The sequence below is a fragment of the Geodermatophilus tzadiensis genome (genome assembly GCF_003002915.1).
Lineage (GTDB): Bacteria > Actinomycetota > Actinomycetes > Mycobacteriales > Geodermatophilaceae > Geodermatophilus > Geodermatophilus tzadiensis.
In genome coordinates this window covers 112,960-228,302 of record NZ_PVTG01000004.1, presented here as the reverse complement: position 1 = coordinate 228,302, position 115,343 = coordinate 112,960, and the positions used below count along the sequence as shown (strand labels likewise).

The following is a 115,343-nucleotide window of genomic DNA, read 5'->3' as shown; positions in this document are numbered from 1 at the left end:
CAGCTGGTGCGGGAGGGGGTCGGCGGCACCCGGCACGCCCGCTGGCGCCCGGGCCCCGACCGGCCTTGACGGGTGCAACCGGGGCCACGGAGATTGGGCTGCCCGACCGACCGAGGGAGCAGACATGACCGAGCGACCGGGCGTCCCGGCCCGCGACCTGTCCGACGAGGAGCTCGAGCGCCAGGGCGTGCACGCGCACGCCATGCGGCACTGGGTGTTCCTGCACGGCACCGCCGAGCAGTTCCGCACCCACACCGAGCGGATGCTCGAGCTGGAGCAGGAGTACCTGCGCCGGCACCCGCAGCGCACGTGGCAGGGCTCGGGCGGCGACGCGGCCACCCCGTCCCGCGACGACCGGATCCGCGACCTGGTGCAGACCTTCTCCCGCGCGGTCACCGCGCTCCTCGACGAGGAGCCGGCGCCGGCCGCGGCCGCCGGCACGCACCGCGACCCGGAGGAGGCGCAGGTGGCGCTGCTGCAGCGCTTCGCCGAGGCGCCCGGCGGTCGGCTGCACAAGCTCGAGGCGCACCAGATCGCCCGCCAGCTCGCCCCCGACAACCACCTGGTGGCCCGGCTCTACCGGCAGGACCCGCCGCTGCTGCAGGCCGACAAGGACAGCCGGGTGCTCACCGAGGCCGGCCGGGCGTGGCTGGCCGGGCGCGCCGGTGCGCTCAGCGGTCGCGGCTGAGCTCCGCCCACGCCGCCTGGGCCCGCGGCGCCCAGGCGGCGTGCCGCTCGCGGAAGGCCTCGGCCGCCCGGTTGCCGCTCCACCGCGGCGGCAGCAGCTCGCGCGGCAGGCCGGGGTCGAGCAGCGGGAAGCGGCGCCACTCCTGCACGAGGCGGACCTGGGCGACGAGGGCCTGCCGGTCGGTGCGCGGCCGGCGCCGCCGCACCATGTCGAGGAAGTCCTCGTAGCGGGCCTCGATCGCGTCGAGGTCCCAGGCGCTGCGGGTCAGCGACCGCTCGTCGCCGACCACGCCGGCCTCCGCGAGGAACGACCAGCTGCCCGCCAGCAGGCCCAGGTCCTCCAGGACGCGCCGCGCCTCCTGCTCGCGGTCGACCCGCGGGGTCACCCAGGTGGTGCCGTTGACCGAGCCGAGCCCGGCCCAGCCCAGCCGGGTGCGCAGCTGCTGGCGCAGCGAGCGGGCGTTCTCCGGGATGCCGACGGTGAGCACCAGCCACCGGCCGTCCCAGGACCGCCCCTCGGCGGCGGCGCCGTAGATGCGGTCGGTGCCCTCGCGCAGCAGCCGGGTGCCCGCCTCGGTGAGCGTCCAGCAGGTCTCCCGGCCGACCCGGCTGCCGGCGATCCACCCGCTGTCGGCGGTGCGCATGATCGCCTGGCGGGCCGCCTTCTCGGCGACGTCGAGGTCGGCGAGCAGGTCGATGAGGGTGGCCGTCCACACCGGACGGGCGCCGGGCAGCACGAACTCGCCCAGGACCGTGAGCAGCAGGCTGCGCGCGCTCGCCGCGCCGAGTTCCTGGCGCCGCGTGACGAACGGCCCCTCGACGACCTCCACACCCACCATGGTGACACCGCCCGGGTCCGGATCTCCGCCACCACCCGACCGGGGTCACGACTCGGCCACGAGGCGCCGGAACTGCACAGTGAGGCTTGACACACTCGGCCGTGGTACTACAGCATCGTGCGCTGACCGACGTGCAGTGTAGCACGTCCTGACTCTCCGGAGACCCCCATGGCGCTGCACGGCCCCTCCCGCGGACGACTGCTGGGACCCCTCGGCGCGGTGGCGCTGCTGTCGCTGACCACCGCGTGCGGCGGCGGCAGCCTGGGCGGCGACTCCGGCGGTGGTGGCGGCGAGGGTGGCGGCGGCGAGGGCGGCGGCACCATCCGCGTCGGCCTGGTCATCCCCCAGGCGGGTGTCTACACCCCGCTCGGGGAGGACATGCAGCAGGGCTGGGACCTGTGGCTGGAGCAGAACGACGGGCGGATGGGCGACTACGAGGTCGAGACCGTCGTCGCCGACGAGGGCGAGGGCCCCGACACCGGGGTGCCGGCCATCCAGCGGCTGCTGCAGGAGGAGCAGGTCGACGTCGTCGTCGGCATCGTCAACTCCGCGACCGCCCTGGGCGCCGCCGAGCAGTTCACCGAGGCGCAGAAGCTGCTCATCGTGGCCAACGCCGGCGCGGGGGCGATCACCGGCGACGCGAGCTCCCCCTACGTGTGGCGGACGTCGTTCACCAACGCCCAGGTGGCCTCGGCCATGGGGCAGCACCTGGCCGAGGAGGGCGTCGGCCCGGTCTACGTGATGGCGCCCGACTACGCCGCCGGCCAGGAGGTCGTGGCCGGGTTCACCGAGGCGTTCGAGGCCGGGGGCGGCACGGTCGCCGGCCAGGCGCTCACCCCCTTCGGCACGACGCAGGACTACCAGCCGTTCCTGTCGGGGATCCGCGAGTCCGGCGCCGCCGCGACCTTCGTCTTCTACTCCGGCGCCGAGGCGGTCAGCTTCGTGCAGCAGTACGACGCCTTCGGCCTCAAGGACACCGTGCCGCTCTACGGCTCGGGCTTCCTCACCGAGGGCAGCGTGCTCGAGGCGCAGGGCCAGTCGGCCGTGGGCGTGCAGACGACGCTGCACTACTCCACCGAGATCGACAACGAGGCCAACACCGAGTTCGTCGAGGCGTACGAGGCGGCCTACGACGAGCCGCCGACGGTGTTCGGCATGACCACCTACGACACCGCCAACGTGCTCGCCGACGCCCTCGCCGAGGCGGAGGGGCTCAGCGGCGACCAGCTGTCGGAGGCGCTCGACGGCCTGGGCGAGATCGAGGACAGCCCGCGCGGCCCGTGGAGCTTCAACGGCCAGACGCCCGAGCAGAGCATCTACCTGCGCGAGGTCACCGACGAGGGCGGGACACTGGTCAACAGCGTCGTCACCGACCTCGGCTCCTTCGCCCAGCCGGGCAGCTGACCGGCGTGCCCGCCCGGGACGCGGGAGGAGGCCCCGACCGGTGATCGAGTGGTTCGACAGCAACCTCGTCAGCATCCTCAACGGCTTCGCCATCGGGTCGCTGCTGTTCATCCTGGCCGTCGGCCTGTCGATCGTCTTCGGGATGATGGACGTGCTGAACCTGGCGCACGGGGCGCTGTTCCTGGTGGGCGCGTACCTGGCCTGGAGCCTGCTGTCCGACGGCGCGACCTGGGGCGGGTTCCTGGCCGCCCTCGGCATCGCCGCGCTGGTCGGGCTGCTCGCCGGCGGGGTGCTGTCGGTGATGACCGAACCACTGGCCCGGCGGCCGATCCTCGACCAGGCGCTGCTCACCCTCGGGGTGTCGCTCGTGGTGGCCGAGGTGCTCTCGATCGTCTACGGCAACGACGCCCTGTCGGTCGGGGCGCCGCCCGGGCTGGCCGAGAGCGTGTCGTTCCTGGGCCGCTCCTACCCGGCCTACCGGCTGGCGCTGATCGGCGTCGGGCTGGTGCTGGCCGTCGTCGTCTACGTCGTGGTGGAGCGGACGTCGGTCGGCGCGCTGGTGCGGGCCAGCGTCGCCGACCGGGAGATGGTCTCGGCCATGGGCATCGACAACCGCAAGGTCAAGGTGGCCGTCCTCGGCATCGGGTCGATGCTGGCGACCGTGGCCGGGGTGCTCGGCGCCCCGGTCTACGGCGCCCGGCCCGGGCTGGACGACACCATCCTCATCCTCGCCCTGGTGGTCGTGGTCATCGGCGGCCTGGGCTCGGTCAAGGGGGCGTTCATCGGCGCGCTGGTCATCGGGCAGGTCGAGTCGCTGGGCCGCGCGGTGCTGCCCGACGTCGCCTCGTTCATCCTCTTCGGCACCCTGGCGCTGGTCCTGGTGCTGCGGCCGCGCGGGCTGTTCGGCCCGAGGAAGCTGGCCGGGACGTGAGCGCCGCCGTGGAGTCGATCGTCGCCGACACCGGCGCGACCGGCGGCCGGCCCGGCGGAGGACGGCGGCACGCGACGCTGCTGCGGGCGGTCCCGGCCGTCGTCGTCCTCGTGCTGCTGGCCGCGGCGCCGTTCGTGCTCGCCCCCTTCGCGACCACGGTGCTCGGCCGCATCCTGGTGTTCGCGCTGTTCGCCGTCAGCCTCGACCTGCTGGTCGGGGTCACCGGGCTGCCCTCGCTGGGGCACGCCGCCTACTTCGGCGTCGGCGCCTACACCGCCGGGATCGTGGCGATCGACGTGACCAGCGAGGGCGTCGTGCTGGTGCTGGTGGCCGCGCTGGCCGGGGCCGTCGCGGCCGCGGCCACCGGGTGGCTGGCGGTGCGCAGCAGCGGGGTCTTCTTCCTCATGCTGACCCTGGCCGTCGGCGAGATCGTGTTCCAGCTGACCACCACGCTGGACTCGGTGACCGGCGGGTCCAACGGCCTCTACGGCATCCCGGCCGTGCGGGTCGGCGGCACCGCGCTGACGCTGGCCGGCTACGTGTACTGGTTCGTCCTGGCCGTGTTCGTGCTCGGGTTCGCGGCGCTGTGGCTGGTGTCGCGGTCCCCCGTCGGCGGGGTGCTGCGCGGCATCCGCGACAACGAGCCGCGGATGCGCTCGCTCGGGTACTCGCCGTTCCGCTACAAGTACGTGGCCTTCGTCATCGCCGGCGCCCTCGCCGGGGTCGCCGGCGGACTGTTCGCGCTCCAGGTGCGGCTGGTGACGCCGTCCGAGGCGGGGTTCACCACCGGCGCGCTGGCGCTGCTCGCGGTGATCCTCGGCGGGGCGGGGTCGCTGTGGGGGCCGGTGCTCGGCGCGGCCGTCGTCGTGCTGGTGCGCGACGCGCTGGGCCCGACCCTGGAGGGCCACGGCCCGCTGGTGCTGGGCATCGTCTTCGTGCTCGCCGTCTACCTGCTGCCGCGCGGCTTCGCCGGTCTGGCCGGCATCTCCGCCGCGGTGCAGCGCCGCCGCGCCGCCACCCGGAGGACACCGTGACCGCTCCCCTGCTGTCCCTGTCGGGGGTCAGCCGGCACTTCGGTGCACTCAAGGCCGTCGACGACGTCACCCTCGACGTCCCCACCGGCGCCCGCCACGCGCTGATCGGGCCCAACGGCGCCGGCAAGAGCACCCTGTTCAAGCTGGTCACCGGCAGCATGCCGGTGTCGGCCGGCACGGTGACCCTCGGCGGCACCGACGTCACCGGCCTGCCCGAGCACGTGCGGGCGCGGCTGGGGATCAGCCAGACGCTGCAGCACTCGAGCCTGTTCACCACGCAGACCGTGGAGCAGAACGTGCTGCTGGCCGCGCAGCGGCGGCACGGGTCGCGCGCGTCGCTGGTGCCGCGGCGGCAGGCGGCCGCCCGCGAGCGGGTGGACGGGCTGCTGGCCGACGTCGGTCTCGACCACCGGCGCGGCAGCCCGGTCGCCGACCTCTCCCACGGCGAGCGCCGGCAGCTGGAGGTGGCCGTGGCGCTGGCCTGCGAGCCGCGGCTGCTGCTGCTCGACGAGCCGGCGGCGGGCATGTCCCCGGCGGAGAGCGCACGGCTGGTCGAGCTGGTCCGGGCGCTGCCGGAGACGGTCACCGTGGTGATCGTCGAGCACGACCTGGACGTCGTCTTCGCCCTGGCGCGGTCGGTGACGGTGCTGCACCTGGGGCGCGTGCTGCTGACCGGCACGCCCGAGCAGGTGCGCGCCAGCGACGCCGTCCAGGAGGCCTACCTCGGCACCGGCCGGGAGTCGCTGTTCACCGACACGGCCGGACCGGCCGCCCTGGGGGTGGGCTGAGTGCTCGAGGTCCGCGGACTGCAGTCCGGCTACCGGCACAGCACCGTGCTGCAGGGGGTCGACCTCGACCTCGCCGACGGCCGGGTGCTCGGGCTGCTCGGCCGCAACGGCGTGGGCAAGACGACGCTGGTGAACACGCTCATGGGGCTGGTGCGCCCCTCGGCCGGCACCGTGCGGCTCGACGGCCGCGACCTGGCCGGCCGGCGGCCCGACGTGGTCGCCCGCGCCGGGGTGGCCGTCGTCCCCCAGGGACGGCGGGTGTGGGCACCGCTCACGGTGACCGAGCACCTGGACCTGGCCGCCCGGCGCGGCCGCGGCCGCGGTCCCTGGGACACCGGGCGGGTGCTGGAGCTGCTGCCGAGGCTGGGTGAGCGGCTCAAGCACGGGGCGGGGCAGCTCTCCGGCGGGGAGCAGCAGATGCTGGCCATCGCGCGGGCGCTGCTGACCAACCCGCGACTGGTGCTGATGGACGAGCCGTCCGACGGGCTGGCCCCCGCCGTGGTCGACGCGATCGGGCAGGTCGTGGTGGGCATGAAGGCGGAGGGGGTCACCCTGCTGGTGGTCGAGCAGGACCTGCACCTGGCCTTCGCGGTGGCCGACGAGATCGCCGTCATGCAGAAGGGCCGGATCGTGCACCGCTGCCCGACGCCGGAGTTCCGCAGCGACAGCACGGTGGCGCACCGGCTCCTCGGCGTGGCCTGACGTCCCGGTGACGGCACCGGCACGGTCGCGGCTGCAGCGGCTGGGCGCCCCGGCGCTGTTCGTGCTGCTGTGGAGCACCGGCTTCGTCGGCGCGCAGTACGGGCTGCCCTACGCCGAGCCGCTGACCTTCCTGGGGCTGCGGATGGTCATCGCGGCGGTCCTGCTGGCGCTGATCGCGGTGGTCGCGCGCGCCGCCGTCCTCTCCCGGCCGGCGCAGTACGGGCACGCCGCGGTCGTGGGCCTGCTGCTGCACGCGGGCTACCTCGGCGGGGTGTTCGTGGCCATCTCGCTGGGCGTGCCCTCGCCGGTGTCGGCGGTGGTGGTGAGCCTGCAGCCGGTGCTGACCGTGGTGCTGGCCGGCCCGGTGCTCGGCGAGCGGGCGACCGCGCGGCAGTGGCTCGGACTGGCGCTGGGGGTGGCCGGCGTCGCCGTCGTCGTCTGGCCGGGGCTGACCGCGGCGGCCGGCGCCACCTCGCTGTCGGTGGCGGGGGTGGCCGCGTGCCTGGTGGCGCTGGCGGCAGGAACGGCCGGCACCGTCCACCAGAAGCGGTTCGGCGGCGGGATCCCGCTGCTGTGGGGGACGGCGGTGCAGTACGCCGCGGCGGCGGCGGTCCTGCTGGCCGGCGCGCTGGCGACCGAGCGGATGACGATCCGCTGGACCGGCGACTTCGTGCTGGCGATGGTGTGGCTGGTGCTCGCCCTGTCGCTGGGGGCGGTCCTGCTGCTGCTCGTGCTGCTGCGGCGCGGGACGGCGGCCGAGGTGTCCAGCCTGCTGTACCTGGTGCCGCCGGCGGTGGCGCTGGAGGCGTGGCTGCTGTTCGGCACGGTCCCGTCGGCGGTGTCGCTCGCCGGGATCGCGCTGACCGCCCTGGGGGTCGCGCTGGTGGTCGTGCCCCGACGCCGTCCGATCGCGGTCGAGTAGCGCGGCCGCTCCCCGCCTGGGTCAGTAGGGCGGGGGTTCGGTGACGGCGGTCAGCCCTGTGGGGGTGGTGACGGTCAGCGTGCCGTCGGGGCGCAGGGTGTGGGTCCAGCCCGGTGCCTGGTGCTTGCCGCGGTGGTGGGTGGTGCAGAAGCCGGCCAGGTTCGCCGCCGATGTCTTCCCATCGGGCCAGGGGCGGACGTGGTCCAGTTCGCCTGCTCTGGGGATGCGGCGGCGGCAGCCGGGGAAGCGGCAGCACCGGTCGCGGGCGCGGACCCAGCGGTCGAGGCCCGCGGTGGGCCGGTAGCCGTCGGTGGGGCCGGGGGCACCGAGGCCGGGGCGGCCGGCGAGGTCGTGGTCGCAGGCGTCCGGGGTGCGGGTGCAGGCGGGTTGGCCGCAGGTGCCGGCGCGGCGCAGCGCGGGCAGGTCGGTGAGGGTCCGCAGGGCGCCGGTGACGGCGTCGGTGAGTGCCAGGCGGGGCCGGTCGGCCAGTCCGCCGCCGGCGGTCGCGGCCAGCAACGCGGCCAGCTCGGCGCGCTGGGCCTCGCCGGCGGCGGCCAGCGCGCTCAACGCGTCGCGAGCGGCGGTGATGTGGCCGGCCGGGCCGGTCCGCCAGGCGGTCTCGTCGGCGGCGTCGGCGGTCTGCGCGGTGCGCACCATGCGGTGGGCGTGACCGAGCGCGCGCTCGAGGACCAGCAACGGATCGCCGGCGTCGTCCACCGCCCGGTCGGCCGCCGCCCACCAGCCCTGCCCACCAGCAGGGGGCTCTCCACCGGGGAGGTCACCGTCAGCCGGGGTGCGCGGGCGCTGCGGGTCGTGGAGGTCGTCCGGGCCGGTGTCCCATCCGACGTCTGACACAGGGCTGTGCGGATCGGGCTCGAGAGGTGATGGGTCCGGTGGTGGGTCGTCGCCGAAGGCGTCGCGAACGAGATCGTCGAGCCACCGGTCGAAGTCCTCGGCGTTCAGGCTCTCCGCTGCCCGTTCCACCGGACCGCCGTATGCGTCCTCCGGCTCACCCGTGGCGGCCGGCTCGATGCTGTCGGCCTGACCGGCGGCATCGGTGGCGTCGGGGCTGGCCGGAGCGAGGCCGGCGAAGGCGCGGGCGAGTTGGCGGGCCATCTCCGCCGGCACCACCTGACCGTCCACCTCCCCGGGGGTGTCCCCGCCGAGCAGCGTCTGCACCGAGGCGACGACGGTGAGCAGCACCTGCACCGGCGGCAGGCTGGACTCTCCGGGGCGCAGCACCAGGTCCAGCAGGCAGTCGACGGTCTTCTGCCCCCGCGTCCGGGTGTCGGCAGGGTCGGCGTCCAGAGCATCGACGTAGGCGGCCAGCGCCCGCACCAGCGCCTGCGCCTCCGGGGTGCTGCACACCACCGTCACCGCCGACATCCCCGCCGTCCGTTCCGGGCGCACGCTCACCCCGCGCTCTCGCAGCGCCCGCGTCAGGTCCCGCGCCGCGTCGGGGGCGTGCAGCCGGGCCACCGTCCGGCGCACCCGCTCACCCAGCTGCGCCGCCGTGGTCACCCGGGAGCGGGCGGCCAGCCAGGCCAGCACCTCGGCCTGCACCCGGGCGCGCAGGACGTCGTCGGGGATCGGGGCGACGTGCTCAAGCAGGCACCACAGGTGCCCGGCGTGCAGCGCGCCGGCCTCGAGTGCGTCGAGCACCGCCGGCAGCCGCTGCACCAGCGTCAGCGACCGCACCAGCTCCGCCTCCGCAGCCTGGGTGGTGAGGTCGAGCGCGACCGCCAGCTCCTGAGTCGCCCACTCACTCACCGGCCGCAGCACCTCCGCCCGCGCCGCCCACCGCTGCGCCGACATCGCCCCCCGCTCACCCTGCGCGCGGTCGGTCGTCGCCGGGCGGGTGGCGGCGAAGGCGGCAACCGCCCGCGCCCTCAGCGCCGTCTGGCGGGCGATCTCCCGGTCGGCGGCCTGCGCCGCCCCCAGCGGACCCAACGCCCAGCCGACCGTCGGGGCAGCACGGGGTGCGTCGAGCACCTGTCCCGCCGACCCGTCCGCCACGTCCTCGATCATACGTTCGAAGGACCGGTCGAGCAAGCCCTGTGGACGACGAACGTGCAGGTCAACGGCGAAGCAGGTCCCCGACAGGGTCCAGCGGGCGCCCTCAGTACCGGTGCTGCTCCGGGTCGACGTAGCCGCCGCTCTCCTCCTCCCCCGGACCACGGTCGGCGCCCACCGCGGCCGGCTCGGTCTCCGGGCGCGGCCGGCCGGCGGCCCGCTCGCGCTCGGCGAGGTAGCGCGCCTGCCGCCCGTCGGACGGCGGGGTCGGCTCACCGGTGCCCGGACGGCCGTCCTGGTGCTGGCCGATGTCGCGCACCCGGTCGCCGACCCGCTTGCGCAGCCGCCCGTCCTCCCCGGCCACGAACCCGTGGTGCTCGAACCAGGCGGTCACCTGCGCGCGCTCGGGGTGGGTCTCGCGGACCACGTTGAGCACGTAGTTCAGCCCCCGCGCGGCCGCCTCCTCCTCGAGCCGGTGCAGCGCGAACACCCCGACGCCGGAGCCGCGCGCGCCCGCCTCGACGGCGAGCAGCACCTCGGCGTCGCCCCACACGTCGTCCAGCCAGCCGTAGCCGACGACGGTGCCCTCGCGCTCCACCCGCCACCAGTCGCTCGACAACCGCTCCCCCGGCCGGCGCGCCTCGGTGCGGAACACCCCCTCCGGCACGGTGGCGAACACCCGCTCGCGGTCGGCGTCCCACCGCGGGTCGTCCTCGTGGACCCAGCGCAGGGTGTCGGCAGCGGGCATCGGGACCTCCGGGGATGTCGTGTGGCCTGCGCCACATGTCTACAACTAAGTCCCCACTTGCGCAAGGTCGTGTAGCACGTCACCATGGTGCGGACGGGCCCCCCGGGGCCGTCGCGCCCGCACCCCCTGGAGGCACCGTGACCACCGTGGAAGACCGCTCGGCGACGACGGCGGAGGGCCCGGCCCCCGTCGCGGAGCCGGCCGCGACGACCGAGGTGTCCTTCGACACCTCGCCCGACCAGTACCGGCACTGGCGGCTGTCGGTCGACGGCGAGGTGGCGACCCTGACCCTCGACGTCGCCGAGGACGGCGGCATCGTCCCGGGCTACGAGCTGAAGATGAACAGCTACGACCTGGGCGTGGACATCGAGCTCCACGACGCGGTGCAGCGCATCCGCTTCGAGCACCCCGAGGCCAAGGTCGTCGTCGTCACCAGCGCCAAGGAGCGCATGTTCTGCGCCGGCGCCAACATCAAGATGCTCGCGGCGTCCCCGCACAGCTGGAAGGTGAACTTCTGCAAGTTCACCAACGAGACCCGCAACGGCATCGAGGACGCCTCGGCCCACTCCGGCCTGCGCTCGATCGCCGCGGTCAACGGCACCGCGGCCGGCGGCGGCTACGAGCTGGCCCTGGCCTGCGACGAGATCGTCCTCGTCGACGACAACTCCTCGGCGGTCTCGCTCCCCGAGGTCCCGCTGCTCGGCGTGCTGCCGGGCACCGGCGGGCTGACCCGCGTGGTCGACAAGCGCGGCGTGCGCCGCGACCTCGCCGACATCTTCTCCACCACCGCCGAGGGCATCCGCGGCGAGCGCGCGGTGCAGTGGCGGCTGGTCGACGCCAGCGTCAAGGCCCGCGACTTCGCGGCCGAGGTCTCCCGGCGCGCCGCCGAGGCCGCCGCCGCCTCCGGCCGCCCGGGCGCCGGCACCGCCGGGGTCGCGCTCACCCCGCTGCAGCGCGACGTCGACGGCGACACGGTCCGCTACGGCCACGTGCGCGTCGTCCTCGACCGCGACTCGGGCACCGCCACCCTGACCGTCCTCGGCCCGGACTCGGTGCCGGCCGGCGTCGAGGAGCTGCAGCAGCAGGGCGACGCCGCCTGGCTGCTGGCCACCACCCGCGAGCTGGACGACGCGATCCTGCGGCTGCGCACCAACGAGCTCGAGATCGGCACCTGGCTGCTGCGCACCGAGGGCGACGGCGCCACCGTGGCCGCCTACGACGAGTTGCTGCTCGCCCACCGCGACCACTGGCTGGTCAACGAGACCATCGGCTTCTACCGCCGCACGGTCAAGCGCCTGGACACCACCAGCCGCAGCCTCTTCGCGCTGATCGAGCCGGGCTCCTGCTTCGTCGGCTCGCTCGCCGAGATCGCCCTCGCCGCGGACCGCCAGTACATGCTCGAGGGCCAGTTCGAGGACGACGAGGACCCGAAGCCGCCCGCGGTGATCCGGCTGGACGAGTTCAACACCGGCCTGCTGCCGATGAGCAACGACCTCACCCGCCTGCAGGTCCGCTTCCTGGGCAGCGACGAGGAGCTGGCCGCCGCCGAGGCCGCCACCGGGCGCGATCTGATGGCCGCCGACGCCGCGGAGCTCGGGCTGGTCACCAGCACGCCCGACGACATCGACTGGGAGGACGAGATCCGCCTGGTCATCGAGGAGCGGGCCAGCTTCTCACCCGACGCGCTGACCGGCATGGAGGCCAACCTCCGCTTCGCCGGCCGCGAGACGCCCGAGACGAAGGTCTTCGGCCGGCTCACCGCCTGGCAGAACTGGATCTTCCAGCGGCCCAACGCCGCTGGCCCCGAAGGAGCACTCCGCCGCTACGGAACCGGCAAGCGGGCCGACTACGACAGGAAGCGGGTCTGACCATGACCACCACCGAGTCCACCCCCCAGAGCGGCACGGTCACCGGGGACGCCCCCACCCCCACCGGGCCGCTGTCGAAGATCGACTACTCCGAGCGGATCCCCAACAACGTCAACCTGGCCGGCGACCGCAAGCTGCAGCGCGCGCTGGAGGGCTGGCAGCCGAAGTTCCTCGACTGGTGGAAGAACCTCGGTCCCTCCATCCCCACCCACGACGTCTACCTGCGCACCGCCATCGCCGTCGGCCGCGACGGCTGGGCGCACTTCGACCGGGTGCCCATGGAGGAGTACCGCTGGGGCATCTTCCTCGCCGAGCGCGACCCCGACCGCAAGGTCAACTTCGGTGACAAGAAGGGCGAGCCGGCCTGGCAGGAGGTCCCCGGCGAGCACCGCTCGGACCTGCGCCGGCTGATCGTCGTCCAGGGCGACACCGAGCCCGCCTCGGTCGAGCAGCAGCGGCACCTCGGCATGACCGCGCCGTCGCTGTACGACATGCGCAACCTCTTCCAGGTCAACGTGGAGGAGGGCCGCCACCTCTGGGCGATGGTCTACCTGCTGCACGCCTACTTCGGGAAGGACGGCCGCGAGGAGGCCGAGGAGCTGCTCAAGCGCAACTCCGGCGACTACGACTCGCCGCGCATCCTCGGGGCGTTCAACGAGGAGACGACCGACTGGCTGTCGTTCTTCATGTTCACCTACTTCACCGACCGGGACGGCAAGTACCAGCTCGGCACGCTGAAGGAGAGCGGCTTCGACCCGCTGGCGCGCACCTGCGAGTTCATGCTCAAGGAGGAGGCGCACCACATGTTCGTCGGGACGACGGGCGTGCAGCGCACCGTCCAGCGGACCGCGCAGCTGATGAAGGAGCACGGCACCGACGACATCTGGCAGTACGGCGGCATCCCGCTCTCGGTCATCCAGAAGTACCTGAACTTCCAGTTCTCCGTCTCGATGGACCTCTTCGGCTCGGAGACGTCGTCCAACGTGGCGGCCTACTACACCGCCGGCCTCAAGGGCCGGTGGATGGAGACCCGCCGCAAGGACGACCACCAGCTGCACGACCTGACCATGGAGGTCCCGGTCATCGAGGGCGGACAGATGACCACCCGCACGGTGCCGATGCTCACCGCGCTCAACCTCGACCTGCGCAACGAGTACGCCGCCGACTGCGAGAACGGCGTCAAGCGGTGGAACCAGGAGCTGGAGGACGCCGGGCTGGAGGAGCGGCTCTACCTGCCGCACCAGGGCTTCAACCGCAAGGTCGGCGCCTTCGCCGGGCACCACGTCACGCCCACCGGCGAGATCGTCGACGAGGCCACCTGGGAGAAGCGGGTGAGCGAGTTCCTGCCGACCCCCGAGGACCGGGCGCGCGTGGCCGAGCTGATGGTGCCGCACTACGAGCCCGGTGAGTTCGCCGGCTGGATCGCCCCGCCGTCGGTGGGGATCAACTCGCTGCCCGTCGAGTACGACTACGTGCGCTTCTGAGCGACCGGCGCACGTCGCGGCGGCCGGGCCCCCGGGCCCGGCCGCCGCCGCACCCGGCCGGGCCCCGGCCGCCTCCTCCTCCCCCGAGCGGTCCCCCGGCTCGGTCCCCCGGCATCGAAAGGGCGCGCACCGTGGCCACCCTCGACACCGCCCCCTCCTCCCCCACCCCGCTGCTGCCCGAGGCGCCGGCCCCGACCGGTGAGCCGTTCAACGCGGCCGAGTGGCTGGTCACCCGCAACGCGCGGGCGACCCCCGACCGCCGCGCGATCACCGCGATCGACCTCGACGGCAGCGTCCGCACGCTGACCTACGCCGAGCTCGACGAGGCCGTCCGCGCTGTCGCCGCGGCCCTCGTCGCCGCCGGCGTACGCCCGGAGGAGCGGCTGCTGCTGTGCATGGGCGACTGCCCCGAGCTGCTCACCGTGTTCCTCGCCGGGCTGCGCATCGGCGCGGTGCCGGTGCCGGTGAGCACGATGCTCAAGCCCAAGGACATCGCGGTGCTGGCCACCGACAGCCGCGCCCGCGCGGTCGTGCTCAGCGCGGAGTTCGCCGCGCTCGGCAGCGCCGTCGCCGGCAGCCGCGACCTCACCGACGTCGTCGTGCTCACCTCCGAGGCGCTGCCCGAGGTCCCCGGGGTGCGCGTGCGGACCTGGGCGGAGTTCACCGCCGCCGGCGCGGAGTTCGCCGAGCAGGTCGCCGAGCCCTACCCGACCGTGGCCGACTCCCCCGCGTTCTGGCTCTACACCTCCGGCACGACCGGCACGCCCAAGGGCGCGATGCACCGGCACGGCTCGCTGCGGGACACCGCCGAGACCTACGCGCGCGACGTGCTGGCGATCGGCCCGGACGACGTCACGTTCTCCGTCGCCAAGTTCTTCTTCGCCTACGGCCTGGGCAACACGCTGACGTTCCCGTTCTCGGTGGGCGCGAGCACGGTGCTCGACCGCTCCCGGCCCGGCCCGGACGGCACGCTGCGGGTGCTCCGCGAGCAGCGCCCGACGCTGTTCTTCGCCGGCCCCACCTACTACGCCGCGCTGCTCGCCGCCGGCCTGCCCCGCGACGCCTTCGCCTCCGTGCGCGCCTGCGTCTCGGCCGGCGAGGCGTTCCCCGCCGCGCTGTTCGAGCGGTTCACCGGCACCTTCGGCGTCGAGATGCTCGACGGCATCGGCTCCACCGAGATGCTGCACATCTTCATCAGCGGCCGCCCCGGCCGCACCCGGCCCGGCTCCACCGGCGAGCTGGTCGCCGGCTACGACGCGCGGATCCTCGACGACGACGGGCAGCCCGTGCCCGACGGCACCCCGGGCAACCTGTGGGTGCGGGGCTCCTCGGCGGCCACCGGCTACTGGTCGCGCACCGCCGTGACCCGCCGGGTGTTCCAGGGCGAGTGGGTGCGCACCGGCGACACCTACGTGCGCAGCGCCGACGGGTACTACAGCTCGCTGGGCCGCACCGACGACATCATCAAGGCCGGCGGGATCTGGGTCTCGCCGACCGAGGTGGAGGAGCGGCTGCGCGCCCACGCCGACGTCGCACAGGTCGTCGTCGTCTCGGTGCCCGACGAGACCGGGCTGGACAAGCCGGTCGCCTGCGTCGTCCTCACCCCCGGCGCCGCCGCCGGCGCCGACGACCTGGTGGCCTGGTGCCGCGACGGCCTGGCCGCCTTCAAGCGCCCGCGCCACATCGTCGTGTTCGACGAGCTGCCCACCACCGCCACCGGGAAGCTGCAGCGCTTCCGCATCCGCGAGCTCGCCATCGAGCGCCTCGGCGGCGCGGCCAAGCCCGACCTCACGCCGATCACCGGGGGCCCCGCGTGACCGCGACCGACGTCCTGGCCCCGGACAGCGCCCCGGCGGCAGGCCGGGAGGTGCACGTCGACCTGCTCGTCGTCGGCGCCGGCCCTGCCGGGCTCTACGCCGCCTACTACGCCGGGTTCCGGGGTCTGCGCACCGCGGTCGTCGACAGCCTCCCCGAGCCGGGCGGCCAGGTGATGGCCCTCTACCCGGAGAAGCTCATCTACGACGTCGCCGGCTTCCCCGGGATCAGGGGCCGCGACCTGGTGGCCAACCTCGTGCAGCAGGCCGCCCGGTTCGACCCGGTGTACGTCCTCGGCGAGCGGGCCGAGACGCTCACCAACGAGGCCGGCGAGCGCCCCCGGGCCGGCGACCGGCTCGTCGTCACCACCGACCGGGGCACGCGGGTGCACTGCGGCGCCGTCGTCGTCACCGGCGGGATCGGCACCTTCACCCCGCGCCCGCTGCCCGGCGGCGACCGGTGGGAGGGCCGCGGGCTGACCTACGTGGTCCGGGAGCTCGCCGCGCACGCCGGCCAGGACGTCGTCATCGTCGGCGGCGGGGACTCCGCGGTCGACTGGGCGCTGGCCCTGGAGGACGTCGCCGCCTCGGTCACCCTGGTGCACCGGCGCCGGCAGTTCCGCGCGCACGCCGCCAGCGTCGCGGACGTGGAGCGCGGCCGGACGGTGGTCGTGACCGACGCCCAGGTCAGCGAGCTCGAGGGCGACGACCGGCTGCACACCGTGCACGTCCGGGCCAAGGACGGCACGGTCACCCCCTACCCCGCCCAGGCGGTCATCGCCGCGCTCGGCTTCACCGCCGACATCGGCCCGCTGGAGCGCTGGGGCGTCGACCTCATCGACCGCAAGATCCTGGTGGACACCGCCATGCGCACGAACGTGCCCGGGGTCTACTCGGCCGGGGACATCACCGAGTACACCGGCAAGGTGCGGTTGATCGCCGTCGGGTTCGGGGAAGCCGCCACCGCGGTGAACAACGCGGCCACCTACCTCGACCCCGACCAGCCGCTGTTCCCCGGGCACAGCAGCGACGACCCCGCCGGCGTCGGCGCGGCCGCGCCCGCCTGACCCACCCCGACCCCAGGAGGAGCCCCGTGCCCTACGTCATCGGCGCCGAGTGCATCGACACCACGGACATGTCCTGCGTCGAGGAGTGCCCGGTCGACTGCATCTACGAGGGGGACCGCAAGCTCTACATCAACCCCAAGGAGTGCATCGACTGCGGCGCCTGCGAGCCGGTCTGCCCGGTGGAGGCCATCGCCCAGGACCGCCGGGTCACCGAGGAGAACGAGCCGCACATCGCCGACAACCGGCGGTTCTTCGTCGAGGTGCTGCCCGGCCGCGACGCCCCGCTCGGCAGCCCCGGGGGCGCGTCCAAGGTGGGCAGGATCGGCGTGGACACCGAGCTGGTCGCCGAGGGCTCGTGACCCCGCCGGCCGGCCGGACCCGCAGGGAGGGGCAGCCGTGCGCGTGGTCCTGACGCTGAGCGCCCAGCAGCAGGCGGTGGCCGCGGAGGCGCGCGCGGCCGAGGAGGCGGGCTACGACGGGATCGCCACCGGCGAGCACCTGTTCTTCCACAGCCCGCACCCGAACGCCTTCGTCGCGCTCGCCGCGGCCGCCGGGGCCACCAGCCGCATCCGGCTGCTCAGCTCGCTGACCGTGCTGCCGCTCTACCCCGCCGCGCTCGCCGCGAAGCTGGCGACGACGCTCGACCAGGTCTCCGGCGGCCGCTTCGACATGGGCGTCGGCGTGGGCGGCGAGTACCCGCCGGAGTTCGTCGCGGCCGGCGTCGACGTCGCCGAGCGGGGGCCGCGCACCGACGAGGCGCTGGAGCTGCTGCGTCGGCTGTGGGCCGGCGGCCCGGTGGACCACGCCGGCCGGCACGCCCGGGTCGAGGGCCTGGAGCTCTCCCCCGGCCCGGTCCAGCCCGGCGGCCCGCCGCTGTGGCTCGGCGGCCGCAGGGCACCGGCGATCCGGCGGGCGGGCCGGTTCGCCGACGTGTGGATGCCCTACATGTACACACCCGAGCAGCTGGCCCGCAGCCTCGCCGAGGTGCGCGAGGCCGCCGAGCGGGCCGGCCGCGACCCCTCCGCCGTCCGGGGCGCGGTCTTCTGCTGGGGCGGCGTGGACCCCGACGCCGACCGGTCACGCCGCGAGGTCGTCGAGTGGGTGAGCGGGGTCTACCAACAGGACTTCAGCGCCCTCGCCGACCGCTACCTGCTGCACGGCGACCCCGACCGGGTGGCGGCCCGGGCGGGCGAGTTCGCCGACGCGGGCGCGGACACGCTGGTGTTCTCGCCGGTCGGCGCCGGTGACCGCCGGCGGGAGGGCGTCGGTCTGTTCACCGAGGCCGTGCTCCCCCGGCTGGCCACCGCGGGCTGACCGGCGGTCAGCCCTCCCGGACGACGACCTGCGGCGGCAGCGGGTCGGCCGACAGCAGCGCGACGAGGCCGGCCCGGCGGTCACGGACGGCGGCCTGGTTGACGTAGCCCTTGTCGGTGATCTCGCCGGCGTCGAGCCGGGCCGGCTCGGTCAGTACCAGCAGCCGCTCGACGCACTGCGACGAGCCGCCGCCGCGGGCGGCCAGCCGCCGCAGGGTCGCCGCCAGCTCGGCCCGGAGCGAGTCCTCCGGCACGCCGTCGGCGTCCACCCGGGTGGCGTGCTCGGGGTGCAGCCAGACCATCGCGGTCACGCAGTCGCCGTCGGCGCCGCACACCACCGCGTCGGTGAGCAGCCCGTCGGACGCCGACAGCAGCTGCGGCCGCAGCGTGCCGACGCTGACGAAGGTCCCGGTGGACAGCTTGAAGTCCTCGGCGATCCGGCCGCGGAAGACCAGGCCGGCCGCCGGGTCGTCGGGGTCGGCGAGCGCGACGGCGTCGCCGGTGCGGAAGAACCCGTGCTCGTCGAAGGCGGCGGCGGTGAGGTCGGGACGGCGGTGGTAGCCCGGCGTCACGTTGGGCCCGGTGACCCGGACCTCGGTCTTCTCCCCCACCGGCACCAGCGCCAGCTCCACCCCGGGCAACGGGACGCCGAGGACGTCGCTGCGGGTGATCGCGAAGTGCGCGCTCGTCGCCGCCGGCGCGGTCTCGGTCAACCCCCAGGAGGTGGTCATCGTCATCGTGGCGCCGTGGTCGGCGGCCAGCTTCTCGAGACGGTCCCACAGCTGCTGGGGCAGCGCGGCGGCGGCGAAGAAGCCCAGCCGCAGCCGGCCGAGGAAGGCGCGCGCCGCGGCCGGGTCGCGCTCGAGGTGCGGCAGCAGCGCGGCGTAGCCGGCGGGCACGTTGAGGTAGAGGGTGGGGCGCGCGTCGGCCAGGTTGCGCACCGTGCGGCCGACCAGCGCCGGGGCGGGGCGGCCGTCGTCGATCCACAGCGTGCCGCCGTTGGCCAGGACCATGTGCAGGTCGTGGTTGCCGCCGAAGGTGTGGCTCCACGGCAGCCAGTCGAGCAGCACCGGCGGCTCCTCGGCCAGGAACGGCCACACCTGGCGCATCTGCTGCTGGTTGGCCATCAGCATGCCGTGGGTGTTGAGCACGCCCTTCGGGCTGCCGGTGGACCCCGAGGTGAAGAGGATCTTGGCGACGTCCTCGCGGCGCAGCGCCGCACAGCGCCGGTCCACCTCGTCCGTCGGGTCGGCGCCGAACTCCGCGACCGACACCGAGCCGGACACGTCGCCGTCCCGGCTCAGCACCGGCCGGCCGCCGGCGACCGCCGCCACCGCCGCCGCGAAGGAGGCGTCCTCGGCCACCACCAGCCCCGGCTCCACCAGGTCGGCCATCGCGCGCAGCTTCGCGTGGTCGGCGCTCTGCAGCGAGTAGGCGACGCTGGTGGGCACCACCGGCGCGCCCACCGTCATCGCCGCCAGCGCGACGACCAGGTGCAGCCGGCTGTTGCCCGACAGCACCAGCACCGGACGGTCGGCCAGGCCCCGGTCGAGCAGGCCCTGCGCGAGCCGGTCGGCCTGCGCCCGGGCCTCGCCCCAGGAGAGGCGGGCCCACTCGCCGTCGGCACCGCGCTCGGCGGCCAGCAGCCGTTCCGGGTGCTCCTCGGCGTGCCGCCGGAACTCGTGCACCACGCTGACGGGGTGCTCGGCCAGGGGCTCGGTCGAGCGCAGCAGCAGGCGGCCGTCGGGCAGCCGCTCGGACTCGATCCGCGGGGCGGCGAAGGTCGCGCTCCGCGCGGGGACGGGATCGGGCACGTCCACCCTCCCTGTCGCAGGTGTGCCGTGGACGATACGGCTCCGAGGCCGGCCGCGACGGTCCCGTTCGTGCGAGCCGGGGGGCGGCGTCCGGTCAGCCGGTACGTGTCCCGACGGTGGTCAGCCGGACGGTCTCCGGCAGCGCCCGGAGCGCGTCGAGCAGGTCCGCGGGCAACGCCGCGCTGACGTCGGTGACCGCGTAGCCCAGCTCGCCGCGGGTGGCCAGCACCTGGCCGTCGACGTTGAGCCCGTGCTCGCCGACGAGGGCGTCGACGCGCGCGAGCACGCCGGGCACGTTGCGGTGCAACAGCGCGAAGCGGGCGGCCGACGACCCGTGCAGCGCCACGGTGGGCAGGTTGACGCTCAGCGTCGTCGTCCCGGCGCCGGCGTAGTCGGCGAGCTTGCCGGCGACGAAGCGCCCGATGTCGTGCTGCGCCTCCTGGGTCGACCCGCCGACGTGCGGCGTGAGGATGACGTTGGGCAGCCCGCGCAGCACGGAGGTGAAGGCGTCGCCCTGCTCGCGCGGCTCGTCGGGGAAGACGTCGACGGCGGCGCCGGCGACGTGCCCGCTCAGGACGTGGTCGCGCAGCGCCTCGTGGTCGACGACGAACCCGCGGGAGAGGTTGAGGAACAGGCTGCGCCGCCGCATCCGGGAGAACTGCTCGGCGCCGAACAGGCCGGCGTTGCCGGCCCGCCCGTCGACGTGCAGCGTGACGGTTTCGGCCCGCTCGAGCAGCTCCTCGAGGCTGTCGCAGCGCTGCGCGTTGCCCAGCGCGAGCTTGTCCTCGAGGTCGTAGAACAGCACCCGCATGCCGAGGGCCTCGGCGAGCACCGACAGCTGGCTGCCGATGTTGCCGTAGCCGACGATGCCCAGCGTCCGCCCGCGGATCTCGTGGCTGCCGGCCGCCGACTTGTCCCACGTCCCGGCGTGCAGCGCGCGGTCCCGGTCGACCAGCCGCCGGGCCAGGATGATGATCTCCGCGATCGCCATCTCCACCACGCTGCGGGTGTTGGAGTACGGCGCGTTGAACACCGCGACGCCGGCCTCGGCGGCCGCGCGCAGGTCGATCTGGTTCGTGCCGATGCAGAAGGCGCCCACCGCCGCCAGGCCGGGTCGCCGGCGCAGCACGTCGGCGGTCACCTGGGTCTTCGACCGGATGCCGAGCACCTCGACGCCGTCGAGTGCGGCCACGAGGTCGTCCTCGTCCAGCGCTCCGCGCACCGACTCGGTCTCGTAGCCGGCCGCCCCGAGCAGCTCGGCCGCCACCGGGTCGATGTTCTCCAGCAGCAGGGCTCTGGGCCTGTCCAACGACGTCCTCCTCGCGAGCGGGGCGGCCGGGGAGGGGTCCTGCGCGCCGGCCGTGCTGGCCTCCGATGATCGACCATCGCCGTCGGTGGCCGGGTGCCCGGTCCGTCGTGTCGCTGTCGTCGGGGGCTCCGGGTCGTCGTCTGGACGCCGGGACCGGGCCCGTGCGCGCGGACGGACGAGGTCAGCCGCGGGCGGCCCCGAGGTGGAACGCCGCCGCCTCCCCCAGCGAGGTGACGTCGACGGCGACCGTGACGATCGTGGCGCCCTCGGCCGCCCAGCCGGCGGCCTCCTCGCCGGAGTAGGCGTGCACGCCCACCGGCACCCCGGCGGCGACCGCGCGGGCGACGATCGACGACAGCACGCCGCGCAGCTCCGCCCGCCGGTCCTCCCCGGTCAGCCCCAGCGACAGGGACAGGTCGCCGGGGCCGACGTACACCCCGTCGAGCCCCTCGACGGCGAGCACCGCGTCGAGGTCGTCCAGCGCGCTCGCGGCCTCCACCATCACGACCACGAGCGGCCGGTCGGCGCCTCCGGAGAGCCGGCCGATCGAGCGCCCGCCGGTGGGCGCGTACCGGCACGCGGCGACGACCTCCCGGGCGTGGGCGGCGTCGCGCACGTTGGGCACGATCACGCCGCGGGCGCCCAGGTCCAGCGGGCGGCCGACGTCGGAGAAGGCGGGGCTGCGCGTGCGCACCAGCGGCACCGAGCCGGCCGCCGTGACCGCCGCCGCGACGCCGGGCAGGTCGGCCTCGGCCGCGGCACCGTGCTGCAGGTCGACCACGACGTAGTCGGCGCCGGAGCGGGCGAGCACCTCGCCGGTCACCGCGCCGGGCAGCAGGCTCCACAGGCCGTGGCAGGGCTCTCCCCCGGCCCACCGCCGCCGCAGGTCGGCCTCGCTGGTCGCCATCCCCGACTCCCTCCCGGCCGGCCCGAGCGGGCGCCGTGCACCGGCCCGCGACGATCCTGCGCGGCGACCCGGCAGCGCGCGACCGCGCCCGGTCAGCCGGCCGCCTCCCGCACCGACGCGACGACGCGAGCCGTCACCTCGGGGTCGGCGCCGTGGGGCGTGTAGAGGGACAGCCGGTCGAAGAGGTCGCCGTAGCGGCGGGCGACCTCGCGGCCGGCCTCCTCCGGGGTGCCGACGACGGCGAAGGTCTCGAGCACCTCGTCGTCGAGCAGCGGGCCCATCTCCTCCCAGCGGCCCCGCAGCGAGAGCGCGTGCAGCCGGTCGCCGAGCTCACCCCAGCCGTGCAGCTCCAGCACCGGGCGGTAGGCCGGTGTCGAGCCGTAGAAGGCGAGCTGGGAGCGGACGCCGGCCTTCGCCTGCTCCCGCTCCTCCTCCGTGCGCCCGGCCGCGACCATCGGGGAGCCCTTGACGACGAAGCCCTCGAGGGTCCGGCCGGTCCGCGACCGGCCGCGCTCCAGGGCGGGCAGCGTGACCTCGCGCAGGTACCGCTCGGTGGTGAAGCCGTGCGGGAGGAACCCGTCGGCCACCTCGCCGGCCACCTCGGTCATCGTCGGCCCCACGCCGGCCAGCAGCACCGGCGGCGGGCCGAACCCGTGCGGCTGCGGCGTGAACACCGGCGTCATCAGCGTGTGGGTGTAGAACTCGCCGCGGAAGGCCAGCGGGGCGCCGGTGTGCCAGGTGTCCCAGACGGCGCGCAGCGCGAGCACGTACTCGCGCATCCGCGCCGCCGGGTGCGACCACGGCATGGAGAACCGCCGGGTGACGTGCGCCTTGACCTGGGTGCCGAGGCCGAGCACCAGCCGGCCGCCCGAGAGGGCCTGCAGGTCGTCGGCGGCCGCGGCCGTCGTCATCGGGTTGCGGGCGAACGCGACCGCGATCGCGGTGCCCAGCTGCACCCGCTCGGTCGCCACGGCCGCGACGGCGAGGCCGACGAACGGGTCGTGCGCGACCTCGCTCAGCCAGAAGCCGTCGTAGCCGTCCCGTTCGGCCGCCGCCGCGTCCGACCGGACGTCCACGGGTCCGTCGAGCGCCGCACCCCGGTCGATCTGCACCTGGTCCCCCTCCGGACGACGGCCCGGCTGCCACCCTGGCACGGCGCGGCACCGGGGGCACCGCAGGCCTGGCCGAGGAGGATCCGGATGACGGCGGACCCTCGCCCGGCACCGCCCGGTCGGTATCAGCGGGCGCTCCGGGCGCCTCCGGTAGGCGTCCGGATCCCCTTCGCGCCCTGCTGGAGCCCCCGTGCCGACCTCGTCCCCCGCCGCCGTCCCCGAGCCCACCGGCCGTCCGGAGCTGCACCTGTCCCGGCCGCTGGTCGACCGGCTCGTCACGACGGTGTCCACCGTGCACGCCGCCGGGCTCAAGGCCTTCGGCCTGCTGGTCGCCGACCCGGACGCGCCACGCTTCCCCTTCACCGCCACCGACGTGGTGTTCTTCGACCCGACGCGCAACTGCCGCAACGCCGAGTGGGCCCGGGCGGCCTTCGAGGCGCAGGGGTCCTACTTCCGGGCCCACGAGGACGCGGGCTTCGTCGCCGACCCCGCCGAGCAGCTCGCGGTGCACCGCTGGCTGGAGTCCTGCGGGCTCGAGCCCGTCGCGCTGTTCCACGTCCACCGGCGGCAGCCGGCGAACTTCTCGCTCATCGACTTCCGGCTCCACAACCCGGCCTACCCGTGGCACCTGATCATCTCGCTGCGCGACCCGGGCGCGCCGGTGGTCCAGCCGTTCGCCGTCTGTAAGGACCTCGACGCCGACGTCGACATCAGCCCTCTGGACTGGCTCGAGGGCAGCGAGCTGCCCTACCTGGGTCCCGAGGTCACCGCGATGCGCCTCGTCGTCGATACCGCCGACGGCGCACCGGTGCCGGCCGGGGCCGTGGCCTGACGGCCGGTCGCGGTCCTGCCGGGGGTGCTCGCGTGCGGGGCCTCGAGGACGCCGCACGCGAGCACCCGCGGCTACGGGGACGGCCGGGCGGGGGTCCCCCGTCCGTCGTCGGCCAGCCCCGGGGTACCCGGGGCCGGCCGACTCACGGTGACGCCCGCGACGACGGCCCACAGGCAGGTGAGGGCGTGCAGGACGGCCAGGGCCCAACGGTCCTCGGCCACCGAGAGCCCCGCGTTGGCGAGGAACACCGCCGCGGCGGACCACCAGAACAGCGGCCGGTCGACGGCCCGGCCGACCCGGGACGCCGGGCTGCGGCGTCCCGGGTGCGGCAGCGGGAGCGGGCCGCTCATCACAGCTCGCTGCAGATGCCGGCGTAGGTCCAGTCGTAGCGACCGCCGCACGTGGCGCCGTAGTCCTCGTACGCCGACCCCACGGGGGAGACGAAGTAGAGGGCGTCGCAGCTGATCCCGTAGCCGTCGGCGCACTCGACGGCGAGCGTGTCCAGCAGGGTGGCGCAGGCGCCGAGGTCCCCGGCCGCGCAGGTGTCGATCAGCGTGGTGGCGTCGTCGTCGAGGGAGGTCTCGCTGAAGTCGGCCGGCAGGTCGCCGACGTCGGCCTCGCCCGTGTCCTCGGGGACCGGTGCGGGCGTGTCGGTAGTGCTCACGGTGGGGTCGGAGGGGACGGTCGCGTCGTCCCCCTGGCTGACGTAGATGCCGACGGCGCCGGTCACCGCCGTGACGAGACCGGCCACCGCGGTCAGGATCCCGGGGAGGCTGGTGAAGAAGCCCCCGCCGCCCGGACGCGCCGCGCCCGGGGCCGAGGGGTCCTGGACCGGCGGTGGAGGCTGCTGCTGCCACCCCTGCGACGGCGGTGCGCCGTACGTCATAACGTCCCTCCTGTCAGCGGGATCGGAGGACCGGGCGGGGCCGCCCGGGGAGGCCGCGCGATCCCTGCCGGGGCCTCGTCAGGACGGAGCACGCGGCCGCCTGCCTGATACCGCCCCGGACCCGGGTCGTCAGGCGGCCCGCGGCACCGAGACGGCGACCGTCGCCGCGGCCGCGCAGACCGGGACCGCGGCGGCGGCGAGGCGCCACAGCTCGCCCTGGCAGAGGACGGCGTCGCCCCACGTGTCGAACGCCCGGGCACCGGCGACCAGCAGCTCCTTGGTGGCACCGATCCGCCGGTCGAGCAGGTCCAGCCGCTGCCGCAGCGGGGCCGGCGCCGGCGGCGCACCCGGCGGCGGGCCCGGCACGGCCCGGATCCTCCGCGGCGCCGCCCGCTGCTCCCGCAGCACGCTCTCGGCCAGCGGCGCGAGGACGTCGGCGGCGAACCGCGGCAGGTACTCGTCACCGAAGCGGGCCGCGGTGTCGGCGGCCCGGTCGGCCTGCAGTGCGGTGGGCCGGTCACCGCCGGGCCGGCACAGCTCGGTGCCGAGCCCGAACGAGCGGTCCAGCCGGAACGCGTTCTGCAGCTGCACCAGACCGGACAGCGCCGCTCCCCACGCCTCGTACAGGGGGCGGGCGCGGGTCAGCACCGGCCGGACCAGCAGCCCGGCGTCGGTGGCCGCGAGCAGCCGGCGCACCGCCGGCCGGTCGGGGTGCGCGCGGCCGAAGGCCACCGTGGCGTCGAGGCCGGCGTGCGCGCGCAGCACCGCCGTCCCGCCGGGGTGGCGCCCCACGAACCCGGTGACGTCGTGCACCCGGCCGTCGACGGCGACCCACCAGCCGTGCGCGTCGTCGTTGTGCTCGGCGACGTCGGCCACCGAACGCCGATCGCCCGCCCGGTGACGTGCGCCGGCGTGGGGAGGACGGGCGTCCGGTGGGGCCGGCCGCTCGGTGCGGGACGCGGTGAGGGCCGCGTCGACGGTGTGCCAGGTGTGCTCGCCGGGGGTCCCGGCGAACCCGCCGATCGTGACGCCCCGGCCGACCAGGAAGGCGACGGCGAGGTAGCCGGACACCGTGCGCCGGTGCCGGCCGAGGAACCCCTCGGGTCCCGCGTAGGCCTCGCGGGCCGCGTCGAGGGCGGCGACCAGGTCCGGCCGGGGACGGGCGGCGACGTAGGCCGGCACCGGCACCTCGTCGACGGCGTCGAGGAACCGGCGCCAGTGCGGCGGGGAGCTGCGCCGCTGCAGCAGGATCTCCCGGCCCAGCTGGCTCGCGTGCCCGCGGCGGCCGAGGAGCGCGTCGAGCAGGCCGAAGACCGGGGACGCCGTGCCGCTCGGGCCGAGGACGCCGGCCCGCGACGGCACCGCGAGCGGGGCCACCGTCTTGGCCCAGACGACCGGGTCGACGGAGGTCCGGGCACCGGGGCGCGGGTCGATGAGCGTCAGCGAGCGGCGGGTCGCCGTCTCCAGCGCCGCGGTGACCCTGGCGAGGGCGGCCGTGAGCGCCTCGGCGTCGTCGTCGAGCACGGCCTGCTGGGCGGCGACGGCCGCGGGGACGACGGTCGCGCAGCGCGCCAGGATCTCGACCTGGGTGAGGTAGAAGACGCGCTCCTCCTCGTTGCCGGCCACGGGCACCAGCAGCCGGAGGTCGTCCGACAGCAGCGGGACCGCGTCGCCCCCGCCGGCCCACCGCCAGTTGTGGACGATGAGGTCGGGGTAGGTCAGCACCGGTTCCGCGGACCGCCCGAGCCGGCGGCGCACCTGCGCCCACGGGGCGGCGACGCCCGCGGGCAGGTCCGTCCGCTGTGGCGCGCGGCTGTGCACGTACGCGTGGCCGAGCAACCCGAGCACCGTGGCCGCCCGCTGCAGAGCGGCGTCGGGCAGCACCTCCGGACCGGCCGGCAGCACCGGCAGCTCCTCGAGCGCCTCGCGCACGGCCACGTCGCGGAACAGGTCCGGCAGCCGGGCCGCCGCCTCGTCCCAGGGGGCGTGCGTGTCGGGCAGCCGCAGCAGCGGCGGGCGCGTCGGCAGGAACCCGCGGTGCGCCGACAGCGGCCCGAGGTGCTCGTGCCCCAGGCGGGCGTTCGTCTCCTGGGCGGCGGCGAGCGCCCGGGCCGCCGGAGGGGTGCGGGTCAGGCGCATCGCGGCTCCTCGGCGGGCGGACGGGGACTCCACCCACTCGGAGGGCCGCGCGGCGTCCGGTGATACGCCGTGGTGACGTCAGCGGGAGTCGTCGGGCGGCCGCCGGGGCGCGGGCAGCACGCCGCACAGCCGCGCGCACGGCCGGCCGGCCGGTGGCCGGCAGGTCCGGTCGGGACGGCGGCCGGTCAGGTGCCGACCTGCCTGCTGGGCGCGGGCGCAGGCCAGGGCCTCACGGAAGCCCTGCGCGTACCACAGCGGCGCGTTGAGCACGACGCCCGCGGGTGCCGGCCCACCGTCCGCCTCCCAGACCAGGTGGGCCAGGCCCTCCGGGTCGAGACCGTGGCACCACGGGCCCAGCACGGGCTCCCCGTCGGGCTCGACGTCGACGGCGAGGCGGCCGTCGGCGCGGCCCAGCGCGCGGGCCGCCTCGAGGGCGCGCCGGTACGGCGACGTCCCGTTCTCGTGGGTGCTCACGGCCGCCTCCAGGACCTCTCGGTGGGTGCGCGGCCGCCCGGGCCGCGGTGGTGTGCACCCCTCGGAGGTGGGAACCGGTCCCGCTGATACGGGGCGGTCCACCAGCGGGTGCCGGCGAGGCCACCCAGCGCGGCGCGGTGGTGGTGGGGACCGCCGCGCGCTCAGAGCCCGAGGACCGCCGCCATGGCCGCCCGGCTGCGCGGCCCGACCACGCCGTCGGCGGGAAGGTGCTGCGCCCGCTGGAAGTCGCGGGTGGCCTGCTCGGTGGCCGGCCCGAAGTGCTCGTCGACGTCCAGCGGCCGGCCGAGGGCCTGCACCAGCCGCCACTGCCAGGTGGCCACGCCCGCCCCGACGTCGCCGCGCCGCAGCAGCTGGTTCCCGGTGCCCGGCTCGGCGTGCCACACGTCGACGGCGACCCGGGTCGGGCCGGTCAGGGTGGTCGCGCGGATCCCGGTGCGCGCGGCCACCCCGATCCCCCAGGTGAGCTGGGCCTCGACGTCGCCGGCGTCGGCCACCTGGCGGAAGGCGGCGAACCCCGTGAGGTCGGGCAGCGGGCCGGTCCGGGTGGGCCGCCCGTCGTCGGTGTGTGCGGCCGCCGGGGCGAGGTCGACCTGGACGACGGCGCGGCCGCGCAGCGGGATGAGCTCGCCGCTGCCCTCGTGGCGCAGCTCGGGCACGTACTGCACCCGCACGCCGGGGACCGGGCCGTCGAGGTCGAACACCAGCCGGTCGAAGTCCGGGTTGCGCCCGGCCCGGACTCGGCGCAGCAGGGCGGGCGCGGTCACCTCCGGCCCGGCGCCTCCTGACTCGTCGCGGAGCCCCGGCACCAGTCGCTCGGCGGTCTCCTCGGGGGCGGTCTGCGTCAGCACGTCGGTCATGGCCCCCACCCCACGCCGCGGTCGTCACCGGGGTGTCACGGGCGCGTCACCGGACCGGGGCCCGGTCCGGCCGATCAGACCCCCGGGCACGCCGGCCGGCGCGTCGGCGGGGCGGACCGGGGCCGTGGGACACCGGCCGGGACACGGCGACCGGGATCGCCGCGCACCTGCCACCGGGACACCAGGTCCTGCATCTGGCGGCTCGGCGGGACACCGAGCTCCTGGGCGAGCACCTCCCGGAAGGACTCGTAGGCCCGCACCGCCTCGGTCGGGTTCCCCTCTGCGAGGTGCACCCGCACGATCGTCCGGTGCGCGCTCTCGCGCAGCGGCTCGTCCCGCGCGGCGGCGTAGGCGGCCTGCACCGCCTCGCCGTGGCGCCCGACCGCTCCCAGCCGGTCGGCCAGCACCTCCAGGGCGTGCAGGCGCAGCTGGCGCAGCCGCTCCCGCTCCAGCAGCACCCAGTCGTCGTACCAGCCCGGCAGGAGCTCGCCCGCGAGCGCGGCGGTGGGCGTGCCGAGGTGCTCGACGGGCGTGGCCGGGTCGAGCACGGCCTGCACCGCCTCGAGCAGCTCACGGACGTCGACCCGCACGCCGCGGGCCAGCGCCACCGCGCTCCCGGACGCGTCGACCAGCCCGGGCACGGTCCGCTGCACGCGCCACAGGGCCGACCGGAGGCTGGCCTGGGCCTGCGCCTGGGGGACGTCGGGCCACAGCCGGCCGGCGACCAGGCCGCGGGCCGGCCGTCCGCACAGGCCCAGGTGGGCGATGAGGCGCTGGACCCCGCGCGGCAGGCCGCCCGCGTCCACGCCGTCCACCGCGACGCGGAAGCCGTCGAGCAGGCAGACCCGCACGGACGTGCTCATGGCCCCTCCCCCGGCCGTTCCCGGGCGCTCGCGGATGGGAACGCGACGGCATCGTCCCGATGCACAGCGGGCAGGGCAACGGTCGTTGGACCCTGGACCGCCGTCGGGACCCCCCGCCCGCTCACGAGACCCGCCGCAGCCGCGGGAGGCCGCGGACCAGGCCGGTCATGCGCTCGGTCGGGGCCACGCCGAGCTCCGCGCGCAGCAGGCAGGCGAACGCGTCGTGCGCGCGCAGCGCCTCGGCGAGGTTGCCCTCGGCCAGGTGCACCCGCACGACGGTGCGGTGCGCGCTCTCCCGCAGCGGCTCGGCCCGGATGGCCAGGTACGCGGCCTGCAGCGCCTCGGCGTACCGCCCGACCGCGCCGAGGCGGGCGGCCACGGTCTCCAGCGCGTGCAGCCGCACCTGCTGCAGCCGGTCGCGCTCCAGCAGGACCCAGTCGTCGTACCAGCCGGGGAGCAGGTCGCCCAGGAGCGCCGGCGCGGGCAGCGTCAGCCGCGGCGGCGCCGCGGCCGGGTCGCCCACCTGCCCGGCCCAGGCCTGCAGGTCGCGCACGTCGGTGCGGACGCCGGGCGCGAGCCGGAGCCGGCTCCCGGAGTCGTCGAGCAGGCCCGGAGCCGACCGGCGCAGCCGCCACAGCGCCGACCGCAGGCTGGCCCGGGCCCGCTCCTCGGGCACGTCGGGCCACAGCCGACCGGACACGGCCGTGCGCGCCGGTGATCCGGCCAGGCACAGGTGGGCCACCACCCGCTGCACCGACGGGGGCAGCTCCTCCTCCCCCGGCCCGTCCGCGGGCCCGCCGGTCCGCATGGCGAACCCGTCGAGCAGCGTGATCCGCGGCCCGCCGTCCGGGACGGCGCGAGCGACCCTGTCCATGAACGGTCTCCCCTCGGGGACGGCGACGTCGACGGGCAGAGGCGGGCCGGGCCGCCGCTGATACAGCGGGGGCGTGACGGCCCGGTGACGCGCCCTGGCGCAGGGTCGGCGCGGACGAGGGGACGACACGAGGGAGCCCGGGGATGACCGCCACGAGGACCACCGACCACCCGGTGCAGCACCCGCTGACGCTGGTGATGACCGTGCGCTCCGCCGACGACCGCCGGGCGCTGCAGGCGAAGGTCGAGGCGCTGCAGGCACTGCCCCGCGAGCGCAACCCGGTCGTCCGGGCGCTCGACACGATCGGCACCGTGCACTTCGCGCGCTTCGTCCTCCTCGACGAGCAGCGGCTCGCCGTGATCACGACCTACGACGGCGACTTCGAGGCCTACCTCCACGACTTCGTCGACCACGTCGGGGACGTCTTCACCGACCTGCTCCAGCACGTGGCCGACGGCCCACCGCTGCCGGTGCAGCAGCACCGGCAGGAGTTCCTCGACTACGTACGCCGCCACGACCTGGGGTGCGTGCCGCCGTTCTACAGCGCCTACCCGGCGAGGACGGTGCTCGACATCGTCTCCGCCGGCGCCTGAGCCGCCGGGGACCGAGGTGCTCGACCTCGCCGACGTCCAGGGCGTCGTGCTCCGCGGCTACGCGATGCCGCACGCGCGGCACCTGCTGCTGCAGGTGGACTCGCCCTCCGCCGGCCGCCGGCTGCTCGGCTCGCTGGTCGACGGCAGCCCCGGCCGCCCGCAGGTCACCACGGGTGCGCCCTGGACCGAGAAGCCGGAGTGCTGCCTCAACCTGTCGGTGACCGCCGGCGGGTTGCGGGCCCTCGGGGTGTCCGAGGAGTCGCTGGCGACCTTCCCCGGGGAGTTCACCGCAGGAGCCGTGGCCCGCGCCGAGCGGGTCGGCGACGTCGGCCCCAGCGCCCCCGCCCGGTGGCTGCCGGTGTTCCGCGACCCCGGGCTCCACCTCGTCGTCTCCCTGTTCGGCCGGACCCCGGAGGCGGTGGACCGGGCCGCCGACCGCCTGCTGGCGGGCACGGCGCCCGGGGTGCGTGAGCTCTGCCGGCTCGACGCCGCCCTGCTGGCCGGCCGGGTCGACCACTTCGGCTACGTCGACGGGATCTCCCAGCCCACGGTCGACGGCGCGCCCCCGCCGGGTCCGCCCGACCGGCTGCCCGTGGCACCGGCGGGGGCGTTCCTGCTCGGCCACCCCAGCCAGTTCCCCGGCCACACCTACCCGGTGCCGCAGCCCGAGGCCCTGGGGCGCAACGGCAGCTTCGCCGCGTTCCGGGTGCTCGCCCAGGACGTCGACGCCTTCGCCGAACTGCTCGCCACGCAGTCCCGGCGCACCGGCGCCGACCCGGAGCTCGTCGCCGCCTGGTTGTGCGGACGCTGGCGCACCGGGGTGCCCCTCGCGCTGTCCCCCGACACCGGCTCGCCCGACCCGCCGCTGCCCCCGGATGCCCTCAACGACTTCGGCTACGCCGGCGACCCGCGGGGCGAGCGGTGCCCGATCGGCTCGCACGTGCGGCGGATGAACCCGCGGGACTCGCGCGTCGCCGGGGGCGGCGGCCACCGGCACCGGATCGTCCGGCGCGGGCTGACCTACGGCCCGCCGTACGACCCCGCGCACCCGCGGGACGGGCAGGAGCGGGGCCTGCTCGGGCTGTTCATCGGGGTGAGCCTCCGCGACCAGTTCGAGTTCGTGATGCGCGAGTGGGCCACCGACGGGCTCTTCGCACCGGGCCTCGGCCGGTCGCAGGACCCCTTCCTCGGCGCCGGCGGGACGCTGCCGCTCGCCACCCCGGGCGGCGGGCGGACCGCGCTGACCGACCTGCCCCGGCTGGTCACCACGCGCGGCGGCGCCTACTGCTTCGTGCCCGGCCTCCCCGCGATCGCCCACCTCGCCGGCCGGTGACCCGGACGAGGTAGGGCTCGTGGCGCCGGGACGGCCGGCCCCCTCACTCGTCGCCGTCGATCGTGCTCGCCGCGTCCCCCAGGAACCCCGCCAGCCAGACGCGGACGGCTTCGACGGCGTCCCGCGGCGAGGAGACGAGGGCCACCGTGGCCGCCCCGGCGCCCGCGGCCGCCGGCGAGGTGTCGATGCTGGTGAGCCGGCCGCGGAAGGAGTCGGCGCCGTCCTCGAGCCACACCCGGACGACCAGGGCCGCGCTGCCGTTCCCGTCCACGGTCACCGTCCACCGGGGTCGCCCCCGCCACCCGTCCCCGCGGACGGTCCGTGGCCCGCGGCTCGTCATGACGGCGGGACCCCGTCCTCACGCGCGACCGTGCGCGGTGTCCCCACCCGACGGGGCGACAGCCGCCGGCACGACCGGCTGATCCCGTGCACACCCACGCCGCACCTCCGTCGTGATCGCAGCAGTTTCCCGGCCCGCCGTCACGGGACCGTCACCGCAGCGAGCCGGGCGAGCCGGGCGAGCCCTTGGGCCCTGCCGCCGGTGGACGACGACGCGGAGCCTGGTCCCGCAGGTCCGCACCGCACACCGAGGAGGTCACCGTGTACGTGGGAGTCGTCCACACGATTCGGGACGCCGACGGCTGGATGGAGATGATGCGCGGCGTCGACCCGGCGGCCATGCCCGCCGGGATCGAGCTGCTGTCGACCGGGACGTCGCAGGACGTCGACCGGGCTGTCTGCCTGTGGCGCGCGCCCAGCGTCGAGGCGCTGCAGACGGCGCTGGACCAGCTCGCCGGGCCGTACGCGCACAACGACTGCTTCGGCGTCCAGGACGAGACCGTCATGGTCGCCGGACCGGTACAGCAGGCCGCCGGCGTCTGAACCGCCGCCCGCGGAGGTGGGCCGCGCTCCGGCTCCCCTCCGCGGGCGGGCTCACCCCTGCAGGACGACGACCCGCTGCGGGTCACCGGACCGCAGGTGCAGCGTCCGCAGCGCCTCGTCGGCGTCGTCGAGCGCGAACCGGTGGGTGATGGAGCCGCCCAGGTCGAGTCGCCCGGTACCCACGAGGTCGAGCACCCGCCGCAGCGTCGTCCGGGTCCCGCCGTAGGACCCCAGCAGCTGCAGCTGCCGGCGCACGAACGACGTCGGCGGGAGCACCGTGATCGGGTCGGCGCCCAGGCCGGCGACCACCGCCCGACCGCCGACGCACAGCGCCTCCACGGCCTGCGCGATGGTCACCTGCGCGCCGACGAACTCCGCCGCCACGTCGATGCCGTTGCCACCCGTCGCGGCCAGCACCGCGTCGACCACGGACTCGCGCGTCGCGTCGACCGCCACGTCCGCGCCGGCCCGCAGCGCCCGCTCGAGCTGGGCGGGACGGGTGTCGACGGCGACCACCGGTGAGGCGCCGACCAGGCGGGCGACCTGCACCGCGTGCAGGCCCAGGCCGCCGACGCCGAGGACCGCGACCGACTCGCCGGGCGCCAGCCGGGCGACGTCGGCCAGCGCGTGGAACGGCGTGACGACCGCGTCGGTGCAGATGGCGGCCTGCTCGAGGGGGATCGCGTCCGGGACGGCGGCGAGGGTGACGGCGGGCACGACGACGTACTCGGCCAGCCCGCCGTCGATGTGGATGCCCACGATCCGGCGGTCGAGGCAGATCTCGCTGCGGCCCTGCAGACAGGTGCGGCAGGTCCCGTCGGAGAGCACGGGGAAGACGCACACCCGTGCGCCGGGCGCCCAGCCGGCGACCCCCTCGCCGACCTTGGCCACCGTGCCGGCGATCTCGTGGCCGAGCGTGATCGGGAGGGCCGTGGGGGTGACGCCCTCCACGGCGATGTGCACGTCGGACCCGCACAACCCGGTCGCGGCCACGCGCACCAGCACCTCGCCCGGCCCCGGACGCGGCACCGGGACCTCCCGCAGCTCCAGCGGCCGCCCGACCTGCTCGAAGCGGGCCGCCCGCATGCCCTCGTCCCCGGCCACGGCACCTCCCGCCCGCCTCCTCCGGCGGGTGCCGGGACGCTACGGGCCGGCGGCCGGGGCGGAGGCGCCCACCGGCGCCGGCGCGGCCGGGCCGAGCGCGTCCCCACCGTGCGTGGCGGCAGTCGGCGCCCCGGGTCGTGGCGTGGGCCAGGATGCCCCCGTGGACACCCCCTTCCCGTCCGTGGCCGAGCTCGCCGCGGAGGAGGACGCCCTGCAGTTCACCTCCTTCACCAACGACGACGCCTGGGACGTCGGCGCGGCCCTCGTGGCCACCGCGCGCCGCGCCGGGGCGCCGGTCGCGGTGGAGGTCAGCCGCGCCGGCCACCGGCTGTTCTCCGCGGCGCTGACCGGCGCCACCCCGGACAACGCCTCGTGGATCGAGCGCAAGACCCGGGTGGTCGAGCGCTTCGGCCACAGCTCGCTGCACGTCCGGCAGACCTGGGCCGAGCGCGGCACGACCTTCGAGGCGGGGACGGGCCTGGACCCCGCGCGCTACGCCGCGCACGGCGGCGCGTTCCCGGTGGTGGTCCGCTCGGTCGGCCCGGTCGGCGTCGTGGTCGTCTCGGGGCTGCCCCAGCTCGAGGACCACCGCATGGTCGTCGCCGCCCTGCGGGCGCACCTCGGCCGCTGAGCCCCGGGGGTAGCGTGGCCGCACCCCAGCAGCCGCACCCCGAGGAGCCCGCCACGGTCACGCAGGACCACGCTGTCGGCGCACCGCTGCGCACCTGGGCGGGCAACCTCACCTACCGGGCCGCGCGGGTGCACCGGCCGAGGACCGTCGCCGAGGTGCAGGACGTCGTCGCCCGCAGCGAGCGGGTCAAGGCGCTGGGCTCGCGGCACTGCTTCAACGACATCGCCGACACCACCGCCGACCACGTCCTGCTCGACGACCTCGCGCTGCCCGTCGAGGTCGACGACGCCGCGGGCCTCATCCGCGTGCCGGCCGGGATGCGCTACGGCGAGCTGGTCCGCGAGCTGGCCGGCCGCGGGCGGGCGCTGCACAACCTGGCCTCGCTGCCGCACATCACCGTCGCCGGGGCCACCGCCACCGGCACCCACGGCTCCGGCAACCGCAACGGCTCGCTGAGCACGTCGGTCGCCGGGCTGGAGCTCGTCCGGTCCGACGGCGAGCTGGTGGTCCTCGGCGCGGACGACGCCGACCTGCCCGGCGCGGTGGTGCACCTGGGCGCGCTCGGCGTCGTCACGCGGGTCGTGCTGCGGACGCAGCCCACCTTCCGCGTGCGCACCAGCGCCTACCTCGGGCTCACCTGGGAGCGGCTGTTCGCCGACCTCGACGCCGTCACGGCCGCCGCCTACAGCGTCAGCGTGTTCACCGACTGGCACCGGGTGACCTCGGTGTACGTCAAGTCGCGCACCGACGAGCTCGAGGTCGCCCCGGAGGACTTCTTCGGCGCGCGCGCCGCCACCGAGCCGACGCACATGCTCCCCGACGCCCCGGTGGAGAACCTCACCGACCAGCTCGACCTGCCCGGGGAGTGGCACGAGCGGCTGCCGCACTTCCGCGCCGAGTTCACCCCCAGCCGGGGCGAGGAGCTGCAGAGCGAGTACTTCGTCCCCCGGGAGCACGCGCGGGCGGCCTGCGAGGCGCTGCGCTCCCTGGCCGGGCGGATCTCGCCGCTGCTGCAGGTCGGCGAGATCCGCACCGTCGCCGCCGACGAGCTGTGGCTGAGCCCCGCGTACGGCGGCGACGTGCTGGCCCTGCACTTCACCTGGCTGCCCGACCAGCCGGCGGTGACCGCCCTGCTCCCCGAGATCGAGGCGGCGCTGCGGCCGCTCGGCGCCCGCCCGCACTGGGGCAAGCTGTTCACCACCGGCGCCGCCGAGCTCGAGCGGCTCTACCCGCGGATGGCCGACTTCCGCGACCTCGTCCGCCGGTACGACCCGCGCGGGGCCTTCCGCAACGACTACCTCGACCGGACGATCGGCCCCGCCTGACCTGCCGTGTCACATCCGCCGCGGCGGCGGTGCTCTGTCGACGTGGGGATCATCGGGCACGGTGGGAGCGCACCGGCGGCCGCCGCGCCGGCAGTCCTGTCCCGCGCGGGACGGCGCGGGCCGGACGGGCGGGCGGCCGGACGGGCGCGACGGGAGGACGGCGGGACCGTGGCGGGAGGCGACGCCGTCCGGGCCGACCTCGAGCAGGTCTTCCGCACGGCCTGGCCCCGCGTGGTCGCCGTCGCCGCGCGCGTCGTCGGTGACCGGCACCGCGCCGAGGACGTCGCCCAGGAGGTGTTCCTCTCCTTCGCGCGCTCGTCGGTGCCGGCCGGGGAGGCACCGGGGTGGCTGGCCGTCGCCGCGGCGCACACCGCGCTCAACCACCTGCGCTCCGACCGCCGGCGGGCCACCCGCGAGGAGGCCGCCGGCGCGCCCGACCCCACCGCACCCGACGTCGCCGACGACGTCGTCACCCGCGACGAGCGGCGCCGCGTCCGCGCGGCGCTGGCCCGCCTGCCCCGCCGGCAGGCCGTCGCCCTCGTCCTGCGGCACAGCGGCCTCAGCTACGCCGAGGTCGCCGCCGCCCTCGACCTCTCCCCCGGCAGCGTCGGCACCACCGTCCGCCGCGCCGAGTCCGCCCTTCGTGAGGAGCTGACCCGCCATGCGCCGCACCACTGAGCGCCACCCCTCCGACGGCACGCTGCGCCGTCTCGTCGACGAGCCGGCCGGCGTCGCCGACGCCGACCGCGAGCACGTCGCGGGCTGCCCGGCCTGCCTGTCCGGCCTGGCCGCCGCCCAGCGCGACGCCAGGGCCGCGGCCGCCGCGCTGGGCACCGACACCCCGGCCGGCCCCGGCACCGACGCCGCCTGGCACCGGCTGTCCGCCGCCGTCGCCGCCGGCCGTCCCCGCCCGGCGACCGCCCCCCGCCGGCGGTGGGCGCTGCGCCGGCCGCTGGTCGCCGGCCTCGGCGTGTTCGTCGTCCTCGCCGGCGGCGGGGTGGCCGCCGCCGGCGACTGGCTGCAGGTCTTCCGCACCGAGCAGGTCGCGCCGGTGACGGTCACCCAGGCCGACCTGGTGGCGCTGCCCGACCTCACCGCCTACGGCGAGGTGGAGGTGCTCGAGGAGCCCGACGTCCGCGAGGTGCCCGACGCCGCCGCCGCGGAGGCGGCCACCGGCCTGGCCGTGCCGCAGGTGGCCGAGCTGCCGCGCGGCGTCACCGGCGAGCCGACGTACCAGGCCGGCGGCCGGGTCAGCGCGGTGTTCACCTTCTCCGCCGAGCGGGCGGCGCAGGCCGCCGCCGAGGCCGGCGAGCAGCTGCCGCCCCCGCCGCCCGGACTCGACGGCGGGCAGTTCCGGTTGACCGCCGGCCCGGGGGTGGCCGCGGTGTGGGCGAGCGCCAACGGTGCGCCGGCGCTGGTGGTGGCCCGCGCGGGCGCCCCGACCGGCGAGTCGTCGGGCATCCCGTTCGCCACCGCCCGCGACTACCTGCTGTCCCTGCCCGGCATCCCGGAAGACCTCGCCGCCCAGCTGCGCGGCTTCGAGGGCACCGCGACGACGCTGCCGCTGCCGGTGCCCGCCGGCCTGGCCACCAGCGAGCCCGCCGACGTCGACGGGGCGCCGGCCACCGTGCTCACCTCGCGCGACGGTCTGGTCGCCGGTGTGGTCTGGGTCGAGGACGGCGTGGTCACCGCGGTGGCCGGCTCGCTGGGCGCCGACGAGGTGCTCGCGGTGGCGCGGGGCCTGGACGGATGACCGCCGGCCCCGACCTCGCCGCGGCCCGCGGGCTGCTGGCCGGCCTGCCGCCGTCCCCGGCGGTGTGGTGCTCGGGCCTGCGCAAGCGCTACGGCCGCCGCACCGCCGTCGACGGCGTCTCGTTCACCGTGGGCCGCGGCGAGGTCGTGGGCCTGCTCGGCCCCAACGGCGCCGGCAAGACCAGCGTGATCAAGATGCTGCTGGGCCTGGTCCGCCCCGACGCCGGCGAGGTGCACCTGCTCGGCCGTCCCGGGCGCGACCCGCAGGCCCGGGAGCGGGTGGGCTACCTGCCCGAGCTCTTCCGCTACCAGCCGTGGCTGACCGCCGCCGAGGTGCTGGCGCTGCACGTGCGGCTCTCCGGGGCGGCGGTGCCCGCGGCCGAGCAGCGCGACCGGCTGGGTCTCGTCGGCCTGGCCGACCGCGCCGGCGACCGGGTGGGCGGCTTCTCCAAGGGCATGCAGCAGCGCCTGGGGCTGGCCGTCGCGCTGGTGGCCCGCCCGGAGCTGGTCGTCCTCGACGAGCCGACCAGCGCGCTGGACCCGCTGGGACGGGCCGACGTCCGCGACGTCGTCCTGGCGCTGCGCGAGGACGGGGTCGCGGTGCTGCTCAACTCGCACCTGATCGGCGAGGTGGAGCGGGTCTGCGACCGGGTCGTCGTCCTCGACCGGGGCCGGGTGGCCGCCGCCGGCACCCTCGGCGAGCTGCTCGGCCGCCGCGAGCTGCGGCTGCGGCTCACCGGCGTGGGCGCCGACGCGGAGGCCCGGCTGGCCGCGACCGGCCGGCTGACCCGCAGCGGCGAGACCTGGACCGTGGAGCTGCCCGGCGCCGAGGACACCGCCGAGGACACCGCCGACGTGCCGCGTCTGGTCGCCGACCTGGTCGCGCTGGGCGTGCGCGTGCACGCCGTCGAGCCCGGCCGGATCACCCTCGAGGAGCGGCTGCTCGGCATCCTCCGCGGGGACCGGCCGTGACCGCCCGCACGGTGCTCACCGTCGCCGGGCTCACCCTCCGCGAGGCCGCCCGCCGCAAGGTGCTGCGCGCGCTCGCGGTGCTCACGCTGGCGCTGCTGGCCCTGTCCGCGTGGGGCTTCGCCAAGCTGGCCGGCCTGGAGTCGCAGGCCGGCGCGCTGACCAGCGGCGAGGTCCGGCTGGTCGCCTCCCAGCTGCTCAACCTGGTGATGTTCGGGCTGAGCCTGATCGCCGCGCTGGGCACCGCCTTCCTCGCCGGGCCCACGCTGGCCGGCGAGGTCGAGTCCGGGCAGGCGCTGGTCCTGCTGGCCCGGCCGGTGCGGCGCAGCGCCGTGCTGGTGGGCAAGTGGCTGGGGCTGGTCGCCTTCGGCAGCGGCTACGTCGTGCTGGCGGGGCTGGCGCAGTTCCTCGTCGTCCGGGTCACCGTCGACTACTGGCCGCCGCAGCCGGTGACCGGGCTGGCGCTGCTGGCCGCGCAGACGGCGGTGCTGCTCACCCTCGGCCTGCTGCTGGCCACGGCGGTCTCGCCGATGGCCTCCGGCGTGGTGGCGGTCGGGCTGTTCGGTGCCACCTGGATCGCGGGCGTGGTCGGCGGCGTCGGGGCGGCGCTGGGCAACGAGGGCGTGGCCCGGGTGGGCACCGTGTCGCGGATGCTGCTGCCCACCGACGGGCTGTGGCGCGGTGCCATGCACGCCTTCCAGGACCCGTCGGCGGTGCTGGCGGCCGGCGCGGAGTTCGCGGGCTTCCCGTTCCTCAGCGAGGCCGGGCTGACGCCGGCCTACCTCGCCTGGTCGGTGCTGTGGGTGGCCCTGGTGCTGGGGCTCGCCGGGACGGTCTTCGCCCGCCGGGACGTCTGAGCCGCCGTAACCTCGCAGCCGTGGGGTTCAGCGTTCCGGACGCGCACCTGCTCGCGCTGCGGGCGCACGAGGGGCAGGTCGACCGGCAGGGCCGCGACCACTACCTGGCGCACCTGCGGCCGGTCGCCGAGGCGCTGCGCCCGTACGGCCCGTACGCGGAGATGGCCGGGACGCTGCGCGACGTCGTCGCCGACACCCGCGACCACCCCGACCCCGACCGCCGCTACGACCTCGACCGGCTGCGCGCCCTCGGCGTCCCGGAGGTGGTGGTCGAGGCCGTCGACGCGGTCACGCCGCGCCCCGGCGAGCCCTACATCTCCGGGCTGATCCGGCGCTGCGCCGCCCACCCGCTGGGCCGGCTGGTGCTGCTGGCCGACAACAAGCACGACCTCGCGGTCAGCGCCGAGCTGGCCCGGGTGGACCCGGCCAAGGCCCGGAGCCTGCGGGAGGGCCGCTACCGCCCGGCCCGGCGCATCCTGCTGGCCGCCGAGGCCGCCGACCCGGTGCACGGCGGCCGGGTGCTCGTCTGAGGTCCCTCACCCGTGGCCGCCCCCGTCGGTCAGCCGGGCTCCGCATAGGCTCTGCGGACGTGCATCGTCGGGGCGTCCGGGCCCCGCGACACGAGGGGACGGCGCCGGGACCTGCGCTCCGGCCGTGTGCGGCGTGGGTGCACGGGTAGTGGCCCCGCACCGAGGGCGGCGCGCTGGGGTCGGCCCTTCCGAGGACTGGATCCAGGGATGAGCGGCCTGTACACGAACGGCAACACCACGCACCGCTTCGGCAACACCGCCGTCCTGGCGGTGCAGACGGCCGACGCCAGCCGGGTGGTCACCTCCGACGCGTTCGACGAGGCGCTGGCCGACACCTACCGCCGCGTGGGGCTGCGCCCGGGCCTGCTCGAGCGGCTCGCCGGCATCCGGGAGCGCCGCTGGTGGGCCGAGGGCGTCACCTTCGTCGACGGGGCCGCCGAGGCCGGCGCCAAGGCGGTCAGCGAGAGCGGCGTCGACCCGGCCGCGATCGGCCTGATGGTCAACACCTCGGTCAGCCGCCGCTACCTCGAGCCCTCGACGGCGGTCGCGGTGCACCACGCGCTGGGCCTGCCCCGCTCCTGCCAGAACTTCGACGTGACCAACGCCTGCCTCGGTTTCGTCAACGGCATGGAGCTCGCGGCGGCGATGATCGAGTCGGGCATGGTGGAGTACGCCCTCGTCGTCAACGGCGAGGACGCCCGCCCCGTCCAGGAGCGCACCGTCGAGCGGCTCAACGGGCCGGGCACCGTCTCCAAGGACGTCATCGCCCAGTTCGCCACCCTGACGCTGGGCTCCGGCGCGGTCGCGATGGTGCTCGGCCGGGCCGACCGGCACCCCGAGGGCCACCGCCTGGTCGCCTCGGTCAGCCGCGCCGGCACCGAGCACCACGAGCTGTGCACCGGCGACAACGACCTCATGCGCACCGACCTCAAGGGCCTGCTCGACGCCGGGCTGCAGCTGTCGCAGGACATGTGGGCCGAGGCCGCCGGCGAGGTCGACTGGGCGGCGGGCATGGACCGCTACGTCGTCCACCAGGTGTCCAAGGTGCACACCCAGGCGATGTGCGACCGGTTCGCCATCGACCCGGCGCTGGTCCCCACGACGTTCCCCACCCGGGGCAACCTGGGCCCGGCGTCGGTGCCCTACACCCTGGCCGGCCAGCAGGACTCCCTCGCCGACGGCGACCGCGTGCTGCTCATGGGCATCGGCTCGGGCCTCAACGTCTCCTGCCTCGAGCTCGCCTGGTGACGGCCCCCGACAGCACCGGCGAGCCCGGCCTCCTCCCGGACCTGCCGGGCCTGGACCCCGCGTGGTCGCGCACGGTCACCGTCGCCGACGCCACCGGGGCCAAGCACACCTGGCACGTCCTCGACAACGGCGTGCCCGACCCGGTCGGCACGCTGCTGTGCGTCCACGGCAACCCCACCTGGTCCTACCTGTGGCGGCGGCTGGTCGCCGCCGCCCCGCCCGGCTGGCGGGTGGTCGCCCCCGACCAGCTCGGCATGGGCTTCTCCGAGCGGCTGGCCGGGCCGCGGCCGCTGGCGCAGCGCATCGCCGACCTCGGCGACCTCACCGCCGCGCTCGGCCTCACCGGCCCGGTGGTCACCGTCGGGCACGACTGGGGCGGCGTGATCTCGCTGGGCTGGGCGCTGGCGCACCGGGCGGAGCTGCGCGGCGTCGTCCTCGCCAACACCGCCGTCGCCATGCCGGAGGGCGACTGGGGCCCGCTGCTCATCCGTGCCGCGGACGCGCCGGGCGTGCGGGCGGCGGTCACCGTCGGCACGCCGGTGTTCGTCCGGGCGACGACGGCGCTGTCCCGCCCGCCGCTGCCCGCCGACGTCCGCCGCGCCTTCGCCGCCCCCTACCGGACCGCGGCGCGCCGGCGGTCGGTGGGCGACTTCGTGGCCGACATCCCCTTCTCACCCGGCCACCCCTCCCGCGCGGCGCAGGAGGCCGTCGCCGAGGCGATCCGCGGCCTCGACGTCCCCGCGCTGCTGCTGTGGGGGCCGCGCGACCCGGTCTTCGGCGAGCGCTACCTCGCCGACCTGCGCGAGCGGCTGCCCCAGGCGCAGCTGCACCGCTACGCGGGCGCCTCGCACCTGCTCCCCGAGGACGCCCCGCAGTACGCGCGGGCCGTCGCCCAGTGGGTCGCCGACCTCGACCGCACCCCCGCCCCCGCGCGCCCGGCGGGCGACGGCGGCCGCCGGCTGTGGTCGGCGCTGGAGGAGCGGGCGGCCGACGACGCGGTGGCGGTCGCCGAGGTGGGTGGCGCGGCGGTGTCCTGGTCGGCACTGGCCCGGCGGGTGCGCGACCTCGCCGCCGGCCTGGCCGCCGCCGGGGTGCGGCCCGGTGACCGCGTCGCGCTGCTGGTGGAGCCCTCGGCCGACCTCACCGCCACCGTGTACGCGGTGTGGCGGGCCGGCGCGGTCGTCGTCGTGGCCGACAAGGGCCTGGGCCTGCGCGGCATGCGCCGGGCGCTGCGCGGCGCGGGCGTCCGGCACGTCGTCGGCAGCCGCGCGGGACTGGCCGCGGCCCGGGTCATGGGCCTGCCCGGCTCCCGGATCGCGGCCGGCCGCGCGGGCGTCGGCCTCGGTGCGGCGCACACGCTCGAGGACCTGGAGGCGCGCGGCCGCTCGGCGCCGGTGCCCGCCGAGCCGCCGGTGGACGACGACTGCGCCGTGCTGTTCACCTCCGGCGCCACCGGGCCGGCCAAGGGCGTCGTCTACACCCACCGCCAGGCCGCCGCCCAGCTCGAGCTGGTGCGGGCCACCTACGGCCTGACCAGCGGCGACCGGTTCGTGGCCGCGTTCGCGCCGTTCGCCATCCTCGGGCCGGCGCTGGGCATCGGCTCGGCCGTCCCCGACGTCGACGTCACCGCGCCGGGGTCGCTGACCGCCCCCGCCCTCGCCGACGCCGCGGCCGCGGTCGACGCGACCGTCGTCTTCGCCTCCCCCGCGGCGCTGCGGCGGGTCGCGGCCACCGCCGGTGACCTGTCCGCCGCCCAGCGGACGGCGCTGGGCCGGGTCCGGCTGCTGATGTCGGCCGGTGCGCCCGTCCCGGCGGCGCTGCTGCGGTCGCTGCGCGACGTGCTGCCCGATGCCGACGCGCACACCCCCTACGGCATGACCGAGGCGCTGCCCGTCACCGACGTCTCGCTGGCCGGCATCGAGGCCGCCGGCGACGGCGAGGGCGTCTGCGTGGGCGCCCCGCTGCCCGGCGTCACCGTGCGGGTCAGCCCGCTGTCCCCCGACGGCGCCGCCGACGGCCCGCTCACGGACGCCCCTGGCGTGACCGGTGAGGTCTGCGTCTCGGCCGCGCACGTCAAGGACCGCTACGACGCGCTGTGGGCCCTGGAGCGGGCGGCGTCGCGGGACCCCGGCTTCCACCGCACCGGCGACGTCGGCCACCTCGACGCCGAGGGCCGGCTGTGGGTCGAGGGGCGGCTGCAGCACGTCGTGACCACGGCCGGCGGGGTGGTCACCCCCGTCGGCGTGGAGCAGCGGGTGGAGCGGCTCGAGGGCGTGGCGGCGGCCGCGGCGGTCGGTGTCGGCCCGGCCGGCGCGCAGGTCGTCGTGGTCGTCGTCGTGCCGTCGGGGCGCCGCCGGCGCCGGCGGACCGGGCTGGCCGACGCGGGGCTGGCCGACGCGGTGCGCGCGGCCGCCGGTGTCGAGGTGGCCGCGGTGCTCACCACCGCCCGCCTGCCGGTGGACGTCCGTCACCAGTCGAAGGTCGACCGCGCCGAGGTGGCCCGCCGGGCGGCCCGGTTCCTGGCCGGCGCCCGCCCGTGAGGGTGCTGGTCACCGGCGCCAGCGGCATGCTCGGCCGGGCCACGGCCACCGCGCTGCTCGAGCGCGGCGACGAGGTCACCGTCCTGCAGCGCCGCCCGGCGGGACTGCCGTGCGCCGAGGTGCTCGGCGACGTCGCCGACCCGGCGGTCGTGCGCCGCGCGGCCCACGGGCAGGACGCCGTGCTGCACCTGGCCGCCAAGGTCGACGTGACCGGGCCGTGGGCGGAGTACCGGCACGCCAACGTCGAGGGCACCCGGGCCGTCGTCGCGGCGTGCCGGGCGGCCGGTGTGGGCCGGCTGGTGCACGTGTCCTCCCCGTCGGTGGCCCACGCCGGGACGGCGCTGGCCGGCGTCGGCGCGGAGCCGGCCGACCCGCGGCGGGCCCGCGGCCGGTACTCGCGCAGCAAGGCGATCGCCGAGCTCGACGCGCTGGCCGCCGACTCCCCCGGCCTGGCGGTGCTCGCCGTCCGGCCCCACCTGGTGTGGGGCCCGGGCGACACCCAGCTCGTCGGGCGGATCGTCGAGCGCGCCCGGAGCGGTCGGCTGCCGGTCGTCGGATCGGGCGCGGCGCTGGTCGACACCACCTACGTCGACAACGCCGCCGCGGCCCTGGTCGCCGCCGCGGACGCGTGCGGCCCGGTGCACGGCGAGGCGCTGGTCGTCTCCAACGGGGAGCCGCGCCCGATCGCCGAGGTCCTCGGCCGGCTGTGCCGGGCGGCGGGCGTCCCCGGCCCGCGCCGGCGGGTGCCCTTCGCCGCGGCCTGGGTGGCCGGTGCCGCGGTCGAGGCGGTGTGGGAGGCGACCCGGCGGCGCTCGGTGCCGCCGCTGAACCGGTTCCTCGCCGAGCAGCTGGCCACCGCGCACTGGTTCGACCAGCGCCGCACCCGGGCGGCCCTCGGCTGGCGGCCCGCGGTGTCCCTCGAGGAGGGGTTCGCCCGGCTGGCCTCCTGGTACGCCGCCGGCGGGGTGTCGCCGGTGTCACGGCGCGGGGGTCTTCCGCCCGGCCGCTGAGGGCGGTGAGCTGGCACGAGCGCACGTCGTCCGGCTACGGTCGACCTCGTGTGATGCAGCTCACAGAGGGGGCACCCGTGACCACCACGACGACGACACCGCCGCGCCCGCGCCCGGCGACCGGCCGGCGAGCCGCGGACGCGGAACGGGCGCCGCGGGACACCCCGCAGGGCGTGCCGGTCGAGGGCGGCGAGCCGGTCACCCTGCCCTCCACGCGGGGCATGGTGCGCGGCGTGGCCGCCACCCTCGCGCAGCCGCGGCCGCTGGCGCGCGAGGCCGTGCGGCTGGGGCGCGACGCGCTGCGCATCCTGCGCGGCACCGACGAGATCGCCCCGTCGCCCAAGGACGCCCGCTTCGCCGACCCCGCCTGGTCGCTGCACCCGGGCTACCGGCGGCTCGTCCAGTCCTACCTGGCCACCACGGGGGCGCTCGACCGCCTGGTCGAGGACTTCGCGGCCGGCGGCGCCGACTGGCGCGAGGTCGAGCAGGTGCGCTTCCTCTTCACCGCGCTGACCAGCGCCATGGCCCCCACCAACACCCTGCTGGGCAACCCGGCCGCGCTGAAGCGGGCCTTCGACACCGCCGGGCGCAGCGTGGTCCGCGGTGCCCGCAACGCGCTCACCGACCTGGTGCGCAACGGCGGGATGCCCTCGCAGGTCGACCGCAGCGCCTTCACCGTCGGCGAGGACCTCGGGGTCACCCCCGGTGCCGTCGTGTACCGCGACGAGATCGTCGAGCTGATCCAGTACACGCCCTCGACGCCGCGGGTCCGGGCCCGCCCGCTGGTCATCGTGCCGCCGCCGATCGGCCGCTTCTACTTCCTCGACCTCCGCCCGGGCCGCAGCCTGGTCGAGTACGCCGTGAGCCGGGGCCTGCAGGTCTTCATGATCAGCTGGCGCAACCCCACCAAGGCGCAGTCCGAGTGGGACCTCGACACCTACGCCGGCGGCGTGCTCAGCGCGGTCGACGCCGCCTGCGAGATCACCGGCTCCCCCGACGTCACGACGCTGGGCCTGTGCGCCGGCGGCCAGGTGATGACGACGGCGCTCAACCACCTCGCCGCCCAGGGCGACGAGCGCGTGGCCGCCGCCGGCTACGCGGTGACCCTGCTCGACTTCGCCAGCCGCGCCCCGCTGGGCGCCTTCTCCGGTCCCCGGCTGCTCGACGTCGCCCGGCGCAACTCCACCCGGCAGGGCGTCATCACCGCCCGGCAGATGGGCTCGGTGTTCACCTGGATGCGCCCCGACGACCTGGTCTTCAACTACCTGGTGCGCCAGTGGCTGATGGGCGAGGACCCGCCCGCGTTCGACATCCTCGCCTGGAACGCCGACGGCACGAACCTGCCGGCGAAGCTGCACGAGCAGTTCCTGGACATCTTCTCGACCAACGCGCTGGTCCGGCCCGGGGCGCTCACCGTGCTCGGCACGCCGGTGCACCTGAGCCGGATCACCGTGCCCACGTTCGTCACCGGCGCGCTCACCGACCACCTGACCCCGTGGCACGGCTGCTACCGGACCACCCAGCTGCTGTCGGGGCCGAGCACCTTCGTGCTGAGCTCCAGCGGCCACATCCAGAGCCTGGTCAACCCGCCGGGCAACCCCAAGGCCCGCTACTGGACCGGCAGCGAGCCCGGCCCCGACGCGCACGCCTGGCGCGCGGCGGCCGAGGAGCACACCGGCAGCTGGTGGGAGCCGTGGTCGGAGTGGGCGATCGAGCGCTCCGGCGACGAGGTGCCCGCACCGGAGACCCTCGGCAGCGCGGCGCACCCGCCGCTGGAGCCGGCGCCCGGCTCCTACGTCCGCGACCGGGTGCCGGCCCGCGCCTGACCGCTCAGGACACCCGGCGCTCCCGGGCCACCAGGGCCCGCAGCTCGGCCGCCATGAGCCGCGGGTACTGCAGCGGCACGAAGTGGGTGGCCGGGACTGTGCGCAGCCGGGCGCCGGGGACGGCGCGCGCCGCGGCCGCGACGTCGGCGACGTCGACCAGCGCGTCGTGGCTGCCGGCCACGAAGGTGACCGGGCACCGCACCGCGCCGACGTCGAGCGGGGCGTGCTCGGCGACGGCGAGCACCAGGTGCCGGAACCAGCGCCAGTCGTGCCGGGAGAACTCGCGCAGCACCGTGTAGAGGGCCGCCGGGTGCCCGGCCTCCCGCGCCGGGCCGCGCACCCCGTCGGCGGTCAGCAGCTCCGGCCACGGCGGCAGGCTGCCCACGAGCACCGGCAGCAGCGGCCCGACCAGCGGCAGCAGCCGGCTGCTCAGCCGCCCCGCCGGGGTGCGCAGCCGCCGGGGCACGCCGAGCGGCGCGAACAGCGCGGAGAACGACCCGCCGGGCACCCCGGCGACGGCGAGCAGCGAGCGCACCCGGTCGGGGTGCTCCAGCGCCAGCTCGAACGCCACGTTCACCCCGAGCGACCAGCCCACGACCGTGGCCGAGGACAGGCCGAAGGCGTCGAGCACGGCGCGGGCGTCGTCGGCGTGGTCCTCGACCCGCACCCGGTCGCGGTCGGCCGGGCGCTGCGAGCCGGCCAGCCCGCGGTGGGCCCAGGTGACCACCCGGAAGCCGCTGCCGGGGGCCACCAGCCGCGGCCAGGCCGCCGCCGGCGCGCCCAGCCCGTTGCACAGCAGGACCGGGACGCCGTCGCCGTCGCTGCTCCAGGCGCGCAGCCGGGTGCCGTCGGCGGCGCGGACCGTGCTGTGGCCCGTCCGGCTGCTCAGCCGAAGGCCTCCTGCATCCCCTCCGACGCCGACCCGGTCTGCGCCGAGGCCGTCGGGGCCGGCAGGTCGGCTCCCTGCTCGTGCGGCACGGACGCCGTCTGGACGGCGACCACCGCCGGGTCGACCCGCATGACCGCGTACCCGGCCACGGCGCCCGCCCCGAACCCCGGCGCGAAGACCCGCACCGGCTCGGTGATCACCCCGTCGCGGACCGCGTCGTGGATGGCCAGCGGGATGCTCGCCGAGGAGGTGTTGCCCACCTGCTCGATGTTGAAGTAGAGCTGGTCGGCGGTGAGGCCGGCACGCTCCGCCAGGCCGATGACCATCGTCTTGTTCGCCTGGTGCGGGACGATCAGGTCGATGGCGTCCATGAGCGAGCCGTCCCGGCCGTCGGGCGCCGGCAGCTGCCCCAGCTCGTCGATCATCTGGGACAGGTAGCGGCCGGCCAGCGCCTTCACCTGCGGGCCGAACACGGTGATGTTGTTGTCGAACTCCGGGTTGGGCCAGAGGATCGAGTTCACCTCGCTGGCCGGGCCGCTGGCGTAGGTCTTCATGTAGTCGATGTCGCCCTCGGTGCCCTCGGGGGCCGGGCCGACGACCAGCGCCGCCGCGCCGTCCCCGAAGATCATCCGCGAGGTGCGGACGTTGCCGATCTTGTCGGAGAACTTCTCCACGCAGACGACGAGGACCGGCCGCTCGACCTCCTGCAGCATCCGCACGGCGTCGGCGACGCCGTAGGGCATCCCGGCACAGGCGGCGATGAGGTCGTACGCGGCGTAGACCTGGTGCATGCCCAGCTGGCCGCAGAGATAGGTGGCCAGCGACGGGATGAGCCGGGAGCTGGTGCACGTGCAGACCAGCACGGCGCCGATCTCCTCCGGCTGCCGCCCCGACTTCTCCAGCGCGGCCTCGGCGGCCTGCAGGGCGAGCTCCTCCAGCGGGAGCGAGCTGTACTCGCGCTGCTCGATACCGGTCTTGGCCGCGATCTCCTCGGCGCTCATCGGCGACCAGTTGTAGGCGGTGTTGCGGATCAGGTCGTCGTTGCCGCACACCTGGTCGCCGTGCACCGCGGCCAGTGCCTCGATCCGCGGCTGCACCGAGAAGCTCCGGCGCACGTCGAGCTCGGGGTAGGGCCGCACCGGCGGACGGGACTCGCGCGGCCCGGCGACCGGCCGCGGTGCGTGGCCGGCGCGCAACCGGCGCAGGAAGGCCCGCACCTCCTTGTCCCGCGGGTGGAAGGCGACCACCCAGTCGTCGTCCTGCATCTGGCTCGCGTCGGCCAGCTCCACCTGCGAGCGGTCCCACGGGTACTGGTTGTGCAGCACCATGGCCCAGCGGTGCAGCGCCTCGAGCTCGGGGACGTCCTCGGAGACGTCGAGGATGTCGGTGTAGTCGTACACGGGGTAGTCGGGGTCGTAGCCGCGCAGCCGGAAGGTCAGCGCGCCGGGCTGCTCCAGGAACCCCGCGACCGTGGGCTTGACCGCCGGCAGCGTGGAGGCGTGGTTGCGCCGGTTGGCGAAGACGTCGAACAGGATCTGGAAGATCCGGTCCTCGCAGCCCTCGTTCCACCGTGACGGCAGCGTCGGGTAGGCCTCCTGGACGCCGGTGACCTTGGCCTCGCCGTCCTCCCACGGCTCCAGGACGGGGAGGAAGACGTCGGGGCGGGTCCGCGGGAGGTCGCCCCAGCGGGTCGGCCGCTTGTCGTACATGGTGATCGAGAACCGGTTGGCCCAGAACAGGTTGAGCGCGAGGTCCCGCATCAGGTCGTACCGGCTCTCGTAGGCGCCGGTGCGCACCCGTTCCAGGATCTCGGTGCCGCTGGGGGCCTTGGTCTCGAAGTCACGCCGGATGACGCTGTCGAGCTGCTCGAGCGTCTCCATGGTGGAGAAGTCCAGCTCCGGCATGATGTTCGAGGGGAACACCATGCGGCCGTGCCGGTTCAGGACGAACGCGTTCACGCCGAGTCCTCTCAGGTCGTGGCGGTCAGGTCGTTGCTGCGCGCGCCATGCCGCGCTCCACGGCGGCGACGAGGCGGGGCCGCAGCTCGGCGGCGGGGACGATGTCGTGCACCGAGCCCATGCGTCGGGCGCGCTCGATGTCGTGGACGGCCTCGAACTCGGCGGCGACCTCGCCGAGCTTCTCGGAGCGGACGGCGCTGCGGACGGTCGCCAGCTGGGCGCGCAGGTGGGCCTGCTCGACGGCGTCGGCCGACCCGATGGCCGCCTCCAGCTCGCGCACCCTCGGGTCGGCGGCGGTGCGCTTGTCCACCTCGCGGGAGAACACCACCGCCGCGGCCGGGGCGCCGCCGATGACCGAGGCGTAGGAGCCCTCGACGGCGAGCACCTGCATGTTGTCGTTGAGCACCGCGGAGAACACGACGAAGGCGCCGCCGTGGTAGCGGGAGACCACGCAGAACACCACGGGGCCGTCGAAGTTGGTGATCGCCCGGCCGATCTCCGCGCCGTACTCCAGCTGCCACTTGCGCAGCGACTCCGGCGACCCGTCGAAGCCCGACAGGTTGGCCAGCACGACCAGGGGCCGGTTGCCGCTGGCGGCGTTGATCGCCCGCGCCGCCTTCCACGACGAGCGGGGGAACAGCGTGCCCGCCGTCCACTGGTCGGGGCCGTCGGCGGGGTGGCTGCCGCGGCGCACGATCGGCCGCGACTCGATGCCCAGCACGGTCACCGGGTACCCGCCGAGGTGCGCGTCGAGGACGACGGCGGTGTCGGCGTCGGCCATGCCCGCCCACCGCTCGAGCACCGGGTGGTCGGCGTCGGTGACCGCCCGCATGACCGTGCGGATGTCGAAGGCCTTCTTGCGCTCGGGGTTGGCCTCCGCGGAGAACACGTCGCCGACGGTGGTGAAGTCGCTGTCGGGGTGGCTGTGCGGGAAGGAGCGCACGTCGCGGTCGACCGGGTCGCTGGTCGGCGCCGACCGGGGCCAGCGCTCCCCCGGCGCCCGGTAGGCGTGCGCGTAGTGCCGGAACAGCACGTCGAGCGCGCCGGTGAGGTCCGGCGCCCAGTACTGCGCCTGCCCGTTGGGGCCCATGACCCGGTCGTAGCCGCCGATGCCGAAGTTGTCCTCCGCCGACACCCCGCCGGAGTAGTCGAGGGAGTGCTTGCCGGTGAGCACCATCGCGCTGTCCGGCGTCATGACCAGGATGCCCTTGGTGTGCATGAGCATCGTGGCCTCGGCGTTCCAGTACGGCTGGGCGCCCACGTTGATCCCGGTGACGACGACGTTGATCGCGCCGCCGGCCTGGGTGAACTCGATGATGCGGCGCAGCGCCCGGGAGACCCAGTCCATGTTCTCCGTGCCGCTGTCCATCGAGATGCGCGCGCCCGACGACAGCGCGAACCACTCGACCGGGATGCCGCGCTCCTCGGCCAGGTCGAGGGCGGCCACGACCCGGGAGCACTCGGGCTCGGAGACGGTGCCCAGCTGCTTGGTCGGGTCGCCGAAGAGGGCCACCCGGGTCATGCCCTCCGGGTAGCGCGCCGTCGGCGTGGTGACCAGCCCGACGACGATGCCGGCCCGGTTCTGCCCCGGGGGGCGCTGCACCGGGACCAGCCGGCCGCCGTCGAGGTCGTGCTCGACGAAGGAGCCGTCCGGCCCGGCCAGCAGGGTGGCCAGCTCGTAGGGGTAGGGCGCGCCGCGGGCCCGGGAGCTGAGCACCTTGGCGGTGTAGTCGTCCAGGGGCCGCAGCGGTTCCCGCGGGCGGTCGGTGACCTGCATCCGCACGCCGGTGCCGGGGCGGTTGGAGAAGCGCACCGCCACCTCGCGCGGCGGCCGGCCCTCCTCCTCCTGCAGGCGGGCCAGCAGCACGATCTGGTCCAGGCCGGCGCCGATCGTCAGCGGCGCGGCGGTGCGGGCGAACTCGGCCACCTCGGCCAGCGGCACCTCGATCGAGGGCCACGCGTAGAGGTGGATGCGGTTGTGCTCCAGCGGCCGCCGGGAGCGCCGCAGCGACTGCGCGCGCCGCAGGCCGTCCAGGCAGGAGGTGAGCTGGCGCTCCACGGTCGGGTAGCCGACGACCGCGCCGCTCTCGTCGCGCACCGGGGTCAGGTCGCGCACCTCGGCCATGGCGATGAACCGCTCGTCGTCCGGGTTGTCCCGCGCCGTGACGTGCAGCAGGTGGGTGTCCTCGGGCGAGGGCACCCGCTCGCCGTCGAACTCCTTGAGCCGCCACAGGTCCAGCCGCTGGGCGGTGAGCGGGTGCAGGCCGCGGATGATGCGCTCCTCGGCGAGCCGGCCGGCGTCGCCCGGGCGGTAGGTGAGCGTCTCGACCTCGCCGTCGGGGGTGCAGACGGTGACGGTCACCCGGCGGCCGGTGCCCAGCGCCGGGACCGCGTCGAGCACGCCGCGCAGGGCGTCGGAGAGCGCGTCGTCGTCGGCGGGCCGGTCGGGCCAGTCGACGTAGAGGTCGACGACGGCCTGGGTGGGGTCGGCGACGCCGGCGAGCGCGCCGACCACCGACTCGAGCGCCTGCGGCAGCCGCGTGGCGGCGGTCATCAGCGCCAGCAGGTGCAGCCGGCGGCCGCCGAGGTCGTAGTCGGCGGTGACGCAGGCGTCGCCGTCGAGCAGCGTCGAGCGCACGTCCTCGAGGCTGCGGCTGCGGTAGTAGCGCCGGGTGAGCACCTCGAGCACCGGGTCGGGGACGGCGGTCGGGCGGCCCAGGCGCTGGGCCAGCAGCCGCATCAGCGGCTCGGGGCTGGCGACCAGCGCCTCCATCCGCCGGATGCTCTCGGCGGTGTCGCCGCGCGCGCCGGCCTCGTCGAGCTCGTCGAGCAGCCGGGCGGCCCGGTCGAGGACCTCCTGGCGGGCGGCCCGCACCACCGGCTCCTCGAAGTGCCGGTAGCGGACGGCGCGGGCGAGGTCGCCCAGTGCGGGGTGGCGCAGCTGGGTCGCCACGACCAGCCGGTCGAGCACCTCGCCGACCTCGCCGCGGGCGGGTCCGTCGGGCAGCCGGTCGGCGGTCAGCCAACGGTCGAGCAGGGCGTAGACCGCGGGCAGCTGCTCGCCGACGCGCTGCTGGGCGAGGAACAACCGGTGCACGGCCTCCTCCAGCGCCGGCGAGGACTCGAGGTCCTCGACGTCGTAGTGGGCCAGCGCGCGCCGCAGCCGGGCGCGGAACGCCTCCGGCAGCGCCTCCCGGTCGGCGTCCAGGGAGTGCAGGTAGGCGTGGAAGTACTCGCGCGGGCTGTGGACCTGGGTGTCGGCCTCCTCCTCCGCGCTGGCCGGCCGGTTGCGGGAGAGCTCGGCGACGTCGGCGAAGGTGACCAGCACGTCGAGCTCGGCGGCCAGCAGCTGCGCGTCGTCGGCGGGCAGCTCGTCGCGGGCGGCGGCGTACTCGGCGACCAGCCGCCGGGCGTGCCCGCCGCTGACGTCGTAGCCGGTGACCAGCGCCCGCAGCGCCGCCAGCCGGGCCAGCGCCCGCGCGCGCGGGTCGCCGTCGGGCGTCGTGGCGTCCTCGGGCAGCGCCACCCGCTCGCCGGCGGCCTCCTCGGCCTCGCCGCCGGCGCGGTCGAGGGCCAGCAGCGGGGCGCCGGCGTCGACCTGGCTGTTGACCGCGGCGCGCACCTCGCGGACCCGCCCGGCGAACGGCGCCCGCACCGCCGTCTCCATCTTCATCGACTCCAGGACGGCGACCGGCTGGCCGGCCTCCACCTCGTCGCCCGGCGCGACCCGGACGGCCACGACCACGGCCGGGGCGGGCGCGCGGACCAGCCCGCCGACGTCGCGGCCGACGCGGTGGGTCTCGCCGTCGACCTCGACGAGGGTGGACCCGGGCGCCTCGACGGCGACCACCGCGTGACGCCGCCCGCCGACGGCCAGCCGGGTCTCCAGCGGGCCGAGCCGGTCGACCTCGACGTCGACGGCGCGGCCGTCGAGCTCCACCCGGTGCCGGTCGCGGTCGACCGTGGCCACGGTCAGCCGGTACACCTGCCCGCGCAGGCCCAGCTCGATCGCACGCCCGACCTCGTGCGGCGCCCGCGGCCGCCCACCGCGCGCCGAGGCGAGGAACGCCTGGCGCTCCCGCTGCTCCTCGGCCTCGGCCAGGTCGACGGCCACCTGCACCAGCGCCACCCACGCGCTCCCCGACGGCCGGGGGCCGCCGGTGCCGGTGCGGTCGAGCCACCCGGTGTCGGCGGTGCCCGCGACGACCTCGGGGCGGTCGAGCAGGTCGAGCAGGAAGGTCTTGGTGGTGGTGCCGCCGCGCAGGACGACGGTGGTCTCGCGCAGCGCGCAGCGCAGCCGGGCCAGCGCCTCGGGGCGGTCGCGGCCCCACGCGATCACCTTGGCGATCATCGAGTCGTACTGCGGCGGGACGACGTCGCCGACGCTGAGGCCCGTGTCCACCCGGACGCCGGGGCCGGTCGGCATGCGCAGCAGCTCGACCCGGCCGGGAGCGGGCGCGAACCCCTGCTCGGCGTCCTCGGCGGTCAGCCGGGCCTCGACCGCGTGCCCGGTGGCCGGGGGCGGGGTGCCCTCGAGCCGGCCGCCGGCGGCGACGTGCAGCTGCAGCTTGACCAGGTCCAGGCCGGTGGTGGCCTCGGTGACCGGGTGCTCCACCTGCAGCCGGGTGTTGACCTCGAGGAAGGTGGTGAGCTGCTCCTCGGGCTGGTACAGGAACTCGACGGTGCCCGCGCCGACGTACCCGGCGGCCCGCACGAGGGCGACGGCGGACTCGCGCAGCGCCGCGTCCTGCTCCGGCGTGAGGGCCGGCGAGCTGGACTCCTCGAGCACCTTCTGGTTGCGCCGCTGCACGGAGCAGTCGCGCACGCCGGGCGCCCAGACGGTGCCGTGCTGGTCGGCGATGACCTGCACCTCGACGTGCCGGCCGCCCTCGACCAGCCGCTCCATGAACACGCTGGGGTCGCCGAAGGTGCGCTGCGCCTCGGCCTGGGTGCGGGCCAGCGCCGCCTCGAGCTCGGCGGGGTCGCGGACGACGCGGATGCCGCGGCCCCCGCCGCCGCTGCGGGACTTGACGATGAGCGGGTAGCCGATGGCCTCGGCGTGCCGCCGCCCGTCGTCGGGTCCCTCGACCGGCCCGTGGCTCCAGGGGGCCACCGGGACGCCGACCTTCTCGGCCAGCACCTTGGCCTCGATCTTGGCGCCGAGCAGCCGCATGGCCTCCGGCGGCGGGCCGACGAAGGTGACGCCGAGCTCGGCGCAGAGCTCCGCGAAGGCGGGGTCCTCGGCGACGAAGCCCCAGCCGACCCACGCCGCGTCGGCGCGGCCGGCCTGCAGCGCCCGGCGCAGCTCGGCGTGGTCGAGGTAGGGGTTGACCGCGCCGGTGTCGGCGAGCTGCACCGCCTCATCGGCGGCGCGCACGAAGGTGGCGCGCCGCTCGGCCTCGGTGTGCAGCGCGATGACGCGCGTGCGCGTCCCGTGCTCGGCGTCGAGCTCCCGCACCGCGCGGATCAGCCGCAGCGCGGGCTCCCCACGGTTGACGACGGCGATGCGGTCGAACACCCGGTCCCCTCCCTCGGTGGTGGTGGTCAGCGGTCCTGCTGCGGCTACATGTCCAGCCCGCCGTTGACCCCCCACACCTGCCCGGTGATGTAGCCCGAGGCGTCGGCGGCGAGGAAGTGCACGACGCGGGCGACCTCCTCCGGCTCGCCCAGCCGGCCCAGCGGGATCTTGGCCTTGAGCCCGTCGAGCACCTTGTCCGGGACGCTGTCGAGCATCTCGGTGGCGGTGTAGCCCGGCGTCACGGCGTTGACGGTGATGCCGAGGCCGTCGGTCTTGCCGGAGCGCTGCACCTGCATCGCGGCCTCCCGGGCCAGCGTCTTGGTCAGGCCCAGCAGCCCGGCCTTGGCCGAGGAGTAGTTGGCCTGGCCGATGCCGCCGGTCTCGCCGATGACCGAGGAGATCATCACGATCCGCCCGCTGCCCCGCTCGAGCATGTGCTTGAGCGCGGCCTGCGACAGGTAGAAGGCCCCGGAGAGGTTGACGTCGACGACCCGGCGCCAGTCGTCGTCGGTCATCTTCAGCACGGTGCGGTCGGCGGTGATGCCGGCGTTGTTGACCAGGACGTCGAGGCGGCCGTGCTCCTGGATGACCTCGTCGATGGTGCGCCGGCAGTCGTCGGGGTTGCCGATGTCGCCCTTGTGCACGGAGAAGCCCTGGTCGGGGAAGTCGTCGCAGAACTGCTTGCGGAAGCGCTCGGCGGCCTCGTCGTTGCCGCTGTAGCCGGCGGCGACGTCGGCGCCCTGGGCGGCCATGCTGCGACAGATGGCGGCCCCGATCCCCCGGGTCCCGCCGGTGACGAAGGCCACCCGGCCGGAGAGCTTGTCGCCGGTCCTGCTGGTGCGTTCCTGGGTCGCTGTCACCGGGTCCTCCTGGGGCTCGGGCGCGTGCGCCTCGTTGTCCTGGACCGGAGCCGGGGTCGCAGCAGACCTCGGTGCTCCGGCATCGGGGTAGGGCGAGCATCGTCGTGACCCGCCAGTAGGACAAGACGAGGGCCGATGCGGTCTCGTGAGCCGCGTCGCGCTCCGGCCCGGCGACCGGGCAGGGTGGCGGGGTGCACCTGCTGCTGGAGTACGTCCTCGCCCCCGACTACCTCGAGCGCCGGGCGGCGCTGCGCGAGGACCACCTGGCCCTCGCCCGGGCGGCCCACGAGCGCGGCGAGCTGCTGCTGGCCGGCGCGCTGCCCGACCCGCACGACCGCGCGCTGCTGGTGTGGACCGCCGAGCGGGACGTCGTCGAGCGGTTCGCCGAGCAGGACCCCTACGTCGTCCACGGGTTGGTGACGAGCTGGACCGTCCGCCGGTGGGACGTCGTCGTCGGCTGACGGCGTCAGCGACCCCCTCGGCTCGGCGGCTCCCCGCGCGACCGGTGTCCGCTAGCGTCCGCGCGGTGACGGAGGCCCCGGTCGACCAGCGCGTCACCCGGCGCCGTCTCGACGCGCTCACCCTCGGCCTGTTCACCGTCGCGCTGGGCACCAACATCCCGACGCCGCTGCTGCTGGTCTACCGGCGCACGCTGGGCCTGTCCGACGCCGACCTGACCGCCGTCTTCGGCTGCTACGCCATCGGCCTGGTCGCGACGCTCACCGTGTCGGGCGCGGCCTCCGACCGCTTCGGCCGCCGCGCCCTGGTGCTGCCGTTCGCGGTGCTCGCCGGGCTGGTGTCGCTGCTGTTCGTCCCCGCCGCGGAGCACCTGCCGCTGCTCTACGCCGGCCGGCTGCTGCAGGGGGTGGTGTCCGGGGTGGTGTTCTCGGTCGCCAACGCCTGGCTGCAGGACCTGGCCGGGCCGGCGGGGCAGCAGTCGGCGGCCACCCGCGGCGCGGTGTCGACGTCGCTCGGCTTCGCCGTCGCGCCCGCGATGAGCGGGGTGCTCGCGCAGTACGGCCCGGCGCCGACGACGCTGCCCTACCTGGTGCACGTCGCCGTCCTGGTCGTCGGGCTCGGCGCGCTGGCCACCGTCCCCGAGACCGTGACGGTCCGGCGCCGCGGCCGGCTGATGACCCTGGGCCTGCCGCCGGAGGCGCGCCGCCCGTTCTGGGCGGTGCTGGCGCCGACCGCCGTCGGCGTGTTCGCCTTCCCGACGGTCGCCGCGACCCTGCTGCCGCTGCTGGTGGTGCCCGGCGGGGTCGGCGTCGCCTACGCCGGCCTGATCGCCGGGCTGGCGCTGGGGGCGAGCGCCGCCGCGGCGCGCGTGGGGCGGCGGGCCGAGCGGGGCGCCGGGCCGCTCGGGATGCTGCTCTGCGCGGCCGGCACCGGGCTCGGCGTGCTCGCCGTCGTCACGCGCGGGGAGCTCCTGCTGCTGCCCGCGTCGGTGCTGATGGGCGGCGGGGCCGGGCTCTGCCTGACCGCCGGGCTCACCCTCACCGCGCGGCTGGCGCCGCCGCACACCCGCGGGGCGATGAACAGCGCCTTCTACGCCTTCGCCTACGCCGGCTTCGGCACCCCGCTGCTGCTGGCCTGGCTGGGCGGGCTGCTCGGCACGGTGCCGGTGCTGACCGCGTTCGTGGTCGTGCCGCTGGCGATCGCCGCCTGGCTGTGGCGCGAGCTGCGCCGCCGGCGCGCCTGACGGTCGCCGGCGGGACGGCCGAGGATGGACGGGAGAGCCGGCGGACGGGAGGCGGGGACGTGACGGTGCGCAGGACGGTCCGGTGGGCGGCGACCCACGGGGCGATGCGGATGGCGATCCGGGCGCGGGCCCGCGCGGGCAACCCGGACGCCGAGGTGCTGCGCGACCCGGCCGTGCGGGAGGACCCCTTCCCCCGCTACGAGCGGCTGCGGACGGCGGCGCCGTTCGCGCCGGGGGCGTTCGCGAAGGCCAGCGTGCACCACGCCGTGTGCACCGAGGTGCTGCGCAGCGACGCCTTCGGGCAGATCGCCGGCGGCCGCACCGACGGGCTGCCGTGGGTGCTGCGGGCGGCGCTGCGGTGGGCCGGCCCGCGGCCCACCGTCGGCCCGATCGACCCGCCGTCGATGCTCGCGGTCGACCCGCCCGAGCACACCCGCTACCGCCGGCTGGTCACGCGCGCGTTCAGCGCCCGCGCCGTGGCCCGGCTGCGCGAGCGCACCGGCCGGATCGCGCACGACCTGCTCGACGACCTCGAGCGCGAGGCCGCCGACGGCGGCGGGCACGTCGACCTGGTCGCCCGCTACGCCAGCCTGCTGCCGGTCACGGTGATCTCCGAGGTGCTCGGCGTGCCGGTGTCGATGCGCGAGCAGTTCCTCGCCTGGGGCGACGGCGCGACGCCCAGCCTGGACATGGGCCTGGACCGGCGCACCCACCGCGAGGTCGAGCGCAACCTCGGCGAGCTCGACGCGTGGTTCCGCGGCCACCTGCGCCGGCTGCGCCGCGAGCCCGGCGACGACCTGCTCTCGGCCCTGGTCACGGCGGCCGACGAGGACGGCGGCGGGCTCGGCGAGCAGGAGCTGCTGTCGACCGCCGCGCTGGTGTTCGGCGCCGGCTTCGAGACGACGGTCAACCTCATCGGCAACGGCGCCGCGCAGCTGTTCGCCGCCCCCGACCAGCGCCGCCGGCTCGCCGAGGACCCCTCGCTGTGGGCCAACGCCGTCGACGAGGTGCTGCGGGTGGACTCCCCCGTGCAGCGGACCGGGCGGCTGGCCCGGCGCGACACCACCGTGGCCGGCACGCGCATCCGCGAGGGCGAGCTGGTGCTGCTGGTGCTGGCCGCCGCCAACCGCGACCCGCTGGTGTTCGACGACCCGCAGGTCTTCGACGTCACCCGCCCCAACGCCCGCGACCACGTGGCCTTCTCCAGCGGCATCCACTACTGCCTGGGCGCGGCGCTGGCGCGGATGGAGGGCGAGGTGGCGCTGCGGGCGCTGTTCGAGCGGTTCCCCGACCTCGCCCCGGCGGGCACCGGGCGGCACCGCCGCACCGTCATCCTGCGCGGCTACGAGTCGCTGCCCGTCGTCCTCGCCCCGCGCGCCGCCGTCGTCGGCTGAGCGAGCGCTCAGGTCGCGGTCACCGCCGGCGGATCCGTGCCCGGGCCGCCGGCCGGGGTGCCGGCCGGGCTGCCGTAGACGGTGAACAGCCGGGGCAGCAGCCACACCGCGAGCACCGCGAGCAGCAGGACGAGCACGACGACCACGGCGACCACGACGGGACGGCGGCGCGGCGGCTCGTCCTCGTCCGGCTCCTCCGCGGCCGGCTCCGGGAGGGCCGGCTCCGGGACGGCGGGCGCCGGGGTCTGCTCGCGCACCGGGCCGGGCCCGGCGGTCACCGCCGAGCGGGCCGTGGGCCCCGCGGCCGGCGGGAGCGCCGCGGCGGGACCGGTCCGCAGGGGTGACGGCGGTGTCGCGCCGCGGGTCGGGGCGACGATGCGCTCGGCCCCCAGCACCACCGGCATCCCGTCGGCCGACAGCCAGTTGGCCCCCCAGGCCCGCGTGCCCGCCTCGGCCAGCGCCACCCCGAACGCCTCCGCCGTGGCGTAGCGCTCGGCGGGCTCGGTGGCCAGCCCGCGCATGACGACGGCGGCCACCTCGGCCGGGACGTCCGGCGTCACGTCCAGCAGCGGGACCGGCGCCGCGTAGGCGTGCTTGAACAGCAGGGACATCACGTCGCCGTCGGCGGTGAACGGCAGCTCGCCCGAGAGCAGCTCGTAGAGCATCGTCGCCAGCGCGTACACGTCGGTGGCCGGGGACAGCTCCTCGCCGCGGACCTGCTCGGGCGCGATGTAGGACGGCGTGCCGACGACGTCCCCGGCGCGCGTGAGCATCGTGTCGGCGCCGCCGAGCACCTTGGCGATGCCGAAGTCGGTGACCTTCACCGCCCCGCTCGCGGCGAAGAGCATGTTCTCCGGCTTGACGTCGCGGTGCAGCACGCCGCGCACGTGGGCGGCGTTGAGACCGGCGGCGCAGGCCAGGCACACCGCCACCGCGCCGGTGGCGGTGAACCCGGTGGTCGTGGCGCGCTCGCGCAGCGTCCCGCCGGGCAGCTGCTCCATCACCAGCAGGCACAGGTCCTCCCGCTCGACGAAGTCGTAGACGGGGACGACGTGCGGGTGGTCGAGCGAGGCGAGCACCCGCGCCTCCGCGGTGAACCGCCGCCGGACGGCGACGTCGGCCGCCGCCGCCGTGGGCAGCTGCTTGATCGCCACGCTGCGGTCGAGGTGGCGGTGGTGGCCGGCGACCACCACGCCCCAGCCACCCTGACCGAGGACCTCGCCGATGTCGTACGCGGGGAGCGCGTCGGCGATCCGCTGCCGGTCGGCCTGCATGGGTCAGCGCGCCGCGCGGGCGGGGAGGGAGCGCCGGCGGGCGGCGGGACGGGCGCGGCCGGACGGGGCGCGCGCGGGCTGGCTGTGGGCCACGGGACTCCTCGGACCACCCGGCCGACGCCCGCAGCCGGCGGGCCGGGCTGGCCATGGCTCCGACGTCGATGGCGCGGGCAGTCTAGCGGCCGCCGGCCGGGGCCCGGGGAGTCGCGCGCGCCGTCCGCGGGGCGGGCCGGGTGTGCTGTTCCGGGTCGCCGTCCGGCCCTAGCCTGGGCCCGCCGACCACGGGGGTGCGGGAGCGCGGCAGGGTCTCGAGCCGGTCGAGGAGGACCGCCATGCCACAGACGAGGACGACCCGGGTCGGCCTGGCCCCCGGGGACGGTCTGGTCGCCCGCTTCGGCGACGTCGTCCTCCTGGTCCCGGAGGACGGCACGGACGCCGGCGAGCTGCTCGACCTCGTCGAGGCGGCCGCGGCCGAGGACGAGCCGGGCAGCGCGCTGGCCACCCGCCTGCTCGGCTGGGCCGGTGGCCGGCGGCCGGGTGAGGGCCCCGCCTTCGGGGTGGTGGCCCCGGTCGCCGACGGGGTGGTGGTGCTGCTGCGCGGCGGGGTGTCGGCCGAGGTGACCGGCCCCGCGGGCACCCGGCGGCTGTCGGGGCGGCAGGCGCTGACCTGGGTCGACCACGTCGTCGCGCTGCCGTTCGAGCGGGTGACCGTCGGGGACGGCGACGCGCCGGCGCACCCGCACCCGCGGTCGGCGCTGCGCGAGGGCGTGGTGCCCGCGCGGGGCTTCGTGCTCAGCCCCGCCGGTGACCTCCCCACCGGCGACCACTCCACGGACGACGCCCCGGCCCACGCCGCCCCGGCCCGCGACGCCCCGGCCCACGCCGCCCCCGCCCACGCCGCCGCTCCCACGCCCACCCTCCCGGCGTCCGTCCCGGAGCCCGCGCCGGCCGCCGACGACGCGCCACTGGAGGAGACGCTCGTGGCGCGCGCCGAGGACGTGCCCACCGCCGGCGCCGGGGCGGAGCGGAGGTCGGACCCGCTCGAGACGGCGCTGGCGCCGGCTCCGGTGGGCGCGCTGGTCTGCGACGGCGGGCCGACGGTCGTGCTCGACCGGGCCTACGTCCTGGGCCGGGAGCCGCAGAACGACCCGGACGTGCAGCGCGCCGTCGCCTCCCCCGTCGTCATCCGCGACCCGGGCAACCTCGTCTCCCGGGTGCACGCCCGCGTCGAGGTCGACGACGGCCGGGTCTGGGTGCGGGACGCGCCGTCGGTCAGCGGCACCTACGTCGCCGGTCCCGGGGCGAGCGAGTGGACCCGGATCGGCACCGGGCCCACCCTCCTGCCGCCCGACTGGAGCCTGCGCATCGGCACGCAGGTGTTCACCTTCCGCACGACGAAGGCCGCCGCCGACGTCCGCTGAGCCGGACCTCAGGCCGGCGCCGGCTGCGACTGCGGCCGGCGCCGGCCGACGTCGCGCAGCACCCGCCAGTCCCCGGCGCGCAGCCCGGCGAGGACGGCGTCGTCGAGCTCGAGGCCGCGCTTGACCGCCGCGGTCACGGCGGTCACGTCCTCGGGGTGGTGGCCCAGCACGACGCCGCCGACGACGGTGCGCCCGGCGACCACCAGCCGCCGGTAGGACGGCAGCGACTCGTCCTCGTCGACCAGCACCTCCTCGCCCGGCTCGGGCTCCACCCGGCCGACGGAGAACAGGTCGAGCCCGACGCCCTTGAGCAGCGTGGCCGGCACCTCGGACTCCAGCCGCTCGTCGCCGCCGAGGGCGTTGACCGCCGCCACCTCGCCCTGCTTGGCCGCGAGCGGCCACAGGCCCCAGACCCGCCCGCCGTGCTCGGCGACGTCGCCGGCCGCGAAGACGCCGCGCACCGCGGTCTCCATCCGGTCGTCGACCAGCACGCCGCGCCCGACCGGGATGCCGGCCTCGCGGGCCAGGTCGACGTCGGGGCGGATGCCGACGGCGGCCAGGAAGACGTCGCAGCGCAGCGCCCGGCGGTCGGTGAGCCGCACGCCGGTGACCGCCGGCTCGCCGGTCAGCGCCTGCGCCTCGGCCCGGTAGAGCACCTGCAGGCCGATCCGGCGGAAGTAGCCGTCGACCAGCTCGCTGCAGCGCGGGTCGATCTGCCGCGACAGCAGCCGCGCGCCGCGCTCGAGCACGGTGACGCGCAGGCCCAGCTCCAGCAGCGCGTGCGCGGCCTCCAGGCCCAGCAGGCCGCCGCCGGCGACGACGGCGTCCCGGCAGCCGTGCCGCTGGACGTGCGCGCGCAGCGCCCCCGCGTCGGCGGCCGAGCGGAGCACGAAGCTGCCCGGCCGGCCGAAGCCCTCGACCGGCGGCTCGACGGCCCGGCTGCCCGTGGCGATCACGAGCCGGTCGTAGGGCAGCACGTCACCGGTGCCGAGGAACACCCGCCGGGACTCCAGGTCGATGCGGGTGGCCACGGTGTTGAGCCAGGCGGTGACCTGGTGGTCGTCGTACCAGGTCTCGGGCAGCAGGGAGAGCCCCTGCATGGCCGACCGGCCGTAGACGACCCGCGAGATGCCCATCCGGTTGTAGAGGACGTGCGGCTCGGAGCCGACGACGTGGATCTCGCACTCGGGGTGCCCCCGCCGCACGAAGTCCGCGGCGGTGACCCCGGCGATGCCGTTGCCGAGGACGACGACGCTGACGATCGACCGGTCGAACTCGCGCGGCGCCTCCCCGTCGTCCGGGCCACCGGGCTCGGGGGTCAGGGAGACCGTCACCGCCCCCGGCTGCAGCCGCGCCGAGCACGCCATCCGGGTGTTCTTCGCCAGCCCGAGCCGGCGCAGCGTGGACAGCTCCTCCTCCTCGGGCTCGGACAGGCAGGACGCGCCCTCGAGGACGGCGACCGGGTCGGCGCCGCAGACGCCCATCCGGCAGCCGGCCTCGATCGGCTGGCCGGCCCGCTCGATGGTCTCCAGCAGGCTGGTCCCGACCTCGCCCTCGACGGGGGCGTCGGTGCCGGCGATGCGGACCTCGGCGGCCTCCCCCGCCTCGGGCGCGGCCTCGGTGGCCGACGCCGGACGGCTGACCGGGACGACCGGCAGCAGCTCGGGGTGGAACCGCTCGGTGTACTGGCGCTCCTTGACCGCGGTGCGGGCGATCCACAGCACCGACAGCACCAGGACCAGCGCGGAGACCGGCCAGCGCAGCCACGGCGCGGAGATCCCCGTGACGGTGGCGAACGACGAGGCGAGCACCGGGCCGGCGAACCAGTAGAAGAGGTTCAGCGCCGCGGCGCCCCACACCGCCACCGCCACCGACGGGCTCAGGGGCAGCAGCGCGGACACGGCGTAGAACAGCCCGACGCTGCCGAGGAAGAACAGCGCCAGCTCCCCGTAGGTCGTCGTCAGCGGCCGGGTCCCGACACCGGCGCCGGCGAGGACGAAGAAGCCGAGCACGAAGCCGGGCAGCGCGGCGACGAAGAGCCGGCGCGGCGCGGTCCACACCGGGTCGTCCTCGTGCAGGTCGGCCTGGTAGGCGCCGATCGGCGCGAAGTCGTAGCAGTTGGTGGTGCAGGCCACGCACGGCCGGCAGTGGCTGTTGGGCACCCGGACGAACGGCGTCTGCCCGTAGACGCGCTGCAGCGGCAGCAGCGGGCAGATCTGGCTGCACCAGCCGCTCTTGCCCTTGAACAGCAGGCCGCCGAGGAAGGCCGCGGAGACGACCACCGCCAGCAGCACGCCGGTCGCCGTCCCGCTGCCGTTGAACACCGCGAGCCGGGCGCCCGCGATGCCGAAGAACAGCACCATGGCCACGACGAACGCGCGGCGGCGGAACCACTCGGGCAGCGTGCGGCCCAGGGAGAAGCCGAGCACGCGCGGCGCCTGGTTCGCCGCCGCCAGCGGGCAGATGTTGCGCCACACCCCGGGCGCGAGGAAGAACAGCGCGGGCAGCAGCGGCACGATCACGCCGAAGAAGACGAACAGCCCGCCGGCCGGCCGCACGAACAGGGCGACGACCAGGGCCAGGTAGGCCAGCAGGCTGACCACCCGGACGGCGCGCCACACGCCCAGCGGCACGCGGGTGCGCATCTCGGTGTAGACGGGGAAGAGGTCCTCGCCCGGAGGGGCGGTGCGGCCCAGGGCCCGGTCCCACAGCACGGCGGCGCGCGACGGGGCGGCCGGTGGCGCCGGGGGCGGCGGGGGCAGGGGCACCGAGGCGCCGTCGGCCAGCACGGTCGCGCGGGCACCGGCGGGCACGGGGATCCGCTCGGGCCGGCCGACCACGACGATCTCGGTGGTGCCGAGACGGACGACGTCGCCCGCCTCGAGGGTCACCCGGCCGGTGACCGGCAGCCCGTTGACCAGGGTGCCGTTGCGGCTGCCGAGGTCGACCAGCGACAGGGCGACCGGGCTGGGCACCAGCCGCAGGTGGCGGCGGGAGACGCGCTCGTCGGCGAGCGTGAGGCCGTCGCCGTCGCGGCCGACCTCCAGGGCGCGGGTGAGCGCGACCCGGCGCGGCTCGCGGCCGGGCTCCCGGACCTCGATGACCGGTGGGCTGCTCACCGCTCGGCCCGCGCGGTCGGGGTGGTGGTGGACGCCGGCATGGCCTCTCCCTCCGGAGGGTGTGCGCGCCGCCGGACGGCGGGTCAGAAGCGGAAGCCGCTGGAGGTGAAGACCCACAGCGACGAGCTGAACCACAGCGCGATCAGGGTGGTGAACAGCAGACCGCCCGACACGGGGACCGCCCACCGCGGCAGTCCGGGACGGGTGAGGGCGAGCATCTTGGTGACGAAGACGCCGTAGAAGAAGCAGCCCAGGGCGGAGTGCACCAGCGCGCGGGTCGAGCCGGACTGGAAGCCCAGCGCGTACACGCAGTGGACGACGACCGGCACCGTCAGCAGCACGGACACCCGGCCCGACCAGCGGTGCAGGGTGCGCGTCCACGGGCGGGCGCCGGCGTCGTGCATCCGGGCGGCGGTGAGCAGCTGGACGACGCCGAGCACGGCGGCCGCGGTGGTCAGCCACGTCTTGACGTACAGGGGCGAGGAGAAGCCCGGGACGTCGAGGGAGTAGCCGGCGGGCTCGTGCTCGGCCGCGTACACGCCGAGCACCACGGCGACCGCGCAGCCGGCGAGCACGAAGCTCAGCAGCGGCAGCCGGAAGGCGTCGCGCGGCTCCGGGTGCGCGGCGCGGTGCGGCCTGGGGACCGGCACGGCGGTGGGCTCGGCGGGGCGCACCGGGGCGTCGGGGGTCGGGCGGGTGTCGGTCATGGCGCTGGTCTCCTCGCGTGCGGGAGGGCGGTGGGGCGCCGGTGCGGGACGCGGACCCGGGGGCGCGGGCTCAGCCCCCGACGACGGTGTCCGAGCCGTCCACCGGCTCGGCGGTGCCGGTGGTCCCGTCGAGCTCGAAGCTCCCGGAAGCCGGGTCGAACGGGGGCGCCGGCTGCTTCTCGCCGCCGATGGTGGCGACGCCGACCTGCGTGCCGTCGGGCAGCACCGCCCAGCCGATCCGGGTGGCCAGGCCGTCGATCGTCGTGCGGGACTCGTAGACCCCGGCGGGCGGCGTCGACAGCGCCGCGGAGAACGGCAGCGTCAGCCCGGTGCTGGTGGTCACCGTGCCGAGCACCGCGGAGTCGGTGACCGTCCCGGTCAGGCCGGCGCCGTTGCGGCCGGTCAGGGTCATCGTCTCGCCGTCCACCGTGCCCTGCAGCCACGCCTCGATCTCGCTGCCGTCACACAGGTAGGCCGCCGCCGCGCCGTCGTTGACGGCCATGGCGAGGGTGGCCTCCCCGCCGCTGGTCAGGCCGGCGAAGACGGCCTGCTGCGCCGGAGGGGCCTCCGGCGAGGGCGTCGGTGAGGGCTCGGCCGTGGGCTCGGCGGAGGGCTCGGCCGACGGGGTCGCCGTCGCACTCCCCGACGACCCGTCGGGGTAGCTCGGCGCCGCGCCGGCCTGCTCGTCCACCCGGCTGTTGGCCGCGAAGAGCACCACCGTGAACAGGACGACGGCAGCCAGGGTGGCCAGCGGACCCGTCGTCCGCCTGCGTCGTGCGCTCATGCGTCACCGTCCGGTCCACATCGCCGCTGCGCGTCTCCCCCGCGGCCCGGCACGGTCTCGCCGGGGTGGAACCCGGCGCCCACCGTGCCACGGACGCCGGGACGGCGGAACCGGTTTCCGCGCCGCGCGGGTCCGGCCCGACGCGGCACGCAGGAGACCCTGGTCGGGCGGGGCGCGGTGGCGGACCCTCGGCACGGCCCGCGTCCCCGCTCCCCGGGAGGTCCCCGTGTCCCGACACCTGCACCCGGTCCTCGGCCGCCTGGTCCTCGGCGGGGCCGCCGTCGTCCTGCTGGCCGCGTGCGGGGGCGACGGCGGGGAGTCCGCCGGTGAGCCGGCCACCACCCAGGACGCGGCGGACGGCAGCGCCGCGGCGTCCGGCGACTCGGAGTTCTGCACCCGCGCGGCGGGCATCGACGAGCGGGTCGAGGCGGCGCTGACCGACCTCGGGGACGACGCCTCGCTCTCCGACACCCTGCGCGAGCTCGGCACCGAGCTCCGCTCGGTGGACGCGCCCGCCGCGATCGCCGACGACTGGGAGGCGCTCGCCGGCGGCCTGGACCGGCTGGCCGGCGCGCTGACCGACGTCGACCTCACCGACCCCGACTCGCTGACGACCCTCGACGAGCTCGAGGGCGACCTCGACACCGCGAGCGGGAACGTCGACGCCTACCTGCGCGACGAGTGCGGGATCGGCTGACCGGCGGTTCCCCGCCCCGGTGGCGGCGCGGCGCACCAGGTCACGATCCGACAACCGGACGGCGTCGTTTCGGCGACTTCCGGCAGTGCGCGGGCGGCGGCGTCCTCCGTAATGTCACTGACAGCAGCCAGGTCGTACCGGTCCGTCACTGCCGGTGCGCACACCCCGCCTCAGAGGAGCTTCCCGTGTCCCCCTCGCGCCACCACCTCAGCCTCCTGACCGACTCCTCCGCCCTCGCCCAGCCGGCCTACGAGCCCGCGCCCGTCAGCTGGGACGCCGACGGCTGGAACGGCACCTCGTGGTCGCAGATCGCCATGGGCGACGCCCCCGGCGGCGAGGAGTCCTGGCGGCTCGACGCGCTGTGCGCCGAGACCGACCCCGAGGCCTTCTTCCCGGAGAAGGGCGGCTCGACCCGCGAGGCCAAGCGGGTGTGCTCGGGCTGCTCGGTGCGCGCCGAGTGCCTGGAGTTCGCGCTGGCCAACGACGAGCGCTTCGGCATCTGGGGCGGCCTGTCCGAGCGGGAGCGCCGCCGGGTGCGCCTGCAGCGCCGCACCTCGCTCTCCGCCTGACCCCGCCCGGGCGGGGAGCCGCCGGCGACCGGCCCGGCACCACCGCCTAACGGGGGTACCGCCCCGCGCTCCGGGGGTCCATCGTCGAGGCGTCCACCCGACGCCCGCGACGGACGAGGAGCCCGACGTGACCGAGACCCTGCCCGGGGCGGCCGCCCCGGCACAGCCGTCCTACGCCAGCGGCACCAGCACCGTGCCGCTGCTCGGCGACACCATCGGCGCCGACCTCGACCGCACGGCGGCCCGCGTCGGCGACCACGAGGCGCTCGTCGAGTGTGCCACCGGGCGCCGCTGGACCTACCCGCAGCTCGTCGCCGACGTCGACGCCTGCGCCCTGGGCCTCGACGCCCTCGGCGTGGCCAAGGGCGACCGGGTCGGCATCTGGGCGCCCAACTGCGCCGAGTGGGTGTTCGTCCAGTACGGGACGGCGAAGCTCGGCGCCGTCCTGGTCAACATCAACCCCGCCTACCGCACCCACGAGCTGGCCTACGTGCTGCGCCAGGCCGGCATCTCCGTGCTGGTGGCCGCGCCGGAGTTCAAGACCAGCGACTACCGCGCCATGGTCGCCGAGGTCCGCGGCGAGTGCCCGGACCTGCGCGAGGTCGTCTTCCTCGGCGACCCGGAGTGGGAGCAGCTCATGGCCACCGGCCGGGCCGCCGACCGCGGCCTGCTCGCCGCCCGCGCCGCCGAGCTCTCCCCCGACGACCCGATCAACATCCAGTACACGTCGGGGACGACCGGCTTCCCCAAGGGCGCCACGCTCTCGCACCACAACCTGCTCAACAACGGGTTCTTCGTGGGCGAGGGCTGCGGCTACACCCAGGCCGACCGCGTGTGCATCCCGGTGCCCTACTACCACTGCTTCGGCATGGGCATGGGCAACCTCGGCGCCACCAGCCACGGGGCGACGATGGTCATCCCCGCGCCGGCGTTCGACCCGGCGGCGACGCTGCGGGCGGTGCCGGAGGAGCGCTGCACCTCGCTCTACGGCGTCCCGACGATGTTCATCGCCGAGCTGGCGCTGCCCGACTTCGGCACCTACGACCTCTCCAGCCTGCGCACCGGGATCATGGCCGGCTCGCCGTGCCCGGTGGAGGTGATGAAGCGGGTGGTCGCCGAGATGGGCATGACCGAGGTGACCATCTGCTACGGCATGACCGAGACCTCGCCGGTGTCCACCCAGACCGGCGCCGACGACGACCTCGACCGCCGCACCTCCACCGTCGGCCGGGTGCACCCGCACCTGGAGGTCAAGGTGGTCGACCCGGCCACCGGGATCACCGTGCCGCGCGGCACCCCCGGCGAGTTCTGCACCCGCGGCTACTCGGTGATGCTCGGCTACTGGGACGAGCCGGAGAAGACCGCCGAGGTCATCGACCGGGCCCGCTGGATGCACACCGGCGACCTCGCCGTCATGGACGACGCCGGGTACCTCAACATCGTCGGCCGGATCAAGGACATGGTCATCCGCGGCGGGGAGAACGTGTACCCCCGCGAGGTGGAGGAGTTCCTCTACACCCACCCCGACGTCGTCGACGCGCAGGTCATCGGCGTGCCCGACGAGCGCTACGGCGAGGAGCTGATGGCCTGGGTGCGGTTGCGCGAGGGCGCGGAGCCGCTCACGCCCGAGGCGCTCAAGGCCTTCTGCGCGGGCAAGCTGGCGCACTACAAGGTGCCCCGCTACGTCAAGGTCGTCGAGGCGTTCCCGATGACGGTCACCGGCAAGGTGCGCAAGGTCGAGATGCGCGAGGTCTCGGTGCACGAGCTCGGCCTCGAGCAGGCCGCCGCGATCCGCAACGCCTAGGGCCAGAGAGAGGACCCCCCTGCCCCCCGCCACTCGCAAGCTCGCGGCGGGCCCCTGCAGGGGGGCCATCAGGCGGTGGCGGCGGCCTCGGCCATCTCGGCGAGCAGGGCGCCCATCTCCTCGCGGGGCAGCTGCCCGGCGCTGTGCGGGGTGGAGTTGACCAGCCCGAAGACGGCGTGCGCGCGGGCGCGGCAGGCGTCGGTGCCCTCACCGGGCCGCAGCCGGCGCAGCACGTCGACCCACACCTCGACGTAGCGGCGCTGCAGCCGGCGCACCCGGGCGGCGTCGCCGGGGGCCAGCGAGCCGAGGTCGCGGTCGTGCACGGTGATCAGCGCGGGGTTGTCCAGCGCGAAGTCGACCTGGAAGGCGACCAGCGCGCGCAGCTGCGCGGCGGGGTCGGGCCCGGCACCGGCCACCCGCTCCCGGCCGCCGGCGAGCAGCCGCTCGCTGATCCCCTGCAGCATCTCGGCGATCATCGCGTCCTTGCTGGCGAAGTGCCGGTAGATCGCCGGGCCGGTCACCCCGATCGCGGCGCCGACGTCGTCCACCCCGACCGAGCGGGAACCGCGCTCGGCGAACAGCCGCGCGGCCGCCTGCAGGATCTGCTCGCGCCGGGAGAGCCGGGTGGCGTCGGCGGCCAGCGCGGTGTCGCTGTCGGCCAGCGCGTCGGTCACACGGGGATGCTAGCCGCGGCGTGTGAACGTGCGTTAACCTCCCGCGTGTGGCGTTAACGACGGTTAACAGCGAGCCGGGAGAGGCCACCACGGTCCTCGGCTCACCCCCGCGCGGCACGGGCTACGCGGACGCGCACCGCGCCCTCGTCGCCGACCTGCGCGACCAGCTGGCCCGGGTCGCCGAGGGCGGCGGCGCGCGGGCCCGCGAGCGGCACGTCTCGCGCGGCAAGCTGCTGCCCCGTGAGCGGGTCGACGCGCTGCTCGACCCCGGCAGCCCGTTCCTCGAGCTGAGCCCGCTGGCCGCGCACGACCTCTACGGCGGCGACGCGCCGTCGGCCGGGATCATCACCGGGATCGGGCGGGTCGCCGGCCGGGAGTGCGTCGTGGTGGCCAACGACGCCACCGTCAAAGGCGGCACCTACTACCCGATGACGGTGAAGAAGCACCTGCGCGCGCAGGAGGTGGCGCTGCACAACCGGCTGCCCTGCGTCTACCTAGTCGACTCCGGCGGCGCCTTCCTGCCGCTGCAGGAGGAGGTCTTCCCCGACCGGGAGCACTTCGGCCGGATCTTCTTCAACCAGGCCACCATGTCGCGGGCCGGCATCCCGCAGCTGGCCGCCGTCCTCGGCTCGTGCACCGCCGGCGGCGCCTACGTGCCGGCGATGGCCGACGAGGCGGTCATCGTCCGCGACCAGGGCACGATCTTCCTCGGCGGCCCGCCGCTGGTGAAGGCCGCCACCGGCGAGGTGGTCAGCGCCGAGGACCTCGGCGGCGGGCTGCTGCACAGCCGCACCTCCGGCGTCACCGACCACCTCGCCGACGACGACGCGCACGCGCTGCGGCTGCTGCGCCGCATCGTCGGCACGCTCGGCCCGCGCAGCCCGCGGCCGTGGGACGTCGCCCCCACCGAGGAGCCGCTGCACCCGGCCGAGTCGGTCTACGACGTGGTGCCCACCGACCCGCGCACGCCCTACGACGTCCGCGAGGTCATCGCCCGGCTCGTCGACGGCAGCCGGTTCGGCGAGTTCAAGGAGCTCTACGGCCCCACGCTGGTCACCGGCTTCGCGCGCATCCACGGCCACCCCGTGGGGATCGTGGCCAACAACGGCGTGCTGTTCGCCGAGTCGGCGATGAAGGGCGCGCACTTCGTCGAGCTGTGCGACCGCCGCTCCATCCCGCTGCTGTTCCTGCAGAACATCACCGGCTTCATGGTCGGCCGCGACTACGAGGCCGGCGGCATCGCCAAGCACGGCGCCAAGATGGTCACCGCCGTCGCCTGCGCCCGGGTGCCCAAGCTGACCGTCGTCATCGGCGGCTCGTTCGGCGCCGGCAACTACTCGATGTGCGGCCGGGCCTACTCCCCCCGCTTCCTGTTCACCTGGCCCAACGCCCGCATCTCGGTCATGGGCGGCGAGCAGGCCGCCAGCGTGCTGGCCCAGGTGCGCCGCGACGGCCTGGAGGCCCGCGGCGAGGAGTGGCCGGCCGAGGACGAGGAGGCCTTCAAGGCCCCCATCCGCGAGCAGTACGAGCGCCAGGGACACCCGTACCACGCCACCGCCCGGCTCTGGGACGACGGCGTCATCGACCCGGCCGAGACCCGCACGGTCCTCGGCCTCGCCCTGTCGGCCGCGGCGAACGCGCCGCTCGAGGACGTCGGCTACGGCGTCTTCCGGATGTGAGCGCCGTGTTCGACACCGTCCTGGTCGCCAACCGCGGCGAGATCGCCGTCCGGGTGATCCGCACGCTGCGCCGCCTGGGCGTCCGCAGCGTCGCCGTCCACTCCGACGCCGACGCCGGCGCCCGGCACGTCCGCGAGGCCGACGTCGCCGTCCGGCTCGGGCCGACGCCGGCCGCGCAGTCCTACCTGTCGATCGAGCGGCTCCTCGACGCCGCCGCCCGCACCGGCGCGCAGGCCGTGCACCCCGGCTACGGGTTCCTGTCGGAGAACACCGCCTTCGCGCAGGCCTGCGCCGACGCCGGGCTGGTCTTCGTCGGCCCGCCGGCGAAGGCGGTCGAGGTCATGGGCGACAAGATCCGCGCCAAGCAGACCGTCAGCGCGGCCGGCGTCCCCGTCGTCCCCGGCCGGGCCGACCCCGGCATGACCGACGAGGACCTGCTCGCCGCGGCCGAGGAGGTCGGCTACCCGGTGCTGGTCAAGCCCTCGGCCGGCGGCGGCGGCAAGGGCATGCGGCTGGTGCACCGGCCCGCCGACCTGCCCGCCGCGCTGGTGTCGGCCCGCCGCGAGGCGGCGACCAGCTTCGGCGACGACACGCTGTTCCTCGAGCGGTTCGTCCTCGGCCCGCGGCACGTCGAGGTGCAGGTCCTCGCCGACACCCACGGCACCGTGCTGCACCTCGGCGAGCGGGAGTGCAGCCTGCAGCGGCGGCACCAGAAGATCGTCGAGGAGGCGCCCTCGCCGCTGCTCACGCCGGACCAGCGGGCGCGCTACGGCGCCCTGGCCGTCGATGTCGCCCGCGCCGTCGGCTACACCGGCGCCGGCACCGTGGAGTTCATCGTCGGCGGCGACACCCCCGACGAGCCGTTCTTCATGGAGATGAACACCCGGCTGCAGGTCGAGCACCCGGTCACCGAGCTGGTCACCGGCATCGACCTGGTCGAGCAGCAGCTGCGGGTGGCCGCCGGCGAGCCGCTGCCCATCGGCCAGGACGACGTGGTGCTCACCGGCTCCGCCGTCGAGGCCCGGCTCTACGCCGAGGACCCCGCCCGCGGCTTCCTGCCCACCGGCGGCACGGTGCGCGCGCTCGCCGAGCCCGCCGGCGAGGGCGTGCGGGTCGACAGCGGCCTGCTCGAGGGTCTCGAGGTCGGCAGCGCCTACGACCCGATGCTGGCCAAGGTCGTCGCCTGGGGTCCCGACCGCGACACCGCGCTCACCCGCCTCGACCGCGCGCTGGCCGGCACCGTCGTCCTCGGCGTCGGCACCAACACCGGCTTCCTGCGCGCGCTGCTGGCCGACGCCGACGTGCGCGCCGGGCGGCTGGACACCGGCCTGGTGGAGCGCGAGCTCGACCGGCTGACCGGCGCGCGCGTGCCGGTCGAGGGGCACGCCGCGTTCGCGCTCTCCCGGCTGGCGGCGCTGCGCCCGGCCGGCCCGGTCGTCGACCCGTGGGACGTACCCAGCGGCTGGCGCCCCGGCGGCCGGCGCGCACCGCTGCAGTGGGACCTCGCCGGTCCCGACGGCGAGCGGCTGACCGTCACGCTCACCGGCGGGGAGCGGCTGCGGGTCGGCGACGGGGACGAGCACGTGGTCGCCGGCACCCCGGTCGACGGCGGCCTGCTGGTCACCGTCGACGGCCGCACCACGCACGCCCGGACGGCGGTCGACGGCGCGGTCACCTGGGTGCACGTCGACGGCGTCACCGCGGCGCTCGCCGAGCTGCCGCCCGCGCGGCTGCACGCCGACGCCGCCTCGGCCGACCGCACCGTGCGCAGTCCGATGCCCGGCACCGTCGTCGCGGTGCCGGTGACCCCCGGCGCCACGGTCCGCGCCGGCGAACCCCTCGTGGTGGTGGAGGCGATGAAGATGGAGCACACGCTGACCGCGCCGGCCGACGGCACGGTCGACGTCCCGGTGCGGGTGGGCGACCGGGTCGCCGTCGACCAGGAGCTCGCCGTCGTCCACCCGGGCGAGGGGTCGTGAGCACCCCGCTGGCCGGCCTGCCGGCGCGGGTCGAGGTCTACGAGGTCGGCCCCCGCGACGGCCTGCAGAACGAGGCCGTCGCGCTGCCCGTCGAGGTCAAGGCGGAGTTCGTCCGCCGGCTGACCGCCGCCGGGCTGCGCACGGTGGAGCTGACCAGCTTCGTGCCCAAGCAGTGGATCCCCCAGCTCGGCGACGCCGAGGAGCTGCTCGCGATGCTCGGGGACGAGCAGCCGGCCCGGGCCCCGGTGCTGGTGCCCAACGAGAAGGGGCTGGCGCGGGCGGTGGCGGCCGGCGCCCGCGAGGTCGCGGTGTTCGCCTCGGCCACGGAGTCCTTCGCCCGCCGCAACCTCAACCGCTCCGTCGCCGAGTCGCTGGCCGCCTTCGCCCCGGTCGTCGAGCAGGCCCGCGCCGCCGGGCTGCCGGTGCGCGGTTACGTGTCCATGTGCTTCGGCGACCCCTGGGAGGGCGCCGTGCCGCTCGACCAGGTGGCCGCCGTGGCGCTGCGGCTGGCCGAGTTCGGCTGCGCGGAGATCAGCCTCGGCGACACCATCGGCGTCGGCACCCCCGGCCAGGTGGCCGCCCTGCTGGCCCTGCTCGACCGGGAGGGCCTGGGCGCCGACCGGCTCGCCGTCCACTTCCACGACACCTACGGGCAGGCACTGGCCAACACGCTGCTCGCCCTGCAGCACGGGGTCACCACGGTCGACGCGTCGGCCGGCGGCCTCGGCGGCTGCCCCTACGCCGGCAGCGCCACCGGCAACCTCGCCACCGAGGACCTCGTCTGGCAGCTCGACGGGCTCGGCGTCGACACCGGCGTCGACCTGCCGGCGCTGGCCCGCACCAGCCTCTGGATGGCCGGGCAGCTGGGCCGCCCCAGCCCCTCCCGCGCCCTCGCGGCGCTCGCCCCCACGCTCCCCACCCCTACGGACCAGGAGTCCTGACGTGCTCGACACCCGCCTGACCGACGAGCAGATCCAGCTGAGGAAGACCGTCGAGGAGTTCGCGCGCGAGGTCGTCGCGCCGGTCTCCTACCAGCACGACCGGGACAGGACGTTCCCGTACGAGGTCGTCCGCCAGATGGCCGACATGGGCCTGTTCGGCCTGCCCTTCCCCGAGGAGTACGGCGGCATGGGCGGGGACTACTTCACGCTGTGCCTGGCCATCGAGGAGCTCGCCCGCGTCGACCAGAGCGTGGCCATCACGCTGGAGGCCGGGTGCTCGCTGGGCGCCATGCCGGTGTACCGGTTCGGCAGCGAGGAGCAGCGGCAGGAGTGGCTGCCGCTGCTGACCAGCGGCCAGGCGCTGGGCGCGTTCGGGCTCACCGAGGCCGGCGCCGGCAGCGACGCCGGCGGCACGCGGACGACGGCGGTGCTGGCCGACGGGCAGTGGACGATCAACGGCAGCAAGGCGTTCATCACCAACTCCGGCACCGACATCACCCGGCTGGTCACCGTCACCGCGGTCACCGGGCAGCTCGCCGACGGCCGCAAGGAGATCAGCTCGATCCTCGTGCCGGTGCCCACGCCCGGGTTCACCGCCGAGCCGGCCTACGACAAGGTCGGCTGGCACGCCAGCGACACCCACCCGCTGTCCTTCGACGACGTCCGGGTGCCCGAGGAGAACCTGCTCGGTGAGCGCGGCCGCGGCTACGCCAACTTCCTGCGGATCCTCGACGAGGGCCGCATCGCCATCGCCGCGCTCTCGGTGGGCGCCGCCCAGGGCTGCGTGGACGAGAGCGTGCGGTACGCGCGGGAGCGCTCGGCGTTCGGCCGGCCGATCGTGCAGAACCAGGCCATCGCCTTCAAGATCGCCCGCATGGAGGCCCGGGTCATGGCCGCCCGCGCCGCCTACTACGACGCCGCGGCGAAGATGCTCGCCGGGCTGCCGTTCAAGAAGGAGGCCGCGGTGGCCAAGCTCGTCGCCGGCGAGGCCGCCATGGACAACGCCCGCGACGCCACCCAGGTGCACGGCGGCTACGGGTTCATGAACGAGTACCCGGTGGCGCGGCACTACCGGGACTCGAAGATCCTCGAGGTCGGCGAGGGCACCACCGAGGTGCAGCTGATGCTCATCGCCCGCGAGCTCGGCCTCTGACCGCACACGCGGTCGCCGGGCCGGCCGGAGGGTCTCAGCCCACGTAGTTGACGTGCACGTGGTCGTAGTGGTTGGCCGTGGCGCTGCCACGGTCGGCCATCGGCGACCAGCTGCCGCCGGGCGAGCTGAGCATCTTCTGCTGGTAGATCAGGTAGTCGACGCCGAGCTCGTCCCAGTGCGCGACGTGGTAGGCCACGATCGCGTTGCCCAGCGCGGTGTCGCTCATCGTCATGTAGTCCAGGGCCAGGCCCGAGGGGTGGCCGCCCGGGTCGGCCGCGCTGGCCCGGGTGCCGCCCAGCGTGATCGAGCCGGCACCGGCCACGTTGCTGACGACGGCGTTCGCCGCCGCCTGCACGACCGCCTTGACCGCGCCCGAGGTGTTCGTGATCGTCGCGGTGGCCGTCGACGCGGTCGAGGAGCCGGCCGCGGACGCGGCGGAGGACGGCGCGGAGGACGCGGGCGCCTCCTCGGCCTCCTCGGCGGCGGCCTCGGCTGCTGCGGCCTCCTCGGCCTCGGCGGCCGCGGCAGCGGCCTCGGCAGCGGCGGCCGCCTCGGCGGCCGCGGCCTCCTCGGCGGCGCGCTGGGCCGCGGCGGCGGCCTCGGCCTCGGCGCGCTGCTGGTCGAGCACGGCCTGGTCGGCGGCGGCCTGCGCCTGCTGCGCGGTGACCTCCTCGGCCTCGCGGCTGCCGCGGCTGGCGGCGAGGTCCTCGAGGGGCTGCAGGTCGGCGGGGGCCTCGATCGCGCCGGTCCCGGCGGTCAGGCCGAGCTCCGCGGCGACACTGGCCGAGCCGGTGGTCTCCGGCCCGGCCTGCGCGGCCGGGTCGGCGCCGACGACGACGTTGACGAGCAGCGCGCCGGCCGCGGCGGCGCCGAGCAGGAGGCCGGGGCGGCGGGTGGTCCGGAGGCGGGCGGCCCGGCGGGATCGGGCGGCGCGGCCGGACGAGGTCGTGCGGGGGTCCATGGTGCGGGGTGCTCCGGGGTGTGCGGGCGCAGCAGCGCAGAGGGCTGCCGCAGCGGCGGTGGCGGGGCGGGCGGTCGCGGCGGCGTCGGTCGGACGGCCGCGGACGGTCAGCTGCGCGGGGGCGCCGGCGTCCGGGAGGACCGGAGAGGCGGGGGTGCGGCAGGGCAGGCGCGCGCCATCGGGCGGCTCTCCGTTCTTCCGATGGCCGCCTACCGGGTCAGCTGACGGGTTCGGGCGGGAAGCGGCCCTACCTCCCCCGGCGCGTGGCCAGGAGGGGATTCACCCCAGTGGTGCGGTGGGTCCCCGGCTCGCCCCGGAGGGCGACTCGGCGGCGTCCGCCGGTCTCCCCCGTCGGGGGACGTGTCGGCCGGTCGGACGACGCCACGCTACGTGCGTTATCGATTCGTGACAACGAGTCGACACCGTTCTCGTCGAGTGATCGTCGTCGCCCCCCTGGCGATCGACGGCCGGAGGGGGGAGCCGGCCGCCGATCCGGGAGCTCAGACCAGCCCGTGGGCGTGCACCGCCTCGGCCACCTCGAGGAAGCCGGCCACGTTGGCGCCGAGCACGAGGTCACCGGGCGAGCCGTACTCCTCGGCGGTCTCCGAGCAGCGCGCGTGGATGCCGCGCATGATCTCCTCGAGCCGCGCCTCGGTGTGCTCGAAGGTCCAGCGGTCGCGCGAGGCGTTCTGCTGCATCTCCAGCGCCGAGGTGGCCACCCCGCCGGCGTTGGCCGCCTTGCCGGGGGCGAAGGCGATCCCGGCCTCGCGGTACACCCGGACCGCCTCGGGGGTCGAGGGCATGTTGGCCCCCTCGACGACGTAGCGGCAGCCGTTGCGGGCGAGGACGGCGGCCGCGTCGCCGTCCAGCTCGTTCTGCGTGGCGCTGGGGACGGCGACGTCGCACGGGACGTCCCAGATGCTGCCGCCCTCGACGAAGGACGCCGACGGCACGCGCTCGGCGTACTCGGCGATCCGCGCCCGCTCGACCTCCTTGACCTGCTTGAGGACGTCGAGGTCGATGCCCTTCTCGTCGACGACGTGGCCGCTGGAGTCCGAGCAGGCCACCACCGTGCCGCCGAGCTGGTGCACCTTCTCGATGCCGTAGACGGCGACGTTGCCCGAGCCGCTGATGGTGACCCGCTTGCCGTCGAAGGACTCCCCGGCCGCCTCCATCATCGCCGCGGCGAAGAACGCGGCGCCGTAGCCGGTGGCCTCGGTGCGCACCAGCGCCCCGCCCCAGCCCAGGCCCTTGCCGGTGATGACCCCGGACTCGTAGCGGTTGGTGATCCGCTTGTACTGGCCGAACAGGTAGCCGATCTCCCGGGCCCCGACGCCGATGTCGCCGGCCGGCACGTCGGTGTACTCGCCCAGGTGCCGGTAGAGCTCGGTCATGAAGGACTGGCAGAAGCGCATGACCTCGGCGTCGGAGCGGCCCTTGGGGTCGAAGTCCGAGCCGCCCTTGCCGCCGCCGATCGGCATGCCGGTGAGCGCGTTCTTGAACACCTGCTCGAAGCCCAGGAACTTCACGATCCCGATGTCGACCGAGGGGTGGAAGCGCAGGCCGCCCTTGTACGGGCCGAGCGCGGAGCTGAACTCCACCCGGAACCCGCGGTTGATGTGCACCTCGCCGCGGTCGTCCTGCCAGGGCACCCGGAAGACGACCTGCCGCTCGGGCTCGCAGATCCGCTCGACGGTCTTCATCTCGAGGAACTCGGCGTGGCGGGCCAGCACGACGGCCAGGGAGTCGAGCACCTCGCGGACGGCCTGGTGGAACTCCGTCTCCCCCCTGTTGCGCCGCAGCACGTCCCCGTAGATCCGCTCCACCACCGCCGTGACGTCGGTGCCCATCGGTGCGCCTCCTCGCGTCCCCGGCGGTTCCCGACGGTCCGGTTCCGCTCTGCCGGAACGGTGGCAGAGTCCGCGGCGGCCCTCCACCCCGGGGTCCTAGGGTCGGGGCGTGGAGGTCTGGTTCAACCCCGCGTGCTCCAAGTGCCGCACCGCCCGCGACGAGCTCGACCGGGCCGGCGTCGGGTACACGCTGCGCCGCTACCTCGACGACCCGCCGACCGAGGACGAGCTGCGCGCGGCGCTGGCCGCGCTGGGGCTGCAGCCGTGGGACGTCACCCGGATGTCCGAGCCGCTGGCCCGGGAGCTGGGCCTGCCCGACGCCCCCCGCGCGACCTCCGACGACGCCGACGCCTGGATCCGGGTGCTCGCCGGGCACCCGCGGCTGCTGCAGCGCCCGATCGTGCTCGCCGACGACGGCCGCGCCTGGGTCGCCCGCGACGGCGGCACGCTCACCGAGGTGGTCGCCGCCGCGCGCGGCACCGGGGAGATGGACCCCCGCGACCCGGACACCCTGTACGCCGCGGGGCCGGTGGCCGCCGAGCCGCCGGCCGACGACCGGCCCGAGCGGTCCCCGCTGCGCGACTCGGGCGGCACCGGGCCGGGGCCCGACGACCTCGACCAGCTGCTCTGACCCGTCCCTGGTTGCTGTTCGCAACGACCTGGGACCCTGGCAGACGTGGCACCCCGCTCCCCCCGCGCCCTCGTCGCGACGCTCGTCTTCGTCGGGACGGTCGTCGCCGTCATCAGCAGCCTCGGCGCACCGCTCGTCCCGGCGGTCGCCGCGGCCACCGGTGCCGCGCTGCCCGACGCCCAGTGGTCGCTCACCGTCACGCTCCTGGTCGGCGCGGTGGCCACCCCGGTGGTCGGCCGGCTCGGCGACGGGCCGCAGCGGCGGCGGGTGGTCCTCGCCGTGCTCGCCGTCGTCACGCTCGGCGGCGTGCTCGCCGCCCTCCCGCTGGGCCTGGGCTGGCTGGTCGCCGGCCGGGCGCTGCAGGGCGTCGGGCTGGGCCTCACGCCGCTGGCCATCGCCACCGCACGGGAGGCGCTGGCCGGCGAGCGCTCCCGCTCCACCATCGCCGCGCTGTCGGTCACCGTGGTGAGCGGCATGGGCCTGGGCTACCCGCTCGCCGGGCTGGTCGCCGAGGTGGGTGGGGTGCACACCGCCTTCTGGGCCGGGGCCGGGGTGAGCGCCGCCGCGCTGGTCGCCGCGGCCGCCGTCCTCCCCACCCCGGCCGCGGCCCGCGGGCGGCGGCTGGACGTCGTCGGCGCCCTGCTGCTCGGCGCCGGGCTGGGCGGGCTGCTGCTCGCGCTGGCCGAGGTCGAGACGTGGGGCCCGGCGTCGCCGCTGCTGTGGGCGCTGGCCGCCGCGTCGCTCGTGGTGCTCGCGCTGTGGGTCGCCTGGGAGCTGCGCACCGCCGAGCCGCTGGTGGACCTGCGGCTGGCCCGCGGCCGGGTCGCGCTGACCGCGCACTCCGCGGCCCTGCTCGTGGGGCTGTCGAACTACCTGCTGCTGGCCGCGGTGCCGGTCATCGCCCAGGCGCCCCGGGCCGAGGGGGCCGGCTTCGGGACGTCGATCGTCGTCGCCGGGCTGGCGCTGCTGCCGTTCTCGGCGGCCAGCGTCGTGGGCGGGCGGCTGGCGCGGGTGGTCGCCGACCGCGCCGGGCAGACCCGCGTGCTGCCGCTGGCCGCGCTCGCGCAGGGCGGGGCGTTCGTGCTGTTCGGCCTGCTGCGCACCGACCTGTGGCAGCTGTTCGCGGTCATGGCGGTGGCCGGGCTGGGCGTGGGTGCGGCGTTCGCGGCGCTGCCGGCGCTGGTGGTCGCGGCCGTCCCGCCGTCGGAGACCGGCAGCGCGACGAGCCTCAACCAGGTGCTGCGCTACGTCGGGTTCAGCGTCGGCAGCGTGCTCGCCGCCACCGTGCTGGCCGCCGCGACGCCCGCCGGCGGGGGCTCGCCCGCCGCCGGGGGCTACACCGCGCTCGCCGTCGTCGGCGTCGGGATCTGCCTGCTCACCGCCGTCGTCACCGGGCTGACCGGCCGTCCCGCGCCGGCCCGGGAGGCCGCCGCCGCCCGTTAGCCCGCGTCGGCCCACGAGCGGACGACGGCCACGTCGAGCGGGAAGTCGACCGGGGAGCCGCCGAACAGCAGCCGGCCGGCCGTGGCCGCGGCGGCGCGCACCGCGGCGGCCACCTCCTCCGCCCGGTGCTGCGGGGTGTGCACGACGACCTCGTCGTGCAGGAAGAACACCAGGTGCGGCCGCTCGGCGGGCGGCCCGTCGCCCAGCCGCCACAGCCGGTTGCGGAGGTCGGCCAGCCAGCACAGCGCCCACTCCGCGCCGGTGCCCTGGACGACGAAGTTGCGGGTGAACCGGCCCCAGGCCCGGCGGGCGCGGTCGCGGTCCTCGCGCGGGCCGTCCTCGACGGGTGGCTCGCCGAGGTCGGCCCCGCGCTGCGCCCACGCGCCGGCCGGGGGCGGGGAGCCGCGGCCGAGCAGCGTGGCCACCACCTCGCCGCGCTCGCCGGCCCGGGCGGCCTCCTCCACCAGGCCGATGGCGCGGGGGTAGCGGCGGGCCAGCCGCGGCAGCACGCGGCCGCTCTCCCCGCGGGTGCCGCCGTACATCGCGCCGAGCACGCCGAGCTTGGCCTCCGCCCGGGTGGCCACGGCGCCGCCGGTCACCATGCCCTGGTACAGGTCGGCCGAGCGCGCCGCCTCGGCCATCGCGGTGTCGCCGCTCATCGCGGCGAGCACCCGGGGCTCGAGCTGGGCGACGTCGGCGACCACGAACGCCCAGCCGTCGTCGGCCACCGCGGCCGGGCGGACCTGCGCGGGCACCGACAGCGCGCCCCCGCCCTGCGCCGACCAGCGCCCGGTGACCACGCCGCCGGGCAGGAACGCCGAGCGGAAGCGGCCCGCGCGCACCCAGGTCTCCAGCCACGCCCAGCCGTGCGCGGCCAGCAGCCGGGCCAGCCGCTTGTACTCCAGCAGCGGCGCCACGACGGGGTGGTCGACCTGCTCGAGCGTCCACGAGCGGGTGTCGGCCACCGGCAGCCCGGCGACCTGCAGGGCCCGCAGCAGCTCGCCCGGCGAGTCGGGGTTGAGCGCGGGCGCGCCCAGCGCCGTGCGCACCTCCGCGGCCAGCCGCTCCAGCACCGGCGGCCGGGCGCCGGCCGCCGGGCGCGGGCCGACCAGGTCGGTGAGCAGCCGCTCGTGGACGTCGGCGCGCCACGGCAGCCCGGCGGCGGTCATCTCCGCGGCGACCAGCGCGCCGGAGGACTCGGCGGCCAGCAGCAGCTCCAGCCCGGCCCGCCGCGGCGAGGCGGCCAGCGCGGCCTGCTGGCGGTCGTGCTCGGCGGCGGGGTCGAGCCGGTCGGCGGGGTCCGCGAGCGGGAACAGCGCGTGCTCGGCGGCGGTCACCGGCTGCAGCGCGTCCCAGCCGGCCGCGTCCTCCCCGGCCAGCAGCGCCCGGTCGGCGAACGGGGACCGGCGCAGCACGGCCCGGGCCAGCCGCAGGTCGGTGCAGCGCTCGACGCGGACCCCGGACTCCAGCAGCGCCGGGTACCAGCGGGTGGTGTCGTCCCAGACCCAGCGCACCGGCGCCGGCGCCCGCTCCCGCGCGGCGACGAGGGACGCGAGCTCGCCAGCGGGCAGCCGGACGACCTCGGCCGGCCCGCCGTCGGGGCACCGCCGCGCCTCGACGGCGTCCCCGCGGCGGCGGAGGACGATCCGCTCCACCCGCCCAGTGTCGGCGAGGGGTGCGACGGTCCCCGGGGCGACGCGCCCGTCAGTCCCGCGGGACCACGTTGCGCAGCTCGCCGCCGGCCACGAAGGCGGCGAGGTTGGCGGCGAGGAGCTCGTCGGCGCCCACCGGCCGGCCGCCGGCGGCGTGCGGGGTGAGCAGCAGGCCGGGTGCGTCCCACAGCGGGGAGTCGCCCGGCAGCGGCTCGACGTCGGTGACGTCGAGGGCGGCGCCGCCGATGCGCCCCTCGCCCAGCGCCGCGACGAGCGCCGGCTCGTCGACCGTGGAGCCGCGGCCGACGTTGACCACGAGGGCGTGCCGCGGCAGCGCGGCCAGCCGGTCGGCGTCGAGGGCCCGGGCGGTGTCCGGCGTCGACGGCAGGATCATCACCAGGACGTCGGTGTGCGCCAGCTCGTCGGTCAGCCGGTCCTCGGCGACGACGGGGAAGCCGTTGCGCTCCCCCGGGCTCCGGGCGACCCCCCGCACCGACGCGCCCAGGGCGCGCAGCACCGGCGCGAGCGTCTGCCCGATCGAGCCGAAGCCCCACACGAGCACCCGCGCGCCGATGAGCGTGGTCACCGCGCCCTCGGGGTGCAGCGGCTGCAGGCCGCCGAGCTCGCGGGCCCAGCGGTGCTCGGCCTGCGCGGCCAGGGCGGCGGGCAGGCGGCGCAGCAGCGCGAGCACCAGGGCCAGGGCGTGCTCGACGACCGGGCCGTCGTGCAGGCCCGCGCCCGAGGTGACGACGACGTCGTCGGGGAAGCCCGCGGCGAGCACGACGTCGGGCCCGGCGGCGAGGGTCTGCACCCAGCGCAGTCGGGGCATCCGCCCGGCGACGGCGCGCAGGTCCGCACCCGCGTTGCCCCAGACGACGAGGGCCTCGGCGTCGCGGTGCTCCTCCGGCACCGGGGCGGCGACCGGGTAGCGCACCGCCTCGACGCCCTCGGGCAGCGCCGGGTCCAGCGGCATCGAGTCGGGCAGCAGGATCTTCACGCGGTCGGGCCTCCGTCGCTCGGTGCGGGCGGGTGCGGGCGCCTCAGCCGAGGAGGCGGCGCACCGTGCGGACCGGCTGCTGCACCCACCAGCGGGCCACGCGCAGGCCGAACCGCCAGAGGTCGGCCCACTCGGCGGGCCGGGGCGCCGCCTCGGGCGGCTCGCCGGCGCCGGACCGGCCGGCCTCGGGCACGGGCGCGGGCGCGGGGCCGGGGTCGCCGGGCGGCGGCGGGTCGCCCTCGGTCGCGGGCACCAGCAGGTCGAGCGCCGTCCGCCGCTGCGGGGAGCGCAGCGACTCGAACGACGGGATCGCCGGCGCGGCCGGCCCCGCGTCCTCGGGCTCCGGCGGGGCCCCGGCGCGGGGCAGGCGCGCGGGCGGCTCGGGGACGACGGCGCGGATGGCGGCGATCGTGCTGGGGCCGAGCCCCGGGATCGCGGCGAGCTCGCGGCGGGTGAGCGCCGCGAGGTCGGCGACGTCGGTCACGCCCGCGCGCGCCAGCGCCGCCACCGCCCGCCCGGGGAGCTGGAGGTCCTGCACGCTCCGCCCGGACCGGTTGCCCGGCGACCTGGTGACCATGGCCTCCGACCCTAGCGCCGCCCGCCTCCGCCGTGTCCTCCCGCGTGACCGGCCGCGTCGTTGTGTACGGTCGTTCCTATGACTGCGCCCGACCCCGCCGACTCCCGGACGATGCGCGAGCGGATGCTCGCCGGTGACCTCTACGTCGCCGACGACCCCGAGCTCGGTGAGGCGAGCGCCCGGGCGCTGGACCTGGTGGACGCGTACAACGCGACGACGGTCCGCCAGGGCCCGCTGCGCCGCCGGCTGCTCGAGGAGCTGCTGGGCGCGGTCGGCGAGGGCACCGAGATCCGCCCGCCGCTGTACGTCGACTACGGCAGCTCCCTCCGCGTCGGCGCCCGCTGCTTCGCCAACGTCGGCCTGGTCGCCCTCGACGTCGCGCCGATCACCATCGGCGACGACGTGCAGATCGGGCCGAACGTCCAGCTGCTCACCCCCACCCACCCGGTCGAGCCCGAGCCGCGGCGCGCCAAGTGGGAGGCGGCCGAGCCGATCACCATCGGCGACAACGTGTGGCTCGGCGGCGGTGCCATCGTGCTGCCCGGGGTGACCATCGGCGAGAACACCGTCGTCGGTGCCGGGGCGGTGGTCACCCGGGACCTGCCGGCGGACGTGGTGGCGGTGGGCAACCCGGCCCGCGTCGTGCGCACCCTGGACCCGGCCGCGCGGTGAGCGCCCCGGCCCGGCGGGCGCGCCGGCACGACCCGGGTCGGCGCGACCGGCTGGTGGACACCGCGCTCGACGTCATCGCCGAGCAGGGCGTCACCGCCGCCACCCACCGGGCCATCGCGCGGGCGGCCGACGTGCCCCTGGGCTCGCTGACCTACCACTTCGCCTCGCTCACCGAGCTGCTCGCCGCGGCCTTCACCCGGCACGTCGACACCGTCGCCGAGCGGTTCGACGAGCGCATGCGCGCCGCACCCGACCGGGCGGCGGCGCTCGAGGTGCTCGTCGAGCACCTGACCGGCGACCTGCTGGGCTCCCCGCGCGACCTGGTGCTCGCCGTCGAGCTCTACGTCGCCGCGGCCCGCGACCCGGCGCTGCGCGCGGTCACCCAGGACTGGATGGCGCGCAGCCGCCGCAGCCTCGAGCGCCACCTCGACCCGGTCACCGCCCGCGAGCTCGACGCCCTCGTCGAGGGGCTGGTGCTGCACAGCGCGCTGTCCACCGACCCGATGACCCCCGACCAGATCCGCTCCGCGCTCACCCGCCTCGCCGGCTGAGCCGCCGTCCCCAGGAACCCACCGTGTCCCTCGCTCCCCCGGCCGTCGACGCCCGCCTGCGCCGCGCCCGCGCCGCCGTCGCCACCTGCTTCTTCCTCAACGCCGTCTTCTACGCCGGCCTGGTGCCCCGGCTGCCGGAGGTCAAGGCCCATCTCGGCCTGAGCAGCACCGCCCTGGGCGCGGCGCTCGCGGCCCTGCCGCTGGGCGCGCTGCTGGCCGGGCTGTCGTCGGCGGCGCTGATCCGCCGGTTCGGCTCCGGCCGGGTCGCCTCGGTCGGCCTGGTGCTGCTGGGCGCCACGGTGTGGACGGTGTCGGTGGCGCCCCACTGGCTGGGCCTGGCGGCCGCGCTGCTGGTGGTCGGCGCGCTCGACGCGGTGGTCGACGTCGCGCAGAACGCCCACGGCCTGCGCGTGCAGCGGCTCTACCAGCGCTCGATCCTCAACGCCTTCCACGGCGTCTGGAGCATCGGCGCGGTGGCCGGCGGGCTGCTGGGCTCGGCCGCGGCCGGGCTGGGCGTGCCGCTGGTGGCGCACCTGGGCGCCTCGGCGCTCCTGTTCGGTGCGGTGGCGCTGGTCGTGTCGCGGGCCGTGCTGCCCGGCCGCGACGAGCCCGAGACCGTGGACGGCGTCCCGGCCGCCGGCCTCCCGCCGGAGCGGCCGCGCCGGCGGGCCGCCGTCCCGGCGCTCGCCGTGCTCGGCGTGCTGGCCACCTGCGGCGCCGTCGTCGAGGACGCGGGGTCCTCGTGGAGCGCGCTGTACCTGCGCACCGAGCTCGGCGCCGGCGCGGCCGTCGCGGGCCTGGGCTTCGTCGCCCTGTCGGTCGCGATGACCGTCGGACGGCTGACCGGCGACCGCGTCGTCGACCGGTTCGGCCAGCGCCGGGTGGCCCGCGCCGGCGGCGCGCTCACCGCCGCCGGGACGGGCCTGGCCCTGGCGCTGCCCTCGGTGCCCACCACGCTGGCCGGCTTCGCGCTGGCCGGCCTGGGCGTGGCCACGCTGGTCCCGGCCGTCTACCAGGCCGCCGACGAGTTGCCCGGGCTGCGGCACGGGACGGGACTGACGGTGATCAACTGGCTGCTGCGGATCGGCTTCCTGGTCTCCCCGCCGCTGATCGGCGCGGTGGCCGACGCGACCAGCCTGCGGGTGGCCCTGGTCGCCGTCGTGCTGGCCGGGCTGGGCACGCTGCTGCTCGGGCGTTCTCTGCCGGGACGGCGGACCGCGGGCAGCTGACCGGCCCGGTCCGCGCCGCCGCTACGGTCCCTGCGGTGAGCACCCGCACCCCGCGCCGGCCGGCCACCGTGGCCGCGCTCGCCGCGCTGACCACCGCCGTCGTCCGCCGCGCCCGCACGGTGCGCGCCGTCCCGCCCGGGCTGCGGACCCGCGACCTGTGGCTGCCGCTGGGCATCGGCTCCCGGCTCGAGCTGCAGGTGGCCCGGCGGCTGTTCCTGGGCCCCACCGAGCCGGTCGAGGGCGTCGAGGTGTCGCGGCAGGACGTCCCCGGCGGACAGGACGTGCTGGTCCACCGGCCGGCCGCGCCCACCGGCGGCGCGCTGCTGTGGGTGCACGGCGGCGGCACGGTCATCGGCCGGCCCGAGGGCGACGCCGACCTGTGCAGCCGGATGGCCCGCGACCTCGGGGTCGTGGTCGTCAGCGCCCGCTACCGGCTGGCGCCCGAGCACCCCTTCCCGGCCGCGCTCGACGACCTCGCCGCGGCGCTGCGCCACCTGCACGCCAGCGCCGCCGGGCTGGGGGTGGACCCCGCTCGCGTCGCGGTGGGCGGGGCCAGCGCGGGCGGCGGGCTGGCGGCCGCGCTGGCGCAGCGGGCGCACGACGAGGGGGTCCCGGTCGCCTTCCAGCTGCTCGTCTACCCGATGCTCGACGACCGCACGGTGCTGCGCGGCTCCCCCGGCCGGCGCGGCCGGCTGGTGTGGACGCCGCGGTCGAACGCCTGGGCCTGGACCGCCTACCTCGGGCACCCGCCCCGCGCCGACGAGCCCCGCCCGTACGCCGTCCCGGCCCGCCGACTGGACCTCTCCGGGCTGCCGCCGGCCTGGATCGGCGTCGGCGACCTCGACCTGTTCCACGACGAGGACGTCGCCTACGCCCGCCGCCTGCAGTCGGCCGGCGTCCCGGTGCGGCTGCACGTCGAGCCGGCGATGTACCACGCCGCCGAGGTGGAGCTGCACACCAGCGCGCCGGCCATGCGGGCCTTCCAGCAGCGCGTGTTCGACGCCCTCGCCGCCGGCCTCGGCACGGGCACGCCGACGGCGACCCCCGCGGCGTGACCGGGACGGCCACCGCACCGCGCTTCGCCTGCCCCGCCGGGACGTTCACCGGCCGGCGCGCCGACGGCGTGCTGCGGGCCACCGGCATCCGCTACGCGCGGGCCGCGCGGTTCGCCCGCCCCGTGTGCCGAGCCGCCCGCGACGGGGGCGGTCGAGGCGACCGCGTGGGCGCCGGCCTGCCCGCAGCCGGAGGCGCCCGAGCTCGAGCAGCTGTTCGTCGAGCCGATGGGCGAGCTCGTCGTCGACGAGGACTGCCTGCGGCTGTCGGTGACCGTGCCGGAGGACGCCGGCCCCGACGCCGGCCTGCCGGTCCTCGTCTGGGTGCACGGCGGCTCGTACGTCAACGGCGCCGGTGACGCGCCGATGACCGATCCGGCGGCGCTGGTGCGCGAGCAGCGGGTCGTCGTCGTCACCGTCACCTACCGGCTGGGGCTGCTCGGCTTCCTCGGCGCGGACGGCGACCGGCCGGCCAACCTCGGCCTGCTGGACCTGCTGGAGGCGCTGCGCTGGGTGCGGCGCAACGTCGCCGGCTTCGGCGGCGACCCGGGTGCCGTGACGCTGTTCGGCGAGTCCGCCGGCGGCGACGCCGTGGCCCACCTGATGGTGGCCGAGGGCGCCCGGGGGCTGTTCCGCCGCGCGGTCGTGCAGAGCGCCCCGTTGGGGCTGTCCCGCGGCCGGGCCCGGATGAGCGCGGCGATGGCCGCCGAGGCCCGCCGGGTCGGTCCGGGTGTCCCGGTCGAGGAGGTGGTCGCCCACCAGGCGCGGGTGGCCGCGCGGGTGCGGCGGCGGCACGGCCTGGCCGCCGCCATGCCCTTCGGCACCCAGTACGGGTTCGCACCGCTGCCCGCCGAGGACGCCCTCGCGGCGGCGTGGGCGGAGGCAGCGCCCGAGGTCGACCTGCTGGTGGGCACCACCAGCCGGGAGGTCGCCTTCTTCGTGCCGCTGGTGCCGGCCGCCGGGCGGCTGGCCCGCGTCCCGGTGGTAGGCCGGGCGCTGGTGGAGGCGGCCGTCCGCGTGCTGACGTGGCGCATCTACGGCCGCGACGCCGACCGGTTCGCCCGCCGGCACCGCCGGGCCGGGGGCCGCGCCTCCCGCTACACGCTGTCCTTCGGCCCGCCCGGCGCGCCGACCACCGGCGCGCACGCCACCGACCTGCCGCTGCTCTTCCCGCACCGGCCCACCTGGGAGGGGTCCGCGCTGCTCGCCGGCACCCCCTGGGCCGACGTCGAGGCGGCCGGCCGGGTAGTGCGCCGGGTGTGGGCGGACTTCGCCCGCACCGGCGAGGTGCCCGCCGACCCGGCGCCGTTCCTGGCGGTCGACGCCGGCTGACGCCTGCCGGGACCCGTCAGCCGGCGGCGGTCGCCGGCTCCCACGGGGACCGGCGCCCGTCGTCCTCCGGGGTGCCGCCGCTGGTGCCGGGGGTCGGTCCGCCGTCCGGCGCTGTGTCACTCGGCACGGTGTCGGTCGGTGCCGTGCCGGTCGGTGCCGTGTCCGTCGGGGCGCTCCCCGTGGGCGTCGACCCGGTCGGGGCCGCGTCCGTGGGCGTCGTGTCCGTGGGCGTCGTGTCCGTGGGCGTCGCGTCCGTGGGCGTCGTGTCCGTGGGTGTCGACTCCGTGGTCGCCGCGTCCGTCGGCGCGGTCCCGGTCGTCGCCGCCTCCGTGGGCGCGGTCTCCGTGGGCGCGGTCTCCGTCGGTGCGGTCTCGGAGAGCGGTGCCGCGGGCGCGGTGTCCGCCGGCGGTGCCTCAGCCGACGGCTCCGGCGCGGGTGCCGGCGCGTCCTCGGCCGGCGCAGGCTGCTCCTCGGGCGCGGGAGCGGGCGGCGACGCGGCGACGGTGACCTCCACCCGGTCACCGGTCCCCAGCGCCCGGCCGGCCGGGTCCAGGGCGGTCACGGTGCCGGGGTCGGCGTCGGCGGTGACCTGCGCGGTCTGGCCCACGGTCAGTCCGAGGTCGGCGAGGTCGGCGGCGACCTCCTCGACCGGGCGGCCGACGTACGCGGCCGCGTCCAGCACCACCGTGTCCTCGGTCGGTGCCCCCCGCGCGGACGACGGAGCCGCCGCCGCGGCGACCGCGCCGTCGCCGTTCCCCAGCCCGCCGGCCAGCGCGACCGCGCCGCCGCCGAGCAGCACGACGGCCAGCACCGCCAGGGCCACCAGCAGCCGCCGGCGGGCGCCCCGGTCGTCGCCCGCGGCGGACGGGACCGGCGGGGTCGACGGCGCGGCGGACGGCGACCCGGTGACGGTCTCCTCGATGGCGTGCAGGAAGGCGTCGCCGTCGGGCAGCCGCTCGCGCGGGTCCTTGGTGAGCGCCGCGTCGATGAGGTGCCGCACGCCCGGCGGGACGTCGGCCGGCAGCGGCTCGGGGTCCTCGCGCACCTGCTTGAGCGCGACGGTCACCGGGTTGGTGCCCTCGAAGGCGGGGTGGCCGGTCAGCGACTCGTAGCCGACCAGGCCCAGCGCGTAGACGTCGCTGGCCGGGCTGACCCGCCGGCCCTCGGCCTGCTCGGGCGACATGTACTGCGCGGTGCCGATGACCTGCCCGGTCCGGGTGAGCGGCACGCTCTCGGCCGACCAGGCGATGCCGAAGTCGGTGAGCTTCACGCCGCCGTCGGGGCGGACCAGGATGTTGCCGGGCTTGACGTCGCGGTGCACCAGGCCGGCACGGTGCGCCTCGGCCAGCCCGGCGGCGGCCTGGGAGAGCACCGACAGCGCGGCGTCCGGGGGCAGCGGACCCTCCTCGCTGAGCAGCGCCGACAGCGGCGCTCCCTCGACGAGCTCCATCACCAGGTACGCGACGTTCTCGCCGGTGTCGGCGGCCTGCGTCTCCCCGTAGTCGAGGACCGCGGCGATGTTCGGGTGGCTCAGGGCGGCGGCGTGCCGGGCCTCGGCGCGGAAGCGGGCGAGGAACGTCGCGTCGTCGGCGTACTCGCTGCGCAGCACCTTCACCGCGACCGTCCGGCCGAGCAGTCCGTCCCGGCCGCGCCAGACCTGCCCCATGCCCCCGGTGGCGATGAGCTCCTGCAGCTCGTAGCGGCCGCCCAGGATCTGCCGGCCCCTCTCGACCGTCGTCACACTCGGCTCCGTCCCGTGCTGGTGCCGCGGAGGAGTCCCCCGCCCCGTCGGCCCTCCACCGGAGGGCACCGTCACGGATCGCGCGGGTGTCCACGGTCCGCCGTGGCGGTCGGCCCACCCGCCCCAGCGGGACGGTTGTGCCCCACGACATTGCCCGGCCCCGACCTGGCTGAACCACCCGGTCCGCTGCCGACCGGACACACCGGGGCCTCCGGTGACCGACGGTCGCCGACCGGCGACCGGCCGCGCCGGGACGGCGCTCAGCCCAGCACGACGAGCAGGTCACCGCCCTCCACCTGCTGCACCCGGCCGATGGCCAGCCGCTCGACGGTCCCGGCGACCGGGGCGGTGATCGCCGCCTCCATCTTCATCGCCTCGATGGTGGCCAGCGGCTGCCCCGCCTCGACGCGGTCACCCTCGGCCACCGACAGCGTGACCACCCCGGCGAACGGCGCGGCCACCTGGCCGGGCACCGAGCGGTCGGCCTTCTCCGCGGCCTTCACCTGCGCGTCCACCGACCGGTCGCGCACGCTGACCGGCCGCAGCTGCCCGTTGAGCGTGCACATCACGGTGCGCATGCCGCGCTCGTCGGGGTCGGAGACGGCCTCGACGCCCATCAGCAGGGTGACGCCGGGCTCGAGGTCGACGGCGTGCTCGTCGCCGGGCCGCAGTCCGTACAGGAACTCCTTGGTCGGCAGCACCGACACGTCGCCGTAGGACTCCTCGTGCGCCCGGTGCTCCCGCGTCGGGCCGGGGAACAGCAGCCGGTTGAGCGTCGCCCGCGGGTCCTCGGCCAGGCCGCGCTCGTCGTCGGCGGAGAGGTCGGCCGGCGGCTCGGCGGGACGGCGGCCCTCCAGCGCGCGGGTGCGGAAGGGCTCGGGCCAGCCGCCGGGCGGGTCGCCGAGCTCGCCGCGCAGGAACCCGATGACCGAGTCGGGCAGGTCGTACTTCCCGGGGTCGGAGGCGAAGTCGTCCACCGAGACGCCGGAGCCGACCAGCTGCAGCGCCAGGTCGCCGACCACCTTCGACGACGGGGTGACCTTGACCAGCCGGCCGAGGAGCCGGTCGGCGGCGGCGTAGGCGTCCTCGACCTCCTCGAACCGCTGGCCCAGGCCCAGCGCGATCGCCTGCTGGCGCAGGTTGGACAGCTGCCCGCCGGGGATCTCGTGCCGGTAGACCCGGCCGGTCGGGGCGGCGAGCCCGGACTCGAACGGCGCGTACACCCGCCGCACGGCCTCCCAGTAGGGCTCGAGGTCGTTGACCGCGGCGAGCGAGAGCCCGGTGGCCCGCTCGGTGGTGTCGGTGGCCGCGACGATCGCCGACAGCGGTGGCTGGCTCGTCGTCCCGGCCATGGAGGCGACCGCGCCGTCGACCGCGTCGACGCCGGCCTGCCAGGCGGCGAGCAGGGTGGCCAGCTGCCCGCCGGCGGTGTCGTGGGTGTGCAGGTGCACGGGCAGGTCGAACCGCTCGCGCAGCGCCGTCACCAGGGTGGCGGCGGCCGGTGGGCGGAGCAGGCCCGCCATGTCCTTGATCGCCAGCACGTGGGCACCGGCGTCGACGATCTGCTCGGCCAGCCGCAGGTAGTAGTCCAGCGTGTACAGCGTCTCGCCGGGGTCGGACAGGTCGCCGGTGTAGCACAGCGCCACCTCGGCCACCGCCGTCCCGGTCTCGCGGACGGCGGTGATGGCCGGGCGCATCTGGGCGACGTCGTTGAGCGCGTCGAACACCCGGAAGACGTCGATGCCGGTGGCCGCGGCCTCGCGGACGAAGGCGTCGGTGACCGCCTCGGGGTAGGCGGTGTAGCCGACGGTGTTGCGGCCGCGCAGCAGCATCTGCAGGCAGACGTTGGGCACCGCCTCGCGCAGCGCGGCCAGGCGGTCCCACGGGTCCTCGTGCAGGAACCGCAGCGCCACGTCGTAGGTCGCGCCGCCCCAGCACTCCAGGCTGAACAACTGCGGGACCGTGCGGGCGACGTGCCCGGCGACGGCGAGCAGGTCCTTGGTGCGCACCCGGGTGGCCAGCAGCGACTGGTGCGCGTCGCGGAAGGTGGTGTCGGTGACCGCCAGCTCCGTGCGCCCCCGCAGGTCGGCGGCGAACGCCTCCGGCCCCAGCTCCAGCAGCCGCTGCCGGGAGCCGTCCGGCGGCGCGGTGCGCAGGTCCACCCGCGGCAGCTTCTGCACCGGGTCGACCAGGTGCGGGCGCTCCCCGTGCGGCTTGTTCACCGTGACGTCGGCGAGGTAGGTGAGCAGCCGGGTGCCGCGGTCGGCGGAGCTGCGCGCGGTGAGCAGCTCAGGCCGCTGCTCGATGAACGACGTCGTCACCCGGCCCTCGGCGAAGTCGGGGTCGTCGAGCAGCGCCTGCAGGAACGGGATGTTGGTGGCCACGCCGCGGATGCGGAACTCGGCCACCGCCCGCCGCGCCCGGGCCACGGCCGTGCCGAAGTCCCGCCCGCGGCAGGTCAGCTTGACCAGCATCGAGTCGAAGTGCGCGCCCACCTCCGCGCCCAGCGACGAGCCGCCGTCCAGCCGGATGCCCGCGCCGCCCGGCGAGCGGTAGGTGGTGATCCGGCCGGTGTCGGGGCGGAAGCCGTTGGCCGGGTCCTCGGTGGTGATCCGGCACTGCAGCGCCGCCCCGCGCAGCCGGATGGTGTCCTGCGACAGGCCGAGGTCGGCCAGGCTCTCCCCCGCCGCGATCCGCAGCTGGCTCTGGACCAGGTCGACGTCGGTCACCTCCTCGGTGACCGTGTGCTCCACCTGGATGCGGGGGTTCATCTCGATGAACACGTGCCGGCCCTCGCGGTCGAGCAGGAACTCCACCGTGCCGGCGTTGACGTAGCCGATGGCGCGGGCGAAGGCGACCGCGTCGGCGCAGATCCGCTCCCGCAGCTGCGGGTCGAGGTTCGGCGCCGGGGCCAGCTCGACCACCTTCTGGTGCCGCCGCTGCACCGAGCAGTCCCGCTCGAAGAGGTGCACGACGTCGCCGTGGGCGTCGGCGAGGACCTGCACCTCGATGTGCCGCGGGTCGACCACGGCCTGCTCGAGGAACACCGTCGGGTCGCCGAACGCCGACTCCGCCTCGCGCATCGCCGCCTGCACCGCCGCGGGCAGCTCCGCGGGGTCCTCCACCCGGCGCATGCCGCGCCCGCCGCCGCCGGCGACGGCCTTGACGAACACCGGGAACGGCAGCGCCTCCGCCGCGGCCACCAGCGCGTCGACGTCGTCGCCGGGCTCGGTGGAGGCCAGCACCGGCAGCCCCGCCTCCCGGGCGGCGGCGATGGCGCGGGCCTTGTTGCCGGTCAGCTCCAGCACCGAGGCCGGCGGGCCGACGAAGGTGATGCCGGCGTTCGCGCACGACTCGGCCAGCTCCGGGTTCTCCGAGAGGAACCCGTAGCCGGGGTAGACGGCGTCCGCGCCGGCCCGCCGCGCGGCCCCGACCACCTCCTCGACCGAGAGGTAGGCCCGCACCGGGTGCCCCTCCTGGCCGATCTGGTAGCTCTCGTCGGCCTTGAGCCGGTGCACGGAGTTGCGGTCCTCCCACGGGAAGACCGCCACGGTGCCGATGCCGAGCTCGTAGGCGGCACGGAACGCGCGGACGGCGATCTCGCCGCGGTTGGCGACCAGGACCTTGGTGAACACGGGCTTCCTCCGGGTGTCGGGGTCCGGGGGCAGCCTTCCAGAGGCCGCCGCGGCACGTCTGACATCCTCGCGGTCCCGGTTCCCGGACCCCTCAGGAGGACGCGTGCGCGCCGCCCGGATCGCCACCCTCGACGGCCCCTCGGCCATCTCCGTCGCCGACCTGCCCGAGCCCGACGGCGCGGGCAAGGTCGTCGTCGACGTGCACGTCGCCGGCGTGACCTTCCCCGAGGTGCTGCTCAGCCGCGGGCAGTACCAGGTCAAGCCGCCGCTGCCGTTCGTACCGGGCAGCGAGGTGGCCGGGGTCGTGCGCAGCGCCCCGGAGGGCAGCGGTTTCACCGCCGGCCAGCGGGTGGCGGCCTTCCCCGGCTTCGGCGGCTTCGCCGAGGTGGCCGCGGCCGACCCGGGCTTCGTCTTCCCGCTGCCCGACGGTGTCTCCTTCGAGCAGGGCGCCGCGCTGCCGATGAACTACCTGACGATGCACTTCGCGCTGCGCCGCCGCGGGCAGCTGCGCGAGGGCGAGACCGTGCTGGTGCACGGCGCCGCCGGTGGCCTGGGCACGGCCGGGATCCAGCTGGCCAAGGCGTACGGCGCGCGGGTGCTGGCGGTGGTCTCCGGCGAGGCCAAGGGTGAGGTGGCCCGCGCCGCCGGCGCCGACGAGGTCGTCCTGGCCGACGGGTTCCGGAACCGGGTCAAGGAGCTCACCGGCGGCCGCGGGGTCGACGTCGTGGCCGACCCGGTGGGCGGCGACCGGTTCACCGACTCGCTGCGCAGCCTCGCCCGCGAGGGCCGGCTGCTGGTGCTCGGCTTCACCGGCGGGGAGATCCCCACGGTCAAGGTCAACCGGCTGCTGCTGAACAACGTGTCGGTGGTCGGCGTCGGCTGGGGCGCCTTCTGGTCGGGCGAGCCCGGCTTCGTGCAGGAGCAGTGGACCGACCTGCTGCCGCTGCTGGAGCAGGGCCGCCTGCAGCCGGTGCTCGGCTCGGTGCACGACCTCGCCGACGCCGCGGCCGCCGTCACCGAGCTCGAGGAGCGGCGCGCCACCGGCAAGGTCCTGCTGCGCGTGCGCTGACGCGGGTCGGGCCGCCGGGCGTCAGAATGGCGGCGGGTCGCCGTCGGGGTCGGCCGGGTCCTCCGCTGGTGGGCCCGTGTCGTCCGGCGGCGCCTCCTCGGCCGGTGGCGGTCGCACGCCGGGTGGTCGGGTGGTCCGCGTGATGCCCGACGGGGTGGTCACGGTGAGCACGCCGTCGGCGGTCAGGGTGAAGCGCCAGCCGTGGGCGAAGGTCGTGAGCCGGTGGTGGCTGCGGCACAGGCAGCACAGGTTGGCGCAGTCGGTGGCGCAGTCGGTGGCGCCGCCGCAGGCGTGCGGGACCACGTGGTCGGCCTCGGCCCACCCCGCGCGTTGGCCGCAGCCGGGGAACCGGCAGGTGCGGTCGCGGGTGTGGATGAACGTCTGCTGCGCAGCGGAGGGTGCGTAGCCATCGACCGTGGTGGGTCGGTCGAGGACTCGGCACTCGCACTCGGCGTCGGGGTGCGTGGAGCAGCCGCGGCGGGCCAGGCGCCGCACGTGCTCCAGCGAAGTCGTCGCCCGCAGCGCGCCGTCGTCGTCGGTCAGCGCCAGCGTCACCGATCCGCCCACGGGTGTCCGCAGACCCAGCCCGTCGAGGGCGCGCAGCAGGTCGCGGAGCTGGCCGACGGTGATCGGCAGGCCGTTCACCTCACCGGCCTCGCCGCTGCGGCCGGTCAGGGCGCTGAGCGTGGCGATGAGCTGCAGGTGCGCCGTCACCGGCGGCCGCGAGTCGTCCCAGGGTCGCTGGATGAGATCAGCCAGGACGGCAGCGCGCAGTTGGCCGATGGGGCGGCCGTCGCCGTCCTTCCTCAGCAGGACCGCGAGCTGGTCGACCAGGTCGGAACAGGCCGCCGCCACCGGCGCCGGCAGGTCCGCGGCCAGCGTGGACATCCCCTCCCGAGCGGAGGGGTGGACGCGCACGTCGGCCTGCCGCTCCGCGTCCTCGCGCCGGGCATCCACCGCGTCCGCATCGACAGCGAGCAGCGCGGCCACGGCCCGCTTGCGCAGCATGTGCGTCGTCCAGCCGGCGGCTCCGGGCAGCAGCCGGGACTCCACCTGCCGCGCGACAGCCGGGTCGGTGTGCTGCAGCACGTCGACGAGCACCGTCGCCCGGGCCTCCCCCAGGGCACCGTCGGCCAGGGCCGCCCAGGTGCCGGGCAGGGACTCCCGGTAGATCCACGCCCGCTGCGCGAGCAGCGACGCCGACCGGCGCCCGCAGTCGAGGACCATCGCCAGCTCGGCGGGGGAGAACTCGCTGACCCCGGGCAGCTCCGGATCCGGCGCCCACGACCCCCGCCGCGCACCAGGACTGCCGGGCCTTCAGCGCGGCGACTGCTCCAGCTCGACGGCCTTCTGCTCCCGCGACAGCAGCGCCACCGGCAGCCGCCGCAGCTCCGGCGGCTCGGTCACGAGCAGGTCGAACAGACCGCCGTCGCACGACGGCGCGTCCTCCCCGATCTGCTCCACGGGACGAACCCACGACCGGGGTACGACAGTTCCCGCAGGTCGACGGCGAGAGGAGGGAAGGGATCGCAGGAGGCGCCTCGCTGAGGGTGTGACCGGGTCGGCACCCCGATCTCCGCCGTCACCGGCCCGGGCGGGAGGACGATGGGGAGGAGACCGACGAGAGGAGGAGCCGTGCAGGCAGAGCTGAGCGAGTTGCACGAGGACTACGTCTGGCGGGTCAACCGGGCCGTCGCCGAGGACCGCGCGGACGTCGTCCGCGAGCTGTACGAGGAGTACTTCGAGGCGGCGCTGGAGCGCATCCTCGCCACCGCCTGAGCCGCGGCCGGCGTCCGCAGCAGCTCCGCGCCGGCGGTGCCCGCGGCGGCCCAGGCCAGGACCAGCAGCCACGACAGCGGGTCCAGCGGCCGGCAGCCGAAGAACCGGCTGACCCCCGGCGTCTGGACGACGGCGGCCAGCGCCAGCAGCGAGCCCGCGGCCGTCGCCAGCACCAGCGGGCTGCGCCGCCCCGACCACGCGGTCTGCCCGAGCTGGGTGGCGATGAGCGCGGCCAGCCCCATCGTGCCGGCGTGCCGCCGGCCGGCCAGCCGCCCGGTGGCCCACGCGCCGGTCGCCCCGGCCGCCGTCGCCACCCCGCGGACGGCGACCAGCTCCCGCACCGACGCGGTGAAGCCCCGCTGCGGGCCGGCCGCCAGCACCGCCTGCAGCGGGTGCCCGGCCAGCGGGCCGCCGTCGGACGACGGGGCGGCGGTGCGCGGCGCGGCCACCGCGACCGCGAGCGCGGGGAACATGTCGGTGAGCAGGTTGACCAGGAGCAGCTGGCGGGTCCCCAGCGGTGACCGCCCGCCGAACGCGGTGCCGAGGACGGTGAACCCGACCTCGCCGGCGTTGCCCCCGACGAGGATGGCCACCGCGTCGCGCACCCGCGACCACAGTGCCCGGCCCTCGGCGACGGCGTCGACCAGCCGGGTCAGGTCGGCGTCGGTGACCACCAGGTCGGCCGCGCTGCGCGCCGCGGGCGACTCCGCGCCGGCCACCCCCACGCCCACGTCGGCCAGCCGGATCGCCGCGGCGTCGTTCACGCCGTCGCCGGTCATCGCCAGGGTGGCGCCGGCTCTGCGCAGCGCGCCGACCAGCAGCACCTTCTGCTCCGGCGACAGCCGGGCGAACACCGCGGCGTCGGCCACCAGCCGGGCCCGCTCGGCCTCCGACGCGCGGGCCAGCTGGGCGCCGGTGACCACCCGGTCGGCACCGGGTACGCCGGCCTGGGCGGCGATCGCGGCGGCGGTCTCGGGGTGGTCGCCGGTGGCCACCAGCACCCGCACCCCGGCCGCGCGCAGCTGCTCGACCGCGGCCGCCGACGACGGCCGCACCGTGTCGGCCAGACCGACCAGCCCGCGCAGGGTGAGCTCCTCGGCGGCGGCCTCCAGGTCGTCGGGGCGCCCGTCGACGGCGCGGTCGGCGACGGCGAGCACCCGCAGCCCCGCGCACGCCAGCTCCTGCACCCGCGCCGCGGCGTCCCCGGGCTCCGCGCAGCGGCGGAGCACCACCTCCGGGGCGCCCTTGACCACCAGCCGGCCCCCGCGCAGCGCGGCGGAGAAGCCGCGGCCGGTGGCGAAGGGCACGCTGGCCTCCGGCGCCTCGTCCGCGGCCACCCCGCGGTCGCGCGCGGCCGTGACGACGGCGCGGTCGGTCTCGTGCGCCTCGTCGTCGCCGGCGCCGACGGCCGCGGCGGCCAGCCCGAGCAGCGCGTCCTCCTCCGCCCCGTCGCCGTCGAGCGGGAGGAGGCGGACCACCTGCAGCCGGTTCTCCGTCAGCGTGCCGGTCTTGTCGAAGCAGACGGTGTCCACCCGGCCCAGCGCCTCGAGCACCCGCGCGCTGCGGACGACGGCGCCGCGCCCCGACAGGCGCCGCGCCGCGGCCTGCTGCGCGACGGTGGCCACCAGCGGCAGCCCCTCCGGCACCGCGGCGACCGCCACGGCCACCCCGGCGCCGACCGCCTCGCGCAGCGGCCGCCGCCACAGCACGCCCAGCGCGGTCACCGCGGCACCGCCGGCCAGCGTCAGGGGCAGCACCGAGCGGGTCAGCTCGGCCAGCCGCGACTGCACCCCGGCTGGCGGCGGCCCGCTGCCGGCGGCGCGGGTGGCGCGCCCGGCCTGGGTGGCCGACCCGACGGCGACGACCACCGCGCGGCCACTGCCGGCCACCACGGTGGTGCCGTCGAAGAGCACGCACCGGCGGTCGGCGACGTCGGCGCCGGGGGTGGCGGCCACCGACTTGGCCACGGCCAGCGACTCCCCGGTCAGGCTCGACTCGTCGACCTCCAGGTCCTCGGCCGCCAGCAGCCGGGCGTCGGCGGCCACCACGTCGCCGGAGGACACCACGACCACGTCGCCCACCCGCAGCTCGCCGGCCGGCACCTCCTCCACGCCGCCGTCGCGCTCGCGGCGCACCCGCACGTCCTGCTCGAGCAGCAGCGACTCCAGCGCGGTCTCCGCCCGCACCCGCTGCAGCGCCCCGAGCAGCGCGTTGCCCACCGTCACGCTGCCGACCAGCACCGCGTCGGCGCTCTCGCCGAGCACGGCGGTCGCACCGGCGCCGGCGCCGAGGACGGGGGTCAGCGGGTCGGTGAGCTCCGCGGCCACGGTGCGGGCGAACCGGGCCGGGCCGCGCAGCAGCGCCGCGCCCCGGACCGGGCGGCGCCGCCGCGGCTCGGGTGCCGCGGGCAGCGCGGCGAGCCGGCGGACGACGTCGTCGGGGTCGAGCGCGTGCCACGGCGTGTGCACCGAGGGTGCGGGGTCGGGACGACGGGCGACCCGCACCGCCGTCCACGCGCCGTCGAGCAGGGTCGCGACCGTGGCGGTCTTGCCCGGGGTGGTGGCCTTGCGCTGGCCGTAGAGGGGCGAGCCGACGGCGGCCAGCAGGGTGCCCAGGACGTTGCCGGTCAGCGCGCTCTGCACGGCCCGGCGGCTGACCGCGCGGGCGTCGGCGGTGGCGGCCACGAGCCGGCAGACCGGCGCCAGCCCCGGGCCGGTGAGCAGGTCGGCGCCCCACGCCGGCGTGCGGCCCGGGCCGACCGGGGCGATGCCGACGTCGGCGGCCAGCAGCGCGGCCGCGTCGAGCGCGGACACCAGCAGCACGCCGTGCCCCTCGCCCTGCAGCCGGCGGACGACGCCGGCCAGCGGCTCGCCGTCGGTCACCACCTGCCCGGCCATGCCGGCCAGCTCGCGGGCGCCGGCGTGCGCGGTGAGCACCAGCAGGTGCCCGGCCGAGACCGCCGCGCTGAGCAGCGCCTCGGCGTGCGGGTCGAGCTCGGGGGCGACGAGCACGGTCCCGACCCGGCGGCGCCCGGCGTACAGCGCCCGCTGCTGCCCGCCGTCCGGTGCCGTCCGCGGCGGCCCGAGCCGGGTGCCGCCGTCGCCGCCGTCGTCCAGCAGGTGCGAGGCCGCCGTCCACACCCGGGCGTCGTCCCACCCGTCGGCCTCGGCGGTGGCCTCCAGCACCACCGACGGGCCGGTGCACAGCGCCGCCCCGTCGACGACCACGCAGTCGACCCGGTCCAGGCGGCGGTACACCGACCCGTCCATCGGGACGACGCCGGCGCGGCACAGCAGCAGGTCCAGCGTGGCGGCGAAGGACTCCCGGCCCTGCAGCGCCGCCTTGGGGCTGAGCGCCTTGACCAGGTCGGCCGCGCGCCCGGGCCGCCGGGTCAACGCCAGGACGGCGACCGCGGCGGCCGTGGTGGCCGGGCCCGTCCGCGCCCGGTACCGCTCCAGCACCCCGGGCCGCAGGGGCTCGGGCCGCGGTCCGGCGTCGACGGCCTTCGGCGGGTCCTCGTCCGGGTGCGGCCGGCACAGCTCCTCCTCGCGCCGGCACCAGACCTGGCGGCGGGCGCGCGCCTCCAGCGCCTGCTGCAGCGAGGAGACGGCGTTGAGGGCCGGCACCGTGGAGCTCTGGGTGAGCGCGTGCAGGCCGGCCGACAGCGCGTCGAGGGCCAGCCCGGTGCCGACGCCGCCGATCCGCCGGGTGAGCGCGCGGGTCAGCCAGTCCTGCGCGTCGAGCAGCGGCAGGAGGAGGGTGACGTGCCGGGACAGCGGCGGCACCGGTGTCACCCGGCCCAGCGCGGCCAGGCCGACGGCGAGCAGGTCGGCGGTGGCCGAGGTGAGCGCGGCCAGCACCGGCTCGAGGTCGGCGGGGTGGTCCTCGCGCTCGGGCAGCCCGGCGTCGCCGGCGACCGCCTCGTGCAGCGCGCCGACGGTGTCGACGACGTCGTCGACACCGACCCGGCCCTCGTCGACGGCGACCAGCACCCGGCCGACCACCTCGTTGACCGCCGCCCACCGCACGCCCTCGAGGCTCTCGAGCCGCTCGCGCAGCGTCCGGCCGGCGTCGGGCGGGGCGTCCGGCGCGGGCTCGGGGACCTCGACCTGCACCACTCCCGGCCCGGCCCACACCCGCGGGGTGCGGCGCGCCTGCGGCGGCTCGAGCATCCCCGTGACGACGTCGGCGAGCTCCCGGACGTGACCGGTGGGCAGCGGGTCGGCACCGGTGACCAGCCGGCCGACCGCGCGCACGCCCGGCCGCGCCACCGCCTTGACCCCGGGTCCGGCGACGGACCGGGCGAGACCGGCCGAGCGGCCGGCGACCGCGGCGGAGAGGTCCGCGGCGGCGCGCACCGTGCGGACCGACGTCCGCGCCGACGTGCGCACCGTGGCACCCAGCAGGTCCGCCCCGACGACCGCCGGCACGGCGGCCAGGCCGGCGCCGGTCACCGCCAGGCGGGCCGCCCCGGACAGCGCGGCGCGCGCCGTGCCGTACCGCGGCAGGAGGCTCACCGGAGGACCCCCGGCTCCCCGGCCGTCGCCTGCCGTCCGCCCATCGTCGGCCTCCCGGTCCCTCACCGCTCATCCTGCTCGGGATCGTCCGGATCCGCACCGGGGAACGGCGTCAGCCGGCGGTGCCCCGCCAGCGCAGCACCTCCAGCGCGGCGGCGACGCCGAGCACGTCCTCGGCCAGCGGGCGCGGGAGCAGCTCGTCGGCGCGCGCCAGGCGGCGCAGCACGGTGTTGCGGTGGGTGTAGAGGCGGGTGGCGGTGCGCGAGGCGTTGCCCAGTTCGCGCACGTAGGTCAGCACGGTGTCGCGGGTGTCGGCGTCGGCGGTGGCCAGGGCGCCGAGGGTGTCGGCGAGGAACTCGTCGACGGCGGTGGGCTCGCTGGTCAGCAGGGCCACCAGCTGGACGTCCTCGTAGCGGGCCACCTGCTGCGGGGAGGTGAGCCGGGCCAGCATCCGCTGGGTGGTGGCGGCGTCGAGGTGGCTGCGGCGGAAGCCCTCGACGTCCCGGCCGGGGCGCCCCACGGCCAGCCGGACGTCGGGCGCACCGGCCAGCGCGGCGGCGAGGTCGGCGGTGCGCGGCGCGGTGCCCACCGGCAGCCACACCCACAGCGCCGCGGCGCTGGCCACGACGGTGAGCCGGTGCGGCGCGCCGGCGGCCCGCACCGCCGCCTCCGCCGCGGCCTCCAGCTGCTCGGGCGCGGCGCGGTCCGACCCGCTCGACACGATGACGGCGGTGTGCGGGCCGGACAGGCGGTAGCCCAGCTGCGCCTCCGCGCGGGCGCGGCCCAGCGGGGCGCCCTCCAGCAGCAGGGTGACCGCCGCGCGCCGGTCGGCGTGCGCGCCACGGGTGAGCTCGGCCCGCTCGGCGGCCATCCGCTCGGACACCGCGGCGACGGTGTCCTCGACGAAGGTGGTGATCGACAGCGCGGAGACGTCGAGCAGCGCGCGCAGCTCCGCGGGGTCGGCGGTCAGCTCGAAGCAGATCTCCATCCACCGCCGCCAGGCCACGCCCTGCCCGGTGCGGTAGGTGTCCAGCCCGCTCTCGTCGAGCCCGCGGCGCACGAGGTCGCGGGCGGCCTCGAGCACCTCCGGCTCGGTGTCCACCGGCACCCGGGCACCGGGCCGCTGCACGTTGGCCCGCGCCCAGTGCAGCAGGTTGGCCTGCGTGGCCCGCCGGGTCGCCGCGGCCAGCACCGGGTCCTCGGCCACCGGCCGCATGCGGCTGCCCGCCAGCGCCGCGGCCTGCACGTCGGCCACCCACTCCGCCCGCGAGTCCAGCGCCACCTCCGCGCCGCGCCGGAACAGCTCGCGCACCCGCGGGGAGACCTCGGGCCAGTCGTCGGTCACCGGGGCAGTGTGCACCGCAGGACGCCCATCCTGGTGCACGTCGTGCTGGCGGGAGGGCAGCCGGGCCACCGATGGTGGGAGGACGCCGTCCCCCACCCCTGGAGCCCGGATGTCCTCCGCCCCGCCGCCGCCCGCCCCCGAGCACCTCGACGTCGTCGTCGTCGGGGCCGGCATCTCCGGCATCGGCGCCGCGCGCTACCTGACCACCGAGCTGCCGCAGAAGTCCTTCACCGTCCTGGAGGCGCGCGGCACCTCCGGCGGCACGTGGGACCTGTTCACCTACCCGGGCATCCGGTCGGACTCCGACCTGCACACCTTCGGTTACGAGTTCAAGCCCTGGCGCGACCGGCAGTCGATCGCTGACGCCCCGCGGATCCTCGACTACCTGCGCGAGACGATCACCGAGAACGGCCTCGACGCGCACATCCGCTTCCACCGCAGGGTCGTCGGCGTGTCCTGGTCGTCGGCCGACGCGCGCTGGACCGTCGACGTCGAGCACACCGACACCGGCGAGCGCAGCACGCTGACCGCCGGCTGGGTGTTCGTCGCCGGCGGCTACTACCGCTACGACGAGGGCTTCACCCCGCACTTCGAGGGCCGCGAGCGCTTCCGCGGGACCGTCGTCCACCCGCAGCACTGGCCCGCCGACCTCGAGTACTCGGGCAAGCGGGTCGTCGTGATCGGCAGCGGCGCCACCGCCGTCACCCTGGTCCCGGCCATGGCCGCCACCGCCGAGCGGGTGACGATGCTGCAGCGCACCCCCACCTACGTGCTGCCCGTCCCGCGCGAGGACAAGGTCGCCGCCCTGCTGCGGCGGTGGTTCGGCGACGAGCGCGGCTACGCGCTGACCCGCCGCAAGAACATCGCCCAGCAGCGGGCGGTCTACCGGTTCTGCCAGAAGCACCCGCAGGCCGCGCGCAAGCTCATCCGCCGGATCAACACCAAGCTGCTGCCCGAGGGCTTCGCCGTCGACGAGCACTTCAACCCGCCCTACGACCCGTGGGACCAGCGGCTGTGCGCCGTCCCCGACGGCGACCTCTTCCGCGCGATCCGCGAGGGGAAGGCCGACGTCGTCACCGACCGGATCGTCACCTTCACCGAGGACGGCGTGCTGCTGGAGTCCGGCCGCGAGCTGCCGGCCGACGTCATCGTCACCGCCACCGGGCTCAGCGTGCAGGCCTTCGGGGGGCTGCGGCCGGTCGTCGACGGCCGCGAGGTGGAGCTGCGGGAGACCGTCGCCTACAAGGGCATGATGCTGTCGGGCGTGCCGAACCTCGCCTTCGCGATCGGCTACACCAACAGCTCCTGGACGCTGAAGATCGGCCTGCTCTGCGAGCACTTCACCCGGCTGCTGCGGCACATGGACGAGCACGGCTACGACACCTGCACACCCGAGCCGAGCGACCCGGACATGCCGACCCGGCCGTTCCTCGACTTCGCCGCCGGCTACATCCGGCGCGCCGTCGACCTCCTCCCCCGCCAGGGCGACCGGATGCCGTGGCTGACCTCGATGGACTACGCCGACGACGTCAAGCTGCTCCGGGCCGACAGCGTGGTCGACCCCGAGCTCGCGTTCTCCTCCTCCCGCACCCGCGCGGCGGTGGCGGCGTGACGACGTTCCTGGAGGCACCGGAGGCCGTCGAGCACTCCGGGGACCGCTTCGTCGACCTGCCCGCCGGCCCGCGGCTGTGCCACCGGGTCGACGGTCCGGACGACGGCGAGCCGCTGCTGCTGATCGCCGGTCTCGGCATCGACCTGACGTCGTGGCCGCAGCGGATGGTGGACGCCTACCTCGAGCGCGGCTTCCGCGTCGTCCGGTTCGACAACCGCGACGTCGGCCGGTCCAGCCGCGTGGCCACCCCGCCGCCGGGCCGGCTGCGCCAGCTGCTGGCCCGCCCGCGGCCGGACGCCTACGACCTGCTCGACATGGCCGCCGACACCGTCGGCCTGCTCGACGCCCTGGGCATCGACCGGGTGCACCTGGTCGGGATGTCGATGGGCGGGATGATCGCCCAGGTCGTCGCGGCCCGGCACCCGGCGCGGGTGGCCACGCTGACGTCGGTCTTCTCGACCACCGGCTCGCGGCGGGTGGGCCAGCCGGCCCGCTCGACGGTCCTGCGACTGGCCGCCGCGGCGCCGCGCACCGTCGAGGAGCACGTGCAGCGGCACCTGGCGATGCTCGGCCACATCGGCTCGGCGACGTTCCCGCCCGACGACGAGCTCGAGCGCGCCTGGGCCGTCGGGCTGTGGGAGCGCGGCGGCGGGACCCGCGCCCGCGCCGGCGTCCCCCGCCAGATCAGCGCCATCCAGGCCTCCGGCGACCGCACCGGGGACCTGCGGCGGATCACCGCGCCGACGCTGGTCGTGCACGGCGACCGGGACCCGATGGTGCACCCGACCGGCGGCCGGGCCACCGCGGCCGCCGTCCCCGGCGCCCGGCACGTCGAGATCGCCGGGATGGGGCACCACATCGCCCCCGGCGTCGTCGACCGGCTCGTCGAGCTGACCACCGAGCACGCCCGCCAGTCCCCGACCACGACAGGAGCACCGCGATGAGCAGCGTCCACGGGAAGGTCGCCGTCGTCACCGGCGCCGGGTCCGGCATCGGCCGGGCGCTGGCCTTCGAGCTGGCCCGGCGGGGCGCGCGGCTGGCGCTGTCCGACGTCGACGAGCTGGGGCTGGCCGAGACCGCCGACCGGGCGAAGGCGCTGGGCGCGGAGGTGCACACCGCCCGGGTCGACGTGGGCGACCGCGCGGCCGTCCTCGGGTACGCCGAGGCGGTGGCCGCGCACTTCGGCGTCGTCCACCAGGTCTACAACAACGCCGGCATCGCCGGCGGGAGCGGCACGGTGCTCGACGGCGAGTGGGAGGTCTACGACCGCGTGCTGCGGGTGAACCTCTTCGGCGTCCTGCACGGCACCAAGGCGTTCCTGCCGCACCTGGTCGCCTCCGGCGACGGCCACGTGGTCAACGTCTCCAGCCTCAACGGGTACATGGCGCAGCCGTCGCTGTCGGCCTACTGCACCAGCAAGTTCGGCGTCCGCGGGTTCACCGAGACGCTGCGCGCCGAGATGCTCGCCGCCGGCCACCCGGTGCAGGTGAGCGTGGTGCACCCGGGTGGGGTGCGGACCAACATCGCGAACAACACGCTCCGGGAGGCCGAGGAGCGCGGCATCGAGGTCACCGACGAGCAGCGCGCCCGGCTGCGGACCTACAACGAGAAGCTGCTGCGCATGCCCGCCGACCAGGCCGCCCGGATCGTCGTCGACGGCGTCGAGGCCGGCCGGCCGCGCATCCTCGTGGGCAACGACGCCAAGGTGGTCGACCTGCTCGTGCGGCTGTTCCCCCGCCGGTACCCGCAGTGGCTGGTCCGCCTGGAGCAGCGCGCCACCGGCGGGCGCTGAGGAGCGCTAGCGTCCCCGGCGTGCCCTCGCTGCTGACCGGTGAGCTCGACCGGCTGCTGACCTTCGCCGCCCGCGCCCGCCGGGACGACGGGGGCTTCGGCTCCCTCGCCGCCGACGGAACGCTCGACCCCGCCCACCCCCGCGAGACCTACGTGACCGCGCGGATGACGCACGTGTTCGCACTGGCCGTGCTGCTCGGCCGGCCGGAGGCGGCTGCGCTGGCCGAACACGGCGTCGCCGCGCTCACCGGGCCCTTCCGGGACGCCGCCCACGGCGGCTGGCCGGCCTCCCCCGACGCCGACGACACCAAGGCCGCCTACGTGCACGCCTTCGTCGTGCTGGCCGGGGCGAGCGCGACGGCCGCCGGGGTGCCCGGCGGGGACGACCTGCTCGCCGACGCGCTCGACGTGTGGGACCGGCGGTTCTGGGACGACGACGCCGGCATGGCCGTCGAGGAGTGGGACGCGGCCTGGACGACGTGCTCGGGCTACCGCGGCGTCAACGCCAACATGCACGGCGTGGAGGCCGTGCTGGCCGCGGCCGACGCCGCTGCTCCTCGCGCCGGGGAGCTGCGGGCTCGCGCGCTGCGGGTGCTCGAGCGGGTGGTGCACGGCGAGGCCCGGTCGCGCGAGTGGCGGCTGCCCGAGCACTACGACGCCGACTGGCGCCCCGACCTGGAGTTCAACGCCGACCGGCCCTCCGACCCGTTCCGGCCGTACGGCGTCACGGTGGGGCACCAGCTGGAGTGGTCGCGGCTGGCACTGCACGCCCGGGCGGCACTCGGCGACGGCACGCCCGGCTGGCTGCTCGACGACGCCGTGGGCCTCTACGACGCGGCCGTCAGCCGGGGCTGGCACGCCGACGGTCACGACGGCTTCGTCTACACCCTCGACTGGTCCGACCGGCCGGTGGTCGCCGCCCGCATGCACTGGGTGCTGGCCGAGGCGATCGGCGCGGCCGCCGTCCTCGGCCGGGTCACCGGCGACGACCGGTACGCCGATGACCTCCGCCGGTGGGACGAGCACGCCGCGCTGTTCCGCGACGACGCCGTCGGCAACTGGCACCACGAGCTCACGCCCACCGGTCAGGTCGGGACGACGACGTGGCCCGGCAAGCCCGACGCCTACCACGTGGCCCAGGCGCTGCTGCTGCCGCGGCTGCCGGTGCGGGGCAGCGTGGCGGCCGGGGTGCGCGCCGCGCTGGCCGGCGAGGACTGACCGGGGTCGCCGCTCCCCGGCCGCTGGCCCCCGAGGGGACGACACGGCCCCGGCGCGGGGGTTCAACGGCCACGCCGGGGCCGGTTCACGATCATGCGTGCCCACTGGGCGTGAGCTGAAACACACGCGCGCGCCAAGTCTGGCGGGCGGGGCGCACCCGGGACTCCCAGGGCCCCGCCCACCGGGAACTATGCGGTCCCCCTGGGACGGGCGCAACAGATGTCTCAGACGTCTACTTCCTGCACCGTGCTGATCAGCGTCCGCCTCGTGCCGTGTCCCGGCTCGCCGCGACCCCGGTGCGAGCCCGCCGATCACCTGCCTCCGCGGCGCTGAGCTGCGGGAACTGTCGTACCCCGGTCGTGGGTTTGTCTCGTGCAGGAGATCGAGGACGACGCGCCGCCGGTGGGCGGGCTCCTCGACCTGCTCGTGACCGAGCAGCCGGAGCTGCGGCGGCTGCCGGTGGCGCTGTTGTCGCGGGAGCAGAAGGCCGCCGAGCTGGCGCACGTGGCCGCGCTCAAGGCCCGGCTGGCGGCCTACGAGGCGGAGCTGGTGCTGGGGCTGGCCGACGCGGGGTGCTGACCGTGACGACACCGTCGGGCGTCACCCGCACGACGAGACCACCGGGCGTGCGACCACCACCTGCGCCGGCCGTGACCCCACCACGGCTGCCCGACCCGGCCGACGACCCGCCGCCGTTCTGACCGCACACGTCCCCGTGTCGCCAGGTCGACCTGACGCCAACTCGACGTGACGACGCGTCGACCTGTCGATCCGGCGCCACGTCGACGTGTCGCCTGCGCCGGTGGCACCACGCCCTGTGGAGGCGCCTCAGGGACGCCACTCCTCGCGGTAGTCCGGGTGGCCCGCGTGCGGCAGTGCCAGCAGGGCCAGCGCGAGCGCGGCCAGCTCGTGCTGGTCGGTGGGCTGGGGTGGGAAGTCGGGCAGGCCGCTGGGCCGGCTGCCGAGGAAGCGGGTGTCGGGGCGGACGTCGCGGCAGGCCTGCACCAGCCGGCTCAGCGCCGCGCAGTCGGCGAGGACCCGCCCCGGTCCGAAGCGGGCGGCGTGCTCGGCCGCCTCCGCCGGCACCGGGCCCGCCACGTCCCCACCGGCGGACGCGTCGGCGGCCCGGGCGGCGACCCGCTTGTCCTCCGCGATGCGGGCCATGACGAACTCGTCGAGCTCCGGTGCGGCGCCCGGCCCCAGCAGCGCCTCCGGCACGAACGCGGCCTCCGTGTCCATGGCGGCATCCTCCCGCCGGCGGGGTGCCGGCAGGGCGGTCGGCGGCGCGCCCGTAGCGTCGGCGGCATGGCCGTGATCCACCAGGCGCAGCTGTCCCCGTCGAAGCTCGAGCTGGTCGGCGGGTTCGTGCGCACCCGGCCGTGGGGCCGGGGCGCCGGACCGGTGCTGGAGCGGGTGGCCGCCTACCGCTTCGACGACCCCGACGGCGAGGTGGGCATCGAGGTGCACCTGGTGCGCGGGGCCCACGGGCGGCTCCTGCAGGTGCCGCTGACCTACCGCGGCGCCCCGGCACCCGGCCAGGAGGCGCACCTGGTCGGCACGATGCGGCACTCGGTGCTCGGCCGCCGCTGGGTGTACGACGCCTGCGGCGATCCGGTCGCCGTTCTCGCGTTCCTGCGTGCCGTGGTCGACGGCGGCACCGGCGCCGAGGAGCTGGTGGAGACCGGTGACGGCCGGTTCGTGCCGCGCGCCACCGACGCCGCCGTCACCGGCAGCGGGGAGCCGGGTCTCGCGGTGGGGCCGCTCGACGGGCTGGCCGTGCAGGACGGCGACGCCGCGACGACGGTCCGCACCGGGCCGCTGACGGTGGTGCTGCACCGCGTCCTCGACCCGGCCGCCCCGGCGACGGGCGCGGTCCTCACCGGCACCTGGGCCGGGCAACCGACCCCGGTGGTGCTGGCGACCGTCACGCCGGAGGACTGAGCGGCAGCTGTCCGGCGCGCGCGCCAGACTGGACCGGTGACCTCCCCGACGGACGGGCTGCGGGCGGCGCGGGGCGTCGTCCGCCTGCTCAACACCTCCGGCGGCGGCGTGCTGTGCCTGGCCGGCGCGGTCGACGGCGCCGCCGTCGCCTCCTTCCACCGCCGCTACGGCCGCGAGCCCGCCCGCGTGGCGGTCATCGACGCCCGCTCGGTCACCTCGCTCTCGCCGCCGGTGGTCGAGCTGCTGGTCGAGCACCTGGCGGCCGGGTACCGCGCCGGGTGCCCCGTGCTGCTGCGCCGCTCGGCGCCGGTCGAGCAGGCCCTCGCGAGTGTGATCTGAGCCGGTTCACCTCCCGTTCACGTGTCACTCGCCGCGGTGCAACGACCTGCACGGAACCTCGGAGGGGTCCGCACACCCCGAACGAGGAGGAGCCCCGTGCTCACCACCGCCCGCGCCCTGCTGCGCCGCTTCGACCAGTACACCCTCGAGGTGTTCAACCCCGGCCTGCCCTACCGACCGCGCACAGACCGCCGCCCGCAGCGGGGCTGACCCTCAGCGCCACTCCCCGCGCAGCACCGGCCACACCCGGTCGAGGTCGTCGGTGCCCGCCTGGTCCCCGTTGCACGAGACGGCGACCGCGACGCGCCGGTCGGCCGACACGGCGAAGCCACTGAGGAAGCCGGCCCACGAGCCGGAGTGGGACAGCGGCCCGGTGCGCTCGACGAAGAGCCCCGCGCCGTACCCCGTACCGCCCTCGACCGGGACCGGGTCCTCCACCTGGGCGGCCAGCAGTTCCGGGCCGCCGAGCGCCCCGGTGCGGGAGACGCCGGCCCGTCGCCGACCTGCCCGGAGCGCGCCGGGAGGAGGCACACGGCGAGCGGCGTCGCGGCGCGGGAGGAGCGGCGTCCGGACGGGGGCGCATCCTCCCGTCGGGGACTGGCCCGCGGGGCCGCGGCTCGGCCAGGATCGCGCCGAGAGCCGCGGCGACGGAGCCGCGGCCGTCCCGGAGGTCGTCCATGGACTCGGCGCTCGCCACCGTCGCGCTGCCCCTCGCCCTGGCCGTGGTGATGCTCGGCCTGGGCCTGTCGCTCACCGTCGACGACTTCGTGCGGGTCACCCGCCGTCCCCGCGCCGCGGTGGTCGCGCTGGTGCTGCAGGTCGTCGTCCTGCCGGTGATCTGCCTGGGCCTGGTCCTCGCCGCCGGCCTGGACCCGCTGCTGGCGGTCGGGATGATGCTGCTGGCGGCCTCCCCCGGCGGGACGACGGCCAACCTGTTCAGCCACCTTTTCCGCGGCGACGTCGCCCTCAACGTCTCCCTGACGGCGGTCAACTCGCTGCTGGCCGTGGTCACGCTGCCGCTGGTCACCAACCTCGCCGTCGCCGTCTTCGACCCCCCCGGCGCGGGCGCGATCGGCCTGCAGTTCGGCAAGACGGTGCAGGTCTTCGCGATCGTGCTGGTGCCGGTGGCCGTCGGCATGCTGGTCCGCCGCGCGCGGCCGGCCTTCGCCGACCGGATGGACCGGCCGGTGCGGATCGCCTCGGCGGTCGTCCTGGCGCTGGTCATCGCCGGCACGATCGTCGCCGAGCGCGAGAACGTGGTCGGCTACCTGCAGCAGGTGGGCGTCGTCGTCCTGGTGTTCTGCCTGACCAGCCTGCTGCTCGGCTTCGGCGTCCCCCGGCTGCTCGGCGTCGGGCACCGGCAGGCCGTCGCCTGCGCCTTCGAGATCGGCGTGCACAACAGCACGCTGGCCATCGCCATCGCGATCACCGTGCTCGGCAGCGTGCAGCTCGCCGTACCCGCCGCGGTCTACGGCGTGGTGATGTTCCCAGTGGCCGCACTGGTCGGCTACGCGGTCACCCGCTCGTCCCGGTCGCGGTCCGGGGCGTCGGTCGCGCCCTGAGGTGCCGGCCGAGCGAGCCCCGCGGCTCACTGCCGCGGGCGCGCTCCGGCCTCGTCGTCCTGGTGGTCCTGGCGCAGCGCGTCCTCGCTGAGCAGCACCGCTGCCGCCTCCACGGTCCTCGGCTCGATCTCGCCCACCGGCACGGCGGCGGGAGCCGGCACGGCGGGGGCCGGCGCACCCGACGGTGCGGCGGCAGCCGGCGGGCGCTGCACCCGGGGACGGGCCGACGCGGCCGGCACGCCCTCCGGGTGCGCGGCGCCCCACTCGCGCTCGACGTCGTCGAGCAGGGCCTCGAGGTAGGCGCGCAACTGCGTCCGGCAGGCCTGGCCGAAGGCCTGCAGGTAGAGCACCTGCTCCTGCAGCTCCGCGGCCGTGCGGGAGTCCCCGCCGTCCTCGAGCGTGCCCGAAGCGGCGGCCTGGGCGGAGATCACGGCGGCGGCCTCCTGCGCCGCCTGGATCATCGCGCCGACCTTCTCGCGCGCCTGCCGCACCTGGTCCTCGTAGTGCTCGCGGGCCTCGGTGGTCACCACGCGACTGAGGGCCTCCGCCTCGGCCACGTACTGGTCAGCGGTCTGCTGGGCCGCCGCGAGGATGCCCACGGCCTGGGTCGAGGGCGCCTCGTGCCGCTGCTCGCCGTCGACGCGGGCCTGCAGCTCGTGCACCCGGTCCCGCAGCTCGGCCTTCTCCGCGTGCAGCGTGGCCAGTTCCTCGCCCACGCGGTCGAGGAAGCGGTCGACCTGGGTGTCGTCGTACCCGGGGTGGAAGACGGTGGCCCGGCCGAACCGCACGTCGCGGACGTCGGCGGGGGTCAGTCGCCGTCCGCCGGTCCACGCGGCGGACTCGGTGGTCGTGGTCATGTGGTCACCTTTCCGTCAACGTCCGGCCCCGGGCGGCTGGGGGCGAAGACCTCGGTGCGGATGCGGTCCCGGGGCAGGCCGTGCTGCAGCAGTCGTTCGACGGTGTCGTCGACCATCGCCGGCGGACCGGCGACGTAGGCCTCCCGGCTGCCCCACGGCCCGGAACGCGCCACCACGTCACCGACGTTGCCGTGCGTCAGCTGCGAGTGCTCGTCCTCGGAGACGGCCACGGTGACGGTGAGCCAGGGGTGCTCGCGCTCGAGCCGGGCCAGGTCCGCCCGGTCGTAGAGGTCGTCCTCGAGGCGGACGCCGACGAACAGGTCCACCCGCCGGGGCGGGGCGGTGCGGGCGACGTGGTCGACGATCGCCTTGAGCGGTGCCAGCCCCGTGCCGCCCGCCACCAGCAGCAGGTCGCGGTCGGACTCGGGGTCGAAGCGCAGGTGGTCCACCGGGGGACCCAGGCGGAGCACGTCCCCGACGTCGACCTGCCGCACCAGCGCGGTGCTCACCGGCCCGCCGGGCCGCGCCCGTGCGTGGATCTCCAGCTCGCCGTCGGGCCGGTGGGCGTTGGCCGGTGAGTAGTAGCGCCACAACCGCGGCCGCCGCTCCGTCTCCAGCGAGATCGACTCCCCGGGGCGGTAAGGCAGCGGGACCACCGGTCGCAGGCGCAGGACGGCGGTGTCGACGGTGCGCCGCTCGTGCGCGACGACCTCGGCCTCCCACCAGGGCGGCTGGTCGGCCATCTCGTCGGCGGCCTCCACCATCACCGAGGCGACCAGCTCGTAGGCCGCCGTCCAGTCCGCGGCCAGCGCGTCGTCCCAGTCGTCGTCGAAGTGCTCGAGCGTGGCGAGCAGGCTCGCCCCCACCGCGGGGTAGTGCTCGGCCACCGTCCCGAACTTGCGGTGGTCGCGCCCGAGCTGCTGCAGGATCGGCACGAGGGAGTCCAGGTCGTCGACCCGGGCGACCACCTCGCCCAGCGCGGCGAACAGCCGGTCGCGCTGGTGCGCCATCGAGACCGGGAACATCTGCCGGGTCTCGGGGTGGGCGAGGAACAGGTGCGCGTAGAACCACAGCGGCGCCTCGTCCCCGGCGGCCGCGGCCTTGGCGAAGTTCGCCCGCATCGCGGGAATGTCCACGAACGCCCCCCGTGAACCGGCGACGTGCGGCCCGGCCGGCCGGCCGGACCGTCGGGACGCCACCGCCCCGTGCTGCCGCGGTCACCGCCCCGTGAGGACCCCTCCGGCCCGCTGTACTGCGGGTTCACGCGGACGACGAGGAGTCCGGGCGCACTCTAACCACGGCTCCCGGCCGGCGGCTAGACCTGTACCGGTACCTCCACGGTCGCTTTCCGCAGTCGCTCCTGGCAGGGTCGCGCGCGGGGAGCGCCGGTCCGCCGGCGCCCCTCCCCCTGGCCGGCCGGGACGGGCGGGCACGGTCACGGGGCGCTCCACCGCTGGACAGGGCCGTACCGCGTCCGTCGCACGTCCGAGGAGGACCATGCTCTCCGACCGCTCCCGACCCGTCATCGAGGCGACGCTGCCGGTGGTCGCCGACCACATCGGCGAGATCGCCGAGCGCTTCTACGCGCACCTGTTCGGCGCCCACCCCGAGCTGTTCGACGGGGTCTTCAACCGCGGCAACCAGGCGGAGGGCACCCAGCAGGTGGCGCTCGCCGGCTCGGTCGCCGTCTTCGCCGGCGCGCTGGTGCAGACCCCGGAGCAGGTCCCCGAGCGCCTGCTGTCGCGGATCGCGCACAAGCACGCCTCGCTGGGCATCACGCCGGCGCAGTACGACGTCGTCCACGAGCACCTGTTCTGGGCCATCGCCGACGTCCTGGGCGACGCGGTCACCCCGGAGGTCGCCGCCGCCTGGGACGAGGTGTACTGGCTGATGGCCTACGCGCTGATCAACCAGGAGCGCGGCCTCTACAGCGCCCGCGGGGTGCGGCCGGAGACCGTGTGGCGCGAGTGGGAGGTCGCCGAGAGGTTCGACGAGACCCCCGACGTCGTCACCTTCCGGGTCCGGCGGGTCGACGACCGGCTGGTCAAGACGTCCCTGCCCGGCCAGTACGTGACGGTGCAGGTCCTGATGCCCGACGGGGTGCACCAGCCGCGGCAGTACAGCCTCACCCGGGCCGACGACGGCGAGCACCGCCAGTTCTCGGTCAAGCGGGTCCGCGGTGGGGACAAGCCCGACGGCGAGGTCTCCAACCACCTGTGCGACCGGGTCGGGGTCGGTGACCGGCTGAGGATGTCGCTGCCCTTCGGCGACGTCGTCCTCGACGACTCCGGCCGGCCGGTGGTCTTCGCCAGCGCGGGCATCGGCATCACGCCGATGGCGGGGATGCTCTCGCACCTGGCGGCGGCCGGCTCGCACCTGCCCGTCACGCTGCTGCACGCCGACCTCGACGAGGAGTCCTTCGCCCTGCGCGAGCAGGTGCTGACGGACGTGCGCCGGCTGCCCGGCGGCACCGTGCACACCTGGTACGAGCGGGGGGCGCACAGCACCCTCCCGGTCGACTCCGTGCACGCCGGGGTCATGGACCTCGACGCCGTCGACCTGCCCGAGGGCGCCGTCTACGTCCTCTGCGGCCCGCTGCCGTTCATGCGGGCCGTGCGCAGCGCCCTGCTCGACCGGGGCGTGCCCGCCCGCGACGTCCAGTACGAGGTGTTCGGCCCGGACCTGTGGCAGGCCGACTCGCAGACCGAGCCCTCACCCCAGGCCGCGCACGCCGGGTCCGCCTGACCGGCCGGCGCCCTCGAGGACGCGGTGCGGGTCGGTGGCGGCGGCCAGCGCGGCCAGCCGCTCGCGGACGGCGGGCGTCGGCGTCCGCGCCAGCACGTCGGGGGACGGCCCGACGCCGTGCGCCGCCTCCCGCCCGCCGGTGTCGGGGCCGAGCCCGGCGGCCAGCTCCTCGACGCAGGCCCAGGTCGCGGCCCGCTGCTCGGCGCCGGCGCCGCCGACCACCCGTACCGCCAGCCGCGCCTCGCGGTGGCACAGCGCGCTGCCGCGCTCGGGCACCCAGCCGACCGCGCCGCCGAGCAGCCGCAGCTCCACCGTCCGCGGCGTGGTCCGCCGCGCCGCGGCGAGCAGGGCGTCGGCGCCGGCGGCCGGCAGCCGGTCGAGCAGCAGCGAGGACTCCACGCCGTCGGCGGGCACCGGCGCGGTGCCGAGGTCGCCGGGACGCCGGACGACGACGTCGTCGCGCCGGGGCGGCACCGCGCCGCGCAGCCCGTCGAGGACCTCGGCGCCGTCGGCGTGGTCACCGGTCCACGCGAACCGCACCGCGACGCCGTCCGGTCCGGTCGGGGGCCGCACGAGCAGCAGCGTCGTCCCGGCCTGCGGGGGCAGCGCCGCCGACCAGGTCCGCCAGCGGGCCAGGACCGCGGCGGCGTCGGCGGCGGCCCACTGCAGCCAGCCGGCGTGCACGGTGGGCGCGGCCAGCAGGTCCAGCTCGACGGCGGTCACCACGCCGAGGCCGTGCCCGCCGCCGCGGACCCCCCAGAACAGCTCCGGCGCGTCCTCCGCGGTCACCCGGCGCAGCACCCCGTCGCCGGTGACCAGCT

Annotated in this window: 97 protein-coding genes, 1 pseudogene and 1 riboswitch (2 of these 99 only partly in view); of the genes and pseudogenes, 57 read left to right on the top strand and 41 right to left on the bottom strand. The window is 76.5% G+C overall.

Features of this window, described 5'->3' with window-relative positions; translation table 11 throughout:
- Both LY71_RS07940 and LY71_RS07935 read left to right on the top strand, forming a co-directional pair.
- Positions 1 to 69, top strand: partial view of a bifunctional salicylyl-CoA 5-hydroxylase/oxidoreductase gene (locus tag LY71_RS07940; RefSeq protein ID WP_106276409.1) — the 3' end only. 2,301 nt of this gene lie to the left of the window's left edge; 69 of the gene's 2,370 nt are visible here — the last part of the coding sequence; its start codon lies beyond the left edge, outside the window; the stop codon is at positions 67 to 69.
- Positions 70 to 124: 55 nt separating this feature from the next.
- Entirely contained in the window at positions 125 to 688 is a 564-nt protein-coding gene (locus LY71_RS07935; RefSeq protein ID WP_106276408.1) for a DUF6158 family protein, read from the top strand.
- On the opposite strand, the gene LY71_RS07930 is transcribed toward LY71_RS07935, so the two are convergent.
- Positions 672 to 1,517 carry a PaaX family transcriptional regulator gene (locus LY71_RS07930; protein ID WP_106276407.1) on the bottom strand — a complete coding sequence of 282 codons (846 nt, stop codon included), beginning with the start codon at positions 1,515 to 1,517 and terminating at the stop codon, positions 672 to 674. The genes LY71_RS07935 and LY71_RS07930 overlap by 17 nt on opposite strands.
- Before the next feature lie 177 nt (positions 1,518 to 1,694).
- Between LY71_RS07930 and LY71_RS07925 the strand changes: the two genes are divergently transcribed.
- From LY71_RS07925 to LY71_RS07900, 6 genes are read left to right on the top strand one after another with little or no spacing between them, the layout of a single operon-like run.
- The gene (locus tag LY71_RS07925; protein ID WP_106276406.1) at positions 1,695 to 2,930 is read left to right on the top strand and encodes an ABC transporter substrate-binding protein; all 1,236 of its coding nucleotides are present in this window, start codon (positions 1,695 to 1,697) and stop codon (positions 2,928 to 2,930) included.
- 40 nt (positions 2,931 to 2,970) lie between these two features.
- Entirely contained in the window at positions 2,971 to 3,861 is an 891-nt protein-coding gene (locus LY71_RS07920) for a branched-chain amino acid ABC transporter permease (protein WP_106276405.1), read from the top strand.
- Positions 3,858 to 4,895 (top strand): branched-chain amino acid ABC transporter permease, encoded by a 1,038-nt coding sequence (locus LY71_RS07915; RefSeq protein WP_106276404.1) that lies wholly within the window; start codon positions 3,858 to 3,860, stop codon positions 4,893 to 4,895. The genes LY71_RS07920 and LY71_RS07915 overlap by 4 nt, the downstream gene beginning before the upstream one ends.
- On the top strand, positions 4,892 to 5,683 hold the full coding sequence (locus tag LY71_RS07910) for an ABC transporter ATP-binding protein (protein ID WP_106276403.1): 792 nt from the start codon (positions 4,892 to 4,894) through the stop codon (positions 5,681 to 5,683). The genes LY71_RS07915 and LY71_RS07910 overlap by 4 nt, the downstream gene beginning before the upstream one ends.
- Complete coding sequence (locus LY71_RS07905; protein ID WP_106276402.1) at positions 5,684 to 6,385, top strand: ABC transporter ATP-binding protein; 702 nt, start codon at positions 5,684 to 5,686, stop codon at positions 6,383 to 6,385.
- Positions 6,386 to 6,392: 7 nt separating this feature from the next.
- Positions 6,393 to 7,307 carry a DMT family transporter gene (locus LY71_RS07900; RefSeq protein WP_106276401.1) on the top strand — a complete coding sequence of 305 codons (915 nt, stop codon included), beginning with the start codon at positions 6,393 to 6,395 and terminating at the stop codon, positions 7,305 to 7,307.
- A gap of 21 nt (positions 7,308 to 7,328) precedes the next feature.
- Here the strand turns inward: LY71_RS07900 and LY71_RS07895 are convergent, their stop codons facing one another.
- Together LY71_RS07895 and LY71_RS07890 are read right to left on the bottom strand one after the other, a co-directional pair.
- Entirely contained in the window at positions 7,329 to 9,323 is a 1,995-nt protein-coding gene (locus tag LY71_RS07895) for an HNH endonuclease signature motif containing protein (protein ID WP_245887756.1), read from the bottom strand.
- A gap of 103 nt (positions 9,324 to 9,426) precedes the next feature.
- Positions 9,427 to 10,068 carry a GNAT family N-acetyltransferase gene (locus tag LY71_RS07890; protein WP_106276399.1) on the bottom strand — a complete coding sequence of 214 codons (642 nt, stop codon included), beginning with the start codon at positions 10,066 to 10,068 and terminating at the stop codon, positions 9,427 to 9,429.
- Positions 10,069 to 10,205: 137 nt separating this feature from the next.
- On the opposite strand from LY71_RS07890, the gene boxC reads away from it, so the two are divergent.
- The 6 genes from boxC to LY71_RS07860 all read left to right on the top strand — a co-directional run bounded on the left by boxC (position 10,206) and on the right by LY71_RS07860 (position 17,615).
- Complete coding sequence (boxC, locus tag LY71_RS07885) at positions 10,206 to 11,936, top strand: 2,3-epoxybenzoyl-CoA dihydrolase (protein WP_245887755.1); 1,731 nt, start codon at positions 10,206 to 10,208, stop codon at positions 11,934 to 11,936.
- Between the two features lie 2 nt (positions 11,937 to 11,938).
- The gene (boxB, locus tag LY71_RS07880; RefSeq protein WP_245887754.1) at positions 11,939 to 13,420 is read left to right on the top strand and encodes a benzoyl-CoA 2,3-epoxidase subunit BoxB; all 1,482 of its coding nucleotides are present in this window, start codon (positions 11,939 to 11,941) and stop codon (positions 13,418 to 13,420) included.
- 131 nt (positions 13,421 to 13,551) lie between these two features.
- A complete protein-coding gene (locus LY71_RS07875) occupies positions 13,552 to 15,237 on the top strand; it encodes a benzoate-CoA ligase family protein (protein ID WP_245887753.1) in 1,686 nt (561 codons plus the stop codon).
- Positions 15,234 to 16,301, top strand: coding sequence for an NAD(P)/FAD-dependent oxidoreductase (locus LY71_RS07870; protein WP_106276397.1), 1,068 nt, complete (start codon positions 15,234 to 15,236; stop codon positions 16,299 to 16,301). The genes LY71_RS07875 and LY71_RS07870 overlap by 4 nt, the downstream gene beginning before the upstream one ends.
- Before the next feature lie 26 nt (positions 16,302 to 16,327).
- On the top strand, positions 16,328 to 16,660 hold the full coding sequence (fdxA, locus tag LY71_RS07865) for a ferredoxin (RefSeq protein ID WP_106276396.1): 333 nt from the start codon (positions 16,328 to 16,330) through the stop codon (positions 16,658 to 16,660).
- A gap of 37 nt (positions 16,661 to 16,697) precedes the next feature.
- Positions 16,698 to 17,615: an LLM class flavin-dependent oxidoreductase gene (locus tag LY71_RS07860; protein WP_106276395.1), complete on the top strand. Its 918-nt coding sequence runs from the start codon at positions 16,698 to 16,700 to the stop codon at positions 17,613 to 17,615.
- Positions 17,616 to 17,622: 7 nt separating this feature from the next.
- Here the strand turns inward: LY71_RS07860 and LY71_RS07855 are convergent, their stop codons facing one another.
- The 4 genes from LY71_RS07855 to LY71_RS07840 form a co-directional block, all read right to left on the bottom strand.
- Positions 17,623 to 19,428, bottom strand: a complete 1,806-nt coding sequence (locus LY71_RS07855) for a feruloyl-CoA synthase (RefSeq protein ID WP_106276517.1) — start codon at positions 19,426 to 19,428, stop codon at positions 17,623 to 17,625.
- A gap of 94 nt (positions 19,429 to 19,522) precedes the next feature.
- Positions 19,523 to 20,737 (bottom strand): phosphoglycerate dehydrogenase, encoded by a 1,215-nt coding sequence (gene serA, locus LY71_RS07850; protein ID WP_106276394.1) that lies wholly within the window; start codon positions 20,735 to 20,737, stop codon positions 19,523 to 19,525.
- 181 nt (positions 20,738 to 20,918) lie between these two features.
- A complete protein-coding gene (locus LY71_RS07845) occupies positions 20,919 to 21,644 on the bottom strand; it encodes an HpcH/HpaI aldolase family protein (protein WP_106276393.1) in 726 nt (241 codons plus the stop codon).
- 92 nt (positions 21,645 to 21,736) lie between these two features.
- On the bottom strand, positions 21,737 to 22,756 hold the full coding sequence (locus LY71_RS07840; RefSeq protein WP_106276392.1) for a TIGR03617 family F420-dependent LLM class oxidoreductase: 1,020 nt from the start codon (positions 22,754 to 22,756) through the stop codon (positions 21,737 to 21,739).
- 190 nt (positions 22,757 to 22,946) lie between these two features.
- Here LY71_RS07840 and LY71_RS07835 point away from each other — a divergent pair, with 190 nt between their 5' ends.
- Entirely contained in the window at positions 22,947 to 23,588 is a 642-nt protein-coding gene (locus LY71_RS07835) for an MPN domain-containing protein (protein WP_106276391.1), read from the top strand.
- 71 nt (positions 23,589 to 23,659) lie between these two features.
- Here LY71_RS07835 and LY71_RS07830 read toward each other — a convergent pair whose 3' ends face one another.
- From LY71_RS07830 to LY71_RS07800, 7 genes are all read right to left on the bottom strand, one after another.
- On the bottom strand, positions 23,660 to 23,938 hold the full coding sequence (locus LY71_RS07830) for a hypothetical protein (RefSeq protein ID WP_106276390.1): 279 nt from the start codon (positions 23,936 to 23,938) through the stop codon (positions 23,660 to 23,662).
- Positions 23,938 to 24,474, bottom strand: coding sequence for a hypothetical protein (locus tag LY71_RS07825; RefSeq protein WP_106276389.1), 537 nt, complete (start codon positions 24,472 to 24,474; stop codon positions 23,938 to 23,940). The genes LY71_RS07830 and LY71_RS07825 overlap by 1 nt, the downstream gene beginning before the upstream one ends.
- 129 nt (positions 24,475 to 24,603) lie before the next feature.
- A complete protein-coding gene (locus LY71_RS07820) occupies positions 24,604 to 26,613 on the bottom strand; it encodes a cytochrome b5 domain-containing protein (protein WP_106276388.1) in 2,010 nt (669 codons plus the stop codon).
- Positions 26,614 to 26,691: 78 nt separating this feature from the next.
- On the bottom strand, positions 26,692 to 27,087 hold the full coding sequence (locus LY71_RS07815; RefSeq protein WP_106276387.1) for a hypothetical protein: 396 nt from the start codon (positions 27,085 to 27,087) through the stop codon (positions 26,692 to 26,694).
- Positions 27,088 to 27,248: 161 nt separating this feature from the next.
- Complete coding sequence (locus LY71_RS07810; RefSeq protein WP_106276386.1) at positions 27,249 to 27,965, bottom strand: peptidoglycan-binding domain-containing protein; 717 nt, start codon at positions 27,963 to 27,965, stop codon at positions 27,249 to 27,251.
- Between the two features lie 74 nt (positions 27,966 to 28,039).
- On the bottom strand, positions 28,040 to 28,828 hold the full coding sequence (locus tag LY71_RS07805) for an AfsR/SARP family transcriptional regulator (RefSeq protein ID WP_106276385.1): 789 nt from the start codon (positions 28,826 to 28,828) through the stop codon (positions 28,040 to 28,042).
- A gap of 121 nt (positions 28,829 to 28,949) precedes the next feature.
- Positions 28,950 to 29,702, bottom strand: coding sequence for an AfsR/SARP family transcriptional regulator (locus LY71_RS07800; protein ID WP_106276384.1), 753 nt, complete (start codon positions 29,700 to 29,702; stop codon positions 28,950 to 28,952).
- A 143-nt stretch (positions 29,703 to 29,845) separates the two neighbouring features.
- Between LY71_RS07800 and LY71_RS07795 the strand changes: the two genes are divergently transcribed.
- Positions 29,846 to 30,295 (top strand): hypothetical protein, encoded by a 450-nt coding sequence (locus LY71_RS07795; protein WP_106276383.1) that lies wholly within the window; start codon positions 29,846 to 29,848, stop codon positions 30,293 to 30,295.
- Positions 30,296 to 30,311: 16 nt separating this feature from the next.
- Complete coding sequence (locus tag LY71_RS07790) at positions 30,312 to 31,628, top strand: Dyp-type peroxidase (RefSeq protein WP_106276382.1); 1,317 nt, start codon at positions 30,312 to 30,314, stop codon at positions 31,626 to 31,628.
- 43 nt (positions 31,629 to 31,671) lie between these two features.
- Here LY71_RS07790 and LY71_RS07785 read toward each other — a convergent pair whose 3' ends face one another.
- On the bottom strand, positions 31,672 to 31,905 hold the full coding sequence (locus LY71_RS07785) for a hypothetical protein (RefSeq protein WP_245887752.1): 234 nt from the start codon (positions 31,903 to 31,905) through the stop codon (positions 31,672 to 31,674).
- A gap of 323 nt (positions 31,906 to 32,228) precedes the next feature.
- Here LY71_RS07785 and LY71_RS07780 point away from each other — a divergent pair, with 323 nt between their 5' ends.
- On the top strand, positions 32,229 to 32,510 hold the full coding sequence (locus LY71_RS07780) for a hypothetical protein (RefSeq protein ID WP_106276381.1): 282 nt from the start codon (positions 32,229 to 32,231) through the stop codon (positions 32,508 to 32,510).
- Between the two features lie 51 nt (positions 32,511 to 32,561).
- On the opposite strand, the gene LY71_RS07775 is transcribed toward LY71_RS07780, so the two are convergent.
- Positions 32,562 to 33,614 carry an alcohol dehydrogenase catalytic domain-containing protein gene (locus LY71_RS07775; protein WP_106276380.1) on the bottom strand — a complete coding sequence of 351 codons (1,053 nt, stop codon included), beginning with the start codon at positions 33,612 to 33,614 and terminating at the stop codon, positions 32,562 to 32,564.
- 160 nt (positions 33,615 to 33,774) lie between these two features.
- Between LY71_RS07775 and LY71_RS07770 the strand changes: the two genes are divergently transcribed.
- The 11 genes from LY71_RS07770 to LY71_RS07720 all read left to right on the top strand — a co-directional run bounded on the left by LY71_RS07770 (position 33,775) and on the right by LY71_RS07720 (position 46,302).
- Positions 33,775 to 34,245: a heme-degrading domain-containing protein gene (locus tag LY71_RS07770; RefSeq protein WP_106276379.1), complete on the top strand. Its 471-nt coding sequence runs from the start codon at positions 33,775 to 33,777 to the stop codon at positions 34,243 to 34,245.
- A gap of 14 nt (positions 34,246 to 34,259) precedes the next feature.
- Positions 34,260 to 35,570, top strand: a complete 1,311-nt coding sequence (locus LY71_RS07765) for a D-arabinono-1,4-lactone oxidase (protein ID WP_245887751.1) — start codon at positions 34,260 to 34,262, stop codon at positions 35,568 to 35,570.
- A gap of 168 nt (positions 35,571 to 35,738) precedes the next feature.
- Positions 35,739 to 36,248 (top strand): sigma-70 family RNA polymerase sigma factor, encoded by a 510-nt coding sequence (locus LY71_RS07760; protein WP_091107008.1) that lies wholly within the window; start codon positions 35,739 to 35,741, stop codon positions 36,246 to 36,248.
- Positions 36,232 to 37,323 (top strand): hypothetical protein, encoded by a 1,092-nt coding sequence (locus tag LY71_RS07755; RefSeq protein ID WP_106276378.1) that lies wholly within the window; start codon positions 36,232 to 36,234, stop codon positions 37,321 to 37,323. Before LY71_RS07760 ends, LY71_RS07755 begins: the two co-directional genes overlap by 17 nt.
- Entirely contained in the window at positions 37,320 to 38,294 is a 975-nt protein-coding gene (locus LY71_RS07750) for an ABC transporter ATP-binding protein (protein ID WP_106276377.1), read from the top strand. Before LY71_RS07755 ends, LY71_RS07750 begins: the two co-directional genes overlap by 4 nt.
- A complete protein-coding gene (locus LY71_RS07745; protein ID WP_106276376.1) occupies positions 38,291 to 39,148 on the top strand; it encodes an ABC transporter permease subunit in 858 nt (285 codons plus the stop codon). The genes LY71_RS07750 and LY71_RS07745 overlap by 4 nt, the downstream gene beginning before the upstream one ends.
- A 20-nt stretch (positions 39,149 to 39,168) precedes the next feature.
- Positions 39,169 to 39,678, top strand: a complete 510-nt coding sequence (locus tag LY71_RS07740; RefSeq protein WP_106276375.1) for a phosphohydrolase — start codon at positions 39,169 to 39,171, stop codon at positions 39,676 to 39,678.
- 207 nt (positions 39,679 to 39,885) lie between these two features.
- Complete coding sequence (locus LY71_RS07735; RefSeq protein WP_106276374.1) at positions 39,886 to 40,926, top strand: 3-oxoacyl-ACP synthase III; 1,041 nt, start codon at positions 39,886 to 39,888, stop codon at positions 40,924 to 40,926.
- Positions 40,923 to 43,466, top strand: a complete 2,544-nt coding sequence (locus tag LY71_RS07730) for an alpha/beta fold hydrolase (RefSeq protein WP_106276373.1) — start codon at positions 40,923 to 40,925, stop codon at positions 43,464 to 43,466. Before LY71_RS07735 ends, LY71_RS07730 begins: the two co-directional genes overlap by 4 nt.
- Positions 43,463 to 44,476: an NAD-dependent epimerase/dehydratase family protein gene (locus LY71_RS07725; protein WP_106276372.1), complete on the top strand. Its 1,014-nt coding sequence runs from the start codon at positions 43,463 to 43,465 to the stop codon at positions 44,474 to 44,476. The genes LY71_RS07730 and LY71_RS07725 overlap by 4 nt, the downstream gene beginning before the upstream one ends.
- 77 nt (positions 44,477 to 44,553) lie before the next feature.
- Positions 44,554 to 46,302, top strand: coding sequence for a PHA/PHB synthase family protein (locus tag LY71_RS07720; protein WP_106276371.1), 1,749 nt, complete (start codon positions 44,554 to 44,556; stop codon positions 46,300 to 46,302).
- Between the two features lie 4 nt (positions 46,303 to 46,306).
- Here the strand turns inward: LY71_RS07720 and LY71_RS07715 are convergent, their stop codons facing one another.
- From LY71_RS07715 to LY71_RS07700, 4 genes are read right to left on the bottom strand one after another with little or no spacing between them, the layout of a single operon-like run.
- Positions 46,307 to 47,140, bottom strand: a complete 834-nt coding sequence (locus LY71_RS07715; protein WP_281261595.1) for an alpha/beta fold hydrolase — start codon at positions 47,138 to 47,140, stop codon at positions 46,307 to 46,309.
- Positions 47,141 to 47,187: 47 nt separating this feature from the next.
- Entirely contained in the window at positions 47,188 to 49,149 is a 1,962-nt protein-coding gene (locus LY71_RS07710) for a 3-oxoacyl-ACP synthase III family protein (RefSeq protein ID WP_106276370.1), read from the bottom strand.
- Positions 49,150 to 49,174: 25 nt separating this feature from the next.
- Positions 49,175 to 54,667, bottom strand: a complete 5,493-nt coding sequence (locus LY71_RS07705; protein ID WP_106276369.1) for an ATP-binding protein — start codon at positions 54,665 to 54,667, stop codon at positions 49,175 to 49,177.
- Between the two features lie 44 nt (positions 54,668 to 54,711).
- Positions 54,712 to 55,527, bottom strand: a complete 816-nt coding sequence (locus tag LY71_RS07700) for a 3-oxoacyl-ACP reductase family protein (protein WP_106276368.1) — start codon at positions 55,525 to 55,527, stop codon at positions 54,712 to 54,714.
- A gap of 191 nt (positions 55,528 to 55,718) precedes the next feature.
- On the opposite strand from LY71_RS07700, the gene LY71_RS07695 reads away from it, so the two are divergent.
- The 3 genes from LY71_RS07695 to LY71_RS07685 all read left to right on the top strand — a co-directional run bounded on the left by LY71_RS07695 (position 55,719) and on the right by LY71_RS07685 (position 58,623).
- Positions 55,719 to 55,988: a YciI-like protein gene (locus LY71_RS07695; protein WP_106276367.1), complete on the top strand. Its 270-nt coding sequence runs from the start codon at positions 55,719 to 55,721 to the stop codon at positions 55,986 to 55,988.
- A 65-nt stretch (positions 55,989 to 56,053) separates the two neighbouring features.
- On the top strand, positions 56,054 to 57,229 hold the full coding sequence (locus tag LY71_RS07690) for an MFS transporter (protein WP_170121259.1): 1,176 nt from the start codon (positions 56,054 to 56,056) through the stop codon (positions 57,227 to 57,229).
- A 65-nt stretch (positions 57,230 to 57,294) separates the two neighbouring features.
- Positions 57,295 to 58,623 carry a cytochrome P450 gene (locus LY71_RS07685; protein ID WP_245887749.1) on the top strand — a complete coding sequence of 443 codons (1,329 nt, stop codon included), beginning with the start codon at positions 57,295 to 57,297 and terminating at the stop codon, positions 58,621 to 58,623.
- An 8-nt stretch (positions 58,624 to 58,631) separates the two neighbouring features.
- Here the strand turns inward: LY71_RS07685 and LY71_RS07680 are convergent, their stop codons facing one another.
- Positions 58,632 to 59,897, bottom strand: coding sequence for a serine/threonine-protein kinase (locus tag LY71_RS07680; RefSeq protein ID WP_106276365.1), 1,266 nt, complete (start codon positions 59,895 to 59,897; stop codon positions 58,632 to 58,634).
- Positions 59,898 to 60,229: 332 nt separating this feature from the next.
- On the opposite strand from LY71_RS07680, the gene LY71_RS07675 reads away from it, so the two are divergent.
- A complete protein-coding gene (locus LY71_RS07675; RefSeq protein WP_106276364.1) occupies positions 60,230 to 61,318 on the top strand; it encodes an FHA domain-containing protein in 1,089 nt (362 codons plus the stop codon).
- Positions 61,319 to 61,326: 8 nt separating this feature from the next.
- Here LY71_RS07675 and LY71_RS07670 read toward each other — a convergent pair whose 3' ends face one another.
- The 3 genes from LY71_RS07670 to LY71_RS07660 form a co-directional block, all read right to left on the bottom strand.
- On the bottom strand, positions 61,327 to 64,437 hold the full coding sequence (locus tag LY71_RS07670; protein WP_106276363.1) for an FAD-dependent oxidoreductase: 3,111 nt from the start codon (positions 64,435 to 64,437) through the stop codon (positions 61,327 to 61,329).
- 83 nt (positions 64,438 to 64,520) lie between these two features.
- Positions 64,521 to 65,144 carry a DUF6529 family protein gene (locus LY71_RS07665; RefSeq protein WP_211297200.1) on the bottom strand — a complete coding sequence of 208 codons (624 nt, stop codon included), beginning with the start codon at positions 65,142 to 65,144 and terminating at the stop codon, positions 64,521 to 64,523.
- A gap of 70 nt (positions 65,145 to 65,214) precedes the next feature.
- The gene (locus LY71_RS07660) at positions 65,215 to 65,928 is read right to left on the bottom strand and encodes a hypothetical protein (RefSeq protein WP_106276362.1); all 714 of its coding nucleotides are present in this window, start codon (positions 65,926 to 65,928) and stop codon (positions 65,215 to 65,217) included.
- 226 nt (positions 65,929 to 66,154) lie between these two features.
- Here LY71_RS07660 and LY71_RS07655 point away from each other — a divergent pair, with 226 nt between their 5' ends.
- From LY71_RS07655 to LY71_RS07645, 3 genes are all read left to right on the top strand, one after another.
- Positions 66,155 to 66,625: a hypothetical protein gene (locus LY71_RS07655; RefSeq protein WP_106276361.1), complete on the top strand. Its 471-nt coding sequence runs from the start codon at positions 66,155 to 66,157 to the stop codon at positions 66,623 to 66,625.
- A 185-nt stretch (positions 66,626 to 66,810) separates the two neighbouring features.
- Entirely contained in the window at positions 66,811 to 67,194 is a 384-nt protein-coding gene (locus LY71_RS07650; RefSeq protein ID WP_106276360.1) for a WhiB family transcriptional regulator, read from the top strand.
- A 127-nt stretch (positions 67,195 to 67,321) separates the two neighbouring features.
- Positions 67,322 to 68,998 carry an AMP-binding protein gene (locus LY71_RS07645; RefSeq protein WP_245887748.1) on the top strand — a complete coding sequence of 559 codons (1,677 nt, stop codon included), beginning with the start codon at positions 67,322 to 67,324 and terminating at the stop codon, positions 68,996 to 68,998.
- A 68-nt stretch (positions 68,999 to 69,066) separates the two neighbouring features.
- Here LY71_RS07645 and LY71_RS07640 read toward each other — a convergent pair whose 3' ends face one another.
- On the bottom strand, positions 69,067 to 69,672 hold the full coding sequence (locus tag LY71_RS07640) for an SACE_7040 family transcriptional regulator (protein ID WP_245887747.1): 606 nt from the start codon (positions 69,670 to 69,672) through the stop codon (positions 69,067 to 69,069).
- A 47-nt stretch (positions 69,673 to 69,719) separates the two neighbouring features.
- Between LY71_RS07640 and LY71_RS07635 the strand changes: the two genes are divergently transcribed.
- Genes LY71_RS07635 through LY71_RS07620 form a run of 4 tightly spaced genes read left to right on the top strand, consistent with a single transcriptional unit; the run spans position 69,720 to position 75,424 of the window.
- Positions 69,720 to 71,351: a carboxyl transferase domain-containing protein gene (locus LY71_RS07635; RefSeq protein WP_281261594.1), complete on the top strand. Its 1,632-nt coding sequence runs from the start codon at positions 69,720 to 69,722 to the stop codon at positions 71,349 to 71,351.
- A gap of 5 nt (positions 71,352 to 71,356) precedes the next feature.
- Entirely contained in the window at positions 71,357 to 73,330 is a 1,974-nt protein-coding gene (locus LY71_RS07630) for an acetyl/propionyl/methylcrotonyl-CoA carboxylase subunit alpha (protein WP_106276508.1), read from the top strand.
- Positions 73,327 to 74,271, top strand: coding sequence for a hydroxymethylglutaryl-CoA lyase (locus LY71_RS07625; RefSeq protein WP_106276359.1), 945 nt, complete (start codon positions 73,327 to 73,329; stop codon positions 74,269 to 74,271). The genes LY71_RS07630 and LY71_RS07625 overlap by 4 nt, the downstream gene beginning before the upstream one ends.
- A gap of 1 nt (position 74,272) precedes the next feature.
- The gene (locus LY71_RS07620; RefSeq protein ID WP_106276358.1) at positions 74,273 to 75,424 is read left to right on the top strand and encodes an acyl-CoA dehydrogenase family protein; all 1,152 of its coding nucleotides are present in this window, start codon (positions 74,273 to 74,275) and stop codon (positions 75,422 to 75,424) included.
- A gap of 34 nt (positions 75,425 to 75,458) precedes the next feature.
- Here LY71_RS07620 and LY71_RS07615 read toward each other — a convergent pair whose 3' ends face one another.
- Together LY71_RS07615 and gdhA are read right to left on the bottom strand one after the other, a co-directional pair.
- Complete coding sequence (locus tag LY71_RS07615; protein WP_106276357.1) at positions 75,459 to 76,385, bottom strand: VldE C-terminal domain-containing protein; 927 nt, start codon at positions 76,383 to 76,385, stop codon at positions 75,459 to 75,461.
- Positions 76,386 to 76,576: 191 nt separating this feature from the next.
- A riboswitch (cyclic di-AMP (ydaO/yuaA leader) is annotated at positions 76,577 to 76,726 on the bottom strand.
- Between the two features lie 159 nt (positions 76,727 to 76,885).
- A complete protein-coding gene (gene gdhA / locus LY71_RS07610) occupies positions 76,886 to 78,235 on the bottom strand; it encodes an NADP-specific glutamate dehydrogenase (RefSeq protein ID WP_106276356.1) in 1,350 nt (449 codons plus the stop codon).
- Between the two features lie 109 nt (positions 78,236 to 78,344).
- On the opposite strand from gdhA, the gene LY71_RS23700 reads away from it, so the two are divergent.
- A complete protein-coding gene (locus tag LY71_RS23700; RefSeq protein ID WP_211297216.1) occupies positions 78,345 to 78,866 on the top strand; it encodes an ArsC/Spx/MgsR family protein in 522 nt (173 codons plus the stop codon).
- Positions 78,867 to 78,911: 45 nt separating this feature from the next.
- The gene (locus LY71_RS07600) at positions 78,912 to 80,309 is read left to right on the top strand and encodes an MFS transporter (RefSeq protein WP_106276355.1); all 1,398 of its coding nucleotides are present in this window, start codon (positions 78,912 to 78,914) and stop codon (positions 80,307 to 80,309) included.
- Here the strand turns inward: LY71_RS07600 and LY71_RS07595 are convergent.
- The 3 genes from LY71_RS07595 to LY71_RS07585 are packed head-to-tail and all read right to left on the bottom strand — an operon-like array spanning position 80,306 to position 83,535.
- A complete protein-coding gene (locus LY71_RS07595) occupies positions 80,306 to 81,964 on the bottom strand; it encodes a bifunctional 3'-5' exonuclease/DNA polymerase (protein ID WP_106276354.1) in 1,659 nt (552 codons plus the stop codon). The two genes, LY71_RS07600 and LY71_RS07595, sit on opposite strands and share 4 nt — an antisense overlap.
- Before the next feature lie 49 nt (positions 81,965 to 82,013).
- A complete protein-coding gene (locus LY71_RS07590) occupies positions 82,014 to 82,958 on the bottom strand; it encodes a phosphoglycerate dehydrogenase (RefSeq protein WP_106276353.1) in 945 nt (314 codons plus the stop codon).
- Between the two features lie 43 nt (positions 82,959 to 83,001).
- The gene (locus LY71_RS07585) at positions 83,002 to 83,535 is read right to left on the bottom strand and encodes a helix-hairpin-helix domain-containing protein (protein WP_106276352.1); all 534 of its coding nucleotides are present in this window, start codon (positions 83,533 to 83,535) and stop codon (positions 83,002 to 83,004) included.
- 78 nt (positions 83,536 to 83,613) lie between these two features.
- On the opposite strand from LY71_RS07585, the gene LY71_RS07580 reads away from it, so the two are divergent.
- The 5 genes and pseudogenes from LY71_RS07580 to LY71_RS07560 all read left to right on the top strand — a co-directional run.
- A complete protein-coding gene (locus LY71_RS07580) occupies positions 83,614 to 84,207 on the top strand; it encodes a sugar O-acetyltransferase (RefSeq protein ID WP_106276351.1) in 594 nt (197 codons plus the stop codon).
- A complete protein-coding gene (locus LY71_RS07575) occupies positions 84,204 to 84,758 on the top strand; it encodes a TetR/AcrR family transcriptional regulator (RefSeq protein ID WP_106276350.1) in 555 nt (184 codons plus the stop codon). Before LY71_RS07580 ends, LY71_RS07575 begins: the two co-directional genes overlap by 4 nt.
- Positions 84,759 to 84,781: 23 nt before the next feature.
- Positions 84,782 to 85,987 (top strand): MFS transporter, encoded by a 1,206-nt coding sequence (locus tag LY71_RS07570; protein ID WP_106276349.1) that lies wholly within the window; start codon positions 84,782 to 84,784, stop codon positions 85,985 to 85,987.
- Positions 85,988 to 86,022: 35 nt separating this feature from the next.
- A complete protein-coding gene (locus LY71_RS07565; protein ID WP_211297199.1) occupies positions 86,023 to 87,042 on the top strand; it encodes an alpha/beta hydrolase in 1,020 nt (339 codons plus the stop codon).
- Between the two features lie 132 nt (positions 87,043 to 87,174).
- A pseudogene (locus LY71_RS07560) lies at positions 87,175 to 88,371 on the top strand (carboxylesterase family protein); the annotation flags it as partial.
- A gap of 16 nt (positions 88,372 to 88,387) precedes the next feature.
- Here LY71_RS07560 and LY71_RS24425 read toward each other — a convergent pair.
- Both LY71_RS24425 and LY71_RS07550 read right to left on the bottom strand, forming a co-directional pair.
- Positions 88,388 to 90,112 carry a serine/threonine-protein kinase gene (locus LY71_RS24425; protein WP_281261593.1) on the bottom strand — a complete coding sequence of 575 codons (1,725 nt, stop codon included), beginning with the start codon at positions 90,110 to 90,112 and terminating at the stop codon, positions 88,388 to 88,390.
- Between the two features lie 260 nt (positions 90,113 to 90,372).
- The gene (locus LY71_RS07550; protein WP_106276348.1) at positions 90,373 to 93,747 is read right to left on the bottom strand and encodes a pyruvate carboxylase; all 3,375 of its coding nucleotides are present in this window, start codon (positions 93,745 to 93,747) and stop codon (positions 90,373 to 90,375) included.
- Positions 93,748 to 93,850: 103 nt separating this feature from the next.
- On the opposite strand from LY71_RS07550, the gene LY71_RS07545 reads away from it, so the two are divergent.
- Positions 93,851 to 94,816, top strand: a complete 966-nt coding sequence (locus LY71_RS07545; RefSeq protein WP_106276347.1) for an NADPH:quinone oxidoreductase family protein — start codon at positions 93,851 to 93,853, stop codon at positions 94,814 to 94,816.
- 21 nt (positions 94,817 to 94,837) lie between these two features.
- Here the strand turns inward: LY71_RS07545 and LY71_RS07540 are convergent, their stop codons facing one another.
- The 4 genes from LY71_RS07540 to LY71_RS07530 form a co-directional block, all read right to left on the bottom strand.
- The gene (locus LY71_RS07540; protein WP_425433023.1) at positions 94,838 to 96,049 is read right to left on the bottom strand and encodes an HNH endonuclease signature motif containing protein; all 1,212 of its coding nucleotides are present in this window, start codon (positions 96,047 to 96,049) and stop codon (positions 94,838 to 94,840) included.
- Positions 96,050 to 96,133: 84 nt separating this feature from the next.
- Positions 96,134 to 96,280, bottom strand: a complete 147-nt coding sequence (locus LY71_RS23695) for a hypothetical protein (protein WP_211297198.1) — start codon at positions 96,278 to 96,280, stop codon at positions 96,134 to 96,136.
- Between the two features lie 203 nt (positions 96,281 to 96,483).
- Positions 96,484 to 101,112, bottom strand: a complete 4,629-nt coding sequence (locus LY71_RS07535) for an HAD-IC family P-type ATPase (protein ID WP_106276346.1) — start codon at positions 101,110 to 101,112, stop codon at positions 96,484 to 96,486.
- A gap of 112 nt (positions 101,113 to 101,224) precedes the next feature.
- Complete coding sequence (locus LY71_RS07530; protein WP_106276345.1) at positions 101,225 to 102,457, bottom strand: PucR family transcriptional regulator; 1,233 nt, start codon at positions 102,455 to 102,457, stop codon at positions 101,225 to 101,227.
- Between the two features lie 109 nt (positions 102,458 to 102,566).
- Here LY71_RS07530 and LY71_RS07525 point away from each other — a divergent pair, with 109 nt between their 5' ends.
- The 5 genes from LY71_RS07525 (at position 102,567) to LY71_RS23375 (ending at position 107,657) form a co-directional block, all read left to right on the top strand.
- Entirely contained in the window at positions 102,567 to 104,069 is a 1,503-nt protein-coding gene (locus LY71_RS07525) for a flavin-containing monooxygenase (protein ID WP_106276344.1), read from the top strand.
- Positions 104,066 to 105,013, top strand: coding sequence for an alpha/beta fold hydrolase (locus tag LY71_RS07520; protein WP_245887746.1), 948 nt, complete (start codon positions 104,066 to 104,068; stop codon positions 105,011 to 105,013). The genes LY71_RS07525 and LY71_RS07520 overlap by 4 nt, the downstream gene beginning before the upstream one ends.
- Positions 105,010 to 105,861, top strand: coding sequence for an SDR family NAD(P)-dependent oxidoreductase (locus LY71_RS07515; RefSeq protein WP_106276343.1), 852 nt, complete (start codon positions 105,010 to 105,012; stop codon positions 105,859 to 105,861). The genes LY71_RS07520 and LY71_RS07515 overlap by 4 nt, the downstream gene beginning before the upstream one ends.
- Before the next feature lie 20 nt (positions 105,862 to 105,881).
- Positions 105,882 to 107,078 (top strand): AGE family epimerase/isomerase, encoded by a 1,197-nt coding sequence (locus LY71_RS07510; RefSeq protein ID WP_245887745.1) that lies wholly within the window; start codon positions 105,882 to 105,884, stop codon positions 107,076 to 107,078.
- Positions 107,079 to 107,450: 372 nt separating this feature from the next.
- A complete protein-coding gene (locus LY71_RS23375) occupies positions 107,451 to 107,657 on the top strand; it encodes a hypothetical protein (protein ID WP_170121258.1) in 207 nt (68 codons plus the stop codon).
- 249 nt (positions 107,658 to 107,906) lie between these two features.
- Here LY71_RS23375 and LY71_RS07500 read toward each other — a convergent pair whose 3' ends face one another.
- Positions 107,907 to 108,317: a DUF6221 family protein gene (locus LY71_RS07500; RefSeq protein ID WP_106276341.1), complete on the bottom strand. Its 411-nt coding sequence runs from the start codon at positions 108,315 to 108,317 to the stop codon at positions 107,907 to 107,909.
- 66 nt (positions 108,318 to 108,383) lie between these two features.
- Between LY71_RS07500 and LY71_RS07495 the strand changes: the two genes are divergently transcribed.
- Both LY71_RS07495 and LY71_RS07490 read left to right on the top strand, forming a co-directional pair.
- On the top strand, positions 108,384 to 109,019 hold the full coding sequence (locus tag LY71_RS07495; RefSeq protein ID WP_106276340.1) for a CG0192-related protein: 636 nt from the start codon (positions 108,384 to 108,386) through the stop codon (positions 109,017 to 109,019).
- Between the two features lie 36 nt (positions 109,020 to 109,055).
- Positions 109,056 to 109,358, top strand: a complete 303-nt coding sequence (locus tag LY71_RS07490) for a hypothetical protein (protein WP_106276339.1) — start codon at positions 109,056 to 109,058, stop codon at positions 109,356 to 109,358.
- A 213-nt stretch (positions 109,359 to 109,571) separates the two neighbouring features.
- On the opposite strand, the gene LY71_RS07485 is transcribed toward LY71_RS07490, so the two are convergent.
- Positions 109,572 to 109,889 carry a hypothetical protein gene (locus LY71_RS07485; RefSeq protein WP_106276338.1) on the bottom strand — a complete coding sequence of 106 codons (318 nt, stop codon included), beginning with the start codon at positions 109,887 to 109,889 and terminating at the stop codon, positions 109,572 to 109,574.
- 146 nt (positions 109,890 to 110,035) lie between these two features.
- Between LY71_RS07485 and LY71_RS07480 the strand changes: the two genes are divergently transcribed.
- Positions 110,036 to 110,920: a bile acid:sodium symporter family protein gene (locus tag LY71_RS07480; RefSeq protein ID WP_106276337.1), complete on the top strand. Its 885-nt coding sequence runs from the start codon at positions 110,036 to 110,038 to the stop codon at positions 110,918 to 110,920.
- Between the two features lie 26 nt (positions 110,921 to 110,946).
- Here the strand turns inward: LY71_RS07480 and LY71_RS07475 are convergent, their stop codons facing one another.
- The gene (locus LY71_RS07475) at positions 110,947 to 111,777 is read right to left on the bottom strand and encodes a DivIVA domain-containing protein (RefSeq protein ID WP_106276336.1); all 831 of its coding nucleotides are present in this window, start codon (positions 111,775 to 111,777) and stop codon (positions 110,947 to 110,949) included.
- Positions 111,774 to 112,913 (bottom strand): globin domain-containing protein, encoded by a 1,140-nt coding sequence (locus tag LY71_RS07470; RefSeq protein WP_106276335.1) that lies wholly within the window; start codon positions 112,911 to 112,913, stop codon positions 111,774 to 111,776. Before LY71_RS07470 ends, LY71_RS07475 begins: the two co-directional genes overlap by 4 nt.
- 361 nt (positions 112,914 to 113,274) lie before the next feature.
- Here LY71_RS07470 and LY71_RS07465 point away from each other — a divergent pair, with 361 nt between their 5' ends.
- Positions 113,275 to 114,522, top strand: coding sequence for a globin domain-containing protein (locus LY71_RS07465; protein ID WP_106276334.1), 1,248 nt, complete (start codon positions 113,275 to 113,277; stop codon positions 114,520 to 114,522).
- On the opposite strand, the gene LY71_RS07460 is transcribed toward LY71_RS07465, so the two are convergent.
- Positions 114,490 to 115,343: the 3' portion of an FAD-binding oxidoreductase gene (locus tag LY71_RS07460; RefSeq protein WP_106276333.1), read on the bottom strand. Its footprint extends 415 nt past the window's final position; 854 of the gene's 1,269 nt are visible here — the last part of the coding sequence; the start codon falls outside the window, past its right edge — the gene reads right to left on this strand; it ends in the stop codon at positions 114,490 to 114,492. The two genes, LY71_RS07465 and LY71_RS07460, sit on opposite strands and share 33 nt — an antisense overlap.

Coding starts and splice junctions, on each gene's coding strand:
- LY71_RS07935 (WP_106276408.1), top strand. CDS start 125: ATGACCGAGCGACCGGGCGTCCCGGCCCGCGACCTGTCCGACGAGGAG.
- LY71_RS07925 (WP_106276406.1), top strand. CDS start 1,695: ATGGCGCTGCACGGCCCCTCCCGCGGACGACTGCTGGGACCCCTCGGC.
- LY71_RS07890 (WP_106276399.1), bottom strand. CDS start 10,068: ATGCCCGCTGCCGACACCCTGCGCTGGGTCCACGAGGACGACCCGCGG.
- boxB (WP_245887754.1), top strand. CDS start 11,939: ATGACCACCACCGAGTCCACCCCCCAGAGCGGCACGGTCACCGGGGAC.
- LY71_RS07845 (WP_106276393.1), bottom strand. CDS start 21,644: ATGGCGACCAGCGAGGCCGACCTGCGGCGGCGGTGGGCCGGGGGAGAG.
- LY71_RS07830 (WP_106276390.1), bottom strand. CDS start 23,938: ATGAGCGGCCCGCTCCCGCTGCCGCACCCGGGACGCCGCAGCCCGGCG.
- LY71_RS07825 (WP_106276389.1), bottom strand. CDS start 24,474: ATGACGTACGGCGCACCGCCGTCGCAGGGGTGGCAGCAGCAGCCTCCA.
- LY71_RS07820 (WP_106276388.1), bottom strand. CDS start 26,613: ATGCGCCTGACCCGCACCCCTCCGGCGGCCCGGGCGCTCGCCGCCGCC.
- LY71_RS07810 (WP_106276386.1), bottom strand. CDS start 27,965: ATGACCGACGTGCTGACGCAGACCGCCCCCGAGGAGACCGCCGAGCGA.
- LY71_RS07805 (WP_106276385.1), bottom strand. CDS start 28,828: ATGAGCACGTCCGTGCGGGTCTGCCTGCTCGACGGCTTCCGCGTCGCG.
- LY71_RS07800 (WP_106276384.1), bottom strand. CDS start 29,702: ATGGACAGGGTCGCTCGCGCCGTCCCGGACGGCGGGCCGCGGATCACG.
- LY71_RS07795 (WP_106276383.1), top strand. CDS start 29,846: ATGACCGCCACGAGGACCACCGACCACCCGGTGCAGCACCCGCTGACG.
- LY71_RS07755 (WP_106276378.1), top strand. CDS start 36,232: ATGCGCCGCACCACTGAGCGCCACCCCTCCGACGGCACGCTGCGCCGT.
- LY71_RS07750 (WP_106276377.1), top strand. CDS start 37,320: ATGACCGCCGGCCCCGACCTCGCCGCGGCCCGCGGGCTGCTGGCCGGC.
- LY71_RS07735 (WP_106276374.1), top strand. CDS start 39,886: ATGAGCGGCCTGTACACGAACGGCAACACCACGCACCGCTTCGGCAAC.
- LY71_RS07680 (WP_106276365.1), bottom strand. CDS start 59,897: ATGCAGGCCGACCGGCAGCGGATCGCCGACGCGCTCCCCGCGTACGAC.
- LY71_RS07675 (WP_106276364.1), top strand. CDS start 60,230: ATGCCACAGACGAGGACGACCCGGGTCGGCCTGGCCCCCGGGGACGGT.
- LY71_RS07665 (WP_211297200.1), bottom strand. CDS start 65,144: ATGACCGACACCCGCCCGACCCCCGACGCCCCGGTGCGCCCCGCCGAG.
- LY71_RS07660 (WP_106276362.1), bottom strand. CDS start 65,928: ATGAGCGCACGACGCAGGCGGACGACGGGTCCGCTGGCCACCCTGGCT.
- LY71_RS07615 (WP_106276357.1), bottom strand. CDS start 76,385: ATGGACCCCCGCACGACCTCGTCCGGCCGCGCCGCCCGATCCCGCCGG.
- gdhA (WP_106276356.1), bottom strand. CDS start 78,235: ATGGGCACCGACGTCACGGCGGTGGTGGAGCGGATCTACGGGGACGTG.
- LY71_RS07585 (WP_106276352.1), bottom strand. CDS start 83,535: ATGGTCACCAGGTCGCCGGGCAACCGGTCCGGGCGGAGCGTGCAGGAC.
- LY71_RS07580 (WP_106276351.1), top strand. CDS start 83,614: ATGACTGCGCCCGACCCCGCCGACTCCCGGACGATGCGCGAGCGGATG.
- LY71_RS07525 (WP_106276344.1), top strand. CDS start 102,567: ATGTCCTCCGCCCCGCCGCCGCCCGCCCCCGAGCACCTCGACGTCGTC.
- LY71_RS07515 (WP_106276343.1), top strand. CDS start 105,010: ATGAGCAGCGTCCACGGGAAGGTCGCCGTCGTCACCGGCGCCGGGTCC.
- LY71_RS07500 (WP_106276341.1), bottom strand. CDS start 108,317: ATGGACACGGAGGCCGCGTTCGTGCCGGAGGCGCTGCTGGGGCCGGGC.
- LY71_RS07495 (WP_106276340.1), top strand. CDS start 108,384: ATGGCCGTGATCCACCAGGCGCAGCTGTCCCCGTCGAAGCTCGAGCTG.
- LY71_RS07480 (WP_106276337.1), top strand. CDS start 110,036: ATGGACTCGGCGCTCGCCACCGTCGCGCTGCCCCTCGCCCTGGCCGTG.
- LY71_RS07475 (WP_106276336.1), bottom strand. CDS start 111,777: ATGACCACGACCACCGAGTCCGCCGCGTGGACCGGCGGACGGCGACTG.
- LY71_RS07465 (WP_106276334.1), top strand. CDS start 113,275: ATGCTCTCCGACCGCTCCCGACCCGTCATCGAGGCGACGCTGCCGGTG.